Source organism: Paenibacillus sp. ACRSA, from assembly GCF_022346845.1.
Taxonomy (GTDB): domain Bacteria; phylum Bacillota; class Bacilli; order Paenibacillales; family Paenibacillaceae; genus Paenibacillus.
Map to the genome: position 1 here is coordinate 346029 of NZ_JAKRNP010000002.1, position 115343 is coordinate 461371.

General features: G+C 44.7%; 96 protein-coding genes and 2 pseudogenes (2 of these 98 cut by a window edge). 30 read left to right on the forward strand and 68 right to left on the reverse strand.

From position 1 onward, the window contains the following. Nucleotides 1-799 carry the 3' portion of a sensor histidine kinase gene (locus tag MH215_RS06385; protein ID WP_239289868.1) on the forward strand. It extends 350 nt beyond the left edge of the window, so only the last 799 of its 1149 coding nucleotides appear in the window; its start codon lies off the left edge, out of view; the stop codon is at nt 797-799. Next, nucleotides 796-1395: a response regulator transcription factor gene (locus MH215_RS06390; protein ID WP_239289207.1), complete on the forward strand. Its 600-nt coding sequence runs from the start codon at nt 796-798 to the stop codon at nt 1393-1395. Before MH215_RS06385 ends, MH215_RS06390 begins: the two co-directional genes overlap by 4 nt. A 148-nt stretch (nt 1396-1543) precedes the next feature. Here MH215_RS06390 and MH215_RS06395 read toward each other — a convergent pair whose 3' ends face one another. The 3 genes from MH215_RS06395 to MH215_RS06405 all read right to left on the reverse strand — a co-directional run bounded on the left by MH215_RS06395 (nt 1544) and on the right by MH215_RS06405 (nt 4159). Further along, nucleotides 1544-2470 (reverse strand): hypothetical protein, encoded by a 927-nt coding sequence (locus tag MH215_RS06395; protein WP_239289208.1) that lies wholly within the window; start codon nt 2468-2470, stop codon nt 1544-1546. Between the two features lie 55 nt (nt 2471-2525). Next, the gene (locus MH215_RS06400; protein ID WP_056692341.1) at nt 2526-3263 is read right to left on the reverse strand and encodes a polysaccharide deacetylase family protein; all 738 of its coding nucleotides are present in this window, start codon (nt 3261-3263) and stop codon (nt 2526-2528) included. A 392-nt stretch (nt 3264-3655) separates the two neighbouring features. Then, a complete protein-coding gene (locus MH215_RS06405; protein WP_056692344.1) occupies nt 3656-4159 on the reverse strand; it encodes a ferritin in 504 nt (167 codons plus the stop codon). 171 nt (nt 4160-4330) lie between these two features. Here MH215_RS06405 and MH215_RS06410 point away from each other — a divergent pair, with 171 nt between their 5' ends. Then, complete coding sequence (locus tag MH215_RS06410; protein ID WP_239289209.1) at nt 4331-5590, forward strand: amino acid permease; 1260 nt, start codon at nt 4331-4333, stop codon at nt 5588-5590. Nucleotides 5591-5651: 61 nt separating this feature from the next. On the opposite strand, the gene MH215_RS06415 is transcribed toward MH215_RS06410, so the two are convergent. The 4 genes from MH215_RS06415 to MH215_RS06430 all read right to left on the reverse strand — a co-directional run bounded on the left by MH215_RS06415 (nt 5652) and on the right by MH215_RS06430 (nt 14741). Next, on the reverse strand, nt 5652-5771 hold the full coding sequence (locus MH215_RS06415) for a hypothetical protein (RefSeq protein ID WP_056692350.1): 120 nt from the start codon (nt 5769-5771) through the stop codon (nt 5652-5654). A gap of 95 nt (nt 5772-5866) precedes the next feature. Continuing rightward, nucleotides 5867-6127: a YolD-like family protein gene (locus MH215_RS06420; RefSeq protein ID WP_239289211.1), complete on the reverse strand. Its 261-nt coding sequence runs from the start codon at nt 6125-6127 to the stop codon at nt 5867-5869. A gap of 197 nt (nt 6128-6324) precedes the next feature. Further along, nucleotides 6325-8019: a COG1361 family protein gene (locus tag MH215_RS06425; RefSeq protein ID WP_239289212.1), complete on the reverse strand. Its 1695-nt coding sequence runs from the start codon at nt 8017-8019 to the stop codon at nt 6325-6327. Further along, a complete protein-coding gene (locus MH215_RS06430; protein ID WP_239289213.1) occupies nt 8016-14741 on the reverse strand; it encodes a DUF7507 domain-containing protein in 6726 nt (2241 codons plus the stop codon). The genes MH215_RS06425 and MH215_RS06430 overlap by 4 nt, the downstream gene beginning before the upstream one ends. 225 nt (nt 14742-14966) lie before the next feature. Between MH215_RS06430 and MH215_RS06435 the strand changes: the two genes are divergently transcribed. After that, on the forward strand, nt 14967-16091 hold the full coding sequence (locus MH215_RS06435; RefSeq protein ID WP_239289214.1) for a GGDEF domain-containing protein: 1125 nt from the start codon (nt 14967-14969) through the stop codon (nt 16089-16091). Nucleotides 16092-16231: 140 nt separating this feature from the next. Here the strand turns inward: MH215_RS06435 and MH215_RS06440 are convergent, their stop codons facing one another. Then, nucleotides 16232-16753, reverse strand: coding sequence for a hypothetical protein (locus MH215_RS06440; protein ID WP_239289215.1), 522 nt, complete (start codon nt 16751-16753; stop codon nt 16232-16234). A 66-nt stretch (nt 16754-16819) separates the two neighbouring features. Beyond that, a complete protein-coding gene (locus MH215_RS06445; RefSeq protein WP_239289216.1) occupies nt 16820-18463 on the reverse strand; it encodes a sensor domain-containing diguanylate cyclase in 1644 nt (547 codons plus the stop codon). A gap of 297 nt (nt 18464-18760) precedes the next feature. On the opposite strand from MH215_RS06445, the gene MH215_RS06450 reads away from it, so the two are divergent. Genes MH215_RS06450 through mnhG form a run of 6 tightly spaced genes read left to right on the forward strand, consistent with a single transcriptional unit; the run spans nt 18761 to nt 24669 of the window. Continuing rightward, nucleotides 18761-21715, forward strand: a complete 2955-nt coding sequence (locus MH215_RS06450; protein WP_239289869.1) for a Na+/H+ antiporter subunit A — start codon at nt 18761-18763, stop codon at nt 21713-21715. Between the two features lies 1 nt (nt 21716). Beyond that, entirely contained in the window at nt 21717-22055 is a 339-nt protein-coding gene (locus MH215_RS06455) for a Na(+)/H(+) antiporter subunit C (RefSeq protein WP_056692365.1), read from the forward strand. Beyond that, the gene (locus MH215_RS06460) at nt 22048-23526 is read left to right on the forward strand and encodes a Na+/H+ antiporter subunit D (protein WP_239289217.1); all 1479 of its coding nucleotides are present in this window, start codon (nt 22048-22050) and stop codon (nt 23524-23526) included. The genes MH215_RS06455 and MH215_RS06460 overlap by 8 nt, the downstream gene beginning before the upstream one ends. Nucleotides 23527-23532: 6 nt before the next feature. Beyond that, on the forward strand, nt 23533-24009 hold the full coding sequence (locus tag MH215_RS06465; RefSeq protein ID WP_239289218.1) for a Na+/H+ antiporter subunit E: 477 nt from the start codon (nt 23533-23535) through the stop codon (nt 24007-24009). Continuing rightward, nucleotides 24009-24293 carry a Na(+)/H(+) antiporter subunit F1 gene (locus tag MH215_RS06470; RefSeq protein WP_056692373.1) on the forward strand — a complete coding sequence of 95 codons (285 nt, stop codon included), beginning with the start codon at nt 24009-24011 and terminating at the stop codon, nt 24291-24293. The genes MH215_RS06465 and MH215_RS06470 overlap by 1 nt, the downstream gene beginning before the upstream one ends. Then, on the forward strand, nt 24277-24669 hold the full coding sequence (mnhG, locus tag MH215_RS06475) for a monovalent cation/H(+) antiporter subunit G (RefSeq protein ID WP_239289219.1): 393 nt from the start codon (nt 24277-24279) through the stop codon (nt 24667-24669). The genes MH215_RS06470 and mnhG overlap by 17 nt, the downstream gene beginning before the upstream one ends. Before the next feature lie 87 nt (nt 24670-24756). Here mnhG and MH215_RS06480 read toward each other — a convergent pair whose 3' ends face one another. From MH215_RS06480 to MH215_RS06500, 5 genes are all read right to left on the reverse strand, one after another. After that, nucleotides 24757-25932 carry a rhamnogalacturonan acetylesterase gene (locus tag MH215_RS06480; protein WP_239289220.1) on the reverse strand — a complete coding sequence of 392 codons (1176 nt, stop codon included), beginning with the start codon at nt 25930-25932 and terminating at the stop codon, nt 24757-24759. Nucleotides 25933-26000: 68 nt separating this feature from the next. After that, on the reverse strand, nt 26001-27026 hold the full coding sequence (locus tag MH215_RS06485) for an alpha/beta hydrolase family protein (RefSeq protein ID WP_239289222.1): 1026 nt from the start codon (nt 27024-27026) through the stop codon (nt 26001-26003). Between the two features lie 109 nt (nt 27027-27135). Further along, entirely contained in the window at nt 27136-29301 is a 2166-nt protein-coding gene (locus MH215_RS06490) for an MMPL family transporter (RefSeq protein WP_239289223.1), read from the reverse strand. A 210-nt stretch (nt 29302-29511) separates the two neighbouring features. Beyond that, nucleotides 29512-30132, reverse strand: a complete 621-nt coding sequence (locus MH215_RS06495; RefSeq protein ID WP_239289224.1) for a flavin reductase family protein — start codon at nt 30130-30132, stop codon at nt 29512-29514. A gap of 164 nt (nt 30133-30296) precedes the next feature. Then, complete coding sequence (locus tag MH215_RS06500; protein ID WP_239289225.1) at nt 30297-31292, reverse strand: ABC transporter substrate-binding protein; 996 nt, start codon at nt 31290-31292, stop codon at nt 30297-30299. 397 nt (nt 31293-31689) lie between these two features. On the opposite strand from MH215_RS06500, the gene MH215_RS06505 reads away from it, so the two are divergent. Further along, complete coding sequence (locus MH215_RS06505) at nt 31690-32292, forward strand: hypothetical protein (protein ID WP_239289226.1); 603 nt, start codon at nt 31690-31692, stop codon at nt 32290-32292. A gap of 122 nt (nt 32293-32414) precedes the next feature. Here MH215_RS06505 and MH215_RS06510 read toward each other — a convergent pair whose 3' ends face one another. Both MH215_RS06510 and MH215_RS06515 read right to left on the reverse strand, forming a co-directional pair. Then, complete coding sequence (locus tag MH215_RS06510; RefSeq protein ID WP_239289227.1) at nt 32415-33647, reverse strand: multidrug effflux MFS transporter; 1233 nt, start codon at nt 33645-33647, stop codon at nt 32415-32417. A 4-nt stretch (nt 33648-33651) separates the two neighbouring features. Then, nucleotides 33652-34398, reverse strand: a complete 747-nt coding sequence (locus tag MH215_RS06515) for a GTP pyrophosphokinase (protein WP_145048657.1) — start codon at nt 34396-34398, stop codon at nt 33652-33654. A 307-nt stretch (nt 34399-34705) separates the two neighbouring features. On the opposite strand from MH215_RS06515, the gene MH215_RS06520 reads away from it, so the two are divergent. Together MH215_RS06520 and MH215_RS06525 are read left to right on the forward strand one after the other, a co-directional pair. Next, nucleotides 34706-35518 (forward strand): alpha/beta hydrolase family protein, encoded by an 813-nt coding sequence (locus MH215_RS06520; RefSeq protein WP_239289228.1) that lies wholly within the window; start codon nt 34706-34708, stop codon nt 35516-35518. A gap of 84 nt (nt 35519-35602) precedes the next feature. Continuing rightward, nucleotides 35603-36325 (forward strand): YoaK family protein, encoded by a 723-nt coding sequence (locus tag MH215_RS06525; RefSeq protein ID WP_239289229.1) that lies wholly within the window; start codon nt 35603-35605, stop codon nt 36323-36325. Nucleotides 36326-36342: 17 nt separating this feature from the next. Here the strand turns inward: MH215_RS06525 and MH215_RS06530 are convergent, their stop codons facing one another. Beyond that, the gene (locus MH215_RS06530; protein WP_239289231.1) at nt 36343-37236 is read right to left on the reverse strand and encodes a LysR family transcriptional regulator; all 894 of its coding nucleotides are present in this window, start codon (nt 37234-37236) and stop codon (nt 36343-36345) included. 129 nt (nt 37237-37365) lie between these two features. Here MH215_RS06530 and MH215_RS06535 point away from each other — a divergent pair, with 129 nt between their 5' ends. The 3 genes from MH215_RS06535 (at nt 37366) to MH215_RS06545 (ending at nt 40761) form a co-directional block, all read left to right on the forward strand. Beyond that, the gene (locus MH215_RS06535) at nt 37366-38055 is read left to right on the forward strand and encodes an O-methyltransferase (protein WP_239289232.1); all 690 of its coding nucleotides are present in this window, start codon (nt 37366-37368) and stop codon (nt 38053-38055) included. A gap of 91 nt (nt 38056-38146) precedes the next feature. Then, nucleotides 38147-39463, forward strand: coding sequence for an MFS transporter (locus MH215_RS06540; RefSeq protein WP_239289233.1), 1317 nt, complete (start codon nt 38147-38149; stop codon nt 39461-39463). A 176-nt stretch (nt 39464-39639) separates the two neighbouring features. Beyond that, the gene (locus MH215_RS06545; protein WP_239289234.1) at nt 39640-40761 is read left to right on the forward strand and encodes an AbrB family transcriptional regulator; all 1122 of its coding nucleotides are present in this window, start codon (nt 39640-39642) and stop codon (nt 40759-40761) included. Nucleotides 40762-40906: 145 nt separating this feature from the next. Here MH215_RS06545 and MH215_RS06550 read toward each other — a convergent pair whose 3' ends face one another. The 14 genes from MH215_RS06550 to MH215_RS06615 form a co-directional block, all read right to left on the reverse strand. Next, nucleotides 40907-41173: a YkgJ family cysteine cluster protein gene (locus tag MH215_RS06550; protein WP_239289235.1), complete on the reverse strand. Its 267-nt coding sequence runs from the start codon at nt 41171-41173 to the stop codon at nt 40907-40909. Nucleotides 41174-41199: 26 nt separating this feature from the next. Beyond that, nucleotides 41200-42054, reverse strand: a complete 855-nt coding sequence (locus tag MH215_RS06555; RefSeq protein ID WP_239289236.1) for a chemotaxis protein — start codon at nt 42052-42054, stop codon at nt 41200-41202. Between the two features lie 270 nt (nt 42055-42324). Further along, entirely contained in the window at nt 42325-44346 is a 2022-nt protein-coding gene (treP, locus tag MH215_RS06560) for a PTS system trehalose-specific EIIBC component (RefSeq protein ID WP_239289237.1), read from the reverse strand. Nucleotides 44347-44430: 84 nt separating this feature from the next. Beyond that, the gene (treC, locus tag MH215_RS06565; protein WP_239289238.1) at nt 44431-46152 is read right to left on the reverse strand and encodes an alpha,alpha-phosphotrehalase; all 1722 of its coding nucleotides are present in this window, start codon (nt 46150-46152) and stop codon (nt 44431-44433) included. A 461-nt stretch (nt 46153-46613) separates the two neighbouring features. Further along, complete coding sequence (locus tag MH215_RS06570) at nt 46614-47306, reverse strand: metal-dependent hydrolase (protein ID WP_239289240.1); 693 nt, start codon at nt 47304-47306, stop codon at nt 46614-46616. A 127-nt stretch (nt 47307-47433) separates the two neighbouring features. After that, nucleotides 47434-49122: a glycoside hydrolase family 13 protein gene (locus tag MH215_RS06575; RefSeq protein ID WP_239289242.1), complete on the reverse strand. Its 1689-nt coding sequence runs from the start codon at nt 49120-49122 to the stop codon at nt 47434-47436. A gap of 199 nt (nt 49123-49321) precedes the next feature. Next, entirely contained in the window at nt 49322-49783 is a 462-nt protein-coding gene (locus MH215_RS06580; RefSeq protein ID WP_239289244.1) for a VanZ family protein, read from the reverse strand. A 44-nt stretch (nt 49784-49827) separates the two neighbouring features. Then, nucleotides 49828-50694 carry an AraC family transcriptional regulator gene (locus tag MH215_RS06585; protein ID WP_239289246.1) on the reverse strand — a complete coding sequence of 289 codons (867 nt, stop codon included), beginning with the start codon at nt 50692-50694 and terminating at the stop codon, nt 49828-49830. Nucleotides 50695-50875: 181 nt separating this feature from the next. Then, on the reverse strand, nt 50876-53308 hold the full coding sequence (locus MH215_RS06590; RefSeq protein ID WP_239289248.1) for a glycogen/starch/alpha-glucan phosphorylase: 2433 nt from the start codon (nt 53306-53308) through the stop codon (nt 50876-50878). A 310-nt stretch (nt 53309-53618) separates the two neighbouring features. After that, nucleotides 53619-54722, reverse strand: coding sequence for a glucose-1-phosphate adenylyltransferase subunit GlgD (gene glgD / locus MH215_RS06595; RefSeq protein ID WP_239289250.1), 1104 nt, complete (start codon nt 54720-54722; stop codon nt 53619-53621). A 26-nt stretch (nt 54723-54748) separates the two neighbouring features. Next, on the reverse strand, nt 54749-55918 hold the full coding sequence (locus MH215_RS06600; protein WP_056701092.1) for a glucose-1-phosphate adenylyltransferase: 1170 nt from the start codon (nt 55916-55918) through the stop codon (nt 54749-54751). A gap of 553 nt (nt 55919-56471) precedes the next feature. Further along, nucleotides 56472-57623 (reverse strand): iron-containing alcohol dehydrogenase, encoded by a 1152-nt coding sequence (locus MH215_RS06605; protein WP_239289252.1) that lies wholly within the window; start codon nt 57621-57623, stop codon nt 56472-56474. Nucleotides 57624-57828: 205 nt separating this feature from the next. Beyond that, nucleotides 57829-58683: a GNAT family N-acetyltransferase gene (locus MH215_RS06610; RefSeq protein WP_239289254.1), complete on the reverse strand. Its 855-nt coding sequence runs from the start codon at nt 58681-58683 to the stop codon at nt 57829-57831. Nucleotides 58684-58833: 150 nt separating this feature from the next. Next, on the reverse strand, nt 58834-60528 hold the full coding sequence (locus tag MH215_RS06615; protein ID WP_239289256.1) for a M3 family oligoendopeptidase: 1695 nt from the start codon (nt 60526-60528) through the stop codon (nt 58834-58836). Between the two features lie 712 nt (nt 60529-61240). Here MH215_RS06615 and MH215_RS06620 point away from each other — a divergent pair. After that, entirely contained in the window at nt 61241-61975 is a 735-nt protein-coding gene (locus MH215_RS06620) for a hypothetical protein (protein WP_239289258.1), read from the forward strand. A 138-nt stretch (nt 61976-62113) separates the two neighbouring features. Next, complete coding sequence (locus tag MH215_RS06625) at nt 62114-62326, forward strand: cation:proton antiporter regulatory subunit (protein ID WP_056701081.1); 213 nt, start codon at nt 62114-62116, stop codon at nt 62324-62326. A 101-nt stretch (nt 62327-62427) separates the two neighbouring features. Here the strand turns inward: MH215_RS06625 and MH215_RS06630 are convergent, their stop codons facing one another. Continuing rightward, a complete protein-coding gene (locus MH215_RS06630; RefSeq protein WP_239289260.1) occupies nt 62428-65199 on the reverse strand; it encodes a PAS domain-containing hybrid sensor histidine kinase/response regulator in 2772 nt (923 codons plus the stop codon). A gap of 272 nt (nt 65200-65471) precedes the next feature. Between MH215_RS06630 and MH215_RS06635 the strand changes: the two genes are divergently transcribed. Further along, entirely contained in the window at nt 65472-66296 is an 825-nt protein-coding gene (locus MH215_RS06635; protein ID WP_239289262.1) for a protein-glutamine gamma-glutamyltransferase, read from the forward strand. 16 nt (nt 66297-66312) lie between these two features. Here MH215_RS06635 and infC read toward each other — a convergent pair whose 3' ends face one another. The 10 genes from infC to MH215_RS06690 all read right to left on the reverse strand — a co-directional run bounded on the left by infC (nt 66313) and on the right by MH215_RS06690 (nt 77885). After that, a complete protein-coding gene (gene infC, locus MH215_RS06640) occupies nt 66313-66804 on the reverse strand; it encodes a translation initiation factor IF-3 (RefSeq protein WP_239289264.1) in 492 nt (163 codons plus the stop codon). Between the two features lie 286 nt (nt 66805-67090). Next, nucleotides 67091-68023 carry a manganese-dependent inorganic pyrophosphatase gene (locus tag MH215_RS06645; RefSeq protein WP_145048366.1) on the reverse strand — a complete coding sequence of 311 codons (933 nt, stop codon included), beginning with the start codon at nt 68021-68023 and terminating at the stop codon, nt 67091-67093. Nucleotides 68024-68193: 170 nt separating this feature from the next. Next, nucleotides 68194-68517 (reverse strand): (2Fe-2S) ferredoxin domain-containing protein, encoded by a 324-nt coding sequence (locus tag MH215_RS06650; protein WP_239289266.1) that lies wholly within the window; start codon nt 68515-68517, stop codon nt 68194-68196. A gap of 99 nt (nt 68518-68616) precedes the next feature. After that, the gene (locus MH215_RS06655; protein ID WP_343224552.1) at nt 68617-69384 is read right to left on the reverse strand and encodes a metallophosphoesterase family protein; all 768 of its coding nucleotides are present in this window, start codon (nt 69382-69384) and stop codon (nt 68617-68619) included. A 149-nt stretch (nt 69385-69533) separates the two neighbouring features. Then, nucleotides 69534-70541, reverse strand: a complete 1008-nt coding sequence (locus tag MH215_RS06660; RefSeq protein WP_239289269.1) for an LLM class flavin-dependent oxidoreductase — start codon at nt 70539-70541, stop codon at nt 69534-69536. A 209-nt stretch (nt 70542-70750) separates the two neighbouring features. Next, a complete protein-coding gene (locus MH215_RS06665) occupies nt 70751-72688 on the reverse strand; it encodes an LTA synthase family protein (RefSeq protein WP_239289270.1) in 1938 nt (645 codons plus the stop codon). 170 nt (nt 72689-72858) lie between these two features. Next, nucleotides 72859-73953 carry an HAD-IIIA family hydrolase gene (locus tag MH215_RS29025; RefSeq protein WP_275446016.1) on the reverse strand — a complete coding sequence of 365 codons (1095 nt, stop codon included), beginning with the start codon at nt 73951-73953 and terminating at the stop codon, nt 72859-72861. Nucleotides 73954-74086: 133 nt separating this feature from the next. Next, complete coding sequence (locus MH215_RS06680) at nt 74087-75775, reverse strand: putative PEP-binding protein (RefSeq protein WP_239289271.1); 1689 nt, start codon at nt 75773-75775, stop codon at nt 74087-74089. Between the two features lie 249 nt (nt 75776-76024). Continuing rightward, the gene (locus MH215_RS06685; RefSeq protein WP_239289272.1) at nt 76025-76948 is read right to left on the reverse strand and encodes a bifunctional helix-turn-helix transcriptional regulator/GNAT family N-acetyltransferase; all 924 of its coding nucleotides are present in this window, start codon (nt 76946-76948) and stop codon (nt 76025-76027) included. 196 nt (nt 76949-77144) lie between these two features. After that, nucleotides 77145-77885 carry a class I SAM-dependent methyltransferase gene (locus MH215_RS06690; RefSeq protein WP_239289273.1) on the reverse strand — a complete coding sequence of 247 codons (741 nt, stop codon included), beginning with the start codon at nt 77883-77885 and terminating at the stop codon, nt 77145-77147. A 114-nt stretch (nt 77886-77999) separates the two neighbouring features. Here MH215_RS06690 and MH215_RS06695 point away from each other — a divergent pair, with 114 nt between their 5' ends. From MH215_RS06695 to MH215_RS06715, 5 genes and pseudogenes are all read left to right on the forward strand, one after another. Continuing rightward, nucleotides 78000-79202 carry an MFS transporter gene (locus MH215_RS06695; protein WP_239289274.1) on the forward strand — a complete coding sequence of 401 codons (1203 nt, stop codon included), beginning with the start codon at nt 78000-78002 and terminating at the stop codon, nt 79200-79202. Continuing rightward, nucleotides 79195-79830 (forward strand): TetR/AcrR family transcriptional regulator, encoded by a 636-nt coding sequence (locus tag MH215_RS06700; protein ID WP_239289275.1) that lies wholly within the window; start codon nt 79195-79197, stop codon nt 79828-79830. Before MH215_RS06695 ends, MH215_RS06700 begins: the two co-directional genes overlap by 8 nt. Before the next feature lie 318 nt (nt 79831-80148). Beyond that, entirely contained in the window at nt 80149-80376 is a 228-nt protein-coding gene (locus MH215_RS06705) for a hypothetical protein (RefSeq protein ID WP_239289276.1), read from the forward strand. Nucleotides 80377-80508: 132 nt separating this feature from the next. Continuing rightward, nucleotides 80509-80628 (forward strand): annotated as a pseudogene (locus tag MH215_RS06710) (phospholipid methyltransferase); the annotation flags it as partial. Between the two features lie 38 nt (nt 80629-80666). Beyond that, a pseudogene (locus MH215_RS06715) lies at nt 80667-80756 on the forward strand (DNA-binding response regulator); the annotation flags it as partial. A 53-nt stretch (nt 80757-80809) separates the two neighbouring features. Here the strand turns inward: MH215_RS06715 and MH215_RS06720 are convergent. From MH215_RS06720 to MH215_RS06745, 6 genes are all read right to left on the reverse strand, one after another. Then, on the reverse strand, nt 80810-81730 hold the full coding sequence (locus MH215_RS06720) for a type II CAAX endopeptidase family protein (RefSeq protein WP_239289873.1): 921 nt from the start codon (nt 81728-81730) through the stop codon (nt 80810-80812). Between the two features lie 16 nt (nt 81731-81746). Then, the gene (locus MH215_RS06725; protein WP_239289278.1) at nt 81747-82415 is read right to left on the reverse strand and encodes a 3'-5' exonuclease; all 669 of its coding nucleotides are present in this window, start codon (nt 82413-82415) and stop codon (nt 81747-81749) included. Between the two features lie 26 nt (nt 82416-82441). Continuing rightward, nucleotides 82442-83023 (reverse strand): histidine phosphatase family protein, encoded by a 582-nt coding sequence (locus tag MH215_RS06730; protein ID WP_239289280.1) that lies wholly within the window; start codon nt 83021-83023, stop codon nt 82442-82444. A gap of 7 nt (nt 83024-83030) precedes the next feature. Then, complete coding sequence (locus MH215_RS06735) at nt 83031-85250, reverse strand: class I SAM-dependent methyltransferase (protein ID WP_239289282.1); 2220 nt, start codon at nt 85248-85250, stop codon at nt 83031-83033. 33 nt (nt 85251-85283) lie between these two features. Beyond that, nucleotides 85284-86096, reverse strand: a complete 813-nt coding sequence (locus MH215_RS06740) for a phosphotransferase family protein (protein ID WP_239289284.1) — start codon at nt 86094-86096, stop codon at nt 85284-85286. A gap of 100 nt (nt 86097-86196) precedes the next feature. Continuing rightward, a complete protein-coding gene (locus MH215_RS06745) occupies nt 86197-86643 on the reverse strand; it encodes a RidA family protein (protein ID WP_239289286.1) in 447 nt (148 codons plus the stop codon). Nucleotides 86644-86934: 291 nt separating this feature from the next. Here MH215_RS06745 and MH215_RS06750 point away from each other — a divergent pair, with 291 nt between their 5' ends. Beyond that, nucleotides 86935-87879: a glycoside hydrolase family protein gene (locus MH215_RS06750; RefSeq protein WP_239289288.1), complete on the forward strand. Its 945-nt coding sequence runs from the start codon at nt 86935-86937 to the stop codon at nt 87877-87879. A 142-nt stretch (nt 87880-88021) separates the two neighbouring features. Continuing rightward, on the forward strand, nt 88022-88474 hold the full coding sequence (locus tag MH215_RS06755; RefSeq protein ID WP_239289290.1) for a hypothetical protein: 453 nt from the start codon (nt 88022-88024) through the stop codon (nt 88472-88474). 52 nt (nt 88475-88526) lie between these two features. On the opposite strand, the gene MH215_RS06760 is transcribed toward MH215_RS06755, so the two are convergent. Beyond that, nucleotides 88527-88871, reverse strand: coding sequence for a hypothetical protein (locus MH215_RS06760; protein ID WP_239289292.1), 345 nt, complete (start codon nt 88869-88871; stop codon nt 88527-88529). 121 nt (nt 88872-88992) lie between these two features. Between MH215_RS06760 and MH215_RS06765 the strand changes: the two genes are divergently transcribed. Then, a complete protein-coding gene (locus MH215_RS06765) occupies nt 88993-89391 on the forward strand; it encodes a hypothetical protein (protein ID WP_056701040.1) in 399 nt (132 codons plus the stop codon). 218 nt (nt 89392-89609) lie between these two features. Here MH215_RS06765 and MH215_RS06770 read toward each other — a convergent pair whose 3' ends face one another. From MH215_RS06770 to MH215_RS06825, 12 genes are all read right to left on the reverse strand, one after another. Then, nucleotides 89610-92786: a bifunctional cytochrome P450/NADPH--P450 reductase gene (locus tag MH215_RS06770; RefSeq protein ID WP_239289293.1), complete on the reverse strand. Its 3177-nt coding sequence runs from the start codon at nt 92784-92786 to the stop codon at nt 89610-89612. Between the two features lie 403 nt (nt 92787-93189). Beyond that, a complete protein-coding gene (locus MH215_RS06775) occupies nt 93190-93915 on the reverse strand; it encodes a LutC/YkgG family protein (RefSeq protein ID WP_239289294.1) in 726 nt (241 codons plus the stop codon). Continuing rightward, nucleotides 93908-95422, reverse strand: a complete 1515-nt coding sequence (locus MH215_RS06780; protein WP_239289295.1) for a LutB/LldF family L-lactate oxidation iron-sulfur protein — start codon at nt 95420-95422, stop codon at nt 93908-93910. Before MH215_RS06780 ends, MH215_RS06775 begins: the two co-directional genes overlap by 8 nt. Next, nucleotides 95419-96147: a (Fe-S)-binding protein gene (locus MH215_RS06785; protein ID WP_239289296.1), complete on the reverse strand. Its 729-nt coding sequence runs from the start codon at nt 96145-96147 to the stop codon at nt 95419-95421. Before MH215_RS06785 ends, MH215_RS06780 begins: the two co-directional genes overlap by 4 nt. A gap of 18 nt (nt 96148-96165) precedes the next feature. Further along, a complete protein-coding gene (locus tag MH215_RS06790; RefSeq protein ID WP_239289297.1) occupies nt 96166-96927 on the reverse strand; it encodes a DeoR/GlpR family DNA-binding transcription regulator in 762 nt (253 codons plus the stop codon). Nucleotide 96928: 1 nt separating this feature from the next. Further along, complete coding sequence (locus MH215_RS06795) at nt 96929-98422, reverse strand: rhamnulokinase (protein WP_239289298.1); 1494 nt, start codon at nt 98420-98422, stop codon at nt 96929-96931. A 251-nt stretch (nt 98423-98673) separates the two neighbouring features. Next, on the reverse strand, nt 98674-99168 hold the full coding sequence (locus MH215_RS06800; RefSeq protein WP_239289299.1) for a DUF2500 domain-containing protein: 495 nt from the start codon (nt 99166-99168) through the stop codon (nt 98674-98676). Nucleotides 99169-99295: 127 nt separating this feature from the next. After that, nucleotides 99296-101098, reverse strand: coding sequence for an oligoendopeptidase F (pepF, locus tag MH215_RS06805; RefSeq protein ID WP_239289300.1), 1803 nt, complete (start codon nt 101096-101098; stop codon nt 99296-99298). A 506-nt stretch (nt 101099-101604) separates the two neighbouring features. Then, nucleotides 101605-101961, reverse strand: coding sequence for a winged helix-turn-helix transcriptional regulator (locus MH215_RS06810; protein ID WP_056701025.1), 357 nt, complete (start codon nt 101959-101961; stop codon nt 101605-101607). Nucleotides 101962-102248: 287 nt separating this feature from the next. After that, nucleotides 102249-102812 (reverse strand): 6-phospho-3-hexuloisomerase, encoded by a 564-nt coding sequence (gene hxlB / locus MH215_RS06815; protein WP_239289302.1) that lies wholly within the window; start codon nt 102810-102812, stop codon nt 102249-102251. 4 nt (nt 102813-102816) lie between these two features. Next, a complete protein-coding gene (gene hxlA, locus MH215_RS06820) occupies nt 102817-103449 on the reverse strand; it encodes a 3-hexulose-6-phosphate synthase (protein ID WP_239289303.1) in 633 nt (210 codons plus the stop codon). A 393-nt stretch (nt 103450-103842) separates the two neighbouring features. Then, nucleotides 103843-104925, reverse strand: coding sequence for a lactonase family protein (locus MH215_RS06825; protein WP_239289304.1), 1083 nt, complete (start codon nt 104923-104925; stop codon nt 103843-103845). 214 nt (nt 104926-105139) lie between these two features. Between MH215_RS06825 and MH215_RS06830 the strand changes: the two genes are divergently transcribed. After that, nucleotides 105140-106069, forward strand: coding sequence for an AEC family transporter (locus MH215_RS06830; RefSeq protein WP_239289875.1), 930 nt, complete (start codon nt 105140-105142; stop codon nt 106067-106069). Here MH215_RS06830 and MH215_RS06835 read toward each other — a convergent pair. From MH215_RS06835 to MH215_RS06855, 5 genes are all read right to left on the reverse strand, one after another. Next, nucleotides 106047-106634: a DUF2062 domain-containing protein gene (locus MH215_RS06835; RefSeq protein ID WP_239289305.1), complete on the reverse strand. Its 588-nt coding sequence runs from the start codon at nt 106632-106634 to the stop codon at nt 106047-106049. The two genes, MH215_RS06830 and MH215_RS06835, sit on opposite strands and share 23 nt — an antisense overlap. 59 nt (nt 106635-106693) lie before the next feature. Then, nucleotides 106694-107152, reverse strand: a complete 459-nt coding sequence (locus MH215_RS06840) for an OsmC family protein (RefSeq protein ID WP_239289306.1) — start codon at nt 107150-107152, stop codon at nt 106694-106696. Between the two features lie 43 nt (nt 107153-107195). Beyond that, a complete protein-coding gene (locus MH215_RS06845; RefSeq protein WP_239289307.1) occupies nt 107196-107963 on the reverse strand; it encodes a DeoR/GlpR family DNA-binding transcription regulator in 768 nt (255 codons plus the stop codon). Between the two features lie 186 nt (nt 107964-108149). After that, nucleotides 108150-109280 (reverse strand): NADH-dependent flavin oxidoreductase, encoded by a 1131-nt coding sequence (locus tag MH215_RS06850; RefSeq protein WP_239289308.1) that lies wholly within the window; start codon nt 109278-109280, stop codon nt 108150-108152. 389 nt (nt 109281-109669) lie between these two features. Continuing rightward, nucleotides 109670-110347 (reverse strand): SOS response-associated peptidase, encoded by a 678-nt coding sequence (locus tag MH215_RS06855; protein ID WP_145048304.1) that lies wholly within the window; start codon nt 110345-110347, stop codon nt 109670-109672. 360 nt (nt 110348-110707) lie between these two features. Here MH215_RS06855 and MH215_RS06860 point away from each other — a divergent pair, with 360 nt between their 5' ends. Next, nucleotides 110708-111211, forward strand: coding sequence for a zinc metalloprotease (locus MH215_RS06860; RefSeq protein WP_239289309.1), 504 nt, complete (start codon nt 110708-110710; stop codon nt 111209-111211). 55 nt (nt 111212-111266) lie between these two features. Continuing rightward, nucleotides 111267-111941 (forward strand): hypothetical protein, encoded by a 675-nt coding sequence (locus tag MH215_RS06865; RefSeq protein WP_239289311.1) that lies wholly within the window; start codon nt 111267-111269, stop codon nt 111939-111941. A gap of 173 nt (nt 111942-112114) precedes the next feature. Here MH215_RS06865 and MH215_RS06870 read toward each other — a convergent pair whose 3' ends face one another. Together MH215_RS06870 and MH215_RS06875 are read right to left on the reverse strand one after the other, a co-directional pair. Beyond that, nucleotides 112115-114022, reverse strand: a complete 1908-nt coding sequence (locus tag MH215_RS06870; protein WP_239289313.1) for an AraC family transcriptional regulator — start codon at nt 114020-114022, stop codon at nt 112115-112117. A 243-nt stretch (nt 114023-114265) separates the two neighbouring features. Then, on the reverse strand, nt 114266-115343 hold the end of the coding sequence (locus tag MH215_RS06875) for a beta-mannosidase (protein WP_239289877.1). The gene runs 1469 nt beyond the window's last position; the window shows 1078 of its 2547 coding nt (coding positions 1470-2547); the start codon falls outside the window, past its right edge; it ends in the stop codon at nt 114266-114268.

A 115343-nucleotide genomic window follows, 5' to 3' on the forward strand; every position in this document is an offset into this window, starting at 1 on the left:
GACGATTAATTATGGCTTTATCAATCAAAGCTCATTACTGCTTAGTCAATTTCCGTTTGTCTTCATCTGTCTCATGGCCTCCATCCTACTTCCGGTAAGTACGTATAACAAAAATAAACGTGAACAATTGGAAGGCCAATTGGAAAATGCCAATAAACGTTTGGATGATCTAGTCAAAATGGAAGAACGACAACGGATCGCACGTGATCTACATGATACCCTTGGACAAAAGCTCTCCTTAATCGGCCTCAAAACCGATTTGGCGAAACGTCTGCTTCGTATGAATCCAGATCAAGCTGAAATTGAATTGAATGATCTGAGGCAGACGGCAAGCACAGCCCTCAAGGAAGTGCGTGAGATGGTTACAACGATGCGCGGCACTCAGTTAGTTGACGAATTATTCCGAGCCGAACAAATTCTCAAGGCGGCCTCCATTGAATTTGTATTGGAAGGCAATCCTAAATTGCAGGATACCTCTCAGCTTAATGAAAATGTGCTGGGTATGTGTCTGAAGGAAGCTGTTACGAATGTGGTTAAGCATAGTCAGGCAACGGAATGCACCATCCGTCTTCAAGAGACCCCTTCAGCCAACATTCTGACAGTTCAAGATAACGGCGTAGGTATAGAACGAACACGTAAACAGGATCGGCGCGGTACTGGTATATTAGGCATGAAAGAACGTTTGGAATTCGTCAATGGCTGTCTGGATGTTCAATCTGGAGAGGACATGGAAGGAACGCGCATTGCCATCCAAGTACCGAAACTGGTTCGCAAACCGATAAAGGAGGAAGAACAATGATCCGAATCGTAATCGCCGAAGATCAGCGTATGATGTTAGGCGCCTTATCTTCCCTGCTCAATCTGGAGGAGGATATGGAGGTTGTCGGACAAGCGGGCAATGGTCAAGAAGCCCTTGGCCTTGTTCAAGAGTTGAAACCGGATATCTGTCTGATGGATATCGAAATGCCTGTCAAAAGCGGTCTGGAGGCCGCTGAAGAAATGAGAGGTCTGAACTGCAAAGTTATTATTCTGACTACGTTTGCGCGAACCGGTTATTTTGAACGTGCTTTGAAAGGCGGCGTCCGTGGTTATCTACTGAAAGATAGTCCAATTGAGGAGCTGGCTGAAGCGATCCGCCAAGTGATGAACGGACGACGTATCTTTGCACCGGATTTGGTCGACGAGGCATATGTGGAAGAGAATCCTCTCACAGAACGTGAGCACGCTGTACTTGGTCTTATGGCAGATGGGAAGAATACCAAGGAAATTGCAGGTCATTTATTTATAACAACAGGAACGGTACGCAACTATATTTCCATTATTCTCAACAAACTGAATGCAAGCAACCGCATTGAAGCCATCACTCGGTCCAAGGAAAAGGGCTGGTTCAAATGAAAGAACCGCTTCAACCCATTAAGAACAAAATAAAAGCTTGGTCAGGAAATGGGGTCAGTCCCATGATTCCTGCCAAGCTTTTTAATTTGTTCTTTTTGCATCCGATTAATTAAATCAATGCCTTTTTAGGATACCAGAGCAGCAGACCTTATTTCACAGATGCCACAATACCTAGCGCTTCATTGGGTACCAATGAAGTCTTCAATTGGTGAATCTGCTGACCATTCTGCCATGAAATAACAACATTCACCGATTTACCGCCACTCGGATAATTCACGCTAACGAATCCCTTATCTTTCGGTGCTGGTAAGGTATGTGACTCCAGATATTCCACCATCTTCTTCGCAATGCCAGGATTGTTCATATTATCTTCTGATACAGAACGGATCTGTAGTGTCCATCTACCTTCCATCCACGTCAGGTACTGGCTGCCAGCTGCACCTTCGACCATGCCCTTAATGCCGTGACCAAGATCAACTGTCATCTCCTGTGGAATGTTGTTCAGATCTGTTTCAGGAAAGATTCCTGTGGAATCTGGATCCTTGTAGGTCTTGACTTCATAGGATGCCAGCGGTGTTAGACCGCCACTGGAGGAAAGCGATGAATCATTAACGGGTAGAGCTTTATCCGTAGCATAAAAGTTAACTTGAAAATCAGTAGTCGTATTCGTCTCAACATATGCTCCTAAGTGTTTTCCTTTTTCTAAGTTGAATGCCGTTGGCACGACTACATTTTTCATTTTCGCTTGAGAACGTACTTCCTTCACTACATCACTAATATTGGCTTCATGCTGTGTAGTCCCTGAATTTTCAGTCTTCGTTCCTGATGTTCCTGCATCAGAAGTCGTAGTGGCATGTCCATTAGACGTGTCTGTGTTACTCGTTGCTCCCCCTGCATTTCCTTGACTAACGGCGGAGTCCGTACTGTTGTTTCCTGAGCCGACTTGCTCCCCAGTCGTTGCCGAAGGTGTCTGCTCTGCTGCTGATGTATTAGTGTCTTGACCTCCACATCCGGCAAGCGTAAGGAGAACTGCGGTCGTAACAGGAATAATGACCCAGCGTTTTTGTTTTCTCATGTTGTGTTCCTCCTTGATCCGTTCTTGAATGTCATTACTTCATCGTTAGTATGTCTTATCGTTTGTCGTTCCAGAAGTTCACCGGCTGCACACTCTTGTTCAACACTTCGAATTGGTATCCCTCGGATTTGAGGGTTTGCAACACTTTCGGTAACACCTTCAAAGTTGCCTCCTGGTCGTGCATCAGCACAATTGGAGTTGTTCCACTCTTTTGCACCGTATGAATCTGCTTCATTACACTGTTGTATACTCTCTGATGGTCTTTCTTGTATTTCCAATCCTCAGAGTCTACATTCCAATCCCACATATGAAATCCACCCTGTGCAAGCATTACGTTCCGATATGGAGCTTTCATATATGGCTTACTGCCATATGGTGTGCGAACCAAGCTTGTTTTGACACCAGCCACCTTATTCAAACTGACGTTGGCTTGTTGCATTTCTTTGAGAGCAGTATAAGGAGTTTTGTAAAATTTACCCGGAACATGCGTTACGCCATGAAGACCTAAGCCATGCCCGTCAGCAACGATACGCTTCGTCGCTTTTGGATAGGTTTCCATGTGAGGGCCGAGCATGAAGAACGTTGCTTTTGCATGATATTGATCGAGAATATCTAAGAGCTGACCCGTATGTGCTGTTGGTCCATCGTCGAACGTCAGATATATGATTTTGCTTTTAGCCTTAGCTCCGTTATCTTTCGAAGAAGCTTTGGCAGAAACCGACTGTGGTAGAAGTAATGGAATAATAAGTAGAATAGCAAGTGCGGTGATCCATGATCTGCGGATATGTAACATAAATTAAAGTCTCCCTTGTGTCTTGTATTTCCCCGGGTGTCGAAATTTCTCTCACTGCATCCCTTGGCGATTAACACCAATTCTATCAAGAAAGATGCCTATCAATCTCGCTTTAAATGCTACGTTCGAGTTACACTTTTGTCAGATTAACCGAAAAAATAAAACGAAAATGATAGATTTGAGTTCGATAATGCCCTGCAGGATAAATAAATAATTACATAATATTCTATTAACCTAATTTGACCCATTTGATAGACTCAGTAAAATTAAATCAGTATACAACGCAAAGAAGCCTGCATAGCGCAGGCCTCTTGTATGTAAATCTATGTTCGCTCAAGCTCAGACGGATTCATATCATTCTCACATCAGTTGAGCCGAATGTATCGAACCATTCACTCTGCTGGAGCTGTAAATGAACGTTTAGCAAATTCAGCATCTAGCATATAGAATGCATTGCTGTCTTTCTCGATGCGACGAAGCTTTTGAATGATATTGTCAAACAACGCCTCTTCTTCCACCTGCTCATCAATGAACCATTTCAGGAAATACATTGTTGCGTGTTCACGCTCGTTCAATGCAATGTCCGCCAAATTGTAGAACTTTTTCGTATTTTGTTGTTCATGTGCATAACCATGTTCGAACACATCCAACATGGAAGAATACTCATTCTTCGGTTCAGGCAATGCCGCAAGTGTTGCACGTTGTCCACGGTCATTCAAGAATTTGTAGATTTTCATACCATGAAAACGTTCCTCTTCTGCTTGTACAATGAAGAAGTTAGCAAAACCGTCAAGACTTTTGCTGGAACAGTATGCAGCCATCGCAAGATATACATGAGCTGAATAAAACTCAAAATTCATCTGTTCATTCAGCGCTTCTGTCAGTTCTTTACTCATCGTGAATACACCTCTTACTTTCTCTCGGGATGTTCCTATCTTACCATATTGTGCATAGGACTAACATTGTTTTTCTACAAAATTCGTCAATGACTAGACGCTGGTTTCTCCTATATAATGTCATAGTTACATGTTCACTATTCCCACCTAGAAAGCAGGTACATCTCTCTTATGCAATCATCAACCGAACTCAAAAAAACCATAGGTATGCCGCAAGCAGTTGCACTGTATGTTAGTGCCGTTCTCGGCTCGGGTGTCTTAATTGTCCCTGGCCTTGCTGCTGAACTAGCTGGACCGGCTTCGCTATTAGCCTGGGGAGGGATGGTTCTGCTTATCCTTCCACTCGCTTTGTCCATGGGTCTTCTCTCCGCTCGTTATCCGAATGCAGGTGGTGTGTCGCATTTCGTTACCCTTGCTTTTGGCTCACGGGCAGGAACCATTATCGGCTGGTTTTTCCTCATGTCCGTGCCCATCGGTGCTCCGGTAGCTTCACTAACCGGTGCAGGCTATATGACGGCTGCTCTTGGACTGGGTGAAGGTGCTCGTATCGCCATTGCAGCCATGATGTTAACGGTAGGGCTCCTCATTAATATCGTCGGTATGCAGCTCGCGGGCAAAGTTCAAATCGGCGTTGTCATCGCAATTGTTGCTGTACTGATCATGACCTTTATTCTCGCTGTGCCTCACTTGGATTCCAATCATTTTAAACCCTTTGTGCCCCATGGGTGGATAAGTGTAGGACAAGCAGGAGCCATACTATTCTGGTGCTTCATCGGCTGGGAGGCTGTATCTCATCTCTCTGAGGAGTTTACCGATCCCCGAAAGGCCGCGATCAAAGGTGTGACCATAGCCGCCATTGTTGTCGGCATACTCTATTTCCTAACGGCTCTTGCCACAGTAGGTACTCAGAGTTATCTGCATGGGGGAGCAGACGTTTCTCTTGTGTGGATTATTAGTCAAGCGCTTGGCTCTTGGGGGAGCTTAATCGCAGGTTTAACGGGAGTATTTATCTGCACAGCTACGGTCATCGCTTATACCGGTGCTGCTTCCCGCGTGGCATTTGCACTAGCGAGACAAGGCGCTGCACCGCAATGGTTAACTCGTCTCTCCGGTCGTTTCCATACGCCAATTGCAGCACTCGGTTTTCTGGCCATCTGTTTTATCCTCGTTCTTGGCATTTATGGGTCGGGACTGGTTTCCTTAACCACACTGATCCAGCTTCCGAACGCAACCTTTATCCTAACCTATCTAGGAGGTTGCGCAGCAGGGATTCGATTACTTAGAGGCAATCGTACTGGAGTCGTCATAAGTTGGGTCTCTTTTATCGCTACAGCGATCATTTTTCCTTTTGCAGGCTGGGCGGTATTATATCCGGTAGTTATCATCATTCTTTATGGGCTACTCAGTCGTAATCGAAAGGCAATCCAATGAATCCAGTGTATACAAAAAAGCTCTGCCTCGGCGGCAGAGCTTACTTCATTCCATTATGCAATTATACCAAGAACGCTTTGGAGATGATAACCAACAGGATGAACAGAACCAAAATGGCACCTACAGAAGTGAAACCTCCGTATCCGTAGCCTCTAGTGTCTCCACCTAATACTTCGCTCATTGACCGTACCTCCTCTGCAACAGGTATGGGTTATCTTATGCAGGATGGAGGGTTTTGACAAGGCGAATATCCCTAATTTTAAATGTTGGGCTATTTTACATAAACCTGGGTGAATCTACACGCATAATATCCAAGAAAGGAACCTTAGCCATAAACTCCTCATCGGTATGCTCTACATGCACCAGCCTTGTACGTGAATCAAGCTTGACAATAACGCCTCGAACCTGCTCTTCCTTCCCCCATACCGTCAACAATACCTCTGAACGCTCATGGTAGGCTTCGACCAGTTGATTGCCCAGCTCCTCAAGTTCAAACTCATCCCGCGTGGGTCTCTTTGGAACCTTTGCTTTTGCCAAAATACGACCTCCTCTACAACTAATCCGATATCCCGATCCGCAGGGTAATTACTGCAGGCATATTCAATTAGTATACCATTCATTTACGCTCGTGTAATGTTTTGGCGAAGATTCGAAGGTCACAAATGTTGAACAAGTTCTGGAAGCAAACAACTTACTTAAGATAACTCAACTATGGTTTGAAAACCCCGTTGGTGCTATTCGTCTGTTTCTTCCACTAAAATCGTATACTCATTGGAAAAAGACTGCCCTATTCTGCGCTGTCCTCTCCATTCATAAGAATAATTCGCTGTTAGCGAACCTTGCTGCTTCGTTATATCTCCATCAGAGATGATTTGAACAACATACGAGAGCTCTTTCTCCTTGCCCGGCTCCAAATCTCCTAAATGTAGATTTCGTGGTGTAGAATATTCGGGTATATTGAACTGTAGCTCTCCCTGGGCGCGCCCAACCCACCTAGCTCCCGGCGGCAATATATCCGTTAACTGTACGCGCGCAGGCCAACTGCCAATATTGGTAATTCGAACATGGAAGACGACCTCCCCACCTGCTTCAACAAGTGTCGGAGACACCTCCACATAGACTGTAATTACCGGAACCTTTAATTGAATGGTTGCATCATTCGACATCACTGTCCGCTGCACATTTCGCGAATCAGGCAATCGAAACGTATAGAGCAGACGAGCCTGATTAACAATTTCAAACTGCTGAGGGTTCACTTGATCTATTCCCATAAGTTGTGCCTCGAACTGAATATGCATGGTAGAGCGCGCAGTAAGCGTTCCTAGATTGAATCCTTGAGTCGGATTGGCACCGGGTCGTTTGACTCCGTTCCAACCAAGACTGCCTTCAACAAATCTCACTCCCTTGGGAAGTACATCCAGCATCGTTGCATCTACTGCGTAACGGCTCTCGTTTGCAACCGTAATGTCATAACACACGGTCTCCTCCACCGTCGCGAGCTCTGGAGTCACCGTTTTGCTGATGGAAATTCGAGGCTGAATGACCTCAAGTGTAACTGCATTGGAGGAGACTGTCTCTCGTTGACCCGCTGATAGGTAACTTAAATTCGCCTGACTTGTAATCCCTTCTGTGTCCAGTACAGCTATCACTTGGGCGCGATATTGAATCTGTATCGAACGTTCTGGTAACACATCCCCAATCAAGATTCCCGAATCTGGTGTCATCTGAGGAACGAACATGTCATTCACAACAACACTTCCAGGAATAAATTGAATACCTGAAGGTAGTACCACCGTCACTTGAGCATCTGTCGCGGTTACGAATCCAGGATTACGTACAATGATGTTATACGTTACGATGTCGCCTGGAAAAGTCTGAACACGGTCTGCTTGCAAAGCAATCTCAAGACGCGGGGAGACGAGACTGACCTCCACCGTATTCGACCTCTCTTCCCCCCTGTACGCTCTCCCCTCCGATGTTACAAACTCATAACGAACAAGTGCCTGGTTCAATAACTTCAAACTTTCGGGTAAACGAATAATCATCACTTGAAAATGGAACCGCAGCCTCGCTCCAGGTGCTATCTCGCTCGGTGGCAAGCCTTGTTCTGGCGATGAACCAGGCAAAGGAATTCCATCACGAAGCACGCTGTTAGGCAATAAAGCAGTCTCAGCCGATAGCTGATCTGTGACATATACGGTAGCCGTGCGATTGCCAGAGTTGACGATTTCAATTAGATAGATCAAGGACTGACCCAATGTGGCTACCGTGGAACTGCATTGCTTATGAACTTCCAGTCTTGGCCCTACCCACGGTGTAACGACCGTATTCGAATAAGCGACCTGCTCCTGTTCTACTGTACCGGAATTGAATCGAACCAATGATTGATTCTGCAGCCAATGCGACCACGAATCGGAAGTCGAACTCATATCACCACAACCTCAACCCTAAATGTAATCGTGACTGAAGCGCCTGCGGCAATAGATCCCAGCGTAATACCGTTATTCGGATTGGCAGTTGGACGCGCTGCTCCATCCACGGTTACGCTACCTGGTACAAAAACACTGCCTGTTGGCACGGGATCGACCATAACAACATTATTGACGGTTTCAATACCACTGTTGGTTACAACAATTGTATACGTGATGACATCCCCCACTACTGCATCTATAGCACTTGTACTCTTGACAACGACTACATTCGGCGCAGACACAGGGATGACAAGAACATTGGAAACCACGCTTCCTGACAATTGGCGACCATCTGGCGGGCTGAACGTAAAGTCAGCGACAGCTTGGTTAACAAGTTGCTGATTCTGTGGTAATGAATCCACCGTTACGCCAAGGGTAACCGTTACATTTACAGAGGCACCTGGAGACAACGTACCAACGACAATACCTGTATCCGGATTAGCCCCAGGTTGTGGCACACCGTCAATCAGAACACTATTTGGGAGCAGCACGGTTCCATCCGGAATCGAATCGGTCAATGTTAATTCAACTGGAAGATTTCCTGTATTCGTTAGAGAGAAAGAATAAATAATGGTGTCACCAATTGTGGCATTTGAAGTACTGGCTGTTTTGGTTACAGCAATAATCGGCTGATAGATCGGCGTTAAGACCGTATTGGAATATGATGCACCAGAGAATACCCCCGATGTGAAACTTACATAGGACTGGCTGCTCACTTGAGGCGGTGAAGGTAACGTATTAACTCTTACGGCATAAGACACCGCTGCAGAAGCCCCTGGTGCAAGCGTACCTATAGCTATGCCTAACGCAGGGTTTGCCGATGCTCTAACAACACCGTCCACTAATACACTGCCTGTAACAAAGGTTACCGCTGGACTAATAGGGTCTGTTAATAACACATTGTTGACTGGGTCTATTCCGTTGTTCGTAATGACCATCTCATAAACAATGGTATCCCCCACTACAGCGTCCGTCGCAGGCGTTGTTTTGACAACCGTAACATCAGGAGCCGATACCTGAATCGCAAGTGAATTAGAAGTCAAACTTCCTCCAAGCGTTCTACCATCAGGTAATGTATAAGTGAACGTTGCCGATGCCTGGTTAACAATCGACTGACTGAGTGGCAAGGTTACAATGACTACCGAAAACATCACCATCGTTGTCGTAGACACGACACCTAAAGGAATACCTGATGCAGGATCTGCCCCAGGTGCGCTTGCTCCATTTATGATAACACTATTAGGAACTAGTTCAGTCCCTGCAGGAATCGTATCGGTAAGCGTCACTGTTGCTCCATAGTTTCCAGCATTGGAGATTGCGATGCTGTACACGACCGTATCCCCAACGGTAGCAAGAGCCTGATCTCCTGTTTTGACCGCAGTCAAAATTGGCTGATATACCGGTGTCGTTACCGTATTTGAGAAAGTTGTTGCAGAAAAAGCTCCCGAAGTGAAGCTGACCGTGGATTGATTGTTGAGTACCGCGCTCGCTGGAAGAGCCGTTACTCTTATGCTAAATACAACAGTTACCGTTGCGCCTGGTGCAATAGAACCTAGTGTAAGTCCAGTTGATGGATTAGCCCCGGGACGCAAAACTCCATCTACATAAACACTATCTGCCACCAGTACTGTACTGGCTGGGATCGCATCCGTAAATATGACATTGCTCACACTGGCAATTCCGTTATTTCTTACAGCGATGCTATAGGTCACAACATCTCCAACGGAGACTGCCGTAGACGTTGTTGATTTAGCAACAGCGATATCTGGAGCAGACACAGGAATTGTGACGACATTGGATTGGATAGAACCTGTAATATTTCTTCCATCTGGAAGTGTAAAGGCTAGCGCTACAGTGGCCTGATTAACCAATTGCTGCGGCGTTGGCAAACTATCAACGACAACCGAGTACGTAATCGTCGTCGTTGCTCCAGCAGCCACATTTCCTGCTGGAATACCTGTTATAGGACTCGCTGCAGGTAGTGGTTGACCATTCACAATGACGCTGTTCGGAACAAAAATCGTACCCGCCGGCACTGCGGCAGACAAGTTAATCTGAGCACCATAATTTCCTTGATTGTTTACTGTTACTGTGTAACTAACCGTGTCTCCTACCGTTGCATTCTGTGTGCTTGCGGTTAAGACAGCAGATAGTATAGGTTGGAAAACAGGAGTTATTACCGTATTGGAGAAGGTCGTTCCTGAGAATGCACCTGAGGTAAAAGTAACTGTGGAACGATTGCTTAACTGTCCTCCTGGTGGAATCTCATTGACTCTTACATTGAAAGTTACGGTAGCATTTGCTCCTGGTGCCAGTGTGCCAAGTGCTACTCCTCCTGCCGGATTAGCTGTAGGTTGGACAACACCATTGACCGTAACACTTCCTGCAACAAAGGAAGACCCGGCAGGGATCGGATCAGAAAATTGAATATTGCTTACTGGCGCAATACCACTATTCGTGATAAGAACAGAATACGTGACCGTATCATTAACTGCTGCTGCGGTAGATGCTGTACTTTTCACCACAGCCACATTTGGAGCAGATACTGGGAATGTAAGTGTGTTAGACGTGGCCGATCCCGTTAATGTCCTTCCATCCGGTGGAGTGAATGTAAATGATGCAGTGGCAAAATTGCTTAGCTGTTGAGGTGTTGGCAATGAAGATAGAATCACAGCAAACGTTACAGTAGCTGTTACTCCCGCAGCTACATTCCCTACCGGGATTCCCGTTACAGGTGAAGTTCCGGGTTGAGGTACTCCAGCGACAACGACACTGTTGGGAACAAAGGTCGTCGCCGCAGGAATCACATCTGTTAAAATGACGATGGCTTCCAGATTTCCTGTGTTACTTACAGTCACGGTGTAGACGATTGTATCCCCTACGGTTGCATTGACTGTGTTGGCCGTTTTCACAAGCGAGATCTGCGGTTGTATCACCGGGGTCACTGTTGTGTTGGAGGATGATGATCCCGAGAATGTACCTGATGTAAAGCTAACCGTAGACTGATTGCTAATCTGCGAAGGAACCGGCATAGTAATCCTCACCTCAAATGTTACGGTAGCTTCCGCTCCTGGAGCCAGAGTACCGATTGGAATACCGGCTGACGGATTGGAGAGCGGGAATGAAACCCCGTTCACAATGACGCTTCCGGGTACTAACGGGGTATTCGCTGGAAGTGGGTTGTTAAATACAACATTGTTGACCGCAACCGTTCCATTATTCCGAATGACTGACGTATAAATAACGGTATCGCCAGACACGGCATAATCTAGATTATCGCTGTTTACAACCGTTACATTGGGAAGGGATACTGGAACAGTAACGGTGTTGGAGGAAGAAGTACCTGTAATGCTCCGTCCACTTGGAAGAGTAAAGTTGTATACCGCTCCAGATTGATTCGTTAATTGCCTTGAACTTGGCAGACTGGTTACAGTCGCTACAAAGGTCACCGTAACGCTGGCACCAGCCGGGATCTGGCCTACATTAATTCCAGTATTCGGACTTACGCCAGGGGTTGGAGTACCGTTAATGATGACACTATTCGTGTTAAACACTGCACCGGCTGGTACAGGGTCGTTTATCGTCACTACCGCAGCGATATTTCCCCTGTTACTCACTTGAATTGTATAATTAAACGAATCTCCAACCGTCAGATTTGTTGTGCTTGCAGATTTCACCAATTGTATGATCGGTTGAAATACTGGCGTCGTAACAACAACAGAAGAGGATACACCGTTAAAACTTCCTGATGTGAATGCAGCACCGGCTCTATTATTTACAGACCCTGACGTCGGAACCGCCGTCACTCTTGCCTGATACGTGATGGTTGCACTGTTGTTGCTACTACTGGAGCTACCTAATGTCCCTATCGCAATTCCGGCGATTGGGCTTGCTGATCTCGCGGCAACGCCATTAATCGTTACACTGCCTGATACAAATTCCAAACCTGTAGATGGGGCATCTGAGACAATGACATTTTGTACAGCAGCGATGCCTGCGTTCGTCACAACCACTGTATAGGTCAGAATCTCCCCTACTGTAACATCAGGCGCATTAACGGTTTTGGTAAGGGTTACATTAGGAGCAGAAGCCGTGATCTGCACCTGATTAGACACTACGCTTCCGGATAGATTCCGACCGCTTGGCAGTTGATACGTATAACTTGCCGTTCCCTGATTTACCAATGTAGGTGGTGAAGGTAACGTAGTTAGTGTTGTTTGAAAAACAACCGTCGAGGTTCCTCCCGGTGCAAGAGTTCCCAATGAAATTCCTGTTACTGGACTCGTTCCTGGTCGAGCAGTGCCATTTACGGTTACAGATCCAGCAATAAAGGTAAGACCTGCCGGAATCGTATCTGTTATATTCACTTGAGCACTTAGATTCCCTGTATTTCTAACAACCAACGTATATCCAATCTGATCACCCAACGTTGCATTTGTTACGCTAGCCGACTTATTGATTGAAATTACAGGTTGAAATACAGGTGTACTAATTGAATTGGAGTTCGAAATCCCCGAGAACGCACCGGAGCTATACGATACTACTGCCTGATTACCTAGTGAGCCCGACGCTGGTAAGGACTGTACATTAACCTGAAATGTAACTGTTGCCGAAGTGCTTGCTGCTAGTGTGCCAAGCGTTATCCCACTGACTGGATTTGCAGAAGGTACGCTCGTTCCTCTAACAACTACACTGCCAGGTACAAATGCTGTGCCAGCGGGAAGAATGTCTGTAAGCACGACATTGTTAATGGCCTGAATGCCACCATTCGTTGTAACGACCGAATACGTAAAAGTTTCGCCAACAGCAACATCTGCAATCGTTGCTGATTTGACCACAAATACATTCGGCAGCGTGACAGGAATAGATAAAATGTTAGATGCCACTGTACCGTTGATCGTTCGACCATCAGGTGAGTTGAACGAGTAGACTGCCGTAGCTTGATCCACCAGTGTCGGGGGCGAAGGCAGAGTCGTTACAAGAACCTGAAAGGTTACCGTCGTTACACTCCCTGCTGCAAGACTTCCAAGATTCACACCTGTCGCCGGGTTGGCTCCTGCCACGACATTGCCATTCACACGGAAACTTCCTGCAACATATGAGCTGCCAGTTGGAATGTTATCCGTAAGTGTTACGTTTGCTGCGACATTCCCTCCATTGTTAACTTGCAACGTATATGTCACGGTATCGCCGACCGTTGCGTTCGTTGTGCTCGCAGATTTCACAATAGACAGGTTGGGAGAATATACAGGTAGTGTAGAGGTATTGGATGGAATTACACCGGTAATAACCGAACCACCTGCCACGCTCTGAAAAGTAAATGCCGCACTAGCAGAATTGACAAGTTGCAAAATATTAGCATCGGGCCCGATTAATGCGCGATAAGTGACGACGATACTACTAGACAGGTTTAATGAGCCCAGAGGTATACCGGTTGTCACATCCAGCGTTGGCCGAGCTACACCGGCTACAGTGACACTGCCTGGGATGAAAGTGAGACCCGCTGGCAATGTATCCGACAACACCACACTAGCGGCACTAGCTGTACCTCCGTTACTAATCGTTACTGTGTACAGGATGCTGTCCCCTGCAACAGCTCCAGTGGCGACGGAAGCCTTAGCAACTGAAATTCGGGGTGCATTGATATCAACCTGTATGGCATTGGCATTAACAATGTAGGCATCTCCCGAAGTGGTGAGCGTCAGTACTGCTGAGGACTGGTTATTAATCAGCCTAGCCGAGACGTCTACATTCGTAATATCCCAGCCTTGACGTCCACCAACGATGTTAGAACCTGGAGCTCCATTCACCTGGTTACGTGTACCAAACGTACCTGTAGTGTTCAGCGCTCCGGTATCCCCGTTAATTTGAGACGCAAAAAAATTCGCTGCCAGATTGTTCGGACCAGATAAAGCGACCGAAGTCGCTGATGTCGGGCCAAAGAGCGCCTGGTCTCCGGTTCGGTTGGCATCTCCCTCCTGTGCACTGAATAAAGCCCTGCCCCCAAGCGTACCGGATAGTGGCGTAGCAAACCCAGTCAATGTGGTGACTACTGGCGGGGAAGTGGATTGGACAAGCACACCACCAGCACGTAGTGACATATTTCGGAATGGAAGATTTCCGTTTTGGTAAATAACCCCCAATGTCCAGCCTGCATGATTCGCTGTCGCATCATTGGTAATGACAATCGTGCCTACGACTCCCCCGGTGATGTATGTACCCGCCCCGCCGTTTGAAATCAGTGTTGTTACATTAGCAGAACGGACATACCCCGCAGCACCGTTCCCTAGATCAAATTGATTGTACGTGACTGGATCTGGCGTAACACTAAACGTCCCCGCCGGGGTCGTAAAACTGACGGGATTGTTGATTGCCGCACTAAGGTTGACAGAGCCGTTAATATAACTTCCACCCCAGATTAATTCTGCGTACAAAACTGTACTGCCGGCAGGAAGACTCAGAACGGCTGCGGCACTGTTGCTCTGATATGCACTTGTAGTTCCGAGTGGATATGTTCCAAATCGCACATCCGCATTCGTTGTACTAAAGGCTCCTATGCTATCCTGTGTTCCCGGTACCCCTGCCGTATCCGAACGACTTAGACCAAGGGTATTGCCTGTAAAAGTAATTGCTCCTGTAGCGTTAACGGTTGAGCGAACGACAAGAGGAATGGAGTTCACCTCCCCCTTCATCCAGAATCATGTTCCTTGATATGGAGCCTTATAAAAGTCTATGACGCACCCTCTTGAAATTTGTTTATTCTATGGTGAAAATTTCTTTCTTTTGGTGTATACTTGTACGCTTTATTTCAAATTTAATGATTGCCTTTTGTCCAATGTGATTTATAATCATCATATACGAGAGAAGAAGTTTCGTATCATTATGATGCAGTCAGCGGTGATATATTGAAAATTCCCTTTACACAGAGTAGTCATATCCCTACAGATTATGAGTTCAAACATTCTAAATGGATGAAGAAAATATTACGAGCCTACTGGCTTGTTATCAGCCTCCATGCACTCGTTCAGATTGCTTGCTACGTATTTCTCGTTTATGATCGCACTCCAGCCGATTTTATAGTGAATGTAGTCATTTGGCCTTCGGCGGCGGGAAGTGCAGGTATTCTCTTCGCTAGTTGGATAGATCGACGGTTTAGCTCCTATTCCTCGTATGCCATGTCGGCAGCCAGCACCATCATTGCTTGGACGATTATACACGTCAATTATGACATTCGGATTATTATGGCCGCATGCTTGTTGCCTATATTTTCCTCCGTGTTGTTCTTCAACAAAAAGGGAGTATGGGTCTCTTTTGTCATGCAAATGATTGGGTATTTTCTATTACTCGGAGCCCCTAGCTATCGTCATTTTTTAAGTTCATTTGATATCGTTTCCATACCTGTGTTTCTCATTACTGGCACCTATGTTGCTCAAGTCATTGTTACCAGTAGTATTGAGGTTCTGGATGATCTCAAAGACAGCATGTTAGCTAAACAAGACCTAATCGTTAGAAATGCCATTATGACCAAACAATCCAAAACGGATGGATTAACCAATCTGTATAATCAAAGTTCATTCAAGGATTACTATGATAAAGCTTATGAATACGCCAATAATGGGATGAGCCTTCACCTCGCATTGATTGATATTGACGATTTCAAAGCGATTAATGATACCTATGGACACCGCGCGGGCGATGTTATATTAGAGAAAGTCTCCTTGATTATTCAAGAAAATATAACTTCAAGTGATATTGCTGCTCGATATGGTGGAGAAGAATTTGCCATATTAATGTTTGAACAATCTTTTGAGCAAGCTTATGCAATGGTGGAACAGATTCGGCAAAAAATTGCCAATATGGGACATCTCGAACTAGATGGTGCATTCGTTACCGTTAGTGTTGGTCTCAAGAGCTATAGCCCCCACCTTTCGAAGGACAAGTTGTTCGAAGAAGTGGATGCGTGCTTATATGCGGCCAAGCGGACAGGTAAAAACAAAACCGTTACCTCCCTTGATCTGCCTAATGTATAATCGTCATCCCCCGTGTACCACGTGTAAAGGGATGATCAACATGATCAAATCAAAAAAGTTGTGCTGTTAACCGTAAAATGGTTGAACAACACAACTTTTTGGGTATCTATTCGGTTCTATCAATTCGGAAGTCCGGGGGACTATTCCGCCCAATCCCAGCGATTCTTGTTTTGCTCCAATCTGGGATGCAGCTCAGTAGCTGGGCCATCTATAACGATTCGTACTTCTTTGATCCATTCCTTGAAGGAGTCAAAGGAAGCAAATAGATTCGCCATATCAGCCGTTAGATATAAGAAATGAGGCGCTGGATACTCTGCTTTGATATGTCGTAAGGCTGTATCCATCGGTGTATACTTCTTGCGCTTGCCCTCCAGCCCTTCCACACGTATACGGGCATCTGCATGTTCCCGTTTCCAATCATGGAGGCGATCCTCACGTTTGAAGTAAGGCTGTATACCCCCTGATCTCATTCGTTTGAATGTACTCTCGTGAAGGGGATATAACACCAATTGTGCAAACGCACGACTGTTCGTTAGATTTAATGCATTCTCCATTTGTTCGTCTGTGATCTGCTCGAATGTATCATAGAAAATGAGCGTACCCTTCCGGCTCGCCACCGGGGGTTCATAGCCGTATGGCACGTTAGTATGTGAATTGGCCATTTTCACCCCTCCTTCCTTAATCAATTGCTTCACAGAAGCAAGTATCTATGTGCTTATTATTATGGACTACCCATCCCTTTTCAAATCCGAATAAAATGTCATCCGATTTTTGCCCGCACGTTTGGACTCATATAACGCCTCATCAGCCATGCGAATAATTTCGCTAGGATTGCCACTGTTGGTTGGATACTCCGCACCACCTATACTACACCCAATCTGAATACGTTCATATTCAATCACAAAAGGTTTATTCAGGCTTTGGATAATCTCCTCGGCATACAATTTTGCTTCCTCTCGTGGATTACTTCCCACCGAACGAAGCACAATCAGAAACTCATCGCCGCCCAACCTGACGGTTATGCCTTTATCCTGACTTAATGCATTGAGACGTTGAGCTACTTTTTGCAATAAGACATCTCCGGTTTGATGCCCGAGGGAATCATTCACACGTTTGAATCCGTCCAGATCAAGATAGAGGAAGGTGAGTGTATGATCCACGCTTTCCGTCTCCAGCGACTCTTCCAGATAAAATTCAAGTGCCGTTCTGTTCGGCAATCCAGTTAATTGATCATAGTGCGCTAAGTTCTGCATCACCACAAGCTCAGAGTCTTTATTTTTAAGTGAAACGACCATTTCCCTAAGAGAACGTGATAGCTCCTCAATTTCACTAAATCCTTTATTCTCTGGAATCTGTACTTGCTCTCCTGCTCGAAGCTCATTAGCAACTTGAGTAAGTCGCATCAATGGAGCAGCAATTTTCCGGGAGATCCACCATCCGATCAGGACAAAGAGTACAGTCACCGCAAGCCCAGACCAAATGTTGAACCATAGCATATCCGAAACAGAAGCGAAGGCGGTCGATTGAACCTGACGAATCACTACCGTCCATCCGAGTCCAGGGTAATCCAGATGCCCTTGGCTGAATGCAATTCCGGTCACATATTCCTTGCCATCCGGCCATTTCTCTGTAGTCCAACTGCTCTTGTGTAACTGCGCTTGTTCAATTCCCGGAAGAGTTAACGGTTTGCCCATCCAATCTTTCGGACCTAAGAGCACCGTGTTTTCTTTCTTACTCACTATAAAAAATTCAATATCCTTCTCCTCATGAAATAACGGAGCAAGAATAGATTCTTCAACTTCTTTCGCCCATGCCCAGCTTAAATGTGCAGCGAGAACACCACGCGTCTTGCCATCACTATCCTTTACCGGAAAGCTGATATCGACAAATTGTAGTGGTTCACCTGTAGGGTTAGGCAATAACTTGGCAAGTAGCACCGCATTATGTACATCTCCAATAAATTTACCCTTAATGCCTTCCTGATACACAGGTCGTTCGGATAAATCTTCCCCTAACAGAATACCATCCGTTGCAGCAAGCACTTTTCCTTCAGGATTCATGTATCCTACCCAGGAGTAAGAGGGAAAGCTATCCTGAAGCTGATCCAATAACATCTGAATTTCAGCCGGTTCGAATCGATTCTCCAGCGCAGCCATTCGACCTAACAGATCCAGTTCACCTGAACGTGACCACATAAAACGATCTAATTTGTCAGATGCTTGTGAAGCAGTACCCATTAACGAGTGTCCAATCTCCGTCTCCACGGCAAGAAACGATTTTTGACTGAAAATATAACCGATGGTTAACGATACTAGCAGAGATAACGTAGCAAAAATTGCAGTGAGTACGGTTCTAAGTTTGAATGACATCATTGCCTCCAATAACGCGGTGAAACCATCTTGCTTTTATAACATAATCATGTTGCAAAAGACACACGGCATGTCACCTATTTGTTTTCATATTTATCGGAATCGGTGTGCTTTTTTATTATACATTCCCATACAATATGTTGCGTAAATTCACACGAGTTTCTTCCATTCAAAGAATAGTCACGATTCTGTATATACATACTTGGGTTATGTATTTAGAGAGCAAGCATGTAATACAATGTTCATTCAACATGTTTGTCACACACAGAAAAACTTCAACTAGAATTTGGGGGTGTAATGTTGAGCCTGCTTCATGTTGCTGTTATTTTGCCTTTTGTTGTAGGTATGTTGCTGTCCATGCTACATCGCTTTTTCCGAAAAGTACATATGGGATGGGCAGTTCTACTCGTTCCAGTTTCATTATTTGTTTATTTTGTAAGTCTTATCTCTAACGTGTCTGAACGTAACACCGTGTCTGGATTAATTCCATGGATCCCATCACTTGATATCGGTTTTAATTTTTATCTGGATGGTCTGAGTCTTCTGCTGACACTTCTAATCACTGGAATCGGCATACTCGTTGTACTCTACTCGATTTATTATATGGATCAGAAAGAAGCCTTGAATCGTTTCTACCTGTATCTATTAATGTTCATGGGTGCCATGCTCGGCGTAGTTCTATCAGACAATATGATTGTGCTGTATGGTTTCTGGGAATTGACCAGTATTACGTCGTTCCTGCTGATTGCCTTTCATTACAAACGTAAAGCATCTACTTCGGGTGCGCAAAAATCATTTTTAATTACTGTATTTGGCGGTTTTGCGATGCTTGCCGGATTCATGCTGATGTATCTGATGACAGGTACGTTCAGCATTCGTGCCACCATTGCAGATTGGGGACAGATTCAGGAGAACGCATTATTTTTGCCTGCATTAGTCCTCATCCTGATTGGTGCGTTTACCAAATCGGCGCAGTTCCCATTTCACATCTGGCTACCGGATGCGATGGAAGCCCCTACACCCGTCAGTGCCTATCTACACTCCGCGACGATGGTTAAAGCCGGTATCTATGTTGTTGCTCGGTTTACGCCTATTTTTGGTGGGCAAGGACTCTGGTTTTGGCTTGTTACAGGGGTGGGTATCCTAACCCTCTGTTATGGCTCCTTTTTGGCTGTAAAGAAAAACGATCTAAAAGCAATCTTGGCTTATTCTACGATTTCTCAGCTTGGATTAATTATGTCCCTCTTTGGTGTTGGGTCAGCCGCTCTGTACTTTGGATACGGTGACTCCTCCGCGATGTATACGGTGGCAACAACCGCGGCCTTGCTGCATTTGTTTAATCACGCCACGTTCAAAGCAGCTCTCTTTATGGTCGTTGGTATTGTCGATCATGAAACCGGCACACGTGACATTCGCAAGCTCGGTGGTCTCGCTTCATTTATGCCAATCACATTCACGGTTGCCCTTATAGGGTCACTTGCGATGGCTGGTATCCCACCATTCAACGGCTTCTTGAGCAAGGAATTGTTCTTCCAAGCCATGGTTGAAATCACACATCTACGGATTTTCGGACTTGGCTCTTGGAGCATCCTATTACCTGTGCTTGCCTGGCTGGCGAGTGTGTTCACGTTAATCTATGCCTTGATTATTGCTTTCAAAACATTCCTAGGAAGCACCCGCAGTGAACTACCTGCCGAGAAGATGCATGAAGCTCCAATCGGCATGCTCATTCCACCTGTTACGCTTGGCATTTTGGTCATTGTATTCGGTCTCTTCCCGAATCTGGTCGCGATGACACTGATTGAACCTGCAATGGCTGCAGTGTTGCCTCAACTGCTGAGTGGTAACGAACGATTCGATGTACATTTCTCCCTCTGGCATGGTCTCACACCAGAACTCATCATGACCGTTGGTGTAGTTGCACTGGGTGTTACATTATATAAACTTTTGCCTAAATGGAGAAATCTGTATGAGCATTATCCACAAGGTTTAACCATTAACAATATGTATCATGTCGTGCTTGATAACTTGCAGCATTATGCTCGCAAATGGACGGAAGCGTATATGAATGGCTCTGTGCGCAATTACCTGGTTTATATCTTTTCGTTCACAGTTGCACTTCTTGTGTATGCATTCTTCCGTTCAGGTGAAAATATAACCTGGAATTTCCAGGGTAACGCGCCCTTCTCGTTCTATGAGGCCGTGTTACTGATTACGCTTATTGCGGCTGCTGTATCCATTCCTTTTGCCAAGAATAGGCTATCTGCAGTTATCATGACTGGAGCCGTCGGATACCTCGTAACCTTGCTCTTTGTTCTGTTCCGAGCACCGGATCTCGCATTGACACAAATGATCGTAGAGACCGTTTCTGTTGCCCTGTTCCTACTCTGCTTCTATCATTTGCCTGAGCTTCAGCGAGGTAAGTCGAGTCGTCGATACCTCACTGTAAATGGCATTGTGGCGATATCTGTAGGAATTGTCATGACGTTTGTTGCACTAGCAGCGAGTGGAACAGCCTCATTGGAGAGCATTTCGACCTTCTTCCTGCAAGAAGCTTATAACTCGGCTGGTGGTAAAAATGTCGTTAATGTATTGCTTGTAGATTTCCGTGGTTACGATACGTTACTTGAAATTATGGTGCTTGGTGTGGCTTCATTATCCATCTACTCCATGATTAATCTGAATCTAGAAGCAAAAGATCTGGGCGCACGATTGAAATTCCGTAAGAAAGAAACTACAGATGAAAATGACGTTGAGCTTGACGATAAAGACGATAACACGAAGAAATATGGGAATCGGGAAGGAACTACATCTTCCTGGGATACGGTTCCTTTGCAAAGTAATGACGTATTGCTGCAAACCACGACCAAGGTTGTCGTATTTATTATTTTGACCTTCGCCTTGCACTTGTTCTTCGCAGGGCATCACAACCCAGGCGGCGGATTTATCGGCGGTCTCGTTACGGCTGCTGCACTGGTACTTATTGCCCTTGCGTTCAGTACAGATACGATACGCAAAGCGTTACCTATTGATTTTCGTATGTTAACATCGATTGGTCTGGCAATTGCCTTATTAACGGGGGCAGGTTCATTTTTGTTCGGTGCTCCGTTCCTCAGCCAAACCTTCGGTTATTTTGAACTTCCTTTACTCGGAGAGACTGAACTTGCCACGGCAATGCTGTTCGATATAGGCGTGTATCTAGCCGTCCTTGGCGTCACCATGACCATTATTCTACAGATCGGGGAGGATCGCTGATATGGAAATATTGATGTGTGTGGCCGTTGGCATTTTGTTTGCGGTCGCCGTCTTCTTAATCTTATCGCGGAGCCTGCTCCGAATTGTACTCGGCATGTCTATTCTCACGCATGGCGTGCATCTGTTGTTAATAACGATGTCTCGCCTCAAGACCGGAGCTCCACCTCTACTTGGGGAGCAAGCGGAAAGTTATGTAGACCCGCTGCCCCAGGCGCTTATTTTGACATCAATCGTTATTAATTTTGGTCTAACTGCCTTTTTCTTTGTTCTATCCTACCGTTCATATCTGAAACTGAAAACCGACGATATGGAAGAAGTAAGGGGGCGGCCATATGAATAATCTTGTTGTTCTACCGATTCTGCTACCCTTAATTACAGGCGTTATCGCTATCCTTTTTTTCCGGAAGGTTAGCATTCAGCGGTTCGTCAGTGTTGTTGGACTTTTGCTCACCGCCGCAGCTTCAACGGTGCTAATTGTTCAAGTTGCCCAATCAGGCATCCAAACGTTGAATATGGGAGGCTGGACACCCCCTTATGGTATAGTGCTTGTTGCCGATATGGTATCAGCACTGCTCGTTGTCGCTGCATCCATTATAGCGCTGGCCTGTCTTCTCTACGCTTTTCGCAGTGTCAACAAAGAACGAGAGGAACATCACTTCTATCCGTTCTTTCACTTTCTGATTGCTGGGGTAAACGGATCGTTCCTTACGGGGGATATCTTCAACCTATTTGTAAGCTTTGAATTGATGCTGATCTCTTCCTATGCCCTAATCGTGCTTGGAGGAACGGAACGACAATTACAGGAAACGATCAAATATGTCCTGATTAACATCGTTTCTTCTGCGCTCTTTGTTGCTTCGATCGGCTTCTTATATTCCATCACTGGCACATTAAACATGGCTGATTTGTCGGTTCGAATTGCGGAGGTCGGTCAGAGTGGTGTCGTAACCCTTATTGCTGTGTTGTTCTTGATTGTATTTAGTATTAAGGCTGGATTGTTCCTGTTCTTCTGGCTATCCGGTTCCTATGCAGCTCCACCAGCCGTAGTTACGGCACTGTTCGCTGGATTGTTAACCAAGGTGGGACTGTATGCGATTGTGCGTACGTTCACGCTCATCTTCTATCATGATCCGGATTTCTTCCACGCCTTAATTGGTTGGATGGCCGGAGCTACCATGATCCTGGGGGTTATTGGGGCAATTTCCTATCGTGACGTGAACAAAATTTTGATCTATAACGTCATCGCAGGTGTCGGTTTTGTTGCTTTCGGCATGGCATCGGCCAGTCGTACCGCACTTGAAGGTCTGCTCTTCTACATGTTGCATGATATGCTGATCAAAACACTGCTCTTCCTATTAGGCGGTGCATTGATTGCAGTCGCAGGCACATCTAAACTCGACAATATGGGCGGGCTCATTAAACGCTATCCCATGCTCGGCTGGATGTTCTTCATCAGCGCACTTGCATTGGCGGGTATACCGCCATTCAGTGGATTCCCAGGTAAACTGTTGCTGTTCGAGGGCGGCTTGCAGACAGGCTTGTACGGACTGACCGGAATTGCGGTACTCTCCAGCTTGTTAATGCTCTACTCTGTTCTACGTATCTTCATCCAAGCGTTCTGGGGTGAGCCACCTGCGGGCGTTGTCCGTCGACCTTATCCGGTGAATGGTTTGCTGATTCCAGCGGGTATCCTGTTTATTTTTATCATCGTGATGGGTGTGGGGGCTGAAGGCATGTTCCAATTAACCTCGCGCGCAGGCGACATTCTACTGCATCCGAATCTGTATATAGATGCCGTATTGAAGGAGTAGATGCGTATGGCCTTTCAGATAATACTCAATCTTATTATCGCTTTTGTATGGATGTTTCTGAACAATGCCTGGAACGGTGTTGGTTTTATTACTGGTTATTTACTCGGTTTATTGCTCATTGGAGGCATGCGGCGTTTCTTCCCGCAACGGTTGTATATTGTACGCGTCTGGGCGATCATTAAGTTGCTTATACTGCTGTTTAAGGAACTGGTGCGAGCCAGTATTGAGGTCATCCGTCAGATCATTAAACCTAAGCTTGATATTCGACCAGGTATTTTCACCTATCGAACAGAATTATCTTCAGATTGGGAAGTTACCCTGCTCTGTCTGCTTATCTCTCTAACACCAGGTTCCTTGCCACTCGAAATCTCAGGGAATCAACGGAAGCTGTTTATCCATGCACTGGATATTAAGGATGAGCAAAAGTTGAGAGATGATATCAAAAACACGTTCGAAAAAGCAATAATGGAGGTGACACGTTAATGTTGTCCTCACTACTGTTTATTTCATTGCTAATTTTATCTCTGGCTATTCTCGGCTGTCTGTATCGTGTCCTTCGAGGACCCTCAATGGCTGACCGAATTACAGCTCTAGATACGATAGGCATTAATGTCATCGCCATTGTAGCTGTATTATCCATGATGCTTAAGACACAAGCCTATTTGGATATTATTTTATTGATTGGTATTCTTGCATTTCTAAGTACAGTAGCCTTTGCACGTTATATCGAACGGGGGGCGGTGTTCAAAAATGATGGAGATCGTTAATGCAGCCGCTGAAACTGCCATTGGTCTACTCGTTCTGCTGGGAGCTTTACTGAGTGCATTTAGTGCATTTGGTCTCATTCGGTTACCTGATGTCTATTTACGAGCACATGCCGCGACCAAAAGTATGACTCTTGGAGTCCTGTGTGTGTTAAGCGGAGCCTTTTTATTCTTCTGGATCTTCGATAACTACATCAGTGCACGCGTATTATTAGGTATCTTGTTTGTATTTATCACTGCTCCTGTCGCAGGGCATCTGAACGGACGTGCCGCCTACCGTACGGATGTACCTCTATGGGAACAGAGCATTCAAGATGAACTTGAGCCCTTACTGAAAGGTAAGAAGGTTAATCACGAAGAGAAGGATATGATGGAGTAACCTCAAAGTACGCAAAAAAGACCTGCGATGATGCAGGTCTTTTTTCAGTTGTAGGATGATCATGTCAGAGGTTCTATTGCTCTAATTCTAGAAGCCATTCAATCCTTGTCTTTTCAGATCATTGACTAGAATGCGTGCTAGCTCTGATGCTCCTTGGCGATTGGGATGCAGGCTATCTCCAGTCATATAAAGCGCGAGCGTTGCTTGAGGACCAATGGAGGTGAAGTAGGCTGAACTTAGTTTGTTAAGTTCTACGAGTGTTACGTTCTCTTCTTGAGCCAGTGCTCGTGTAGCTTGGTTATACCACCGATTCTCAGCACTGTGCACGTTAGCTGAATTAAAGTCTGTGGCTCTTCCCTGCGGAGTAGATAAAATAACCGTAGCTCCCTTGTTCTTGGCTTGCACCACCATGTCTCGCATGATCTCTTTGAATTGCGCTTCCGTGGTATTGTTCTTCGCATTCGTATCATTGATCCCGAGTTGTAGGATGAAGTAATCCCCTGGTTTGATGTATTTCAGAATCGCTTCCATCTGTCCATCGTCACGAAATCCTCGTGCGATTTGCCCTCCAGAAGCCATGTTACGCACCTGGAACGTATTATTATTGACGTAGGAAGGCAATAACTGCCCCCATCCACCCTGGACGCTACTGCTCAAGGGATAATAGTTAGCTACCGTTGAATCGCCACCAATATAAATGGTACGTTTCGTTACCACCTGATCTGAGATTTTCCGTATTTCAAGTGCACTCAGCGTAAATGCAGTGCCTTCCTTGCCTTCCGTTACAAGCAAATTAAGCTGACCGTCTGTCACTGGTATTTGGAACCGGTCAGTGGCTCCATTACCTGTCATATTGATGATCTGATAGACACCTTCCGCAGCGACACTTGCTCGTGCTGTATTGCCTAGTGTTACCTTCACCTCATAGAGACCATTGCTCAGATCCACATTAAATGTATTAGTGCTCTTCGTGCCGTATGTGAGAAATTGTACTGCATCTTTTGCAACGCCTGTACCTGAAGCTGACACGTTACGCATCTGTGACGGGGTATTGAAGCCATATCCTCTTGTTGACGTATACGCATCCGAGGCAGATACACCCGTGTAACCGCTCTCAACAGAGCCAGCACCAAAGTCAAATTTGTATTCATTACCCGCCGCATGCGCAACTGTTCTCTCGCTTGATCCGAACCCACTCGCTAACACCCCAGCAAACAAAGTAACACTCAACAGAACTCTTACCGTTCTTGACCATCTGTTCATTGAATATCTCCTCCCAGGTATATTCGTTTTCATCTTCATCACAAGCTAACACACTCTTTGAAGAGTTCTTACAAAAATCTCTCTAGCCAGTCATAGGCTACGGCACCACTTATCTCATGTCCACCTGCAAAAAAATCTGCATCCAGCAGCTCAACTGCTCCTTGTTGATCGTAAATCTCGGTTAATCGAGCATAAGCTTCCCTCGCTGAGGATAATGGAAATACCCGATCATCACTGCCTGCTTCAATAAATAAGGGCCTAGGTACAATCAAACCGATGATATCTGGTAATTCTGACTCTAACAAAATTCCTGGGATGTAATTATCCAAACAATGATTGCGATCTAATATGCTGCCCTGAAACGTACTAGCATACCCACTCACAACCGCGGCACGGCATCTTTCATCCAGTGCAGCTGTAAATGCCGTCACAAGCCCTCCACCCGAAATACCCATCATTCCGATCCTCTCTGAATCAACGTCAGCTCTCTCGGATAAATAATCGAACACACGCATCATCTCATAGACCCGATGTCCAGCCAGCGTCTCTCCAACCATCAACAGATGAGCAGCAATCTTCGTACAGGAGCTTACGCCAGGTGCTGCGTCACGATCTTCTTCTAGTCTACGGTCGCCAAAACCGAGCAATTCTGGAACGGCCACGATATACCCTCGTTTCACAAGAGACACTGCAAAATCCTTGTGTAATCCCGGATCACCTGCGCGCGGAGCACCGTCCGGCTCCATTCCAGTCACTTCTCGGCTGCCGTACCCATGACCGTGGCAAGCAATGACTGCAGGTCGAATACTGTTTTCAGAGGAAGCATCACTTTCGGTCGGAAATAACATGTATATAGGCATACGTAGCCCCTCATACGTTGTGATCTCAACTCGCTCACGAATGTATCCGTCGCATACGGTATGCTCCAGTCGTACAGGGTTTAATGTAGATGCGATATCTGGAAACCCACCCAGTCTTTCTTTTATCCGTAATCGTAGCTGACTACTCCACTGCTCTAGCGAATCACCTGGCTGATATGTTGAACGTCCCTGCTGGCTTGTTCGCTCTTTCAAATAGGATTCAATCGTAGACATTCTGAATACTCCCTCCCACACTCAGCTAATCATTCTTGCCTACATTATAAATCACAATAGTAGCTTGGGAGTTGAACATTATTGTTCCTTTATCGCCAATTCATGCTATTTATAACTTATTCGTTTGACCAGGAAGCCACCAATTCCATCTCCCCATCAGTTTCATTAATGCAGGAACAAGCAATAGACGAATAATCGTTACATCAATTAGAACTGCAGCCGTGATCCCGATTCCAAGTTGCTTCACTCCTGCTACATCGCCAAAAGCAAACGGAATAGTCACCGCAAGCAAAATAGCTGCTGCTGACGTAATCAGTCGCCCCGTTGAGGAAAGTCCTTCCTGCACAGCCAAGTCGCTGTCTCCTGTTCGTCGATAGGCTTCCTGAATACGTGTCAGCATAAATACACCATAATCCATGGATATACCAAATACTAAGCCAGCAATAAAAACAGGGATCATGATGGCAACGGGCGAAGGCTCCATGCCCCAGTGTCCTTGGTTAAATATCATGACCAGAATACCGAAGGAAGCTACCAGGCTAAGTATATTCATTACAATCGCTTTGATAGGAATAATTAATGATCGGAAAGCAACAAGCATAACTAAATAGTTCGATACCACTACAAAAACAATCACCTTGGGCAGCTTATCCATAAGCTCTTTCATAATTTCGTACTGGTCAATTGCTTCTCCACCATAATGGATTGGCACACCCTGCTTCACACTAGATACAGCATCATGTCGATACATCCGTTCAATCCAGGTCGAAATCTGATCTGAACCGGGTTCTCCCTTTACAGTTACCTTCATTCGAATCGCATGATCCGACACATAGCTCAGCTCCGCCAAGGTTGAAACTGAATTCACCATACCAGGGTTGATCTGCTTCCACGGTGAATCAATATCAACAACATCCGGATCTTGTCGTAGCTCCTGAAGTTTATACAAGGCAGTATTCCAGTGGGTTTTACTTAATAACTGATCTGTACCACCAATGACAATATCTACTGAAGAGACCTCTCGCTGCCCAAATACACTCTGCACCTTCTCACTCGCTTGCCGCGACTCCGTATGAATGGGTAGGGATGTTGCATCTGGAACTGCAATGTCTAGTTTAGATACGGGTAAAACACACAGCAACAAGGCCGCTGTTCCAAGGATAACCATCCGAATGGGTCGCTTCATGACGATCCCTGACCATCGACGCCACATGCTACTCCCTTGATTCGAGAGATGAGATGACGAGATGTTGATATGTTTAAAAATATGATTAGCATATAACGAGAGAATCGCAGGTAGTAGCGTTATATTAAGAAGTACAGCGACGATTAAGACGGTTATCGCTCCTAATGAAACACTCATGAACATAGGTAATTGAATCCAGAGTAGACCAAGCAAGCCGAGAAATACACAAGCAGCAGAAAATAACACAGCTCTTCCCGCCGTTTGCATGGTTCGTTGGAGGACTTCAGCATATACTGTGGAATTCACATCTCGAGCCTTGCTTAACTCTTCTCTATATCTACTTAGGATAATGAGAGCAAAATCAATGCTTAGCGCCATCCCCACCATTGGAATGACGTTGATAATGAAGTTAGACAATTCCACCTGATGACCCATAAGAGCCGTTGCTCCCATGGCGATTACTACGCTGGAAATCCCCATCATGACTGCGATCAGAGCAACATTCCATCCCCTGAAGGCAAACCACAGAATCATTAGGGCTAGTGGCACACCAACCACTTCAGCGTGCTCCAGGTCACGAAAGCTCAAACGGTTCACGTCCTGCTGTACGACCGGCTTGCCGGTCAATTGCACAGTCCCCAGGTTATCTTCGGTTAACGCAACGCGCAATTGTTGAACTACATCACTCTTCTCATGAGTTGGAGTATTCAGATCCAGCAACGCGTAAGCTATATCTTCACGTAGCATGAGTGCTCCGCGTGGTTCAAGCGGAGAGATGATCGAATGGACGCCCGGAACTTGCCGTGCTTTTTCTAAATGAACCTGAATCCATGCTCGGAACTCAGCTCGTTGTGTTTCCTCTTTCTTCTCAAATACAACCACGACCGGATCAACGGGGATATTGAATTGCTCCTGCAACATAAGCTCAACCTGATGGGCATCCCCATGCATCAGCTTCAATCCATGATCTTCAACAACACTAGGTAATCTCATTGCCCAAGTGACAGACATCCCAATAATAATAAGCCAGCACCATATAATGAACCGGGGATAACGGCTCACAAGCATAGTTAGGCTGCGATACCCCATACCCATGCTCCTCTAATATCAGATTGGAAACCCTTTTTTGACAAAGGTCGGTTCTGCAAGTTCGAATTACATATGACAGAATATAGTACAAGTCTATTCGGATCGAAATCTCTTTATGTTTGGCAAACAACGAAAAACGGACAACCATGTACATTTGCACATGATGCCCGCCTAATTGGTATATATATCACTTAACCTGCATTTCCCATACTACAGAGGTCGAATTACGGTAAAGCGTTCCCCAAGCTTGGCATAGTCATTGCCTGCCAGTCGACTGACCGGTTTCAGTTGATCCATCAAGAGGTACTTTGTGGTTGGATCATACACGTTTTCACTGAAATGATATTGCACAATCCGTACTAATATGAGATCACTGACAGGTTCACCCTCATCGTTAGAAATGGGAATATGCTGATACAATGTACATTCCATTCGAATAAGCGCCTCTTGTATACCTGGTACAGCGACCACAGTACTTGGCACAGTTGTAAGGTTTGTGCGGTCAAGTTCACTTTCATGTGGCTCCAGCATTGCTGCCGTTTCATTCATGTCGCTTACAATCGCCTCATCACAGATATGTATAACCAGTTCTTTACCAGACAAAATATTGCGAGCAGTATCTTTCATCTCACCAGCCTTGCGTCCAATTGAAATCGACAACAACGGGGGATCTGAACTGACTACATTGAAAAAACTAAACGGCGCAGCATTCACAATCCCCTCTTCCTGCGATAACGTCGTAACAAATGCGATTGGCCGTGGCACAACAGAGCCACTCATGAATTTATAATTATCTTTAGCCGTTAATTGCTGTGGATCAAATGTATACATGCTGTCATCGCCTCTCCTCTATATCTATCGAATAGTTAAAACAACTTCATATATTCTGCTCCGTTATTATATAACGCTCGGTATAAGAATAACAAAAACTCTTTGGCATCTTCGTACCAAAGAGTCTGTTTAGGCTAGCAACCTAGCTGTAGCATGCCTTATTTTTATTTAACGATGCTATTTTGAATGTCTTCCATAATTTGCGTGTTAGCCTGAACTCCGCTGTACAACCAGCTACTTTCCCGAGTGAATTCGAACAGGTTACCGTTCTTCACTGCAGGTATGTTCTGCCATACCGGATCTTTCAAGGCCTCTGCTCCTGTACCCACATCACTGTTGACAAAGAACAGATAATCAACATCCATAGTCGCAAGCTTCTCCAAGGAAATAGCTGACCAGTTGCCTGTTGCTGTAGCTGATATTTCCTTTACAACCTCAGGCTTAGCTAGTCCAAGCTCATTGTACATGACTTCACCACTGGATACGTTATCGCTCACCATAAAGAATTTCCCGTTGACTAACCAAATAGCCGCAGCTGATTTGGTTCCACCTGTAACGGTGTTTATTTTCTCCTTAACCTCTTTTACCTTGAGATCGTAATTGTCCAGCACTTGTTGTGCCTCGTCACTCTTATTCAGAATTTCGCCGATTTTTAGTAACGTCTTGCGCCAGTCTTTATAAACTTCTTCACCCAGCACAAAGGTCGGCGCAATTTTGTTATATTGCTCATACTTCTCACCTTCAACCATGTCCTCAGTGCCAATGATGATCAGATCGGGACTGAAGCTGACTACAGCTTCAAAGGGAAGATCAGATGCAATAGGTGGAATCCCCTCTAAGTCCTTTTGCAAATATTGTTGAACCCCTTTAGTTACAGACCATTGAGCTACTGGCTTAACACCAAGCGTAACTAAATGATCCTCTAGATAAGAAGCGATAATACGCTCCGGATTAGCAGGAATTTGGACTTCGTGGCCCATCGCGTCTGTCATGGTACGTTCTGTCGGTGCTTCTGTCTGCGTCTCAGACTCAGCTGCTGTATTCTCTCCTGTCGCTGATGGCTGTTGGTCTGTAGACTTTGCTCCGCAAGCTGCCAACCAGATGGACATGATCATCACCGTAATCAGAAGTATGATCATTTTTTTGTTCTTGTTAAACACGAAATTAGCCCCTTTCAATATGTACCTCTCTAACCAACCCAATATACCGGACACATCCGATCTTTCCTAAACATCAGCATATATTATACATGCGTATACTGTTATGCGATCCATCGACAATGATAATCGTTATCAACATAGAAGTCAACATGATTAAAGTCATTGGCAACATTTTGAATCATAAGATTAATCCATTTCATAACTCACTAAAAGGGAATAGATGTAACGAGATATAGACAAATTGAATCGTTTTGATCTATATCTCGTTTGGATTGAAGCAGCTAAAGGTATGATGAAATGGATTCAGATAATGTTAAATTTCGCATCCTTCATCACCTATAGGCAGATGCCTTCATATGCTGATTTCAGACTAAGCAGACAGGAAGGATGTTCGATCATGAGTTACCCATATAATACGTATTCCGCCTATGAGGAAAATCGCTCATTTCAATTTCCACCCATTTTCCCGGGAGGCACGCCAGGTGGAATTCCAGGCCAACCGATCCCTGGAATTCCCGGCGCTACCGGGGGCTTACCTCCTTTTTTCCCAGGCGGGGGCACAGGTGGTCAGCCACCATACTTTCCAGGAGGGGTTCCTGGTACAGCGCCAGGCGTTCCTGCCCAACTTGCACAAGGCAATCTGCCCACTTTACTGAGCGCGTATCCTCGGCCAGTGGGTCAGCCTCCAGCAGAGATGGTTTTCTTATACAATTTAATTAAAAGCAGCCCCGGTCTACTTCCACTATTTATTCAGCAGCAACCACAGAGCCTGACACAAGCTGTGCAATTTGCGCAATCAGGCGTATCGGCGCCTCGGAACAACGAAGAGCGCGTGCTGAACCGGTTCTGTTACAACCGTTGGTCTCTCGTGTTCACTTACAATGATGTCTATCTGATGTGGCCTGCCATTAACCTGTTCGGATTCGTGGTTGGTTACTTCTATCCATTCCAGACTCCAGGTATTTTGTTGAATACACAAATTTTGTTCTCCCTCTGTTAGGACGTTTCTCAAACTCTCTGAACATTTGCTTCCTACGGCGTTATAAGATACGCCCTAAAAAAAAACAAACGCCCCACGTGGAGAGATGGATCTCTCCACGTGGGGCGTTGCCACTTCGTGTATTAGTGTGCCACTTGCCGTTCACTTGTTTTTCTAACCATCATGAGATAGATAAGTACTGCGCCGAGATCAGCACAGAGAATAACAATCCCCATAGGTACAGCCGTTCCCTCACCACCTAGTCCAACAAGTGGAGCCACAATTCCTCCAAACATAAAGGTCATTACACCAATCAGTGCGGATGCACTTCCCGCAGACTTGGATTGATTAGCCATCGCCAATGCAAATGAAGCGGTATTCACTAGACCTACACTAGAGACCACTAGGAATAATGGAATGAGTATTGAGATCAGGTTGCCTCCGGCTAAGATCGCAATGAATAGAGAAGTTCCTCCCAATGCCGCAACAATTAGACCAGCGATCAGCAAACGAGATTCGGAAACCTTTCCAGCAAGCCTTCCTGCGATCTGACTGGCTAATATAATTCCCAAGCCATTAATCGCGAAGCAGAGACTAAACATCTGTGGTGAAATGCCATATATTTTCTGCAACACAAATGGTGAACCTGATATGTACGCAAACATACCTGCACCTACAAATCCCTGAGTCAGAGCATAACCCATAAATAAACGATTACTCGCAATTTGGCGGAACGTGACCAGTGTCTGTTTCAATCCACCACTGGATCTTCGATCTGCTGGCAAGGTTTCTCCTAAGCCAAAAATGACAGCTAATAATGTCAATACGCCGATAAGACTTAATAAAATAAATACGCCTCGCCATGACGTGTATTCAAGTAAGAGACCACCTATAATTGGCGCAGCAATTGGCGCTACCCCGTTAATTAACATTAGCAGTGAGAAAAATCGTGTTAATTCTGGACCGTCATAAACATCTCGAACGACTGCACGAGAAATCACGATGCCTGCTGCTCCTGCAACCCCCTGAATGAAGCGTAATACAACAAAAGAACCCATAGTTGGGCTAACCAAACAAAGAATAGAGGCTATGGTGTAGAGTAACAATCCAGCAATCAACGGAGTCCGACGTCCTCGAACGTCACTCAATGGTCCAGCAAGCAGTTGTCCTAAAGCAAGTCCAACCATACAAGCGGTTAGACTGAGCTGTGCATAAGACGTTGAAGATTCGAAATCCGCTGCTAGCGTAGGCAGTGCGGGCAGATACATATCCAGGGACAACGGCCCGAAGGCCGACAATGTCCCGAGAATTAGCGCCATACGTATGCGCGAGGTTGAATGGGTGGTTAATGAAGCCGATGTCGATTTTATACGCATGATCTTACTGCTCTCCGTTTCCTAGTAACTTGAGCAGATTGGAAGGTAACGTGAATTGCTGATTATTGATAATGATACGGCGTAGCTCTTCTTCAGTCCGATCATTTTCAGCATCCTTGATCTCCTGGATCTCTCGGTGCAATCGCTCCATTTGTTGATCAAGCGCATTCGCAGAATCCGCAGCACTTTTCAGCTCTCTTGTCAGATGTTCGGGAACATCCTTGTTGTATTTGTAGAAGATCTTATGCTCTAGGCTCGCCCAGAAATCCATCGCAATCGTGCGGATCTGTATTTCCACGCAAGCTCGCTCTTCCCCATTGGACATGTATACAGGCACATCGACCAACAAGTGCAGGCTCTGGTATCCGTTAGGCTTCGGATTTTGAATGTAATCCTTCACTTCTAGAACACGTAGATCGCTTTGATTACAGAGCATATCCTTAATACGATAAATATCAGAAATAAACGAGCAGGTGATCCGTACACCAGCAATATCCTTAATGTTTTTCTTAATACTTTCGAAGGTTAATTCATGATTTTTGCGGAACATCTTATTCATAATACTTTCAGGTGACTTCAACCTTGATTTTGTATGTTCAATAGGGCTGTAATCATGCAGGGACTGGAATTCTTCCTTAAGCACTTCAATCTTCGTTTCCATCTGATCAAGTGCAAATTTATAGATCATCATAAACCGCGTAATCTCATATTTAAATTTCTTGAATTGATCAATTGGGTGTGGTGCGTTCATCATTATGTTCTTCCTTTCTCCGTGGACACTAGAGTAAATTTATGAAATGTGAAGATAACATGGGTTCATCCTCATGCCTTTGTTCTCATTATAAATCATCTGGAGCCAATAAACGAATTTCTACACGATGACGGTCTAACGAAGATGGTGAATGAGATCTATATTTTGACATATGCTAAACCTACTCCACCACTCAACAAAGGGACACTCCTGAAGAAAGGAAGCGATTCTGATTCTCTATCACGTTACTTATTCTTCTGATTCTTATCGTGTAAAAGCATATCTCGGTCTTCCCGATGGCTGCTCGTTGTCTTCCTTCTCTGTCCCAACAGAGGTTAATAACTTACCACCCTCGCCAACCTTATCGCCCACGCTCCATCCTGTGAAATTGACTGCACTGGCTAGTCGTTATTCCAGAGCCCATTCGAATCAGATACACATCGATCAGAACACATTATGGCCAGTACTGATTTACTGCCGAGGTGGACTCGGTAATTATGGTGGGGTTAATACGTCTTGGATTGAACATTTTGTTAACTACGGGTATATCGTGTTCGCCCCTGCATATCGCGGTAATGAAGGTGGTGAAGGGCGTGATGAGTATGGCGGCAGTGATCTGCAAGATGTTGTATCCGCTTATCAATTGGTGCATGGACTGCCTTTTGCCGACCCGTCACGGATCTCTGTCATGGGTTTCTCGAGAGGCGCGATCAATGCTGTACACGCAGCAGCGACTTACAATACAAAACCTCATGGTGTTCACAAGCTCGTGTTATGGAGCGGTGTCGCCGATGTGGCTCAAACCTATCTGGAACGTACAGATCTGAGAAGAACACTTAAACGGGTTCTCGGCAATTCTCCGCATCGCGCTCCTGAAGCGTACACTGCCCGTTCACCGCTCTTCAAAGTTCCAGAGCTTCGCTGTCCCGTCCTAATCATGCATGGAACTGCGGATACTCAGGTGAAGTACAGTCATGGTACACAGATGTATAACGAATTAAAACGCAGCGGTGCGGATGTTACATTTCACGCCTACGGGGGAGAAAATCATCATTTCCAAGGCACAATTCAGCAGACCGCGATCAGCCATATGTTTAAATGGCTTGGGACACGATCGTGATCCAAGCCGTAACTGCGGTATTCATTAGGGCAAATGTTACTGTATACTAGAGGGGTACCTTTTTCGTGAAAGGATGAAAGTCACATGCATCATCAGATAACCCTCCAAAAGTACGCATTGCTCATTCTATGCATGGCTGCCGGTATGGTCGACTTGATCGGATATTTAGCCTTAGGTCATGTACTAACCGCAAATATGACGGGCAACATCGTTCTGCTGGGTATTGCTATTGCTCGCGCTCAGGAGTTTGTTGTACTCCGTTCGTTAATCGCACTTATTGGATTCATAATCGGAAATGCAATAGCAGCTCGCATGATTGGATGGGGACGGAGCGAAAGTGGCTGGACGAAGCGAATTACAACTGTATTTGTAGTTGAGAGCAGCTTACTGCTCTTTTTTGCTGTCGCCATGATCAGTCCCTATGCAGAACAACTATCTTATCTATTGATTCTCGTCTTAGCAGCAGCCATGGGAATACAAACTACAGCAGCTCGCCGGATCGGCATTGCTGGCATATCTACAACCGTTCTAACGAATAATCTGGCCGCCGTTGTGGAAGATACCGTAAGCATTATGTACAGGATGAGACACACCTCTGCCAAATCCCTATTTAAATCATTATCCGGTGATGTATACCTCCGTGCTGGTGCGGTTCTCATTTATTTGGTCGGCATCGTGGCTGCAGCACTTCTGTTCCAACATTGGCCTCTTGTCTCTGTCTGGATTCCTGTTCTGCTCGTTGGAGGCATCACCTTGTATGCTCGGACTCAATTCAGCGATGTACGGGATACAGCAAGTGGTAGTTAAGAAGCCAGTCAGTTATATTACATGTTCGAAGCTTCCTGCTTCATTAGATCAACCAATTTTCGAGCAGCGGGTGTCAATACTTCCCCTGCTCGTGTACATACCGCGAGTATATTCTTCAATTGCATATGCTGGACGAATACGCGTGCCAGTCTGCCTTCACGAACATCCTCTTTCACAACCAGTGAAGAGATAAAATTAGCTCCATATCCTGCTTTTACTGCACTGATTGTCTCATTGAGCCCATTGAATTGAAGAGCGATCCGAGGTGCTGGCAAATTATTGGTTGTACAGAGTGATACGAGTCGATCTCTGGTTACACTTCCCTCTTCACGCATGATGAATGGCTCTGCCATCATGTCTTTCAATTCTACTTCCCGTCCCGCATATCGATGCTCTGGATGAACGACAAACCACATCTCATCCTCAAACAGCTCGTCCCAGTGAACCCCGTCATGTGTGATCCCACTTCCACCATATACAGCAATTTCTGCTTCATATCGAAGCAATTGATCGAATGCCATCCGTGTATTCGTCGTATTCACAACGACCTCAACCTCTTCATGCATCTGCTTGAATCGAGCAACCCATGCTGGAAGCAGAAAATTAGCCGGGAGATATGTTGCTGTAATCCGGACCATCCCTTTCTTGCCTGCCCGAAAATCCTCCACAAAATGCTCTACTTCTTGTTCCAGCATAAATAACCGTTCTGCATAACTGATAAGCTGTGTACCCACATCAGTAAGAACAAGTCTTCTGCCCTCCGAGACAAATAGCTGAATGTTCAGCTCTCGTTCAAACTTTTTCACTTGGGATGAAACGGCCGGCTGACTAATGTTGAGTTCTTCAGCAGCTCGTGTTACCCCACCATATCGTACAATAGCATGAAACAACCTTAGTCCATGTAGATTCATGTGATCTCCTTTCAAAAATATAACTATAATGTATGATTAAATATAATATATATATTTTATTTATAATCTTGCAAGTCGTATAGTGGAATTAAGAAATCTCAAACCCTTATCCGGAAAGGAACATGCTTAATGAAAAATGTGAATTCTTCATCCTTACTACACACATGGACTCAAGTAGATCAATATCTGAATGAACGATTGATTCCCGCCGATCCACTGCTCGAGCAAGCCTTAAACCGCAATGCCACTGCTGGATTGCCTGCCCATGATGTCACACCAAATCAAGGTAAATTTCTTCAACTTCTGCTTCAGATTCATGGAGCAACACGAGTCCTCGAAATTGGAACACTGGGCGGTTACAGTACGATCTGGATGGCTCGTGCGTTGCCTGATCAAGGTAGAATCGTAACTCTTGAAGCCGATCCACATCATGCAGAAATTGCTCGTCATAATCTTAGCTATGCAGGGCTTATGGATAAAGTCGACCTACGTGTTGGGGCAGCCCTGACGACTCTCCCGGACATACAAGAAGAATACCGTGAACCCTTTGATTTCATCTTCATAGATGCTGACAAACCAAGCAATCCCGATTATCTCCGATGGGCTCTACGCTTAGCACGTCCTGGAAGTCTTATCGTTGGCGACAATATTGTACGAGATGGTGAAGTGGCCAATGCAAACAGCACAGATGAGAGAGTTAAAGGTGTACGCACCTTCCTAGATATGGTTGCAAACCATCCTAAACTTGAAGCAACTGCGCTACAAACGGTAGGCAGCAAAGGGTATGATGGATTCATGCTTGCACGCGTTTTACCATAAACCAAAAAAATAAACAGTGGTCAATTGTTCCGAAATTTCCCCATTCCTGTTAAACTGGTAACACTGCACAGCATCGACTGGGGGAAACCACTTGAGAGTTCTAAGACAGATTGTTTCGGAAATTCGGGGCTGGTCCCGCAATATCCAACTTTTTTTTCTAGCTAGTATTCTATATCAGATCGGTAATGGCATGTTCTCTGTCCTGTATAATTTGTACATTCAAGGTCTTGGCTACAACGACACAATGAATGGTCAGATTGTCAGTATTCAATCACTAGCAACCGCGATTATGTTCGTGCCTATAGGACTCGGCGGTGATCGTTTCAGTCGAAAACGGTTGCTCATCGTCGGAGCATTGTTCAGCGGAATGTTCCTCATAGGACGCTCGTTCGACTATTCCGCCAGTGGGTTAATCTGGTTTGCCGTGTTCTCTGGACTTTTTGCTGGGGTATTCCAAGTTCTCGCGATCCCTTTCCTGGCTGAAAACGTAAAGAAAAGTCAGCGCTTGAAAATGTTCAGTTACTATTCTTCTCTTGTTCTTGCATCTCAGGTGCTAGGAAGTCTGGGAGGCGGCGTATTTGCTGATCTGCTTCATTCAGCAGGATTCGCGGTGGTCACAGGTTTACAAACGGTTTTAATTATTGGAGGCGTGGCTACGTTAGCCGCATTTATTCCTTTATTATTTATCAACGATAATTCAACTACAACCCAAGCAACTCACCCAATGCCTACAACCATTCAATCGAAGGAAAGCGTTGATGGAGTTATCTCTGAATCCACTGGAGTAGTCCGTGAGTCTGATGTTCAGCTCAAAAAGAAGGATTCCCGACTGATCGGTCAGTTTGTTATCACTCAATTATTGATTGGACTCGGTTCTGGTCTTGTTGTACCTTATTTGAATCTATACTTCACGAATCGTTTTTCTGTTTCTCTCAGCGGGATGAGTCTACTCATCTCCTTAGGTCAGATCATGACCATTGTCTCCATGCTTATTGGGCCTACGCTTGCAGCAAAGGTAGGGAGCGTTCGAGCCGTCGTCATTTTCCAGATCATGTCCTTGCCTTTCCTATTGCTTACGGGATTCACGAATCTGCTCGTGATCGCCTCCATCAGCTTCCTGTTTAGGCAAGCACTAATGAATGCGGCTAATCCGATTCACTCAGCCATTCTGGTTGATAAAATCTCTGATAAGCGACGTGGAATTGCGAATTCATTAATGCAGACGGCCTTCATGATCGGCTGGGCTACGATGGGTCCTGTACAATCTTATCTGGTTACTACCTATGGAACGTACTGGGGTTATGCGATCACGTTCAGTATTACAGGCAGCCTGTATGTTATTTCGTCACTGATGTACTATGTGATGTTTAGGGAAGCCAAACCTGCTGCACAGGTGACAACTCATTGATATGCGAGTAAGGTAGAATGAGATTAGTTGAAGGGTCGAAGATTCCTTGAAGTAAAATAAGCGCCTATTCATCAGGAGTGATCTTACATGAATCAAATTTGCAACTTAAACCTATATACCGATTCACGTATAGGGCTCGTGCCAACTAATATGAGGAAATGGAACGGATGGGATTGATGCGTAAGCACAGTCCCTCCGTTGTTTTTCGTTTTTTGCTCAGTTTAAGCGTCTCCGTACTGGGAGGTATCGCATTCACTGCGATCCACACACCAATCCCTTGGCTACTAGGGCCGATGGTGTTTATGCTTCTTGGTGCACAGGTGTTTAAGCTCCCGTTAATGTGGCCTTCAAGCGTACGCGATTACGGAATTCTGATTGTTGGTTATTCGATCGGCCTAACCCTTACAGAGGATGCATTACTAGGAATTATGCACCAGCTTCCCATGATGCTGCTCATGACCTTACTACTCATTGGATTCTGTACATTAACGGCCTATCTCGCTTCGAAGCTTACGCCATTTGACTTTCCGTCTTTACTTGTTGGGAGTATCCCGGGCGGATTATCCCAGATGGTTTCCTTAGCTGAGGAGATGAAATCCATTAATCTAACCCTGGTTACCTTTTTGCAGGTGACTCGGTTAATTATGATCGTGTTCTGTGTTCCATTCTTGCTGTTTAGTCCATGGGTCGGTGGAGCTAGTGTTGTAGAAACAGACCTTGTGCTGGGGACAAGTGCCTTATGGACAGCGTTATTCCCAGAAATATGGATCTATGCCCCACTATGCGTCATTGGAGCTTGGATCGCACGTAAGCTGCGTTTTCCCACTGCCTTTATGCTTGGGCCGATGATTGTCATGTGTGTGATTCAATTAACCACTTCGATGCATACACCTGCACTGCCCTCTTCTGTACTCAATCTATCGCAGTTGATGATTGGCAGTCATGTGGGTTTGATGCTTCGACCAGAGCAGCTACAGCGCAAGACGCAAACTGTCACTCTTGCTTTACTTAGTAGTGTACTGCTCATTGCTGGCTCTCTGGGGCTAGGTTATATCCTCATGCATGTGTACTCCCTATCAGCCGCTACTTCTCTACTTAGTATGGCCCCAGGAGGCATGGATCAGATGAGTATTATGGCTCATGAGGTACACGCCAATCTATCGGTCGTCTCAGGATATCAGCTGTTCCGAATTTTATTTATTTTCTTCATCGTCTCTTCTGTTCTGAAGATCGTTCTCACTCGATTACTGAGACAGAAAGAAGGTAATTCAGAATCATGTTCACGAGCACCTAATTAAAGAAAACAATTCTTCTCACATCAAAGAGTACCCCGGGATCTATCCAGAGGTACTCTTCGTGATTCAAGCTTTTCTTATAAGCCAATAATATCGGGATCTGTTATGAGTCATTCAGCTACGAGCTATTGACTATAATGTGTATCCCTTAGTTATGAGCATTCGGATTCGTTTCCTGTTCTAACCAGCTAAGGATGCGAAAAGCTTCTTGATCTGTACTACCGCACATATCGAATGAAGCCTGTAATCCACTACACACATCAGGACGGTCTGGATGTCCAAAAATACGACAACGATTATCTTCCGTAAGTTGTACACAGCGTACCCCTGCCGGCTTGCCACTCTTCATTCCAGGAATCGGTGAAGATATCGAAATGGCGATACAACACGCGGCACAACCTGTTCTGCATTCCAAAATAATGTCTCCTTCATTACGATGTCTTATGGTAACTCACGATTCACCCAGGTCCACATTCGAGCCAATCCCTGGGCTATTCTATGATTCATGGTTCTATTGTGAAAATAACCACCATGGCTGAGCGGATTCCAGCTCTGTACCCAGTTACCTGAGTTAATCTCGATATCTTCCTTCACGGCTACTTCATAGGCCGGATCAATCGGACGTAAGGGGTAACCAAGTATATCATCCTTATCATAAAAGTTAACCCATTCCCCTTCTAACCCAGGAAAAAACTGATGAGCTAGTTTCGCTGGAACCTGAATAGGCTGACTAAAATCATGATAACGTAAACTCCACAGCGGCAGTGTCGTTCCGAACGAATAAAAGCTAGTTAAGGTATCTCCCCGCTCCAATGCTGATGTTACATCTATTATACAAGGTGTTCGACTGGAGGGATATTGAAGATCATAGAAGAAATTACTCGCAATGACCGCACCCAAACTATGAGCCAGCACGCAAAGAGGTGTCTCTGGACCGTTACGGTAAGAGAGTCTGTGCATCGCTTCGCTTAGTGTACGGTGTACAGCATCATAATGGTGTCCTTGCTGTTCCACAGGCTGATAAGCTACAGCATCAGCAAGATAATGGATGACGAATCGGCGCAGTACCTGATAATTCAATTGAGGCGAAACGACAAGCTGCTGGAACAGTTCTTCTTCCCTCTCTTCAAATACATCAGCCCAAAATACAGGCTCAATATCGAGATACTGCTTGGCTGCTCCCGGCATAACCATGACCTGATCGAATTCATGCTGCAATCGTAAAATAAGCTGATCCGCATAGTCTTCTTTTTGCCTACCAAGCCCATGAATGATCATGACCGCAATACGTGCCATGGTTCCCCTCCTCATCCTTGACCAGATACCTTTTCTTCATTTCCTCAAGCTATTCTATAAATTGAAGGTATGCGGGGATTCACATCTTATTCAATTCTCTCATATTAACTGAACTAAGACGAGTATAAAGGATAATTGAAACATCCGTATAACAAAATGTAAAATAAAGAGAAAATTGTATTAAACTACATTGTTTATTCTCTATGAGATAAATCCAATTAAAAAAGGAAGCTCAATAAATTGAGCTTCCCTTCTAATCATATCATCAAGTTATCCCTTCAGATATACCTTCAACACGCCGTTACGAATGGATGTAACGTCACCTGTTGTAACTTCAACTCGGTCTACCACATCCTGACCGTCAGGAACGATAATCGGCGTAATGAGTGGATGACCTGCTGCTTCAATCGTCTGACGATCGAATTCAAGCAAGGTTTGCCCTGCTCGTACATGTTCCCCAGCTTCTACATGCATATTGAAACCTTCACCTTTCAGTGACACGGTATTGATACCGACATGAATAAGGATCTGAACACCGCTCGCATGCTCCAAAATGACAGCATGTTTGCTCTTAATGACATGAGCGACCTGTGCATCAAACGGAGCAACGACCTTGTTGCCAGAAGGTTCAATGGCAATCCCTTCTCCCATTTGTTTCTCTGCAAAGGCAGGATCCGGAACCTGCTCCAACGATACAGCTTTACCCGTTAACGGAGCCATCACTTCAAGAATATTAATTGAGGCTTGCGCATCGGAAGTCACCGCAGATGCATCGCTAGAAGCTGTATTTTGACTTGCCGTAGTGCGGGTATCCTTGGAAGCAGAAGTTGACGTGGATGCATGATCCGATGTCGCAGAACCATTGTCCGCCTCACGATCATGCTTTCTCATTTTGGCTCTTCCGAAAATAACGGTTAACAGGAACGGTACAATCAGTACAATAGCCATACCGATGAAGAAGACGCCCCATTTGTTCGGGAAAATGGATAAGAATCCAGGTACGCCCCCTACCCCAATTGAGGTAGCTTGAACATTATTCATCGTAAGTAACACACCGCCAATAGCCGAACCGATCATACCGAAGATAAACGGATAACGATAACGAATATTAACACCAAAGATTGCCGGCTCCGTTACCCCCAAGAAGGCGGATACCGAGGATGTTGCCGCGAGACCGCGCATCTTCTGTTCACGCAGTACAAGCATCATCGCAAGCGCCGCGGAACCTTGTGCGATGTTGGATAGCGCCAGCATCGGCCACAGGAATGTACCGCCCTGGCTACCAATTAATTGTACGTCTACTGCAAGGAAGGTATGGTGCATTCCCGTAATAACCAGCAATGCATATAGTCCACCATAGATTAATCCACCCAGTGCTGCATATGAATCATAGATATAGATCAGACCCGATGTAATGGCATTTGCAATTGCAAATGTAACTGGTCCAATGATTGTAAATGCCAAAAATCCAGTAATCAGTAATGTTACAGGTGCCACTACAAGTAATTTAACGGAATCATGCACTCTTTTGTTAAGGAAGATTTCCATCTTGGCAAGCAGATAAGCTGATACTAGTACCGGCAGAACCTGCCCTTGGTAACCGATCTTCTCAATATGCCAACCAAACAAATTCCACGTAGGTACGGTACCATCATTCACCGCATCAGCATAGCCATAGGCACTCAGCAGATCAGGGTGTACAAGGATTAGCCCAAGCACAATCCCGAGCAGCGGACTGCCGCCGAATCGTTTAACAGCTGCCCAACCAATCAGTGCAGGCAGGAATGTGAAGGCCGTGCTGGCAATCGTGTTAATAATAGAAGCTAGATCCTTCCATGCCGGATACACATCCACTAACGATTCTTTATCGAAGAATATCCCCGGCCCTGTCAGGATATTGTTGATCCCGAGCAATAGACCTGCTGTAATGATCGCTGGCAGAATCGGAATGAAAATATCCGAAAGGGTTTTGATGGCGCGTTGAATCGGATTTTGTTTCTTCCCTGCCACCGCCTTCACATCATCCTTGGAAGAACGGTCACCACCTGTAATCTGAATCATTTCATCATATACTTTATCCACTAGACCTGGCCCGATGACGACCTGGAACTGACCCTGGGATGAGAATTGACCTTTAACCAAATCATTCTGGTCCAAAGCTGCCGCATCAACTTTGCCCTCATCAACCAAGGCAAACCGGAGACGTGTAACACAGTGTGTTGCAGCTTCAATATTCTCTTTGCCGCCAACTGCGCGTACAATCTCCTCTACCTGTTTTCTATCTATTGCCATAATGTCACTTCCCGCTTCGTTAATGTGTATATGTGCATGTTCCAAAAGCCTGGTTGTGTATAAAGACTTTTGGAACAATTGCTACTAATTCTTTTGTGGAACTAGCCACATATAAGATGAATAAGGGCTTAATGATAATTCCTGCGCCAAATCAGGCGTATTTTCTGTATTACCGATCAGCAATTCATGTGTCTTGTCGGTAATGTGTTCCTTCCAGATTGCATCAGGGAATGTAAAGTTCGTACTACGCTGACTGAAGTTAGACACCACAATCAACGTATCACTTCCATTCGTGCGCGCATAAGCGAACACTTCTGGATGGGCATCATCAAGACGTTCATACAATCCGTTGATCAATACAGGTACTTGCTTACGCAGAGCAATCAGTTTGCGATAGTGATAGTAGATTGAATCCGGATTAGCCAGTTGCTCAGCCACATGAATGGAAAGATATCGCTCATCGACCTTGATCCATGGTGTGCCAGTTGTAAATCCTGCGTTCTCACTAGCATCCCATTGCATTGGCGTTCTTGAGTTATCCCGCGAGCGCTGCTTAACGATCTCAAAGGCTTCCTCAGCGGACTTACCCCCTTCCTCTTGCAGCAAACGGTACATGTTGGTTGATTCAATATCACGGAACTCACTAACATCGTTCCATACAGGGTTTGGCATTCCAATTTCTTCCCCTTGATAAACATAGGGCGTGCCCTGCATACCATGGATTGTCGTTGCCAGCATTTTGGCACTTTCGGCACGATAATCACCATCATCCGCGAAACGGGACAATGCCCGAGGCTGATCATGGTTATTGAGGAATAAAGCGTTCCAGCCACCACCTGCTTGCATGCCAGTCTGCCAATCACTGAACAATTGCTTCATTGCCTCGAAATCATACGGCATCAGTTCCCATTTCTGACCATTCGGATAGTCCACTTTCAAATGGTGAAAATTGAAGGTCATTGAGAATTCCCGCGAGTTCGGGTTGGAATATTGAATGCAGTGCTCTAACGTTGTGGAAGACATCTCTCCCACCGTGACCATATTGTAGGGACCGAATACCTCTTCATACATCTCGGTGATGTATTCGTGTACACGTGGTCCATCGGTGTAAAACTTACGACCATCTCCCGGAGGTACACTGCCGTCATCGTTTGGAAAACGCTGATCCTTGGAGATCAGGTTAATGACATCCATCCGGAAGCCGTCTACTCCTTTATCCGCCCAGAATTTAATCATATCGCGCACAGCTTTACGTACTTGCTCATTCTCCCAATTCAGATCAGCCTGTGTTTTGTCGAACAAGGTTAGGAAGTATTGACCTGTATGCTCATCGTATTGCCATGCCGGCCCACCAAATTTAGACTGCCAATTGTTAGGCAGACCGCCATCTGGAGCTGGATCTTTCCAAATATAATAATCCCGGTACGGATTATCCTTGGAAGACCTCGATTGCTGGAACCATTCATGATCCGTGGACGAGTGGTTCACCACGATATCAATCATTAATTTCATATCTCGCGCTTTGAGCCCCTTCAACAGTTCGTCGAAGTCCTCCATTGTGCCATAGTCAGGGTTAATCTTGTAATAATCAGCCACATCATAACCATTGTCATGTTGAGGAGAAACATAGACTGGCTGTAGCCATACGATATCAATACCCAAATGCTGCAAATAGTCTAGTTTTTCCGTCAGGCCTCGAATATCCCCTGTGCCTGTTCCCGTCGTATCGTTGAAGCTCTTGGGATATACCTGATACACCGTGGACGTTTTCCACCACGATGAGGAAGTTGTGTCGGTTGAACTCATGTTAACGCCTCCAAAATTTTAATACGTATTGATCTAACTCATCAGTTAACTTCATGTCTATATTACATAAGTAAACATGTATATACAAGTTGAAACTGTATTTTTCTTATAAGTTCGTATTAACGACTTCGATTTGCTAACGTGAGCGAACTCAGTTGAAGCTTGGTGAACAACCGCTATACATACCCTTTCTACACATTCCCCATAAATGGTTGCTATGTAACATTTATTTTGAAACTAACGTTCGGAAACGCCTTGATATCGGTGATTTGTATCCAAAATGAATAACTCACCTCGTCTCAACTTAAAGATATGCATATAGTTCGATATCATGAACTTACACCCTAAACTTGTACTTTAAATCTCAAAACAAAAAAGAAGGTGAGCAACACGTCATCTAACTTAACGTATTACTCACCTTCTTCATTGCTCGATCCAGAGTAGGCGATTGAAAACAACCTCTATAAATTAAAGGAGTCCCCTGGTGCCATCACGCGACCTTCCAATCCTGCGGAAGCTAGCTGCTGTACGAACTTTTCAGCATCCTGACGAATCACTGGGAATGTATCATAATGTACAGGGATGGTCAGTTTGGCATTAAACCACTCTGCGGCTTGAAGTGCATCTTCAGGCCCCATGGTGAAGTGTCCACCAATCGGCAGGAAGGCAACATCTATCTTATGACGATCTCCAATCATTTTCATATCACCGAATAAGCTTGTATCACCCGCATGCAATATCGTTTTACCACCAATGTTAATGATGTATCCTGCAGGCAATCCTGCGTACATAATGCGTTGTTCCTCTTCCAGCACAATTCCTGATGTATGGAAGGCCTGGATCATTTTCGCCTGTGCAAAATCAAGATCCACAGTTCCGCCCATGTTCATACCCAGCGTATCAAGCCCTTTCCATGACATGTATGTAGCCAACTCCACAATAGCAACCACTTTGGCATTATTCGCCTTAGCAATCGGTTCAGCGTCCAAAATATGATCCATATGTGCATGAGTCAACAGCACGGCGTCTGCCTTAATGTTTTCGGGTTTAGTAACAGCCAGCTCATTGCCACGTAGAAAAGGATCAATGATCAGCGATTTTTCTTCTGTGCCCAGTTGAACACTAGAATGTCCATGATAAGTAATCTGCAGCATCTCGGCAGCCTCCTGACAAGTTAATATACAACAGTAATGTAGTTTAGTTTACTTCACATCCATGATTTCACAACTTACGTTTATAAGTATAGTCCATAGCCAGCATACAAATCAAAATTAGAACAATTTAGAGCATTCGATAAACTCTCGCCTCATAAGGCTGCAATAGAATGGTGCCTTCATCTGTCGAGTAACGTTTGTTCACATTACAGATCATGAGTTTGGCTTGTTCTGCTGCCCATCCCTCGGGCCAATGCATTTCAGGTTCATTTGAACTAAAGTTGAGGATCACTAGCACTTTCTCATCATCTAGTGTCCGTGTATATGCGTATATATCAGGGTCATCGGCAAGAAGTAATTCATACGCCCCATAGATCAGCACCTTGTTTTTTTTGCGCAGTGAAATCAACTTTCGATAGTAATGTAAAATGGACTGTGGATCACTTTCAGCAGCAGCGACATTGATCTCTGCAAAGTTATCATTCACCTGAATCCAAGGTTCACCCTTCGTGAATCCAGCATGCTCACTGTCATCCCATTGCATGGGAGTTCGTGCATTGTCCCGACTCTTCAGCCAGATAGCCTCCATGACATCCTGTTTCGATCTCCCCTGACCGATATGATGTCTGTAATAATTCATCGTTTCAATATCTCGATATTGTTCGATGTCCGGAAAAGCAATATTGGTCATGCCGATCTCTTCGCCTTGATAAATATATGGTGTACCTTCAAGAGTCATCATCCAGGTCGCCAGCATCTGGGCTGAGCGCACTCTATATTTGCCATCATCACCAAAACGGGATACCGGCCGAGGCTGATCATGGTTTCCCATATAGTTCGCATTCCACCCGCGTCCATGCAGGACGGTCTGCCATTGACTCATGATTTCTTTCAGCTCAGGTAACTTCCACTCTCGGTAGTTCCACTTCCCGATCCCTGAGGATTGGGCATCTACAAACATGTGCTCGAATTGAAACACCATATTAAGCTCATTACGATCTGTTCCCACATAAGCAAGAGCTTGCTCAGGGCCGAGACCCGATGTTTCGCCTACTGTCATCGGTCCATAGGGTTTCAGAATCATATCGTTCAGCTTATTTAAAATGGAATGAACCTGTTGCAGGTTCGAGAATAGCTGATATGCAGGCACAACAGGTAGATTATCGGGATTATGCGCACTGGGCAGACCCTCTGCCTTCGCAATATGAGCAACTGCATCGAAACGGAAGCCATCGACCCCTTTTTCGAGCCACCAATGAACCATTTCATACATCTCTTCCGCCATCTGTGGATTATCCCAGTTGAGATCAGGCTGATGTTCAGAATACAAATGTAGATAATACTCATTCGTCTCCGGATCAAGCTTCCACACTGAACCCCCAAAATAAGACTCCCAGTTGTTCGGAAGTTGACCATGTTTACCCGATCGCCAGATATAATAGTCTCGTTTCGGATTGTCTTTCATTGAACGTGATTCTGCAAACCACGGATGTTCATCCGAAGTATGATTCAGCACTAGATCCATCATGATTTTAAGACCACGCTTATGTGCCTCTTCCAGCAATCGATCAAAGTCTTCCATCGTGCCATATTTACGCATAATCGCGTAATAATCGCTAATGTCATAGCCATTATCATGACCAGGTGATTCATAGATCGGACAGATCCAAATTACATCGATTCCAATATCCGTAAGATAATCGAGCTTATCATAGATTCCTCGCAGATCTCCATGACCGTCTCCGTCCGAGTCCATGAAGCTGATCGGATAGATCTGATACACTACACTCTCTTTCCACCAAACGATGTCAGCCACCTCATTTCTCTTATATTTTATTTATGAAGGTCGTTCAATATCCCGTTAATATGTTTTATCCGAAATGCCCTCTTGATAAACACCCGCTACTCAATTACACGCAAAAAGGATCGGTTCAAGTGACAACCTCACGGTAGGTACACTAAATCCCGATCCTGCTATTCAACCTGTGATTTACTTAAACTCTGAACTATGAGGACTATATGGATTGACCAAGTCCCCCAACATGCATCAAAAATCGCAAACCTCCATATCCGATCCATGCCCCTAATGTATTCAGTATAATGTCATCGACATCAAACGTCCCAACCCGGGTTACTAGCTGCATTAGTTCTACCGCAAACAAAATTAGGATAACGGTTACTGTAAGCTTAAGGAAGGATCGACATTTGCGAAATAACACGGGAATGCACACGCCTAAGGGAATAAATAATACAATATTGCCAAATAGATTTTTTACCCAAGCTTCTGTCGTGTACTTTTCTCTCTCCAAGAAAAGAGGTCTGATCGTTTCAAAAGGAATCCAGTTATATTGATAGGTTAAGCCTACCGTTCTGCCTTTGAAAAATAATAAATTGCCCATAAACAGCACATAGATCACGGAAATCACTGCCACAATGATCCTACACTGTCTGGAGTTGATCCATGAATCTCCACTCATATCCCTGAAGTCCTCCGGCCTTTATTACCGCGGAGCGGTTCTGTTTATTTTAGCGGAATATAGATCTTCATGTCCAACTGCTCAGGGGTAGACTTCCATACATCGGTCACCTCAAAGTCTGCTCCTTCCCCTCGCTCGTAGTTGGATTGGGGTAACCAGCTACCATAGATCATCTTGCGGATATCCTGACCCGAACCATCAACCCTGAACTCCGCATACACGCCGCCGGGAATTTCAAACTCCATATATCCTGGCTTCAACAATGGTGTTACACTAGCGCTCTCCTCACCTATGATAAAAGAAAATTGACCATCTTCCTGAAAGTGGCAGGCAATGCCATACGCTAGATCCTGACGTGAACGGTCTGGAATGTCCATGAATTTCTGCTCTGTTCCAAACTGATGATAAAAGCCCGGAATTTCTCCATAATGCTGGTTGTCATTCAAATTCGTCTTGTACTCATACCCGATAATGCGAATTGGTTCAAGCGTTACGATGCGTGGTGTGTTCATATAAAATCCCCCTCCAAGCTGATTACGATAATCGTTGAAATCAATCATCTGCTGGAGCTTTAAGGAATAGGAATTATCCTCTAACTTGCGAAATTTGGCAGGTGTCACACCCCAGTACGTTGCAAATGCCCGTGTAAATGCTTCCTGTGATTGATACCCCCAGTTCAAGGCGATGTCGAGTATACCTTCGCTCGTATTCCTTACATGTTGAGCCGCCTCACTGAACCTACGTCTGCGTACATACTCCAACACGGTGTACCCTGTTATAGCCTGAAATAAACGCTGGAAATGAAACGCAGAGAAGCCAGCGCATGCAGCCGTCTGCTTCACATTAAATTCATCTTGTAGATGTTCCTCTAGGTATGTAATCGCAAGTTGGATACGTGTGTAATGATCCATGTTGCATCCTTTCCTTTCTACGCTATGCTGCAGATATGAAATGAACGATTTCTCCATCATTATGACTGAGCTGCCACGTTTTTTTTGATTTGCTGTGCGGACATTTCGTTCAATACAGTTTGAAAAGCATCTATACATAGACAAAATCCCCTCGATTGACCGAGGGGATTTCTCTACATCATTACCCTTTCCAATATCCAGATACCGGTTCAATGCCCCAGATATCTGTCGCATACTCGCTAATGGTACGATCACTTGAGAATATGCCTGATTGTGCTGTATTCAGCACAGCCCTACGAGTCCAATCCGGTATATCCCGGTAAGCCACATCGATAGCAGCATGTGCATCAGCATACGCGGCAAAGTCACGCAGTACAAAATATTCATCACCATGGGCAACTAATGAATCGTAGATATCCCAGAATTCCCCTTCTCGATGGCAGAATGCTCCCGGATGGATGAGTTGCTCTACTACTTCACGGATTCGGTTATCCTGACTGACCAGCTCACCAGGTCGATAGGAACCGGAATGAACATAGTTTAACACCTCATCGGCGCGTAGTCCGAAGATAAACATATTATCCTCTCCAACCTGCTCTGCCATCTCGACATTAGCTCCGTCCATCGTTCCGATGGTCAAGGCTCCGTTCATCATGAATTTCATGTTGCCCGTGCCCGAAGCTTCCTTACCCGCCGTCGAAATCTGTTCACTGACATCCGCAGCTGGAATAATTTTCTCTGCCAGTGAAACGGAGTAGTTCTCAAGGAAAAATACTTTCAAACGATCATTAACTGCCTTATCCTGATTGATCGTGCTTGCTACATTATTAATGAGCTTAATGATTTTTTTGGCAAAATAATAACTTGGCGCAGCCTTGGCACCAAAGATGAATGTCCGCGGTACGATGTCGAACGTGGGATCATTCTTGAGTTTATTGTATAAATGCATGACATGCAGAATGTTCAGCAATTGCCGCTTATACCCGTGCAATCGTTTCACCTGCACATCAAAAATAGAGTCTGGATTCACTGCTGTTCCCGTATGATCCAAAATATAAGACGCAAGCCGTTCCTTATTGTTTCGTTTAATGGCACGGAATTGCTCTTGGAAGGATGCATCTTGCGAAACTGTTGTCAGTTCATTTAACTTACCAGGTTCGGTTATCCAAGCATTCCCGATCGTCTCTGTAATGAGATGAGATAGTTTAGGATTGGCATGCATTAACCAGCGACGATGGGTTATTCCATTGGTTTTGTTATTGAAACGCTCTGGATAGAGTGCATAGAACGGAGCCATCTCACGATCTTTAAGAATTTCGGTATGCAGCGCCGCTACACCATTTACGCTGTGGCTGCCCACGATAGCGAGATGTGCCATTCTAACCTGATCATGCGCAATAACGGCCAGATGTGTTATACGTTCCTGATCTCCGGGATATCGATCCAGAAGCATGCTGCAGAAGCGCTTGTTAATCTCTTCAATAATCATGTAGATCCGTGGCAACAGCTTGCTAATCATGGATACAGGCCATTTTTCAAGCGCCTCACTGAGTGTAGTATGGTTCGTGTAGGAGACCGTGCGGGTCGTGATGTCCCACGCTTCATCCCATCCATACCCTTGATCGTCCATTAAGATACGCATTAGCTCAGGAATGACGAGTGTTGGATGTGTATCGTTGATATGGAATGCAACCTTATCCGGCAACCGGTCATAAGACAGACCCAGCTTATTAAATGTCCGCAAGGCACTCTGTACCCCAGACGAACACATGAAATACTGTTGCTTCAAACGCAGCAGCTTACCTTCATACTGAGAATCGTCAGGATACAGGAACTCCGAGATGGATTCAACCGAACGACTGTAATCGAGATATCCGTAATAGTTGGAAGGCGTATCCAGCGAACTTTCGCGCTTCGGTTCGGCACTCCAGAGTCGCAACGTATTCACGTGAGGGTGCCCATAACCGATGATCGGCACATCGTAGGGAACCGCTACAACGGATTCAGCATCCTTCGTTACGAACTGATAACGTCCATTCTCTTCCTGCGTTTCTACGCGACCCCAGAACTTTACTTCGACTTTCTTGTCTGGACGGCGGACTTCCCACTCATTGCCCTTCTCCAGCCAATTGTCTGGCAGCTCAACCTGGTTACCGTTAATGATTTTTTGTTCAAACAGACCATATTTATAACGAATACCACAACCATGACCTGCATAACCGAGGGAAGCTAATGAATCCAGAAAACAGGCTGCGAGCCGTCCTAATCCACCGTTACCGAGTCCAGCATCCGCTTCCTGTTCCTCCACTTCCTCTAATGAGAAACCTAGATCAGCCAGGCTGTCACGAACGAGTTCCAATTCATTAACATTGAGTAAGTTATTACCGAGCAGACGTCCAATCAGGAATTCGAGCGAGAAGTAATAGACCTGTTTATCCTGCCGCTGCTTAAATCCTTGATTCGAGGTCGCCCAATCTTGCCCCGCGTATTCGCGAATCATACTTCCAAGTACGTGATAGACATCTTCCTGCGTTGCTTCTTCAAGCGGTTTGCCCAATTTGCTGACCAGATTCCGTTGAAATATGCTCTTGAACGTTTCTTTGTTGTCAAACAAAAGTAGGTTCCTCCCGGGGAAATCCTGTAGAGTGTTAACGCTCATGTACTGCATATTTTGGTTCGAGCATGTTGGCGTTACGGTGACGAATCATTCTTTCGATCGCTGTTACCCCTGTATTTCCTTATTCAATTTTTTAGTTGTAAAAATTCAGGGATAAAGGCGAACGCTACACTTCTTCAGAATTGATTTCGTCCCCTTCACTTACTGTTGAGCTCTTCTGCAAAATATCTTTTATCCATGAACCTAAATCCATCCTACAGGATTTTTATTTTATATATTTATAGATGATATCGGTTATGCGATCCGATTAGATAATAGTGCTTTTTGCCAAAATATACGGGTTTGATGGGTCACCAATCAACGTCTGCCCACCCGTTAGCTTCACATCTTTATCGAGGATAACATTCTCCAGTACAGCTCCCTCACCAATGTAACACTTCTGCATAATAATGGAACCTTTAATTTTGGCACCTTTGGCTACATGCACTCCACGAAACAGAATACTATCCTCGACTTCCCCACCAACAATGCACCCGTTCGCGAGTAAGGAATGTTTCACATCGGCTGTATCGAGATATTTAGCGGGTGCCTCATATTTAATCTTCGTTTGAACAGGCTCTTCTTGGAACAGTTGATCATACAGCCCTTTGTTCAACAGTTCCAGACTATTCCGATAATAACTTTCGATTGAATTGATTACGGCATGATATCCGTCGTACGCATAAGCAGCAATCTTCAAACCATCTGGATTTTTCTGGATCACATCACGAAAAAAATGACTCTCGCCGTGATCGATGCAGCGCTGTACTTGGCGCAAGAACAGTTGTTTTTCCATGATAAAAATTTCTGTATATATATTCGGGTGATCGGCACTTTGGTGAATGTCTACCACATTACCGTACCCGTCATGTTCAACTTTGACACAAGCATTATGCTCAGGCAACAATTGATCTACTTTTTTGCAGACCAGCGTAACGTCCGCCCCTGTGCTTTTATGATACCTGTAGACATCCTGTAGATCCGCCTTGGTTACATGACGGCTACCGGCATGAACAACATATTCTCCCGACCCCCGGTGAAAGAAATCTAGGTTATTATGAAAATGCTGTAAATCGCCCTGTGAGGTATCCGTTGGATCATTCCAATCCGGTGGCAAAATAAACATACCTCCATGTTTACGATCCAGATCCCATGGCTTCCCATCACCTAGATGATCTAAGAGTGAACGATATTTACGCCTTACAAATACACCAATGCTTTCAATGCCTGCATTCATCATGTTAGACAACACAAAATCAATTAGACGGTAACGTCCGGCATAGGGCACCGCAGCTCCGCAGCGAAAGTACGTCAATTCCTTCAATTCTTCAAGCTCATGGTCAAGGTTAATAACTCCGATCAATGGTTTCATCGCATGCACCGTCCTTTACCCTCAGATTAGGCTTTGCTTGTCATTCCCTCGCGGAGCTGACGCTCCAATTCTTCTTGATCGATGAGTACAATATCACTTTCGTCTCCCGGTAAAGGGGCAATGTGTGCACCGTCAGGAATGACGAGTCCTTCCGATATAATAGCGCGATGAATGCGCACATTGTGCCCAATCTTCACTTTTGGCATCACAACAGAGTCAATGACTTCACTGTTCTGACCAACCTCCACGCCATAAAATAACACCGAATGGTTCACCTCACCGTGGACAACCGTGCCTTCACTAATAATGCAATTTCGCACCTTTGCGGTTGGAGAAATATACTGTGCAGGCTGATTCGGATTGCGCGTATAGATACGCCAGTCTGGATCATTCAGATTAAAAGGTGCCTCGTCGTCCAGCAGATCCATATTGGATTCCCACAGACTACGAATCGTACCAACGTCTTTCCAATAGCCTTCAAATGGATACGCATAAAGTGATTTTTCATGTTCAAGCAATAAGGGGATGATGTCTTTGCCAAAATCATAAGAGGTGGATGCCTGTTGTTCGTCCTGGATCAGGAAACGTTTCAATACATCCCACTTGAAGAGATAGATACCCATAGATGCGAGCGTACTCTTAGGCTGAGAAGGTTTTTCTTCGAATTCATAGATACGGTAGTCATCATGAGTGTTCAGTATTCCGAACCGACTTGCCTCTTCCAGGGATACATCAATGACTGAAATCGTGCAATCCGCGTCCTTTTCCTTATGATACTGAAGCATTTTCTCATAATTCATTTTATAAATATGATCCCCTGATAGAACGAGTACATGCTCAGGGTCAAATTGTTCGATAAAGTTGAGATTCCGATAGATGGCGTCTGCTGTTCCACGATACCAGTTGCTTCCATCTTCACGTTCATGTGGGGGCAGTACATATACACCACCATTTTTGCGATCCAAATCCCAATCGCTGCCGATTCCAATGTAGGAATGCAACACAAGAGGTTCGTATTGGGTTAATACACCAACGGTGTCAATGCCAGAGTTAGAGCAATTACTTAGAGGAAAATCAATGATTCGATACGTACCACCGAAATAGACGGCGGGTTTAGCCAGTGATTTGGTAAGTCCCTTCAACCGTTTGCCTTGGCCTCCGGCTAACAGCATTGCTACAACTTCTTTTTTCGCCATCATTACAGCCTCCTCCACTTGCTTTCATTCTCTCTTTCATTCAGTCTCCCAAGTTCTTATTCTGTGGATGAGTGGACACTGTTGTCATGATCAGGAGCATGCTGTATAAACCTTGTTCATGTACATTACATATACAAAAGTGGTGAAAACTCACATTGTAAATAAGCTGGCATCACTGCCATGTCAGAAATGAAATTAAAATGAAAAATAAAAAGTGAAGAGTCATTCAACTAGTTAAACTGAGGTGTATTTTGCAGGGTGGCAATCGATATTGTTGCGTAGAAAATGAGTTTCTTGCCTAAGTAAACATTAAACACAAACAAGAAACACGAAACTTACTGAGTCATTGATCCTAAAAGTCCATCTACTTCTCTCGTGCATTCACTCCCTCCAACCCACTTTGATGTTACTTAGGAATTGTATTCGCTAAGAAGGAATCAAACTCCTTTTGTTTTTGTAAGGAAATATAATATGGAAAATAAAGTAATTTAATTACAGGATTAAACGACAAATAAGCCGAGAACTTGTATTCCCGGCTTGTGTGCACGATTCATTATATAATTTTACGGAACAGCTCCATCACTTCATCTTTGGAAGGCTGATAGGGGTTCCCAGGTGCACAGGCGTCCTTCATCGCATTGTCAGCGAGTAGTTCGATATCCAAGTCGTTAACGCCTAGTTCGGACAGCTTCTCCGGAATACCGACCTCTTTGGATAGCTGGCGAATTGCTTCAATGACATATTCAGAGCACTGCTCATCACTTTTCCCTTGCACATTCATGCCAATCGCTTTGGCGATATGACGGAATTTGCCTGGTACATGCTTTGCATTCATCTCTTCCACATAGGGGAGTAACATCGCGTTACATACACCGTGCGGAAGATCATATACACCACCTAGTTGATGCGCCATCGCATGAACATATCCTAAGCCAGCATTGTTAAAGGCTATTCCGCCTAGAAAACACGCATATGTCATATGTTCTCTTGCTTCTAGATCACTGCCATCTCTTACAGCTCTCGGCAGATATTCGAAGATCAATTCAACAGCCGCCGCTGCTGTCGCACTTGTAACCGTGAACCCACCTGGTGTGACCATCGCTTCCACGGCATGGGTTAATGCATCCATCCCTGTTGCCGCAGTTAGGCTAGAAGGTTTACTTAACATCAATTCCGGATCATTTACCGAGAGGGAAACGAGACTGTTTTTGTCCACCATCACCATTTTCACTTTACGTTCCTCATCTGTAATCACGTAGTTAATTGTCACCTCACTTGACGTACCAGCCGTTGTATTAAACGCAACGAGGGGTACTGACTTATGTTGCGATTGATGAAGTCCTTCATAATCACGGATATGACCACCATTTGTAGCTACAATGCCAATAGCCTTCGCAGCATCCTGTGGTGAACCACCGCCGATTGAAATAATCGCATCACACCCATGTTCTTGATACACCTGAAGCCCATCATGTACGTTCTGACATGTCGGATTAGGCTGAACATCATCATATACGATATAGTCTAGCCCAGATTTTCTTAATATAGACAGCACCTGTTCCGCAACGCCTGAAGCAATTAACGGCCGGTCGCTGACGACCAGTGCTTTGCGAATCCCCATGTCTCGAATCATTGTGCTTGCTTCTTGGATACAGCCTCTCCCCATCAAGTTCACGGGCGGAACATAATATGCATGTGTTGCCATTTGAACCAGCCTCCTGTTACCCTGATTTGTAACTGACTTCATTGTAACTGAATCCGTTTTCAGATATAGTGAAATTAATCACAATAGAGCTAACAAATGTTACATTTAAGGATGATCTACAATAAAATGATAGAAAGAGCTAACCACAAAGGGTTAACTCTTTCTTAATTATCGTTTACTCATTACTCCATATCTAATGATCCGTTCAGGTACTTAACAGCTCTTGAATGGGTGCGTAATACACACGGTATGCCTTCCCCTTCTCAAAGCCCAGCTTTTGAGCGATAGCCATTGAATCTTTACGAAAATCTTCGGTTGTCCAATGAGGTACATAACCCCGTTCAAGACATAACCGTATATAAGAAGTCGCCATAGCTGTAGCCAAACCTTGACCTCGATGCACTGCGTTGTACGTATGAATGCCAATCTCATGATGCTCATCACTCACAAATACAGACAAACAGGTACCTACGACTTGACCATCCAGGATGACACAGGTTCCTAGCCCATATCGGATAAAGTCTTCAACCCTATACCAGAATTTCAAAATCTCTTCTTGGATTACACCGCTCGTGTCCTCTTCCAGCAATGTAGCATCAATTACGCTAACCTGATATTGGGGAGGTAAATCCAAACAAGCGTGTTGCTGCAACCAATGATTAAATTTTATCTGATTAAAAGTGAATGGAATTCGATAACCTTCGCCTAATTTGCCTGCAAAGGTCACCTGTAAAATAGAATCCCAACTGCCTCCATGAGTCGGAAGCAATTCAAGATTCAACATCTCTTCACCAACCCTCAGGGCTTCGGGCAGAAGCTCCTCTCTTAACAGCTGTTTCACCTGTGTATGAAATAATGAATCGTCTGGATCACCAATCCAATAAAACATCTCATGTCTCGCCCAGATAAACACGCCTCCCAGGATATCTGGGTGATCGACATATACTCGTCCGGCTTGAAGTCCAGCAAGCACTCCACCCATGACGACATGCCCCTGTCGATCACCTACAAGATCCTGTACACGTTTCAGTAAAGTTGAATCATGAACTAAGTACAGCATGATATAATCCTCGCATTCTGTCTAAGAGTATTCGTAAGCTACAGACATCCAAATCTGTCCTACTAGCTCTACGCTCAGAATGCCATACAGATTAAGTGCGGATTATTCTTCGTACCATTTCACCTCATTTAAGCTTCTCTTCGAATTCTCTTAGAGTGCTTTGTCGTCTACGCCATCCAGCCAAGCTTCAATATCTCCAATTACAGAAGAGACACAGCCGTCTTCAAACGGAGAATTAAGTCCCGCAAGCTCGACCAATCCAGTAAAGGACAGGCTTCCTCCGGCTTTGCACAGCGTCAAATAATCTGCCCAAGCAGACTTCATATCCTGATTGCTGCGTTTCCAGAACTGGAATGCGCAGATTTGAGCTAACGTATAGTCAATGTAATAGAACGGTGAGGAGAAAATATGACCCTGTTTATGCCAGAATCCGCCCTGTTCCAAATAAGCATTATCTTTGTAATTAATATGTGGCAAATACGTCTTCTCAATGTTGCGCCATGCTTGCTTGCGCTCCGTCGGAGTTGCATCAGGATTAGCATAGACAAAGTGTTGGAATTCATCTACCGCTACGCCATAAGGGATGAAGAGCAGTCCGGAAGAAAGGTGATCGAACTTGTATTTATCGGTATCTTCCTTGAAGAACAGCTCCATCCATGGCCAAGTGAAGAACTCCATGCTCATGGAATGAATCTCAGCGGATTCAAAGGTAGGCCAGTTGTATTCCGGCACTTCAAAGTGGCGGCTTTCATACACTTGGAACGCATGACCTGCTTCATGAGTCAAGACATCAATGTCACCCGATGTTCCGTTGAAGTTGGAGAAGATAAACGGTACTTTATAATCGTTCAAGTAGGTGCAATATCCCCCGCCCTGTTTGCCTTTTTTGCTCTCCAGATCCATTAGTTCGTTGTCCGTCATCATCTGGAAGAACACATCTGTTTCTGGTGAAAGTTCGGCATACATCCGTTTCCCGTTCTCTACAATCCAGTCTGGATCACCTTTTGGTGTTGGATTACCCGTTTTGAAACTAAAGCCTTGATCGTAAAAATAGAGTGTATCCACGTCAATCCGGCTGCGTTGACGTTCTCTCAGCTTGGTTGCAACAGGTACGATATAATCTCGGACTTGTGCGCGGAAATTCGCTACCATCTCTGCGTTATAATCCGTACGATTCATACGGTCATAACCAAGCTCCACATAGCTTGGATACCCTAGCTTTTTCGCAATCTGTGTACGCACTTTCACCAGTTCATCATAGATCCGGTCGAATTCTGCTTCATGCTCCGCCATAAAGGTATACCGCGCTTCTGAAGCACGTTCCCGCATCGAGCGATCCGTAGACAGCTCAAATGGATGCAGTTGAGGCAGTGTACGCTCTTCACCTTCAAACGGAATTTTGGCTGAAGCAATCAGCTGATTGTATTCCGTAGAAAGTTTGTTTTCCTTCTGAAGATCCTCAATGATCTCCGGGCTGAATGTTTTCAAAGCTTGCTCAGCGAGCTGAAACAGTTGGATTCCCCACTTTTGCTCTAGTTCCGCACGGAACTTGGAATTCACCAGCGCACGGTAAAAATCGGTAATATACTCTTGAACAACAGGCTGACTTTCATCCAGGAACTCATTCTCTGCCTTGTAAAACTCATCATTGGTATCAATGGAGTGACGGATATAGACCAGTTGTGCCTGAGTTTCGAAATCACTGCGCAGGGCATTGATCTTGTCCATGAAATCACTTTGTTCTTCCACTGAAGCCGCCGCTTCGAATCCCTTCAGCAGTTCACCGAAAGAGGTCTTGATGTGTTCCAGATCGGGACGTGTATACGTGTATTCACTAAACTTCATTTATGTACACCCTTTCCTATTTGGTAGATTCGGGAGATTCCCGTTTTAAACTAAACCTATTATACAAAAGAGCAGCCTAAAAATCCCAACTTTATGAAAAATATTTGTCCATTGGTCAAATTGAAAAACATGTAAGGTCATATATATTACATATTCATGTTAGGTCTACTTAGATACATACGCAAACGCAAATAAGCCCGCGCCGCATTATCGCGAAGCCAGCTTATAAGCTTGTCTTACTTACATATGCTATTCAATAATTCAGACTAATTTTTGTCTTTGTCCACAACCATATAAAACCAGCCCATTCCGACCATTCCCACGACCATAATTGCAACCAAAATAATAATGTAAGTCATGAATGTAACCCCCCTGCTCCGAATATTCTACACACTACTACCAGTTTACACGGTGAAACACCATTTGAATTGACCGAACATTGACAAAAATACGAAATCTTTAATTTTAATCAATGGATTTGTATACGGGATGATATGTTATTCATTATTCCACGTTCTAGGCATCTGCATCCACACCTCATCAAACGATGCTGAACCTTATGTACTGATTTAATGGCACCCCTTGCATGCAGATCAAATCATACCATATCACAAAATGCAATCCATGCCCAACGTTTCATCTGTTATACATCCGGTGTATACTATAACTCTATGAAATAGAAATATGATTTTACATTGAAAGGTTGAACTAGATGTCGATTCGTATGCCTTTACGTTACTTATTTAGCGCTATCTTACTAACATTGATGTTATCCGTGTTAACGGCTTGCGCAGACGGAGAAGCTCATGTAACCGTCAATCTAGATGGATCATCCGATCTAGATCTGAATCTCAGTGTAACCGATGCTGCGCTAGGCAAAATCGGACAGGATAATCTGATGGCACTGCTGGCCGATACGTTGAAGAAGAACAATTTCGAAGCAGAAGTTACCAAGCAAGGAGACACGCAGCAGCTTACTGCAACCACTCACTATGAGAGAAGCAACACAACCGACTTTGATATGTCAAGCTTACCTCAAGGCATTACGGTCGAGCAATCCAAAACACCAGGTTTGTTCTCGTCAACACTACACCTTACTGCAGAAGCGGATGTCATGGAATCCATGCCGGATGGTAACATCAAAGATCAGATTAACAAAGTACCGAGTTTTCTTAAAAACCTATTATTAAAGGATGTTAATTTCGACTTCAAGCTATCTCTCCCAATCAAAGCGAAGGATTCAAACGCAGATGTTGTGGACGATGGGGGTAAAACACTAACGTGGCACATTTCCCCACTCAATCGGAATACACTGGATTTGACTGTACAGATTCCGAACATTCGAAATATTATTATCGCAGCTGTTATTGGCCTCATGTTAATACTCGCATTGCTGATCTGGTTTTTCTTGCGTCGCAGACGTGTCAGACAGCGCCGAAATGGCTAAAATATATAACGTAAGGATAATTAATTGTCGGTAATTTGAATCATGACTTGCCAAACGTTGTTAGGGATAGTAGAATACATCCGTACTGTGCGAACGGTTAAACTTATTACGGAAAAGCTAAAGAGGTGACAGTATTACATGAATATCCGGGAATGTCCTTTACCTGGTATTGGAGTTAAGTACCAGTTTGATACAAAAAGCGGCAACCAACTGGTTATTATTGTGCACGAAGATGGACGCCGTGAATTGTTCTCGGTTGACCCAACTGACCAAGAGGAACTTACGCTAATTGCAGAATTGGAAGATGATGAGTGTGTAACCCTCTCTGGGTTAATCGGAGGATGGTCTTAAGTTTCAAGCCCTTCTCGGATGGATAGTTCTCCACTACAAAAACGAAATGCAACCTGCCTCTAAGCTTAGGGGCAGGTTGTTTCAATTCATGGGATATTCACTTAGGTTACTTCAAAATTTGATTTAACGTTTTTTTGATGAGCTCGGATAAAGGGAACCCATGTATTCATGACACGACGTATCTCCTGAGAACTGAACGGTTTGCTAATAAAATCCTGCATGCCACACTTCAAACATGCTTCACGATCTGTGGCACCCACAAATGCAGTGATCGCAGCAATGACCGGAATTTCCGGATGTGTTTGCCTAATCTTGCAGGTGGCTTCAATGCCATCCATGATCGGCATTTTGATATCCATAAAGATCAGATCATAATGCTCCCGTTCCAGCGCCTTCACAGCTTCTTCACCATTCTCTACAATGTCACATACACCGCCGTGCTTACGCAGCATTTCCTCCATGAGGTGACTGTTCAACTGTTGATCCTCTGCCACTAAGATTTTAATCCCCGCAGCTTGATGTGACTGATCGGTGAGTTCACTCACTTCATTGGATTCCTCTATAAGATCCCCAGATTCGTCATTCCAGCGCTCTAGCGACAACGTGAAGTAGAACTCTGCTCCCTCGCCAGCATCACTCTGTACGCCAATCGCACCACCCATTAGCTCCACCAGCTTCCTACTGATCGCGAGCCCTAGACCTGTGCCTCCGTACTTGCGATTAATGGAAGGATCCAACTGAGAGAACGATTGGAATAGTTGATGCTGCTTCTCAAGAGGTATACCGATTCCAGTATCTTTCACTGTAAATGCCAGTGTGAGCCGCTCCTCATTCTCGCATTCTGCTGGATGTACATTCATATGGATCTGGATATTGCCCTTATCCGTGAATTTGACCGCATTGCCAACGAGGTTAATAAGCACTTGGCGGATACGCGTTTCGTCCCCTCTCATACGCTCAGGAACCTGATCCGATATTTCACAGTATAATTCAATATTTTTCTCGGATGCTCGCAGCGCAAACAGCTCCATGACACCCGCAGTCATCTCTCTTAGATCAACCGCTTCACGTGCAAGATCCATTTTACCAGCTTCAATCTTGCTAAAATCCAGAATCTCATTAAGGATATGCAGTAATGATTCCCCGCTATCAATAATGATCTCGGCAAATCCATGTTGTTCTTCATCGAGTTCTGTTTCCTTTAATAAATGTGCCATTCCCATAATACCATTCAGAGGTGTGCGCAGCTCATGACTCATGATCGCAAGGAATTCAGACTTAGCTTTGTCTGCATGCTCAGCTACTTCCTTCGCCCGAATGATCTCATTCACACTTGTCATGTCACGAAAGACCAGTACGGCTCCCCGCGTTTTCCCCTGATCCATAATAGGCTTCAGTTGAAATTCTGCAAGGAAGCTGGAGCCATCTTGTCTCCAGAAAACAGACTCTGACCTTGGTAGGCTACGTCCTTCGCGAACAGCCTTCACAATGGGTGTTTCGTTTGTTGGATAAGGAATGCCTTCACTTTGCATTTGCAAAATAATCTCCTCAAATGGCATGCCATTTTTCGCACTCGGACAGAAGTCCATCATCTCTGTTGCAGCCGGATTGGCGAAGATGATATGTCCATCTCGATCCAGTCCAATAACCCCTTCGGACATTGCATTTAATATGAGGGCACGTTCATAACTTAAATTTTCAATTTCCTCAACATATCGTTTAGATTCTGTAATATCACTCGTAATTCCAAATACACCAACGACTTGTCCCTCAAGAATAATCGGAACATTAATTACATTCGTTTCAATACGCTGACCATCTTTATGAATTAATCCAATCTCGTAGCTCTGAGCTTTCCCCTTCACACTCTCTTCAAAATAGTAACGGGTCTTCTCCAGATCAACTGGATCAATGAGATGTTCAAACGAGCCACCTAACAGCTCCTCTTTGGTATGTCCAGTAAGCTGCTCTTGCCCGGAGTTTGCCTTAAGCAGTTTTCCATCTGGAGCAAGTGACGCTACCCCCAATGGATTGTAGTCGAATAGTGACTGATATTCCTGCTGACGAAGCTCCTCTTGCTTTCTAGCGGTCATATCTCTGGTTACAGCAATCATCTCCTGAAGATTGCCCTGCTCATCATACACGTACTGTGTTAACGTATCCACCCACACTGGCGATCCATCTTTATGCCGGAGACGATAACTGATTCGATCCGGAGCAAGGCCTTGAATCTGACCTGTAACATATGCCTTCACTAAAGGAATATCCTCTGGATATATGACAGATAAGCCGGAGTGACCTACTAATTCCTCCGGTTGATAACCAAGCATGATTTCGCAGGCAGGCGATATATATTTGAAAGTTCGCTCAACATCCGCATCATGGATAGCGATCATATCCAAGGATGATTCTGTGAGCATACGAGAGATTTGGCTGCTCTCCTCCAACTTTTGGCGTTGGATGATCAGACGCTCCTCCGCTTCCTTTTGCTTCGAAATATCGGCTGCTTGCACGAGTAAATATATAGGCTCATCCGTCATCTCATCTTTGACGATACATGCCCGGACACATGCCCATAGGAGCGTATTGTTCTTGCGTTTCAAGCGGAACTCAGTTTCGTACATCATGGTAACACCATTGGTCATATCGTAAAACTCAGACCGGAAGCTATCCATATCCAGATCAGCCTCATAGATCATATGTATGATTGACTTATCAATTAATTCATCTTCACGATACCCCAACATCTCACAAAAGGCGGGATTGAGCTGGAGCCAACGACCATTCACATGTGAAGCAACAGCAATGCCGATCGGCGCATGAGTATATAATTGTTCGAACAGCAAACGGTTCTGTGTAATTGGATTCGACACCGCTTATCCTCCTTTTCAGTTATCCAACCATTTCGTAATGAAAGCTTACTTCAATACATAACTTCTTCTATAGAGTAGTACCCCAAATCCTATCATTGATAACGATTTTTTTGTACGAAATTTTGGCAAGTATCGACATCTTTTATCTTGTAACCCCACCAAGCCAATAAACCACTGACTCGACCCTATAGGCTACACCATATTCTCAAACAAACCTAGGTGATTTCATCTAAATATGTTCTGTACATCCCAACGACATGGAGGTATCAATTATGATTATTGTTGCAAATCAACCTCTCCAATTAAGTCCCACAGACTGGACTCCCTTTGAATGGAACTGGCTTCAACAACTTCAAAATAGTTCGACAGTGTATACGTACCAATCCATGGAGCATCTTCGTTTTGAGTGGAAACTGCGTTCTTCTCTTGTCGAAGCGGCAGAGGGACTTAATGCGAGTGGTGTTAGCTTCGCCTCGTTCGAACAATCCAGATGTAATCCCGTTTACTGGAACCGGAATGCCCAAGGTGGTTTTGAGTTAAGACCCAACGTTACCCCCGCAGAGGGAATTCGTGATATTTGGAGAAACGGGTCCTTGTACGCCTTTGAATGCGCAACAGCAACTGTCATTGTATTATATGGTGGCGTGCTGGGTAGCATCCGAGAAGATGCTTTTAATTCGTTATTCCGTAACCTGCTTCTCTTCGACTGGCACTATGACAGCGACCTGCGCTTAACAGAGAAGAACGGTAGTGACAGTGCACTCCCTGGAGATGTACTCTATTTCAAAAATCCGGATGTATCTCCCGAAACCCCAGAGTGGCAAGGAGAGAATACGATTAAACTTCGTGAAGATTGGTATTACGGTCACGGAATCGGTATTGCTCGAGGCGAACAAATCATACGCACCTTGAATCAATTCCGCTTCCCAGGGAGCCGCACTTCCGCCTATCTGATGGATACTGTCATCTACCCTGATTTTTATTATCTGTCACGTTTTGCGAATAGCAATAATGCCAATCCAGCTTCTCCATCGACGCCTGTGTTACCTGGACAATTATATGTTCGTGTAGGTGGTAGTCGTTATTTGCGAACCTGATGCTTCACATGAAGAGTTACACCTTTGGATCCAACTGAACGACGACTTGTTTACCGCTCACTTGTACCCCCGTCGTTTTGGTGCCGAATTCAGCCAAAGCTTGGCATAGCTGCTCCGCCCATTCCTTGCCAGATGCGCCTTCTTTATTTCCGTGAACCTGAATGACCAGCTTCACGGAATCTCCTTTTTTCAGGATACGCTCTGCCTGTGCTTGCTTTGTATCCCGATCATGATCTTCCATTTGCAAAGTTAGACGGATCTCCTTCACCTTTCGTTTATTCGGTGATTTACCTGATTTCTTCTTCTCTTGCTGCGCCTCTGCTTTGGCTGTTCCAGCCCCAATCAGTTTGCACGGTGGTGGACTGGTCATGAGAGAGGTACAGACCAGATCTACTTTGTACTGCTTCGCCAAGGCAAGCGCCTCACGCGTAGACATGATTCCGAGATCCTCACCGTTTATCCCGGTTACATGAACTTCCGATGCTTTGATCTTTTCATTTTTAATCAAACGAACTGCCTCCTTTATCATAAAAGTTCGTGTTCAAAAAGTGCGGTTTTCAGTACCGAGAAGATGGGGTGAAGATAGAAATGAAGTAGCGGAGCGTAGTTAAAACTACGTGAGCAACGGACATTTCGGCTGAATCCCATATTCGACGCTGAGATGCCTCAGGGCATCCTTCGTAATCAAAAGCGGACTTTTTGAACAACCTCTAAAAGCCTGTTCTGACCTATGACAGATCAGAACAGGCTTGATTGATGTACGTGATACTCATGTGCCAAACATGAGACGGTTATTACAGACTGTTGAATGCTTCTGTCAGAACCGGAACAATCTGTGATTTACGAGATACTACGCCCTTCAGAAGAGCCTGGCTATCAGCCAACGATACATTGTACGCTTTTTCCACTGCATTCGTCGAAGCGCCGTATGCAAGAGCAACAGAATCGTTGTTGAGGATATCCGTTACAACAAATACGAAGAGGTCAAGACCTTTACTGGAGATGATTGCTTCAATTGCAGCTTGCAATTCAGCTTTTTTCACAAGTACATCGTTAACGTCAACAGCGTTGACTTGTGCAATTTCAACTTTTGCTTGACCCATTACGAATTCTTTGGCATCCAAAGAAATCAATTCAGCAATCGTTTTTTGACTCAGATCAGCACCTGCTTTGAGCATGTCCAATCCGTAGCTGTCTGCATCTACACCAGCAATAGCAGCCAGTTCACGTGCAGCCGCTACATCTTGCTCCGTGCAAGTTGGCGATTTGAACAACAAGGAGTCAGAGATAATAGCAGACAACATAAGTCCAGCAATTGGTGCGCTGATCTCTACGCCGTTCTCTTTGTACATTTTATTTAAAATCGTTGCAGTACAGCCCACAGGCTCTGCGCGGAAATACAGTGGCTGGCTTGTCTCAAAATTCGCAATACGGTGATGGTCAATAACTTCTACCACTGTTACTTCTTCGATATCACTAACACTTTGCTGACGCTCGTTGTGGTCAACCAGAATGACTTTGTTTACTTCATTTGCTGCCGTTTTGATCAAACGTGGTGCTTCCACTTTGAAATGATCCAGTGCAAACTGAGTTTCACCATTCACTTCTCCGAGACGAACCGCTTCAACCTCATGACCTAATTTTGCTTTGAGATCCGCATAAGCAATTGCTGAACAGATCGTATCCGTGTCAGGATTTTTGTGTCCGAAGATTAACGCTTTTTCCATATTGATAGCCCTCCGTCAATTCTGATTTAGAATAATCAATGTCGTTTATAATTCATACCCTTACTGATTATAGCGTTAAAAGGGCTTAATTCCAATCCCCTTACACCGTATTCATTGCAAATGATTCTCAAGACAATCATTCAAGTCCCAATGATATAGATCATTGGTCTCTATTTTGCAGTTATTGTCGCAACATTAGCGATGAGATGGCTCTCCAAACGCTCACCTTCACACAGAGCCTGAACAAGAGCTCTACCTGAATCCGGTGTCATTTTGCCATACCAATCCCCTTGTGGGTACACAATCGTCATACATGCATCATCGCAGCGTCCGTTGCAACGTGTCCGTGTCGTATGAATAAATTCACTCGCCCCAAGGTTCTTGATCTCATCTCGCACAGCCTGAGTAACTTCCTCCCCCTCGTTGCGCATACAGGTACCACCATTACAAAGTAAAATATGATGTTGCAATTGATCTAAATTATAAATAGCCAAAATGTATTTCATTCCCCTCAGCTTTGTTATCGTATGTATAATGATATGACATAAACTTATAAATTAGCATATGGAACCTAGATAAGCAATGCTCACACGTTAAAGATCCACGTCCTCTGCGTCCTCTGGGTTCTCCGCTTTTTTCACAAAGAACGTCTGTAGGCTGCCATCTTCCCTAATCATAAGCATATTCAATTGAGCACCATAAGCGCATCCACCGTCGATACCAATCTTATCTCCCGTTGAAGCGAACCAAATGCCCATCTCATCGTGCAGATATTTCACAGGTGTATGCCCAAAGACCACCGTTTCCTCAATTGCCGTAGGTCTGGAGTAGAAAGGTTCCCTAATCCACATAAAGTCACTCTCTGGCTGTTTGCGCCAATCCGGTACGTCAGGATTAATCCCTGCATGTACAAACACATAGCCCGGAATTTCATATACCAACGGAAGTTGATCCAGAAACTGAAGATGATGGCTATAGTGGTTGCGCACCCACACTTTGGCTTCATGATAGACATCCCAGTCCAATTCACTCTCGTCCCATGTTGTGACATGGTCTACATAACTAGCAAGTGTCTGTAACCCACCATTGCGAATCCAGTGGCTATCGTATTCCTTGATATCATTGGTCAACGCTTTGACCATCATCGCATCATGATTTCCCTTCAGCGCAATGATAGAATGACGTTCCTTAAGCTTCATGATCTGATCAACGACCTGTCTGCTCTGAGGCCCCCGATCTACATAGTCTCCAAGTAAAATTAATTCATCCTGAACCGAATCATAGCTCACATGGTGAAGTAGGGCATTGAATTCGTCGTAACAGCCATGAATATCACTTATAACACATCTACGAATGTGAATCCTTCCTCTCTTATAGAGGTTGTTACCAAAGCCCGATTGAGATTGTGATGAATATCTGACGCTATCTCCGTATCAGGAGATGGAATTCAGCAGAAATAACCGGACTTTGGAAACACATACTTATACTATAACATTCCCGACATAATCGCTTAATCCTTCTTTAAGCCGAAGGCTTCTGCAATCAAGCCGAATGAGCGAAGGCGTGCTTCAAATGAATGAATTGCTGAGGCGATGATCACTTCATCCGCTTCATGACGCTCAGCCATTGCTGTAATTTTCTCTTTCACCTGATCCGGTGTCCCTACGATGGAGAATGAACGACGCTGGCGAATCTGTTCCATTTCCATAGCGGTATAAGGATAATTATGAACCGTCTCTAAGGATGGGAATGAACTCTGTTCCAACCCACGGCCTAAGCGTAAGAAGAAAAGTTCATTGCTTCGAGCAAGCTCAGCCGCTTCCACTTCAGTCTCCGCACAGAACGCAGAGACAGCAATCATAGAATGAGGTCGATCATTAAGGATCGACGGTTTGAAATGTCGACGATAATGCTTCATGGCCTCTTCCCCGCCTGGTGTGCCAAAGAATTGAGCAAACGCATAAGCCGTTCCCTGCGCGGCTGCAATTCTTGCACCTTCGGAGCTAGAACCAAGCAGCCATACCTCTGGCACTGTCGGCACGGATGGAGCAGCTACTAGAGAGGCAAAGCGATGATCCTCTGACAATTGCTCATGAAAGTAACCCCCCAGATCTGCAATCTGTTGCGGGAAAAATTGCACGTTAGAGGATTTCCCCTCATTGAGAGCTCGACTTGCAATCGGCATCCCACCAGGTGCTCTACCAATCCCAAGATCAATACGACCAGGATGTAATGCCTCTAACAAACGGAAGTTCTCTGCAACCTTGTATGCACTATAATGTGGCAGCATTACACCACCTGATCCTACCCGAATATGTTCGGTATGAGCAGCGACATGCGCAATCATGACTTCAGGACTTGAAAAGGAAAGTGCACCGCCACCATGATGTTCTGACATCCAGAAACGCGAAAAACCAAGTTCATCAGCATGCTTCGCAAGCGTAACCGTCTCTTGAAGCGTATCCTGCACCGTACGTCCTTCGTTGATATGTCCATGTTCTAGCACACTTAATTTCATATCTATTCATTCCTCTCACTGTGTCTATATGGGTCTCTAATTAGATCTAAACCAAGTATCGCCAAATTAATTCTTATACCATTGTAACATTAATAATTACAGTTTCAAAATAAAACTCTTCCTTATCTGTTATCCGGATGAATAAAGTAACCAAAAACGCCACCCATATGAATACAGGTGACGTTTTGCATGATACTGAACACTACAAATTAGGGTGCCCGTTTAGGCAATAGCTTCACATACTCATCCGACAGCTTCATTAAGCTGAGCACATGCTCATAATCGGCACGATACGGTTCCAGATCAGTGACAGGTTCATACGTTGTAATCGAATATGCCTTCCCATCATCGAAACCCGCACCAGGAACAAACATGATCTCATTATTAACAAATGAGCCTGTCGGCAAATAATAGCGAATGCCAAATGCATTATGATCCATATTAAGCAGATCATGCCCAAAGGCCGTAAACTGCTCTTCTTGCAACGATACGCCCATCAAATTCAGTACCGTTGGCATGATGTCCAACTGACCTCCAGGCTGTTCAACCACTTGCCCTTTAGACTGCTGCGGTGTATGGATGATTAGTGGAATATTGAAACGACTCACATTCCCATCATATGGCACATTCAGATTGTCTTGAATCTGTTTCGTGATTTCATCATTTGCTGGCAGACCGAAGTGATCACCGTAAATGACTAACGTTGTGTTGTCCCACAGTCCACTTGCCTTTAATTCATTAATCAGTTGTCCAACCGCATAATCGGTATAATTGATAGCTTGCAAATAATCATGCAGCAATGTGTTCGTAATTGTCTCAGGAACAGTAATTCGTGCCCGATCAGCGGGGACTTTGAACGGTGAGTGGCTCGATGCTGTAATAAACTGTGCGTAGAACGGTTCGTTCGCAGCTTGATGTGCAGTCATTTTCTCCACACCGACACGATACAATTCTTCATCAGATGGACCAAAATCATTAAATCGATCATTCTTGAAACTTGGTTTGTCAAAATACCGATCGAATCCAATCGCAGGGTACATCTTGTTTCGGTTCCAGAACGTCACATCATTGCCATGAAACGTCTCTGACTGATATCCACGCTCGCGAAGCAGTTTCGGTAAGCTAGGTAAATCACGGTCACTATATCCGGCAGACATTGGAACTACGCCTGTAGGATAGATTGATGTGTTCGACATAAATTCAGCATCCGATGTATTACCTTGACCAATTTGTTGGAAGAAATGAGGGAAATAATAGCTTTCACTCGCTAATTCGTTCAACACTGGTGTTAACACCTGACCACCCAGTGAAGCGTGAATCGGAAAATTCTGAAAAGATTCTAGTTGTAACACAATCAGATTACTGCCTTTGGCTTCACCAAAATACTTCGCTTTAACTGGAGAGCCCTGACTTGTTTTATCTTGATATGGATATTGACTCACTAACTGATTGATCTTCGCAATGGTCTCATTAATGTTGCCATTAGCAATGGCTTCGTTTTCTTTGCTCGTCAGAATGGCTGAGGACACCTGGTAGTTAAGAAAACCAAGATTCTCTGCTCGAACCAGCTCATTATCAATCGTTTCACCTTTGACAATAAAGCTACCTGACAGAACGATGCTAAATGCAGCCGTAAGTGCGACTCCGACCTTACCCCAATATCTTCTACGGCTTTTTCCAAAGCTCAGTCCGCTGTTACTGTAACTTCCTTGACTACGGGAAGTACGTCTGGAGCGTAGGATAAACCAAAGTGGCAGTGCAAGCACGATATCCACAAAAAACATAAAATGCACAGGTCGAATGAGAGGTCCGATACTGCCTCGTACTTGAGCCACTTGACCTAATTCACTTAGTGCTGTGTACGTGGGAACTGAGCTAAAATGCACGTTATATAACGTTGCCGCAAACAGTACAAGAGAGAAAATCAAATTAAAGCCCCCGTACACCATACGTTTCCAGCGCTTAGGTACAATTAAATCAAGCACACAGACCACGGTTAGAGCACCAAGTGTATCTGTGAGAAAACCAATGCCAGAGAGGCCTTGGAAAAAGAAATACCGCAAAAGCGTGAGCTTCAGCAGCAAGAGGATAAATAACACGATAAATAATGTTCGTGATGATATCCGTTCGTATTTAGAATTATACATGGTCGTTTTCAACCCTTATCCGAAATTTTACGTTCTGTTTACAAAACGCATATTTCAGTATAACAGTTTTGCGTTATGTATTCCATGGAGGTTCGGGCGCAAAACTGCGGATAAGGTTGTCCCATGCCAAAGAATGCAAAACTACGACTCGAACGCGAGCAGTAGTTCCTCTATTTCGTTAGTTTAAGTTGGTCTTCATCCTGTTCATAGAGTTTGCTCATCATATATTCGTCCACATACGCACCATCAACTAGAAGAGATTTCGTTTTCTTTCCTTCCTGTACAAAACCCATCTTGTTATATAATCCGATCGCTGTGTTGTTATGACTCATGACCGTCAATTCCAATCGTGTTATATCTGCGCTTGATCTCCACGACTCCAATGCTGCCATAAGCCGCGTACCGATGCCTTGTCCAGCATAAGCTTTACGCACACCAATCACGATACTTGCTCTATGACGAATCCGTTCGGCGCTGCCTCCAATGACAGTAAGGTGACCAATGAAACGACCCTGATGTTCTGCAAGCCAGGTTGTACTATTAGATGATGCATTTAATTGGACTATGAACCGTGCCTGTGCTTGAATGGTTGATTTACGCTCGCCCGGATTATAGAGCATATATGTACTCTCACGATCCAAAGCCCGATGTAGTTCTAGCAGAGCTGCCGCATCTTCTGACGTAGCTTGACGGATAACTATATCTTGAATAGGTTGAACCCTTCTCTGCACAATCCAATTCACCGCATCGTTAAAATCAGTGGCTACATAGTCTGCTTCCATGGTGTCCCATCGAAACCGATCTTCTTCCAATGCACGCATACCTGCACCCGTCATAACGAGTGCGCATAAACACCCTGCAGCACGTGCCGCAACCATGTCTGACCAACGGTCGCCAATGACAATACACTGTTCGAGCTTCAGTTGATGATCTTCTGCTGCTTGGATCAACATATCAGGTCTCGGTTTGCGACATTTACACTGTTCATGAGCCGGATGAGGACACACATACGTATGCTCGATCCCGAAGTGCTTCATCTCTTGTTGAAAAGCTTCGACTGTGGAATGTCCTGATGTTATACCAGGCTGGTTCGTAAAGCCAAATAATTTGAATTCATGCTGTGATAGTGTGCTGATCGATTCTGCCACACCATCAAACAATTGCATCTCACCAGGATATTCAATCTTGTCTGAACCTCCAATTGTGCCATCACGGTCTATAAACACCGCTTGTGTTGGAACGTTTCGTATGTTCGGAGTGGTCATGTTACTGTCTCCCCTCTTATGTATAAATTACGAGTACAGCTTAATTCATTCTGCGATAAAAAAAGAGATATGCGAACAGACACATTATATCATGTAGTGTTACGCATACCCCTCAATCGTTCATATTTGATATTTACGCTGTCGTTGAAATGTCATGACTCTGTATGCTCTTGCCCTGCTTCTGTTCTCTAATCGCCGCTTGCGCAGCCGCCATTCGTGCAAACGGAACTTGCTCTGGGGAACAGCTCACATAATCTAATCCTATGCGATGGCAGTAAGCAATCGTAGCTGCATTCGCAGCTTGTTCTCCACAGACTCCTGACCTGAGATACGGTTTACGGGCTTTACCTTGTACAACGCTCATTTCCACAAGATTTTTATTTTCTTGAACATCCAACGCTCTGAATGAGAAAAAGTCAGCATGGCGAGCCATTTGAGTTGCGATTGTGCCCGCTCTAGAAATTTCTATAGTTGTACCTACTTTATATAGACAATGCCTTTTTTCCTCGCCCAAAATCTGGTCAGCTATATGATCCACCAGCTCCCTCAATCGCTGCAATTCGTTGGAATCGCTTACAGGTGGAATCAAAATTTCGGGTCGTACCCATAGTCCCTGACGAATAGCTTTTAAGGCTGCGCGAAAAATCGCTTCAATCTGCATATCAAGTATATCAGCTTCAACATTAAGCAATCGTTCATCCCATGCCGGGTCCAGCAGATTAATCGTTACCGGATAACCATCCATCACTTCGAAAAAATGCTCAAAGTCTGCTTGCAGCATCGGGAGCAAACGTTCTACCCCACGTCTACGTTCGTATTCGTTGTCAGCTGTGATCATCTTCTGGACAAAAGGTATTCGGGATGGTGATAACAGCATTGTCTCGATCTGACATTGCCCTATCCCTTCTGCTCCTAACGCTCGTGCGAGGACACCATCCCTTGGATGGTTTACATTGGCAAGCACCAATACAGACCTCACCTCATCAGCCCATTCAAGCAACTGTTGCACGGCCAATGATTGCTGTGACGGCTGCTCTATGAATTCGATTAATTCCGTCACTTGTGATGGCTCTATTCGCAATAAAGCTTCTTCTTTTGTAATCAAACCTTCACTCACCATATCGACAGCCGTCTTGCATGCTGCTTCTGAACTCATATGCTCTCCATATTCCTCGTTCATCATTACCTGGACTAGAACTGGACTACAGTGCAAATGGGAGAATGCTCCTAGTGCTTGGTAGAGTTGAGCCTTCACCTCTTGAGGAAATGGTGTCCTACCATGAATTTCAATTATTATTTTGTGTTCGGTGATGATGCGTTCTAATTCAAGTTCGTCCTGTATCTCAGGCTCACTTATGAACTCGCCAAATAATTCATATGGAATTCCATGTACCAAATAACCAAAGTCCTGCAATAAGCTTCGATAGCAATGAAGTGCATAACAGCGATCTTGCGTTTGGTCAGCGAGCCCTTCCACCGTCACATCGTTTAGTCCAACATAAAGGAAGGACTCCCGTTCATTCGTTGTGGAACGAACTTCATTCGGCATAACGGAAAGTAGAAGCGGTGTCTTGACATCACCGAAGAGCTTACCCGTGCGCTGTTCCAAATGGTGGATCGCACTTTCCACCTCCTGAGCTGCATCAGTTGAACAATGTCCAAGACGGGTACTGAACTCGCGACAGCATTCCGTTGTTACAGCGAACCCGGCTGGAACAGGCCAGCCAGCATGAAGTAACTCGGAAAGACCGGCTCCTTGACTGCCTATAAGTCCCTTCATCTCTGCCGTACCATCCTCCAACAGAACTACCCGTTTCGTCATTACAGCTCTCCCATCTGCCATGATATGGCTGTGCTTAAAGGCATTTGACCCTTGCGAATCGTCCTTCACTCTAAGATATGTCGCACTACTGCAATCAAGGACAGTTGGTTGAGTATTTTCTGTGTTTATGTACGTTTTCCCAGGAGATCCATGTATGGTCATAAATAGTTGCATACGGTAATTAAAAAGTAGCTGATTTTATGAAAGTCATGAAAATAAGAAAGCCGCTTATTCAGCGACTATTTTCCCTCAAAGCTTCAGTTCATAAGTTTGTTCGATGTGAAGAACTCCCCATGCTTCGTTCTCTTGTTCTTTCGTTTTAACAAAACCTTGCTTGCTATACATCGTTATAGCTGTTTTCTGATCCTCCGTTGTTTCCAAAAATACATTAGAGTATCCTTTCTCCTTGCAATAAGCAATGGCCTCATGAATGAGTTTCTTTCCAATACCCATCCCTCTGCAATCTGGATGCAGGATAAACCACCGAATCTGGGCTCTATTTCCTGGATGCCCAATAACCGCAATACTGCCAACAATTTCGTTGTCGGTTTCTGCCAACCAAAACCGATCCTTGTCCGGATTGTAAGTCTGGAGCACATCATAGAACGTCTTACAGACATACCCTTCAAATATATGATTATAGCCGCACTCCTTGGCGTATACCCAACCATGAAGATGAATCAATGCTCCGACGTCTCCTGGTCTTAATTCAGTCCGTACCTCTATTGTACGTTCTTCCGAATTACCAGATAACTTGTTCTGGATCGTGGTCATGCTTTTGGCTATACTTAACCGACTTTGTTCAGAAAATTCAATAATCATGTTGCTTATTTGTTCATCGGACAATTCGTTCAAGTGAGTCAACGTTTCTTCACCGAGGTCTGTCAAATACAGAAAGGACGCTCTTCCATCCTCCTTGGATTGCACACGGTGGGTTAATCCTAGTTTTTCAAACCGTTTTAACATTCGACTTAAATATCCCGGATCCAGTCCTAGCTGCTCAATGAGCATGCTGGCCTTGCATTCTTTAGACTGACCTATTTCATAAAGAACCCGAACCTCCGAGAGAGAAAACTCGCTATCAAGGAGATGCTTATCCAGTAAACCCAGCACCTTAGTATAGTATCGGTTAAATCGGCGAATGATTGGAATGATCGATGTTGGGGAATTCATGGTGTCCTCCTGCATAATGGAATGAATTTAGTTGACTTAGTCAATTATATTCATCATATCCATTTTATTTGACTAAGTCAAATAAACGAAAATATCATAAAAGTAAAAACCGACTAATTTCCTTATCAAAGGAATGTAAGTCGGTTCTGTTAACAGGATAATAGGACAGACCTCTCTAGAGGCCACTCCATCCGTACTAATTTTTGCGACAAACACTAATAATGGATGAATCCAGCGGGGTAAAAGGCGTTTTATCCCAGTCTGCATATTGATGTTCAATAGTAAAGTTTTGACTCACCAGCAGGTCATGAAGTGTAGCATTGTCTGTAAAGCGACAGGCGATTCGTGAAGTTGTTTGCCTAGAACCCCAATCTCGAATCGTGAACCAGTGCATGATCTGGTTGGCTGCATCATACGTTTGGGTTCCAGATACCTTGACTGTAACCCCATCGATATCGACGAATGTTCCCCAGCTCTCTTCCCCTTCATCACTTAGATCGCTGCCCTCAGGATTACGTGTTTCAAAAACAAACAGACCACCCGGCTCCAAAAGTTCGTGAACGGTATGTAGTAATGCCTTCTGATCCTCATCACTCAAAAAAGCCTGAAACGCGTTCCCTGTCAAATAGATCATTGCATAACGATGATCGGATTCGAAAGTGCGAGCGTCCGCCTCAATAAACTCCACCGGAAGAACTTCAGCCTTTACACGTGCATATGCCAGCATTGAGGCAGCTATATCTACACCAGTGATATCAATCCCTGCACGAGCCAGATGAATCGTTGTCATGCCCGTACCACAAGCGAGATCTAACACTTTCCCAGGATTAGATCTTGCCATCTCCAGATAAAAATCGTGTTTGTTCGTCTCACCGCCGAACTCAAGGTCATAATTCATTGGATCTCGGTACTCTTCAAGGTTGTTATGATTGATCAATAAGACTCATCCTTCCCCCAAAAAAAATGATTTACAAAATCAATTATACTGCATTATTATGGTTTACATATCGTAAAGGTTAACACTGTGTAAACAAAGGAGAAATATACGTTCATGGGTACATTGCCAAAATCTGTTCGTTTCCCGCTTTTGATTCTAATGTTAAATCTGTTTATCGCTTTATTAGGGCAGGGTATGCTTATCCCCATATTGCCAGAGTATTTGAAGTTATTTCATGCGGGAGGTACAGTCGCTGGATTTTTGGTAGCTGCCTTTGGGGCGGCTCAATTTTTATTTTCACCGCTTGGTGGACAATGGGCTGATCGCTTTGGTCGCAAAAAATTAATCATTGCCGGCATGTTTCTCTCCGTTGTTTCGGATATCATATTTGCCCTATCTACATCGTTGCCGCTTCTATACATCGCACGTTTTATCGGAGGTATCAGCTTAGGATTGATGGTTCCTGCCAATCTCGCATATGTCGCCGATATTACTACGCCAGAGACGCGTGCCAAAGGTATGGGCTATTTCGGTGCAGCCATGAATCTGGGTATGGTTCTCGGACCTGGTCTTGGCGGATTCATCGCTGAGATGGGCATTCGTATGCCTTATTTCTTCGCGGCTGGTCTTGGGCTTGTCGCAGGTATGCTTACTCTACTTCTACCAGAGACATTACCTCCGGAGAAAAGAACCCTTCCTCAGCCGAAGGAGAAAGGTAATCATCTGGGCAAGCATATCTGGAGCTCATTTCAAGTCCCTTATTTCAAATATTTGCTTCTGCTTCTCGTGATGACCTTTGGTCTGATGAGTTATGAGACCGTATTCTCTCTTTTTGCAGAGCAAAAATATGGCTTTGACGCTGCAACGATCTCCATTATTATTACCATGGGAGCCATCATCGGTATCGTCGTTCAGATCTGGCTGCTTGATTGGTCAGTGCGAAGAATCGGCGAAATTAAGCTTATTCGACTCTCTCTAATCATGGCGCCGATTGCACTACTACTTATGTTAATTAAGGTCAACTTAGTGTATCTCTTGTTCGCTTCTGCTTTATTTTTTGCTTTTAATGCATTTTTACGGCCGTCAGTCAGTACACTCATTTCCAAAAACGCCGGGGATCGACAAGGATACGCTTCGGGTTTAAATACGACGTATTCCAGTTTAGGTACTGTATTTGGGCCGCTTGTTGCAGGGCTGTTGTTTGACAAAAACTTGAACTTCCCGTATATTTTTGGTGCAATTATGCTTCTTGCTGCAATATCACTAACGCTCAATGCACGTCGGTCCAAGAAAGGATTACAAACTACTAGTGAATGAAAACTGGCATCAGCAGATTAGAAATAAACATCGTGATGATCTGATCGCAGCAGGCAAAGAGCTCTTTTTGAAGCACGGTCTGCTTCAGGTGAAGATCAAGGACGTTTGCTCCAAAGCAGAGCTAAGCCGAGTGACCTTCTATAAGCACTTTCAGTCGCTCGATGAGCTGCTTCTTACTATTCAAATGCAATTGGTTGTGAATTTAACGGATCATGTTAGTCTTTCGAGTAATAATGGGTTAAATGGTCGTGAACAGCTCAAATCCATGCTTCATGCCTGGATCAGCTTTGCACGGAACCATCCGGATCATATTCGGTTCATTCAACTGTTTGACATCAATTACGAGGTCTATGATTTCACTCCTGAACTAAGAGAAACGTATGATCAATTCAATCAGATTGGGAAAGAAAATCACTTCCTGTTAGATGTGCTGAATGCAGGAATTGCTGACGAAAGCATTAAGAACACCACTTCTCCACTCCAACTTGCCCAGTTTATATTTACCGTGATGATGGGTGCACTTCAGAAGATGGTCACACGGCGTTCAGATGATCTCTCTCCACCTAATGTACAGATGACAGAGCAGTTGGTAGACATGCTACTGCGTTATGCATGCAATGAGAACTAACTTGGCGGGCTTCTGGAATAGACACTTCTAAGCTTAAGCTCGTACAAAACTTATGATGGGTAACATATATGCTTTTACAGGGCTATCGGGATTTTCTCGGTAGCCCTGTTCGTTATGCTATCCAGTGATTCCTCATCCATTGATTATCATCACAACAACACTAAAAACGATTGCCAACATCTCGTTGACAATCGTTTTTTTTGCGCAGATTTACTTTTCATCTACGAAATCTTTAGTTTTTCTTCAGAATTATTCTTACGAATTCCTCAGTATTTTTCATTATCATGTCTATATTCACAAAAAAGCGGAGGTAAAACAATGGCCAGCAATGCAATCTTAGAGTTACTTCACCAGTATGGTTATCTGTTTTTTTATTTTGCCTTCTCGCTTGGTCCATTTGGCGTTCCAATTCCGAATGAAATTACGATCATCAGTGGAGCCTTATTAAGCCATTTAGGTGTAATCAATGCATTCATAACGTACTGCTGTATTTTGTCTGGATTGTTAACGGCCATCACGATTGCATACGTTGTAGGAAAACATTAGCTTCATATAAATAACATCTTGGAGGAACCAACATTGAAAACGAATGAATCTCTTCTTTTTCTGAAAAGCTTTTTTCGCAGTCCCAAAAATGTAGGCAGCATCATTCCCAGCTCTCGTTTCTTAGCGAGCAAAATGGTAAGTCAGGCACCTTGGCTTGAAGCCAAAGCTGTAGCCGAGCTTGGATCGGGTACTGGAGCAATTACACGCTACATTAATAATCAGGTTCAGCAATCAACTAAAGTATTATTATTCGAGATGGATGAGACGATGAGGCATCAACTGCAAAGTACATTTCCGCGAAGGAAGAGGATATTGATAAAATCACGGGAGTCACCACCGGAGCGGACGATTATATGATCAAACCGTTTAATCCATTAGAATGACTTGCCCGTGTCAAAACTCAACTACGGCGATCTGAACTAACGCTCCCTTATCAAGCAGATTTTCCTATCCAAAACTTGATAACAAACACAACTATAGACAGCAGGATCGGTATAATCCAAGCCAACGAACGGATTCCAGCAGAAGCACTAGTCCTCTTCGCTCTTAATCCCTTCTCAGGATGATCAAACCGAGCATACAACCATCTACAGATCATCAAAGTAATTAATGAGGCAAAACCCGTCAACAGCAGGATGGATAGGCTCGGTCCTTCAGGGGTAGAAATCCCTTCCAGCATATCTCCTCCCTGGATGTATGAGCTAATTACATACGTGGAGTTCGTGATCATATGAACAATAATGCCTGGGATGATGGAGCCTGAGCGAATGACAATGATAGCTGAAACGAGAGCCGATCCGAATAGTTCAATTAATCGATAGGGGTTGTCGTGGAACAATGCGAACAGAAAAGAACTGATGATTGCAGCAAACCAAAGACCCCGTGTGGCATACCCGCTCAGTAGAACTCCTCGAAACAGTAGCTCCTCACAGATCGGTGGAATAATTCCGATGCTCAACAGGAGAATACTTAAGGAAAACAGGGAGTCTGCAATCGGATAATACGATGTTGCATAAGAAACCCCTAACCATTGAGAGACAACCTCGGTAATCTGGTGGAAAAACAGCAAGATAATCTGACTTAGAGCAAATATCAACAAAGACAGGATGATATTCCGCAAAGAAACTTTATGTAGCCTAAATGCTGTGCGAAGAGATATTTTTCGGTATCGACACCAGATCACAGCGGGTATCACGTTGAGTACGATTTGACCAACTGCTACATATGCGAGAAATAACATTAGATTATCGTGATGTGGACTGCCTTTCGAACTAATCCACGCCGTGAACAAAATGCCCATGACATAGGACACAAAAAAGATCCATCCCACACTTCTCATCGTCAGTCGGTTCATCACTTCAGTTCGTCCCCTAGTTATCATTCAGATACATCTCTGGTATGACAAATCTTTTCATTGAGCGAGCAGGATCCGCTGTAAAATCGTTCAGACCAAGCACCCGGTATTCTTCTAAAATACGTTCGAATATAAGTGCGATAATGGTACAATCTGCGAGTGCATCATGTCTCTGAATGCCTTCCGTATCCAAGCTGTAGTATTGAATCAGAAAATCCGTGGAGATCACTTCCGTTATCTCAGGATGGATGTATGTAAACATGGCTTTGGTATCCAGTACATCATTGTTAAACATCGGCAGTCCATACAGCTCACAATGACGTCTTAAAATCGGCAAATCATATTCATATCCCGCTTGTGTCACAAGTACACGATCTCCGATGAAATCGGTAAAGGCATGAAAGGCTTCTATAAATGAGGGAGCCGTAATCATATCCTCATTGGTAATGCCCGTTAATTGCGCAACGGCTTGCGGTATCGGTTTTTTTGCTCGTGATAATGTCGAGAATGTCTCATGTAGTTGGTCACGATTATTGAATAACATCGCTCCAAATTGCGTCACACTTTCTCGATCTGGTAAGATCCCTGTGCCTTCGAGATCAAATATGCAATATGTTTGCCCCTGTAACGGTGAAACGTGTATATCTTCGATGGTGTATGTATGATTAAGAAATGTAGTTTTCATTACTATCTCCTCTCTACTTCTAAGTATTAGGGCTCCCATAACCGACTTACGTGCATGAGCTTATGATCTTCATTAAACTCCAGCTTATAAATATCTGGCATCGAGGTGCTTCCCCAGAAGCCATAATCATAGGATTCGTCATAATAATTGAAGATCAGGGTCATTACATCCCCATGTGTGCCGATCACAATCTTTTGCCCAGAATGCCGTTCCAAGATGTCTGATATAGCTTGAACTGCACGCTGCTGAGCTTGAATGCTGGATTCACCACCAGGAAAGGCGAATGAGCGATCTTCATACAGCTTACGCTTAGCTGATCGAAAGTTGGTATGCCGCACATTGGAACTAGATAGTGCACGCTCACGCAAATCTTCATTGGTTACGATCTCAGTTCCCATTTTGTCTGCCAGCCCTTGCACGGTATCCAGCGCACGCTTATACGGACTTGAATAAAACAGATTAATGTTCTTATGAAGAAGTAAGCATGAAACCATCTCGGCGTCATGCTTACCTTGTTCTGTCAATCCACGTTCACGCTCTAGCCCTTCCACATACTCGGATTCTGCGTGTCTTACAAAATACAACGTCGTCAAGACATCGTTGCTCATGCATGTGTCAATCCCTTCTCTTCTCGATCACGATTAGGCAGGTGCTATCTGGCAGTGAAGTCTCACGCCCTTGTTCATCCATGAATTCAATTCGTCCGCTAAGTGCTTCTGTGTATCCCTGTTGTAGGAAATGCTGCAATGTAATGATCTGCGCTTCATCGCCCAACGCCTCACGAATACATTGCTCATAGGCAGATGGTGTAAATACGCCAAATTGCTCCTGAATCTCGTGCACATAGGCTTCCTCACCCCAAGTGTATGTGTACAGAAACTCCATTGCATCATTGATCGGAAGCAGCACCTCATCCTCAGACAATGCTTCATACGTTATCTTCCGTCCTTGGAAGTCCTGCGTATATCGTTCCAACCAACGTATCCCGTCAGGCTCAAGAAACCGAATGCGACGCATCTGATCTACAGGTTCGGACATGACGCCGTCACGGATGAGGATGCGCCCACCAGGAGATAACACGTTAAACGAGCTTTGAAGAGCAGCAATCACCGTATCCTGATTGAATTTTCGACCATCCTGTTCAATATAGGAATACAATTCATGTAGAATCGATGAGAAAATTACAGTATCCACCGTTCCTGGCTGTACGTATTGATGCAACTGAAGTGCATCCCCTTTCATGACCTGCCAGCGATGACCTTCCAACTGCTTCTTACGCTCTAACGCTTCTATTACATTTGTTGAGATATCAATTCCGATCGGCTCCAGCTCAGGCTTCTCCTGTTCAATCAAGTCCAGTAATACCCCACCACCTGGGCCGATATCTAACACCCGTTTGCCTACCATATAATCGAGCAGAACTTTTTTGTAGTCACCCGAGCTATTCATATCTGCAAGATACGTCTCTTCATTATGAAATCGATCATAAGCATCACGCCGTAATCCAAACAGATCAAATAACAACAGCACAGCCTTGTCATACAAGGGTGATTTCTCTGCTTCAATACAGAAGGCAATTAACTTCTCGGCAGCCGGCGAAAATTCAAAATTTACAAATACGGTATCCGGTAATTCAGGGTTGTGCTCTACCCGATGAGTCAAATGAGGATATACGATCTCTTGATCTGATTCAATCTGCGCCCATGACCACTGATCCAGATACTTTTCAATCATTCTTTTCTTATACACATTCAGTTTCTTAACACCTTTGTAGTCGTAATACATGCTGTTCATCAAGGGTTCGAAGCTAATGTGTTGAACTAGCGAAACAGTACTTTCGTCGGTAGGCGTGGTAATATTGAGCGCTAGTGATTGGATCGGGACTCGATGTATGGTCAGCAGCAGAACCTTAATCATCTCCTGCAATGAAAAGTCCTGCAACGCGGACTCTACATACCACAAGGTTCGGTGTTCTAATGGCAATAGTGCCTGTTCTATATCCCACTCAGCTTGTATTGCTTGATAAGCGGAATATACATCCTCACCTCTGCGGATTGAAGCACTTCTCAAACGAGACAACCGTTCCTTCATTGCCCAATCCGGATGATCTGGCTCCGTCACGACCCAGCCTATAATTTCTTGTACTTCGCTACCCACCTGTTGCCACAATTCAGAATTAACGCCAGCAATAATGCATTCGTTCAATGTCATGAGAATGGTATGAAGCTCATTCTCTGATAGCCATCCTTTTGTAATAAACGTATGCAGCGGTGTGTTCTCAGCAAAAGGAATTTCCCCACGGATATACTGACCCACGAGTCCGTGGGTTGCAATTAGCGTTCGAATAATCTCATATCGTGTCGTGTGATGATTGGAGTTATGGGCAGCAGATTCAGTTGAAAGCTCATGCGGTAGATTGTTGTTATCACGAGCATGATTTATTCTTTCCTCACTGCTCACAAAGTGACCCTTGCTGTGGTACAGATCGTACAATTGTGCAGAACCGATGTTATGCACGAATAGATTGATACCCGCTCTCTGCCAAGCACGGCGTTGGTTCATCGATCCCGCTTTAGCAATTTCCGACCAAGCCAGCACTTCCTCCACAATTTCACGCACCCAAAACGACACTTCAAGTCGATCCAGCACCTGAAGCGTGCGTTCCACATAATCCAAAACGAGATTCGTTTCTTCAAGCTCCGCTATCGAATGAATACGTTCAAGATTAATGTTCACTTGCTCTGCTTCCACAAGCAGTTTCAGCCAGGGCTGCTGCTCTGCCTCTATGATGTGTTCTGATCTGAATAATTGAATGGCTTCTAAGGATTGCAGCATACAACTTTCACCTCGTTATGTAATGTCAATGAATCAGTCTAACAGAATCAGACGATCGTGTATAAAAGTAAGCACTCGCTCGGCCTCTCGTTCCGATAAGTGTTCATCCAGTCGAGCAGCTGCAACAGGTAAGACCCACGCGTCTATATCCTCCCAACGTAAGCCGGAGATTTGTAAATAATGTTGGATATACCGATCTACCAACGTATTGCGAGATGTTTCGAAACCTAACTTCATCGTAGGGTCGACATCTTCAGGCAATGAACCGCTCATTAATATTACCCAACTCCGAGCGACATCACCCGCTGGATCGCCCGACATGCCTGTCATCCAGTCAATCAGCCAAAGTTGATCTTTGGCTTCACTATACATGACATTATCATGGTGAAAGTCCCCATGACAAATCTGCTGGCGCTCAGGCAGGCTCGCTATATACATCATAATTCGTTCTTTATCTTGATCTGACAGGAGTGGAGCACGGTGAATTGAACCTATCAATATCTCTTTCTGTATTGGGAGCGTTCCCTCATGATCAGCTAGAGAATGTAGATCATAATGACAACGTGCCAAACGCGCTGACAGCTCCTCAATTAATTGAGCCTGCTGGATCATAAGCAACAACATTGTACTACCCTCAATCCGCTCGAATACGATACCGTTGCGTCCCTCACTTTCCACAAACGATTCAACTTGAGGTACATTTAATCCCTTTTCACGAACTAACTTGGTAATTCGAAACTCTCTTTGAACCGCATCCAATGGATAACCCATTTTGTACAGCTTCATAATTTGAGTAGGCGAATATTCATATACATCAGCGGTGTTACCTTGACCTAGTAGTCTCATGAGCGTCTCTCCCCAACTAACCGTGTTATGAACCGTTTACATTAAAATGTAAAGCTACAGGCTTCAGCTGCGAATAGGATTCGTTCGCTTTCGTTAACCTTTATTGCTCAACCTCAAAAATAGAATCAATAATTAACGGCAAGTTATCTCTGACAGACACGGCTCCAAATACAGAACGAGCATGAACCCCGCGTTCTTCAAATACATCCATCATGAGATCCGAAAAGCCATTCAGCACTTTGTGATGTTCCTGATAAGAAGCCGTCGCGTTAATAAAACCTTGCACTTTGATGACACGCTTGACGCGATCAAGTGAGCCGAGCACGTCCTGAACGACAGCCAAAACCTCAATGCCTGCATTTCGAGCAAAATTATATCCTTGCTCTGTTGAAAAAGCTTCGCCAAGCTTGCCACGTTCTTTTGTGTTTGGCCCTTTTCCGGATACATACATGATGCCATTCACAATGACTGCGTTTGCATACTTGGCTGCAGGTGCACTTGCTTGTGGCAATATAATACCTAATTCATTCAATCTCGTCTGAATCATTTTCATCTCTCCTATGACATTCTAATGATAGATAATCATCTACTCATTCCTAACTAAAATAAATATTAGCATATTTTTCCTTCCCATCGTACACGATGTTTTATTAAAAGAAAGTCAGAAGGACTACTACATAATATGTAATTTCATCACAACTTTAAATTAATACATATATTAATTCTTTATAATTGGAGTATCTATATTGTAATTCCATTCATTTTCTACTAGGATAGATTGAAGATATGGCTTAGTTGATTAAAATTATTCTGCTTTTATTCGATAGGAGGCGTAATAATGAGTGCACCTTTATTTCGAGATCCAATCTATGATGGAGCTGCCGACCCGGTTGTTGTATGGAATCATGTGGAACAAGCGTGGTGGATGATCTACACCAATCGCAGAGCTACGGCAGGAGGTCCCAAGTTCGCATGGGTTCACGGCACAGATCTAGGCGTAGCTTCTTCATTGGATGGAGGACAGTCCTGGACATATCGAGGTACTTTAACCGGGCTAGAGCACGAGTGGGGACATAATACGTTCTGGGCACCAGAGATTTTTTGGCATGATGGAATATATCATATGTATGTCAGCTACATCCAAGGCGTACCTCACGATTGGGCAGGTCATTCTCGTCACCTCTTGCATTACACAAGTCCGGATCTGTTGGCCTGGACATTCCATGGCACATTGAAGCTTAGCTCTGATCGTGTCATAGACGCTTGCATCTACCCACTTCCTGATGGACGCTTTCGCATGTGGTACAAAGACGAAGCCAACGGTGCTCATACCTATGCAGCTGACAGCTCTGATCTCTATCACTGGGATGTCATTGGCCCTGTAATAACAGGTTCAGCTCATGAAGGCCCTAATGTATTTCGATTCCGCGATTCGTATTGGATGATTGTGGACGAGTGGCGGGGACAAGCCGTTTATCGCTCGGATGATCTAGAGCAGTGGGAGTGGAACAATCGGATTCTGGATCAACCTGGAGTTCGAATGGATGATGGTGTAATCGGTCTGCATGCTGATGTGGTTGTTCAGGATAACGAAGCCTATATTTTCTATTTCACTCATCCTGACCGTGTTGAAGGTGTCGACCACGCTAGTGAGCCAGCTCGTCGTTCTTCCATTCAAGCTGCCAGGCTAGATCTCGTTGATGGCAAGCTCGTATGCCCAAGAGACGAGGAATTGAACATTCGTTTGCGGCCAGAAAATGAGTTGCGACACAGCTCCGTATAAGTAACAACAAAAGCCTAAACGAACCTGACTACAGGCACGTTTAGGCTCTTCCTCTTTTATCCATTATCTCAGATAAGCTTCTTATGTTATGATCAATAACTCTATCCATCTACGAGAATACATATATATAAGGGAATTAACGATGCATAAGATAAAGTCATCAAAATATATGATTGTGCTATTGTCGGCACTAAGCCTGATTATCCTGGCAAGCTACGTCTATGATTATCATGAGCTTCGAAACCATATCGAAGGATCTGCGAACCTTTCATATCATAACATCATCCTAACCATGACTGCTTATCATCAAGAGCTTGATCATTACATTCATAGTCATGACTCCACTAACGATACGAACCTCTACATTCTCGAAAATAATATCAAAAACATCTTCTCTACTTATGGTGTAACGATTAATCTAATTGACGGCATGGATAAAAAGCTGTACCTCGAGCAGCATTCCTTGTTCAAATTGTTTTTACAATTGCTACCACTGAATTATGCGGATTGTTCCTTACAGGAACTGAGGCATCTTAGTGGGCAAACAACAATCATTATTGGAGAGCTCCAGCGTCTGAAACAAGATACTCCATAATATATCATGCGGTGCAATCTAACTTTCCTCCATTGCAATCAGGGAAGCTAGCTTATGATTTACGTTCCCATGCCGGATGACGATAAAATTCGATGGTATCGATAAAGTTCACCGTATAATGCTCTTCAACCTCCGCGAGATTCAGCAATTTACGGTCGATCTCCTTCATGCCCATCACGACATCATGTCGAAGGAGATCCATTGCAATTTTGCCAACAAAACCACCATCAAGTTCCTTATACTTTGTACGAAATTCTTCATTGTAGATCAGTTCGGGTGTGAAGGATGCCTCTACAAAGGCATTCACAAGTGTAAGTACATTCTGTTCAATCTGCACAGCAATATAATAATTTCCACGGTCATCTCGAATGAGATCTTTGTACATTTCCACGATCATTTCAATCACTCCTTATGTCTGTTATCCAATTAGGTTGTTAATGAACATGGGCTAACCTATACTCACCCCTTGCCCCCATCCATTCATATATTAGGTATAAATGGAGAACGGAGGACTACTTATGAACAGGAAACCGCTTCATACGGGTAAAAGCCTTCAGCAACGATTGTCTGAACTTCAAGGAAAGCTCGCGGAGCTTAATGCTCCCCTGTCTGGTCTAGAGCCAGGTCGCATCTCGCGTGTATACACACGACATTTTATTAAAGTCAATCGGCAGTTGTTCATTCCACTTAGTCTTTATTCCATTCGTGTATTTGATATTCCTCCAACGTGTCGAGGTGTTCGTGTAGGAATTCGTACGGTCTTTCCGTCAGGAAATGAATTCAACAATATCCGACTGGTAGGTATAGGCCGAGATTACCTAGAACTACAGGGCAAAGGAAAATTCCCTTCCCGCATCCTGTTTCCCCTGAGCCAAGTGGAGTCCATTTATCGGTCAACAACACACAGAAAAAAATAAATACCACTGGCCGATTGTGAGATCAAAATATCAGAGCAGAGCTGAAGTATAACGTTGAAATTTGGTTCAACTCATGATGTATTGCTTGGTGTTCACAGGCCATAAAGAAAGCGGTGAGGAACAGAGCATTCTCTGACCCACCGCCTGTACATACATTATTACAACCTGCACGACTAAAATTCGAGCCTAATTAAAATGAGCGGTGTGGTTATGGATACTTAAATCCCTGTCCACACGTCCTTCGCGTAGCGCCCCTCTTGTTGTAAGCGATCGAGCCATGCATCAGCTTCTGCTGCTGTATGACCACCCACCTCAGCATATGCCTTCTTCAGCGTATCTTCCACATCCGGGGCCATTTTACTACCATCACCGCAAATGTACAAGTGTCCGCCTTGTTCCAACAGAGGAATTAACTGATGAGCGTCATCCCGCATTAAATGCTGTACGTAACACTTCTCTTGTCCATCGACGCGGGAAAAAGCTGTATGCAGCTGAACGAGTTGTTCCTGTTCCGCCTTTTCAAGTTCATTCTTGTACAAATAATCATGCGCTGGATTTCGACATCCAAAGTACAGATGACCCTCACCGACTTGTTGCCCTTGCTGCTTCATAACATGACGTGCTTGAAGGAAGCCGCGGAATGGCGCAACTCCTGTACCTGGCCCAACCATGATCACAGGAACCTCCGCACGCTCTGGCAATCTGAATCCTGACTCAGGTGTTCTAACGAACATCACAACCTCTTCACCTGGCTGGAGGTTTGCAAGATAGTTCGAAGCAATGCCTTTGTATTCTCCTTGTCCACTCCACGCTGGCGCACGTACCACACTAACCGTAATACTTGCTTGTTCAGGCTGAACACGTGGTGAACTAGATATGGAATAATATCTGGCTTTTAAGGACGGTAATAGTTCCAAGAATCGTTCAAACGGTAATTCACAGGCTTCATATTTTAACAAATAATCCAGCATCGAAATCCGTTTATTCCGTACTTCTGTCATGTATACGGACTCGTCCAATAGTGCCTCAAGCTCCTTCTTATGGGGAGGACACACCGTATATGCCGCTAACTCTCTTAATTGTGCTCGCGTTGCTGCTTCCTGAAGCTCAACACTGTGACTCAATAGATCATACAGGTTGACTGGCTGATGCAATGGCAGATGAGCTGCACTCCGACCTGATGCATCTAAAACGAGATGCTCTGTGCCTGTGAAGCCGTATCGCTGAAGTACAAGCTCTACGAGCTCTGGAGGATTCTGTGGCAGAATACCCAGATGATCACCTTCTTCATAAGTGACCCCTTCTGGTAGCTTAATTTCCAGATGGCGTGTACTCCGCTCGCTTCCAGCATCATGGAGCTCCCGATTCTCTAACACCTGAGCAACATGAGCATCATACGTTTCGGCAAGTGGCGTAACAGCGAGGCCGCTGACGAACTGCACGGATAACGAGCTACGTTCGCTATTTGAGCTTATGTTGAGCTTCAGACCCATCGTTCGAGCAAGATCAGGCCACAACTGTTCTGTCCAATCGCCTACCTGTTTCTCGAAGTCACCACTCGCATCACTTTCGCCAATTGGGGATACACGTTCTGCACCTTTCGAAGATAGCTGCTCATCGATTAAACGAGGGATCCGTTGATATGTGCTCGCCCAGTTATGGTCTCCACAACCAAGCACGGTGAACTTCACACCTTGGAATTCACCTGCATCAGCATGCTCAATCCAATCAATGAAAGCTTTAGCATTGCTTGGCGGCTGTCCGTTATAGGATGCACTAATGATGACAACGACGCCTTCCTTAGGCAACTTGCCTACTCGTTCATCTAGCGCAACAACCTCACTTCGGAAGCCCTGATATCTAGCATTATCTGCAATCTCGCGTGCAATGCCTTCAGCAGTACCCAGATTAGAGCCATACAGCACAAGCATAGGTGTGTGATGGGCATTAACAGCATCTGGCTCTTTTTTCTTCGCTTGAGTCGTCGTTTCCTCCATAACCACGCCTGGCACAGCCATCACGGGTTGTCCTCCGCGGGCACGAACACGAATCGTGAAGTTATCAGGCTTAAGTGTCAACGTCTCTTTTACTTTCAATTGATAGTCCGCATGATCGATCAGTTCAAAATGTTTCAAGACCATGCCCAGCACTAACGTAGCTTCTTGCAGCGCAAACTGCTGGCCAATACACGCACGTTGACCATTACCAAATGGTTTGTACGCATCGTGTGGTACCTTACTTGGATCTTCGAAACGTTCTGGTCGGAACTCCTCGACGTCTTCTCCCCACGCTTCCACATCCCGATGAAGCTTCGGAATTAGAACACTCACACTATCTCCTTTTTGTAGCGGATATTGCCCATCTAGAACGGTATCTTCCTTCGCATATAAGGAGAACGCTGGAGCCGTTGGCCACAGTCGCAGCGCTTCGTTCAACACCATACGTACATACTTCAGATTACGAACCTGATTGTACGTTGGAACTGGATCTTTCAATATTTGATCGGCTTCCGCTTGAGCCTTGGCCAGCTTATCCGGATTCTTCATCAGATAGTAAATTGCAAAGGATAACAATCCACTGGTTGTCTCATGACCAGCAATCAGGAACGTAATGATCTGGTACCGAATATTTTCGTCGTCCAGTGTCTCCCCAGTCTCAGGATCTTTGCCGCTGAGCATATGAGACAACAGATCGTCTGCCCCTTCTTGTGGCTGTTCTTTGCGCTCGGCAATGATATGATCCACCAGTGAGAACATGGAGCGAATATCCTGCTCGAACTGCTTTTTCTTCGTAATCATTAATTTGTCTTGCAGACGTAGACGCTGGAGTGAACTCATGGATTCATCTAGCGCACGTACCATACTTGTAATGAACGGATGAGGCTCTTCCCGGTAAAAGCTATTAAACCGATAATTGAAGCCGCACAATCCAATCGTGTCCAGTGTCAAGCGTGTCATATCATCAGGAACATTCACCGTCTCATCCGGATTCAGACGTGACCATTTTTGAACTAACTGCACCGCTAGATCAATCATTTTGTTGTGATACCCTTGCATTGCACGCTGGCTGAAGCTCGGAAGCAATACATTATGAGCCTTTTTCCAATTCGGCTCCTCCGTCCAGCTCGTGAATAAGCCATCTCCTGCAAAAGCACGCACCTTCGCCAGTGGTGCCCACACTCTTTTATCAAATTTGGATTCATCGGTTACCTCGGCTACGAGCTTATGGCCTGAAATATATAGCTCGCTTCGTCCGGGATAATCCATTCGGAAGATCGGGCCGTACTCCTCGGCTATTTTGACTAAAGATTGTACCGGCTCATCAAAATTTAACTGCGGCAGATTCCCTAGTGGGCCAAAGGTTTTGGGTTGTGGTACTGAAATTGATGACATCATGCTCACTCCTCTTTCCAAGTAATGAGTACTACAAGAAATAATGACTTGCTTAGACAAACCTAACTCACGATTCATACATTAGGTATAGCCGCATAACTTCATTCTCTGCAAATATTCACATTTAATCCAAATTACCGAAAAACAACAATTAGACTAACTGACCGAATCGGTATAACAGTCAATTTGGAGTAAAAAAAATGAGTCTCCACTCAGGGTATTTATGAAATGATTCGATAAATGCCCTTTCCTTCTCTCTTTTACCCTAACATTTCCAGCTCTAATCTTCAACAGTCTCAAAGTCATAGGACCATAGGACAACAAAAACTGCCCTTAGCAGACGATTAGCCGCTTCCAGACAGTTCTGAATAACATTATTAAGCTAGATATACTGTGATACAGATAGTTAGCCCATAATAAGTCCATAGACAATACCCGGTCCATGTACACCGATGGTCAGATCATTTTCAATATCCGACGAACGGCTCGGGCCTGAAATAAAATGAATACCCGCAGGAAGATTTTCTCGTCCAACGTCATCAAATCGATTCAGCGTTTCACCTAGTCTTGTATACAGGCGTTCGACCGGAATAATAATGATTAGAACCGTAGGAAGCAAACTAACCGATCTTCCTTTTTCAGGTGAAGACAGCACGGTAACAGATCCTGTATAAGCTGTCGCATAATCTGCCATAACTACGCCGATATCCGCTTCTGCAGCACGTGCTCGCCAGTTCTCATCTGGTTTCGTATTCCAGACAGATATTTGCACATCGGGGAGGGCTTGTTCGAGTCCCAAATCGGTCATCGCTTGCTCATTTTGTCTAATGAGATATTTGGCACCAAGCTCATTCGCTTTTGTTGTAATAAACTGCGAGGCTTCCTCTAAATTCTGAACGCGAGCGATATGCGCTCCCACACTCACAAAGTTTTCAGTAAACGCCTGAATACGCTTCTCCTCATCCCACTCCAGCTCATTCCAGAACGAAGGTGCACCACGGAACGGCTGCGTTGGAGCATATCTCTGTCTGGGTCTTCTTAATTTGGAAGCAATGTCATTCATGAAATGCTCCTGCTGCTCACGAGACTTCTTCTCTAATTGATCCAACCACTGCTGGTGTTCACTACTCATGCTTACCGCCTCCTTCCGTACGTTCACGCAGGATCTGCTCCATGCGATTCTGGACGGATGCATCCATCTTCTTCGGCTCCAGATTCATCTCTTGATCCAGCTTGTTCCATTGTTGCCGGAAGGAACGTTTCGCTAGACTCGGTGCAACCCGGTAACTATTCCATCCTTTTAGCGGGCCGATCTTAAGTGATATACCGTTGTTACGTACAACTGCTTTCTGACCTAACTGTCCGAGACGTAAGGCCGCGCTGAATCGTTTGGAATTGGATACAACCGCGGCGAATCCTTTCATGCCTGCACTTTCAAGCTTGTTGCCATGACCTTCTTCCACCTTGCGTCTACGTAAATACACGAGCATATCATGGAGCGGAATTTTGACTGGGCACGCCTCATAACATGCTCCGCACAAACTTGAAGCACTTGCAATATCATTCCATTCATCAATGTTGCCATTCAATGCAGGAGTCAGCACAGCACCGATTGGCCCACTATATGTTCCCCCATAGGCGTGACCGCCGATATGACGGTAGACCGGGCAAGCATTGAGACAAGCACCGCAGCGAATACAGTTCAGCAATTCCTGAAATTCTGGGTCACCGAGCTGGAGGGAGCGACCGTTGTCTACAATAATAATGTGCATTTCATCTGGGCCATCCCCATCTTCACTACGACGAGGACCGGTTATACCAGACATATACATCGTAAGCTTCTGACCTGTTGCCGAACGTGGCAATAGCGTAGCCATCACTTCCAGGTCTGTCCACGAAGGAATAATCCGTTCCATTCCCATCAGTGTTATTTGTGTTTTGGGTACCGTGGATACCATGCGAGCATTACCTTCATTTTCAAATAGCACCATAGACCCTGTCTCTGCGATGGCAAAATTACAGCCTGTCATGCCAATCTCAGCTTCAAGGAACTTCTCACGCAGCTTTTTGCGAACAAAGCCAGCAAGCACGGTCGTGTCCGGCTCTAGAATTTCGCCTGCTTCTTTGGACAAGAGATCAGCAATCTGGTATCGGTTCTTATGAATGGCGGGAATAACGATATGAGATGGGGCTTCACCGGCCAATTGGATGATGTACTCACCTAGATCCGTCTCAATCGCCTCGATTCCTGCCGATTCCAAGGCATGATTCAAATGAACTTCTTCAGAAACCATGGACTTAGACTTCACAACAGAAGCAGCATCGTTATGAGCCGCGATATCAAGGGCAATCGCAGCCGCCTGTGCGGAGGATTCTGCAAAATGAATATGAACTCCGTTTGCGCGTGCATTGTTTACGAATTCATTCAGATAATAATCCAAATAAGCGATCGTATGCAGCCGAATCTGACGTCCGCGCTCGCGCCATTCATCCCAGTTACCATGCTCCTCGGATGCCGACTTCTTCCCATTACGTAAACGTTCGGTCGTGAATTTAACGGCTTTACGTAAAAAATCATCGTTCAACGCTAGTTCAGCACGTTCCTTTACCGTAACATCCATTACACCTGGCTGGCTCATCCGGTCTGCACCCCCTCATACAGCAATTCGGCCAAGTGCATCACACGCACCGGTTCGTTGCGATATCGCAGATTGCCTGCGATATTCATTAGACACGCCATATCAAGTCCAACTAATACCTCAGCATCTGTTTCTTTGATATGATCCACTTTCTCTGTAACCATCGCTCCAGAGATATCAGACATTTTGATAGCAAACGTACCCCCGAACCCGCAGCAATCTTCACTGAACGGGAGCGGAACAAACTCCAATCCTTTTACCGCAGATAACAGAGCCATCGGTTCATCTTTTACTCCGAGCAGACGGCTACCGTGACAGGATGGATGATAGGTTACCTTATGTGGGAAATGTGCTCCGACATCGGTAATCCCTAACACTTGGACTAGGAATTGTGTGAATTCATACGCCTTCGCTTCCAATCTTTTGGCCTTCTCCAGCCATTCTGGTTCATCGGCAAATAGCTCAGGATAATGATGAATCATATACGTACATGAGCCTGAAGGACACACAACAAAATCACTGTCATCAAACGCTTCCAAAATCGTTCTGGCTGCGACCCGTGTCTCATCCCAATAGCCACTATTATAAGAAGGCTGACCACAACACGTTTGTACAGGTGGGAAATGCAATCGAACACCATGAGCGGCAAGTAATCTAACCATCGCTTCTCCAACACGAGGATAGATGGCATCACTTAGACAGGTAATAAACAAGGAGACTTTCATGATTACGCCCTCCATCTCTTAAACAATCGTTAATTCTATGTTATGTCCACTCAACCGATCTATAAGATCGTTGGCTAACGGCTGATCTGTAATGATCGCGTGAACAGTACCAAGCTCAGTTACACGAGCAAAAGCACGAACACCGAACTTGCTTGTGTCTGCAAGCAGAATAACTTGATCCGATATAGCAACCATCTTCTGCTTCAATCTAGCCTGAAGCTCATTGGACTCGCTAATACCTCCGCTCTCCAGATGAACGCCTTTGCAGGACAAGAACAATTTATCGACGTGGTACGTCTCCAAAGAGCGCTCCGCCAGTGGCCCTACAAAAGACAACGAACGTCCAGCCAACTGTCCTCCTGTGGAGATTACTTCGATTCGATCCTTACTACTCAGCTCTGTGGCTACTTGGATCGAGTTAGTTAACACCGTAAGCGGAATATCTGGCATATTGGCGGCCATGTAACCTGCCGTTGTACTGGCATCTAGCAGAATGCGATCACCGGGGCAAATCATGGATACCGCTGCCAAGGCAATCCGTTTCTTTTCTTCCGCATGCGTCGTTTCCCTCACCCGATATGGAATCTCTGGTTGATCCTCCTTGATGCTAACCGCCCCACCGTGAGAACGTTTCAACCGTCCGGCTTGTTCTAATCGATCCAGATCGCGACGAATGGTTTCTTCCGTCACACGGCAATGTTCACTCAGTTCGGATACACGCATACTGCCGGTTGCATTAACCAACTCTACAATCCGGTCATACCGCTCTGCTGCTAGCATGTTACACCTCGCTCTCAGATTGAGCCCGGAATGAATCTGTGATGCGTATGAATCTGCCGTACGCTTCTTCCCAAGTTATCCTGTCTTGAGGTTCATACGTTGTAATCGGGAATGAATCACGGATGGCTCTACGAGCTTCCCAAATATCTTTAAAGGCTCCACTTGCCATCCACTGCACCGCCATGTTTCCGATTGCACTCCCCTCTGCGGGGCCAGCCCATACCGGTTTGCCTATTGAATTCGCTGTCCACTGACATAACAGATGATTCTGAATACCGCCACCCACCATATGCAATCCATTAAAAGATTGTTTGGAGAGCTGTTCAGTCCACCCGAGCACTCTTCGATACTTCAGTGCAAGACTCTCCAAAATCGCACGAGCAATCGCGCCTTGATCTTGAGGTTGCGTCTGCCCCGTATCCCTGCAATATTTTTGTATGCGTGTGGTCATATCGCCAGCAGCAAGGAACAGGTCATCATCCGGGTCAAAAAGACTCGCAAATGGCGTCGAGCGTTCTGCTTTCGCTAACAATTCAGCATAACTAATCGCTTGTCCTTGACGCTCCCACTCACGCATGCACTCCTGTAATATCCAAAGTCCCATAATGTTCTTGAGTAAGCGGAACGTCCCTCCTGCCCCGCCTTCATTCGTGAAGTTCAACGCCAAGCTCTCTGCGCTGATGGCCGGTTGATCAATCTCAGTGCCCATTAATGACCACGTTCCACAACTAAGATAAGCAAATGAACGCTCCGTAGCAGGTACCGCTACAACGGCTGAACCTGTATCATGCTCTGCAACTGCAATCACCGGAATGGCGGTAATCCCAAGATCACCGCAGATGCTGTTTCGAACCTGACCTATATGCGTTCCCGGCATCACGACCTCACCGAATAACTTATCGGATATGCCAATATGCGCTAACAGCTCATGATCCCATTGAGCCTTTGTTGGGTTATATAGCTGAGTTGTCGTAGCATTCGTAAATTCATTCACAGCTTCCCCTGTCAAAAAGTAACGAAGCAGATCCGGTATCATCAGAAAGCGTTCTGCTTCATTAAGCAACGGCGATTGATGGCGACGAAGTGTAGCTAACTGATATATCGTATTAAAACTAAGAAATTGAATTCCCGAACGTTCGAATATTGCCTCCGGTGTTAACTCTTCACGCACCTGCTCCATCATGCCGTTAAACTGTGCATCACGGTAATGATACGGATTACCTAACAGTTCACCATGACTACCTAGCAACCCAAAATCCACAGCCCAAGAATCGATAGCCAAGCTCTCTGGCTGCTCTCCCGACTGCTTCACTAGATTCAATCCTGCCAATATCTCATGATGTAACCGCAGGATATCCCAATGCATTCGCTCTCCAACCTTCACCGGTTCATTCTGGAATCGATGGATTTCGAGCGTCTCAATGCCTCGATCATTCAGATGCCCAAGAAGCGCCCTGCCACTGCTTGCGCCAAGATCATACGCCAGTACACTCACGGCTATATACCCACCTTTCTATATCATTGTATAATGAGGAATTTCTTTATCTGGCGTTTCTCTGTCAATCGCTGACTTCATTTTTCTGTACTTTGGTATGCGTTTTGTTGTTTGTTTATTTTTGTTTTATACTGTTTAGCTTTATTTTACGAGTATATCATTGTTGTAAGCGTTTGAATACCCTGTGTTTCTTTCTTTTTGCTGAATACAAAAAGACTCCTTTCACCTTGAAGGAGCCACCATTCTCTTATTCACGTATAGAAACGTCCAGTACTGATCCCAGACTGCTGCTGTAGATCTCGTTCAAAATGCTTAAATCTAGTTCCCTGGTAAGTAAGCATTCCCTGATCTCTTTCGACCAAAGCTCCATAATCACTTCCTCCAACCATCAGTTCAATACGTTCCGCGTTATCCAGTTCAAAGGTCACGTAATAATAAGTTGAAGCTCTGCTATTTCCTCCGCCTCTTACCTGTGTCCGTTTCGCCACGATTGTGGAATGTAATGTGAGCAATGCAGCAGCATTGTTGGCTGACCAGGTGCGTAAGTTAGAAATAATCACATAAGCAATAATTCCCGCAATTCCCACAAACACCACACCAAACATTATTGGTATCCATGCGCTCAGCATCTCGAATGAGCCAAATCCTGAAAAGAAACCGCCTTGACTGCCCTCAAATCCTGGTACACCATTCATGTCGCCAAAGACACCGAACCCATCCATAGTTAATGTACCAGAGATGAACATTTACGTTGTAAACTCATTCATCATCGTTCCTTTCGCTAGAAATGAGATGCACCGCCTCCAATTTCAAGGAGACGGTGCATGTAATTAACCTACTTACCTTGTCCGTCCATATACTATATGACCCTAGTTAGGAATACAGACGTTCGAGTTCATCGACCAGACTGCCAACATAAGTTACAGCCGAGCGAATGGGTTCTGGCCCGGACATATCCACACCAGCAAGCTTCATTAATTCCTGCGGATCAAGGCTTCCACCCGACTTAAGTGCTTCGAGCCAGCGATCCACTGCAGGTTGTCCTTCTTCACGTATACGTACAGCGGCGGCAGTGGATGCAGTTAGGCCAGCCGCATAGGTGTATGGATATAATCCCATGTAATAATGAGGTTGTCTCATCCAGGTCAGCTTCGCACCTTCGTCAATGACCAGTTCCGGCCCCCAGAACTCGGAGAGAATATCACCTTTGAGCTGGCTCAGGGTTTGGGCCGTAATCGGTTGATCCTTAGTCGCTAGAGCATAGACTCGACGCTGTAATTCCCCTTCTAATAGATGGGTAACAAAGTTATGATAATACGTATTGAGAAGCTGCAAAATAACCCAGCGGCGCATTCGCGGATTGTCGGAACGTTGCAATAGATGGTCTGCGAGCAACATCTCATTCATTGTCGAAGGCGCTTCTATAAAATATAAAGAAGGTCTTGTGTTCGTCAGACGCTGGTAGCGCCCAGCAAGCATGAAATGTCCGGCATGTCCCACTTCATGAGCAAGTGTGAAGGCTCCGCGCATGTTATTCGCCCAAGAGATGAGAATATAAGAGTGTGCACCGTAGATCGAGGAACAGAACGCTCCCGTGGATTTACCTACGTTATCCGCATAGTCTACCCAGCGATCATTGAACGCCCGCTCTACAATCTCACCATACTCTGGTCCCAGAACAGCAAGTGCTTCTTGGATTAACTTACATGCTTCTTCATAGGTTATCGCTGGACTGAATTCTGGATCAAGAGGAGCCTTCAGATCACAGAACATTAACTTGTCCAAGCCGAGTTCTCTTTTCTTAAGCGCAGCAAGTCTTCGCATATGTGGAGCGAGTTCCGTCTGGATAATATCCAGCACATTGTTGTACATTTCTTTGGTCACTTGTTGTGAATTAAGGAGCATGTCCGTCACATCATCATAACCCCTTAACCGAGACATCACGACCTGTTTCTTCACTTCAGTAGCATAACCCTCAGCAAACGTATTTTTGTAATCGTTCAGCTTGGCACTGAATGCCTTATAGGCTGAGCGACGTAGCTTCGTATCCGAAGACATTTCATAATTATTCTCATAAAAAGACCAAGACAGCGGACGATCGTTGTCTTCCTCATCGAGCGCATCATCGAACTTCATATCCGCTAATTTACCTCGCAGATAGATCCGGTACGGTGAGTCCAATACCTCGCCAAGTGAAGCGAGTACCTTTTCGGTCTCAGGAGATAAGCGATGCTTTTTGTCTTTAATTAATCGATTCAGACTGCGAGCATACGGCTGTAGACCTGGAAGCTCCTGCGTATAACGTTCCACTGTACCTTCAGGAAGATCTGTAATCTCAGAATGAACAAAGGACAACGACGATGACAAATGAGAGAGGATGTCCCCTGCTTTCGCAGAATTCTCAATATTCTCAGGATTCGTACTATCCTCTGACTGCTTCAGTCGAGCATACGAAGCAGTCTTCACGATCCGTTCCTGAAGTGCTTCTAAGGCGTCGAGACAAGCCAATAACTGCTCTGCACCTTCACCTAAGCGACCTTTGAATGTTTCGACATGTGCAGCTCCTTCTGGGAGAGAATTAAGCTCTGCTTCCCATTCTGCATCGGTTGCAAATAAATCTTGCAAATTCCATGTTGTTTCCTCCATGACTTCAGCGCGTGTACGTATTTTTTCCATCGTTATTCGTTATCCTCCTTACATTTCCAATATCTCTCATCCTATCATATTGAGAACAACTATACCTGACATCTCCTAAATTGAGACTTTTGATTCAAATTTTGTTCAATATAAATTGAACAAAAGGATATTTACACTTACCACTCCGATGACAGAATAACCTTCCGATTGCTGTTATCCCCAGATTTTTTTTGATTCCCTTTTCCAAAGGGAAAATCCGGGGATAGTTTATGCTTTCGAAGTAGCTTTCTTGCAGAAAGCTTTCGGCTGAAAGCTCCGCTTCTCTATGTTATTTCTGTCCTCTCCGTTCTCGTGTAAATGTTTCGTTCAATTTATAAAAGCAACATCAATTCTCAGGCTATGTTCAGAACGTGAAAAAATCGCAGGGTTATGGACGTGCTCCATACAAACCCTGCGATTGAAGTAATTTCTATACTATTTTCAAACATATATATATATTCGACGTAAGTATTGAACGATCCAGAGGATATTGCTTACGGAGGCAATTATGCCTTCCAGATGACATTCTCACCATAGTTCTTACCCCAGTTATACATTGCATGTAGCACTGGCATCAGACTCTGTCCATGGTCTGTAAGAGTGTATTCTACACGTGGAGGTACCTCAGCGTACACTTTACGTTCAATTAATTGATCCTCTTCTAGTTCACGTAGTTGGTTGGTCAGCATTTTTTGCGTAATGTGAGGGATCAGTCGCTTCAATTCACTGAAACGTTTGGTACCTTCCAAACCTAAGTGCCACAAAATAATCAGTTTCCATTTGCCGCCAATCACAGCCAGCGTTAGTTCCTTCTCACAGTTAATCTCTTTCAGGTTAATCCGTTCCTTGACTTCGGATGCCATTCACCGAGCCCCCTATCTCCAAATCGTATATCGCGAACATAAACCTATCGCATGCACACTGCACACACGAGTATGCTCGTCGTTTCATACATCATATTAAGTACATACCTTTAATAAAGCTTGTTATTAATTCTACTACAGCAGGGACAAGATGCAAAGTCAGATGAAAAATCAGACTGCTGATTACCTCCAAGGAAAAAGACCGGAGCCTTTGCATTCAAAGGTTTCCGGTCTTCCATCGATCTATTTATTACTATTACAATTCATCGAACACGATGACAAATCTACTATTCTAGGTTAGCGTGCCGTCCAAACATGTCTGCTCCGGTCATACTCTTCATTTCCATCAACGTAAGAACCAGTGCATCCATGCCTAGTAACAATCCCTGTTCAAACAAGGAACCCATTGGCTGAATGGTGACATCTGCTCCAGCAGTGGCAGTATCCTCTTTGGCTGAAGCTGGAATGCGTACGACAGCATCCGCTATTTGCCCGATCGTAGACTCTGGTTTAATGGTAATCAGACCAACAGGTGCTCCAGCTTTATTCGCCTTTTGAGCCATTGCTGTGAGACTGCCTGTCTCCCCTGAGCCAGAGCATAGCAACAAAAAATCTTTTGGACTAATGCCTGGTGTAACAGTCTCACCTACAACATAGACCCTCAGACCCATCTGCATCAATCTCATGGCAAAAGCTTTACCCATTAGCCCAGATCTACCTGCACCTGCGACAAAGATCTGTTCCGCTTCCAGAATATGCTCAGCCATCGCCTGCATTTGCGCATCGTCGATCTGGCTTAACGTACGCTCCAGCTCCTTCAGGATATCTGCTGCGTATTGGTTTGTGCTCATCCGCTTACCCTTGGTGAACAAGACGTTGCATTTCAGCTGCAACTGCTGCTTTGTCATCCTGACCTGTAATTCCGCCACCAACGATTACGAGATCCGGTTGTGCTTTGATTACTTCTGGAAGTGTGTCGAGCTTGATTCCACCCGCTACAGCTGTTTTTGCATTTTTTACAGCACGTTTGATCGTTTGCAGATCTTCAAATGGGCTTTGTCCTGCTGCTTGTTGGTCATAACCTGTGTGTACACAGATGTAGTCAACGCCAAGAGCATCAATTTCACGTGCACGTTTTTCAAGGTCAGGTACGTTGATCATATCAACCAGAACTTGTTTGTTTTGTTTTTTAGCTTCTTCAACAGCACCTTTGATCGTCATGTCGTTGGTTGCACCAAGGACAGTTACCAGATCTGCACCTGCTTCAGCAGCTTTCATAATTTCGTAACCACCTGCGTCCATAATTTTCAGGTCAGCAAGAACTTGCAGATTAGGGAAAGCTTCTTTCATTGCTTTAACAGCGTGCAATCCTTCGTTAATTACGATTGGTGTACCAATCTCAACGATATCAATATATTGTTCAACTTCTTTAACAAGTGCGATACCATCAGGGATATTAACGAGATCCAATGCGAGTTGTAATTTCATAATTTATTTCTCCTTTGTTTTTCAAATATGAGTATGGCGTACTTCCTGTAAAGTGACTCTAAATGTTTAACTTGCACCATTCCATCTGCTTCGATGCATGCAAAGTTTGGTTGTTGCTACTCATTTATTGTAGACCCTGACTATCTATTCTGGAAGTACGCACTTTGAAGTGAGGTAGTTACTTGCACGATACTATTAATAAATTTACGTTGTTATGAGAACTTTAAATCAATTTTCTACTCCATCCATTGCGTCTAAAGCGAACAAAAAGAGACCACTCCTCTTTAGAAAAAGGAAGTGATCTCTTGAACATCCCTGTAATATGTTTAGGCAACGGATGAGATAAACCAATCACACCAATGCCTAGATCAGGACAATCAGCCTACATGTAACTTACAGATATACTGGCTTCACACATACCGGCTTGGATACACCTGTGCTGTGTCCTGTGTATTTCAAACGTCCGCTCTCTTGATCTACAGTGAACGTCACGATGTTGTTTGTGTCACGGTTAGCTGCAATCAGCAATTTACCGTTTGGAGTCAACGCGAAATGACGTGGGTGTTCACCCTCTGCCGATACGTGCTCCACCAGTTTCAGATGTCCAGCATCAGCATCCACAGCATACACAACGATGCTGTCATGACCACGGTTGGAACCATAGACGAAACGTCCATCGTTAGAAACCGTAATTTCAGCTGTTGTATTCTCCTTACCGTCATAACCATCTGGCAGTGTAGATACCGTAGATACTTCTGTCAACGTACCCGCAGCCGCATCATAACGGAAAGATGTAATCGAAGAATCCACCTCATTGATTACATAAGCGAATTGACCGTTTGGATGAAACGCCAAGTGACGTGGGCCTGCACCCGCGTGAGTTTTCGTTTCACTGTGCAGTACCAATTCATTCTTGTCTGCATCAATGGAATAGATTGCAATTTTATCTGCACCGAGATCTTGTACCATCATATATTTGCCATCAGGGCTGAAGAATGCAGAGTGTACATGTGGTTTGTCTTGACGTTCAGGATGTGCGCCTTGACCTTCATGTTTCTTCTCATCCAATAGCTCACCGATTTCGCCGTTATCCGTAACAGCTTGCAGACCAACCAATCCACCGTGGTAACTCGACAGAATCAAGTAACGTCCGGATGGGTCGCGCTGGATATGACAAGGAGGAGCGGAAATGGAGTTTTTGCGGTTCAGCAAGGACAACTTGCCTGTCGCAGGATCAACGCTCAGTGCTACCGCTTCAGACATTTTGTTTCCTTCAGCAGAAGTTGCTTCACCGATTGCATACAGCTTGTTGCCTTCTGTATCAACATTAACAAACGTTGGGTTCTTCACCCCGGAGATGCCGTCCAGCTTCGCCAGACTTCCTGTATCCTCATTCAATTCATATGCATAAATGCCCTCATTCTCAGCTTCGGCATAAGAGCCAGTCAGTACGATCAAGCGTTTTGATTCACTCATTATAGTTTCCTCCTCTATGTGTATGTAATCTTGTTGCACCTCTTCTATAATAAATCTGTCATATCAAAATAGCAATCCACCCTCTCTCCAAGCACTGGAGACAAGCCATACTACTAGTACGCGAATGCACCCCGATTATAGCCAATCCATTCATCCTAGGAAGCATTTCTGATATGATGAGAGAGGTTTGACATCTAGAAAGGACTGAACAATGTTGTTGCACTCATTTATGCTGACGCTCTATCACGTTTTTCTCCCGATCTCACTTCCTGTGATCGCAGGTCTTCTGCTCAAACGATTCAAGAATTGGGACACAAGGCCACTTTCAACCTTTTCCCTTTATATTTTGAGCCCAGCCCTTATCTTTGATACATTGCTTCACGCCGAGATTACATGGACAGACGTGACGAGCACGCTCTGGTTTTCGATTATTAATCTAGTCGCCCTCTGGCTTCTTGCCGAATTATTGAGCCGACTCTTTCAGTTAGGTGCAAGCGAAAAAGCGGGACTCACCCTCGTATCCACGTTTACAAACTGTGTGAATTACGGGCTCCCGCTTGTGCTATTAGCCTTTGGTCAGCTTGGACTAGACAAGGCTTCTGTTTATGTGATTGGACAGATGATAATTGTGAACACATTAGGTATCTTTTTTGCAGCACGATCTGAATTCACAGTCCGAAAGGCTATGTTGTCCGTCTTTCGTATGCCTTCAATCTATGCGGCAGCTATCGCCATTGTCCTTCGTGCAAACGAACTACGATTGCCCGAAGCATTAGATGGAGGTATCTCAATGATTGCAACAGGATACGCTCCGGTCGTACTTGCCATCCTTGGAGCACAAATGCTGCGTCCCCGCGGATCAACAGAGCCGTGGCTTCCGAACGTTCGCCGTGCCTTTTGGACAGGACTTATCGTACGTCTAGCTGCAGCTCCTATACTGTCCTACTTGATCCTTCGTGCGCTTCAAGTTGAGGGAACGTTGTTCAGCGTGCTATTGATCCTATCTTCCATGCCAACGGCAGTAAACGCAGTTATACTCGCTGAACAGTTCAATGCCTCGCCTCAGTTTGTATCCCGCTGCATTTTATGGACAACCGTCGCTTCCATGGGCATACTGCCTATTATGATTGTGATGGTTTCCTAATTAGCACAGCAGTCGATGGAGATGTCGCCGCTTGATGGCGTTTCTCCAATCGGCGTTCATACCGACGCTTTAGCGCCCTTACATAGAAGAATTTCACGACAAAATAAGAAATCAACCCCAGCGTTGCCCCAAAGATCGACATACCTGCCAAAATATCAAGTCCACCTAACAATAGCTCGCTCAGAGCTGACCAATTCCCACGGAACAATTCCATCCATGCACTTTCATGCACAATCCCATTTCCCATGCTATGTGCCGGCAAGATCCAAGAACCAATCTGCTTCGCAAGCGGCATTAGAATGATGGGTAAGAATGTAAGCTTGCCAACAACATTCCCTACAATTGCGGCTGGTAAAGACCCACCTGATAACCGAACAATCGGATAGAACACCAGATAAATTAGCGATGCAGTAGAAATAACGATCAGTTCCAATCCAAACCCTATGGCGAACCCCGTCGATACTTTGTGAGCACCACCTGGAGCACGTAACAATTTGAGAAAATTCAGCTTCATGGCACGTCCCAAACGTGCAAATCGGGTAGTCTTATTTTTCTGTATGCTCATACTGAACTTCCCTTCATCTTACCCAAAATGACAGCTAATGCCGTCTATACTACTGCTGGTCACACCGTACCTACACTTGCTTTAACAATTACGGGCTCCGTTTCAATGATTACATTTCCTGCTACAGCTCTTGATATCATACAAGATTCCTCTGCCTTGTGAGCCAGTCGCTCTGCCTTCACTTCATCAGACTCGGCGGCATCTGCTTGCAGAACAATTCTAGGTCGATGCACAATTCGCTCATACGTAAAAATGTTATTCGTGACATCCACCGTTGCCTCTGATTCCAGAGTCAATTCATGAGGTGTAATATCAGAACGCTCTAACATCGCTGCCAGCGTAATGACGTAACAAGTAGCGGCCGCTCCGAGCAACATTTCATCTGGGTTCGTGCCTGTTCCCGGGCCACCCATCTCCTGTGGAATGGAGATAACGGATTTCAATCCGCCAGCATCAATATGTCCCTCACTGTTGCGTCCACCATTCCATACAGCCTTTAAGTGAAAAGGATGCTTCATTACACATTCATTCCTTTCATACTACGATAGTTATTGTCAACGATTAGACTCGTATTAATTCAATCATTTGTTCTTCAAGCATACTAGCCTGCTCTTCATCCAGACCATGATCCGTGATTACTTTCGACACACTCTCCATCTGTGCGACCCGAGTAAACGCCTGTATATTGAACTTGCTCGAATCTGCCAGCAAAATGACCTCGTCCGCAATACTTATCATCTTTTGCTTCACCAGAGCCTGCAATTCATTCGATTCGCTAATTCCCTTGGTTAGATGCACGCCTTTACATGATAAAAACACCTTGTCCACATGATATGCGTCCAAAGAACGCTCAGCCAGCGGCCCTACAAAGGACAGGGACTTTGAGGCTAATTGACCTCCTGTCGCAATCACGCGAATCTGTTCCTTATTGCTAAGCTCTGCCGCCACTTTTATCGAATTCGTTAGAACTGTAAGTGGGATATTCGGTAAACCTGCCGCCATATACCAAGCTGTCGTACTCGCATCGAGGGCAATTCGATCGCCAGACTCGACCAGTTTGACTGCTTCATCTGCAATTCTACGCTTCTCCTCGGCATGGGTTACAGCCCGCTCCGGATATGGAATCTCCGGCTGTCCCTCATCTTTATATTTAATCGTGACCGCTCCACCATGTGACCGCCTGAGTCTACCTGCCTGCTCTAGCTTGTCCAGATCTCGCCGTATCGTCTCTTCGGTTACACCGCAGCGCTCACTTAGCTCTGTAACACGCATGCTCCCTTGTGCGTCCACCCATTCCACTATTTTCTCATACCGTTCCGCAACGAGCATATTCCTTCACTCCAAACCGCCTGATTATCCAAGACTTTTCTGTTCATCCATCATACCACAGTGCCCTTCGAAGGAGAATTTCGAAACCATGTCAAAAAAGAGGGAGCTCCTGCTCCCCCTTAATCTTCATGAGTCCTGCATTACTGGATCAGAATCAACTATGATCGATTCTAATGGAATCGGTCATTATTTGTCATCAGCCATTGGGAACCATCCCGGTGTATGGATAATAGCATTCCACAAGCCATCTGGGATGACTAGACGCTCCTGATCCGATTTGGTCAGAATGGTCTCAATATCTTCTTCACGGCCACTTTCAATCTTCTCTACCCAATCTGGCTCGATAATTAGCTCACGTCCAATGGCGAGCAAAGGTACACCACTCTCGAGCGCTTCAGCTGCTTGATCCGCTGTATGGATTGAACCTACACCGATGACTGGTAATTTACCGCCTACACGATCAAGGATAAACTCCATTCTAGAGCGTGTATCTGCTTCACCACGTCTTGGTTTAGACCAGAACTCGTTCAGGGATACATGCAAATAATCTAAGTTTTTCTCTTTCAATGCATCGATCAGTGCATACGTCTCTTCCATTGTCAGACCCGGTGTTTCCGGTTCTTCTGGTGAGAAACGATAACCAACGATGAATGGTAGTTTGGTATGTTTTGCCACAACTTCTTGAACCTCATCAACAACCGCAAGTGGGAACGTCAGACGTTTTTCAACACTACCGCCCCAGCGGTCTTCACGGCGATTCGAATGTGGCGAGAAGAATTGTTGAATCAGATATCCGTTCGCACCATGAATCTCAACACCGTCGAATCCAGCTTCAATCGCGCGGCGTGTAGCTTCACCAAAATCCTTAATAATTGACGTAATCTCTTCATCGGATAGTTCTCTTGGTAATGGAGAGCCTGGACGCTCACTGGCAACTGCACTTGGAGCTACCACTTGACCTGCCGGAACAGCTTGTTCAGGAGTCAATCGACCTGCGTGGAAGATTTGCAATACGGCTTTGGAGCCTTGTTGTTTAATTGTATCTGCTAGACTTTTCAGTCCAGGAATGAAGCTATCATCATAAGCTGCAAATTGTGCAGGGAAGCCGATACCGTTCGGTGTAACGTAGGTTACAGCTGTTACAGACATGCCTGCACCGCCGGTACGTCGTGCATAATATTCAAGCTCCGCATCGGATACGGTGCCATCAGCGTTAGAAGACATATGTGTCATTGGCGCAAGTACAATCCGGTTTTTGAGAGCAATGCCATTGGGTAGAGCGACTTGTTCAAACATTTTGTTGAATTTTGGATTCATTTTGGGTTTCCCTCCTGAATATAAATATCTCTTTTAATAGATATATGAATACGTGTTTCTTTTTACTGTAATTATTATAGTTACTATTCGATTGCATTTCAACTTTTCTTTTCTCAGCAGAACGAGCACCCTCTCCATTAAACGGAAATTCAGTCTCTCAAACCCGAAAAAAGGCGGGAAGCATAGGACGTGTCTCAAAACTCCTAAAGTGCATCTTTTACCACCTTTTTGCCCCCTGCTTCGGCATTTTCCCTTGATGCGCCCCGGCACGTCTTCGGAAAACTTCATTTGCTTGGAACAAAATTCGGCTAAATCTGCGTCCTTCGGAGTGATCAGGCACACCCTAGAAACTTTCCGCCTTTAATGGGCTCTATATTGGTTGAGTTGATTTAGTAGCTGCGCACATATGCTAGCTTCTGTTCTACCTCTTCTACGCATTCATAACAGTCATGTTCATCATTCGCAACCATTGGTGTCACTGGATACAGATGCATGTCTGAACTATTGTAAGATTTCAAGAGTGGTAGAAGCTGCGTTACACGAGTGTTCGCAGGATCTAGCCATGTATCAATCTCCGTTTCCGACAAGATCGCAGGCATCTTGCTGCCAAACTCCCGGGTAACCATGTTGGCTCCCGTCATTAGCATCGTGCAGGTACGAAGCGGTTGTTTTCGAGTGTCTTTCCAAATCTCATATAATCCGGCAATTCCGAACAATCCACGATCCGGCATAACTACACGAACAGCAAAGCTTTTTTTGCCTTCTTGACGCCAGTAAAAGAGACCGTTGCATGGAATAACGCACCGCTTCGTTTCCACCAGTTTGTAATATGAAGGATTATCATGCACAGTCATCAGGTTCGCATTCACCGCATCACGTCCCCAAAATGGAATGAACCCCCAACGAAACTCATCCAATACACGCTCCCCATCCTGATGAAGAATGATTGGCGTATGCTGGGTAGGACTGATATTATAACGATTTTTGTAATAATACATCACTCGCTGTATTTTGAAATGATCTCTAACCTCATCTAAATCTGCTGCCAACGAAAATCGGTTGCACATGCTCAAGGCACTTCCTTTCCCTCTCTAAGTTGTTTGTATTGTTTGTATTCGGAGGGAAATTATGCATGTATAACTGTACAAAATACTCGTCTTATTTTCATGCTTCTTCTTGAACTTCTAGCTTACATCAATTGTTAATAATCACAGATTCGGTGTCCCTCAACATATTTTTGAGCCTGTTATGATTCGACAGTAATCCAGATAATTAGACGAAATAAGCTTAATTTTAATGAAAAAAAGGTAGATTTATCCTTTAAAACAATGACTTCAGACTCATTTCAACAGCTCCATTCCCTGTTACTCTAACAGAGTAAAATAATACATTTATTGGATGTTTTAAGTATGAAAAGGAAAATTCTTATGAGCATCATGTTGTTCTCAGCCCTCGCGATGTTTGGCAGCACGATCTACGCCGCAACCTTTCTCAATTACGGTTATCCCAGCTCCACTATTCCTATTCGTCCTTATAATTACACCTCTACGTGGCAAGCCCCGATGGACGCTTCTATCACCAACTGGAACAACGCAGGTGCCAAAGTACAGTTCACCAAATCAAACAATTCCCCTAATACCATCACCGCTGGAAACTTCAATAACACTGCTTATGGTGTCAATTATGCTTCTGTATCAGGTAGTCAAGTCGTAAGCTTCCGCATTGAACTCAACGCTTCTACCATATCAGCAGACGCAACCAACTTATCTAACTTCATTCAGAGTGTGTTCGTGCACGAACTAGGCCACTCCGTTTGGCTTGGAGATAACCCCACTACGTCTAGCCCTTCCATCATGTCCTACACCCGTAATCGCAATTCTATGACCAAGCCGCAGACCTTTGATATCAACAATGTTAGATCCAGATACTAACGCCTCGTTCTAATACCTCTCCCTACTAAACCAATTCCAAGGAGGAACTATATCCATGAGAAAAATCCAAATATTAACCCTGTTTGCCTCTTCCATCTTCATTCTGTCCACACTAGGTTGCTCTTCTGTCACGACCCAAACGGCATCAACACCTCAGGCTCCGATCACTGTAATTGCTTCTGAAGACTTTCCCAACTATTCAAGTATCAACGACCTCTCTGATCGAGCGGATACCATCATTAAAGGTAATGTGATTCAAACTCGTGTAGAAGTATTGAATGATAGAGTACAAGCTCCCGAAGCTGATCAGGAGAATGCCCAGAAGGTTACGTTAGAGGCGGGGAATGAAGAGCTTGCTTTTGACAAAATCTACACCATTCATACGATTCAAGTTGCCGAATCCTACAAAGGTGCATTCGTAGCAGGGGATACGCTTGAAGTTAAACAACTGGGAGGACAACTAAATAACACTGAGATTATCAATGATGACCACGTCTCACTAATTCCTACGAAGGATTATGTGCTCTTCCTTGAAACCTATGAAGACACACCCGCCAGTCTCCTCAACTCCATCCAAAGTCTGTATGTGATCAAACCGGCTAGCAAATCCAGCCAGTCTACAGAGCAACAAACGACATCTCCAGTGATTGTCAGTGCCAATCCCGAAAATGACCTTACATTAAGTCTCGATCAATTGAACCAAATTCAAAGTGAAGAACAGAGCAAATAACTCCAGGCTTGCAAGCGCTAAGTCCTGCCCAATGTTCCTTTACGGCGGATACTTTCTCTCGCACACACTATAAGTCTTACATATTACAAAAATGTGCTGCACCGGAGAAAACGGAGCAGCACGTTTTTTTTACATGGAATACGTAATCTGAATAATTAATATTCATGTGATTATTATTGTGTATTGAGATCAATGATCCATTCAGCCAGATCTTGTGTCTGCTTCAGCAGAGCAATCGGATCACGGAACCAAGACTCTTCCTCAGTCCACAAATACACACGTCCATTCTGAACAGCAGGCAATGAGCCCCACACCGGATCTGCTTGAAGCTCCTCAAGCTGTGCTTTGCTAGTCAAAATGAGATAATCTCCTGCGTATTTAGAGAGCAATTCAATGGAGAATTCATGATATGCACCCTCCATTAACTCGGTAGGTACTACTGCAGGTGCTTGTAGGCCAAGCAACTCATAAATGTTACGTCCTCCACGTCCCGACTGATTACCAAATATAAAGACCTGCCGATCATATTCCTGCATGACCGAGAATGTTGTATCGGCTGGAACAACATCATTGACCTTTTGCTTAATTTGAGCAATCTCTTGATCAAAGTTAGCCAGCCATTCCTGGGCTTCTGCCTCTTTGCCAAGCACCTCGCCGAAATAATTCACCTCATCCTTAAGTGCTGGGAAGGTAATCGATGCAATCGAGACAGTTGGTGCAATCTGACTGTATTTTTCATAAGCTGCTTTGTCGGGATTCAATGTGATAATGAGATCTGGCTCCAGTTCCATTAATTGCTCAACGGAGTCTCCAATGACTTCAATGCCATCCAAATGGCTCTCTAGATACGGACTATTCATCAGAAATTGCCCTCCACCAACGGGCTTCACACCAAGAGCAAGTACTGTTCCCAAATAATCTATGGCGGCAACTCGCTGCGGATCTGCAGGAATTTCTACATCCCCAAATGCTATTTTCACGGTTTTCATCTCTACAACAGCAGGCTGTTCGACATCTTCAGCCGCTGCATCAGACAATACGGCGCTCTGCGTGGCTGTGCCACAAGCACTCAATGTGAAGATCAGCACAAGTGACATCAGTGCTGCTTTAAGATTGTTAAACATTTCCGCTTCCTCATCTCCATTAAATTGATAATGATTATCATCATCAACTAAAGGATAACGTCCTAGCTGCCCGCTTACAATGGACTTATTTGCTGCGTTTTTTGTGTTTTTCGAAACCCAATTTGATTGTTTATGATGCTCAATACGAAACTTACCCGGTGTTGTTCCCATTTCCTTCTTGAAAGCTCTGTTGAAGTAAAAGGGATCTGGGTAGCCAACATAGGCAGCAATCTCATTTAAAGTCGCTTCTGTTGAAATAAGTAAGTTCTGCGCTTCGTTCATTCTCATCTGAATGATGTATTCCGTCGGTGTAACCCCTGTCTGTTCTTTGAACTTACGAGATAGATACTGCGGGCTATAATTCAATGACTCTGCCAACGTATCCAGCGAGAGCTGTTCCCGAAAATGCCTCAAGATATAACGCAAAACCTGTTCAGTCAGTGAAGGAAGCTGTTCGTTGCCTTGTCTCTCTGCCTTCTGCCGGGACACAAGTTGGACCAATTGAAAAAAGTACCCTTTGATTTGCAGTTTGCCCAGGTGATCCTGTTCATTCCAGCAGCGATGAATATGTTGAGAGAGCTCCCGTAGCTCCAGTGGATGTTCCGGTTCCTCTGCCCAGTTCTGCTCAAAAGGATTACTGTTAAGCAGCATTATATGGTACTCTCGCAGCACATTAGATGGTAACGTTGCTTTGTAAAAAATGAAATAAACTTCAATGGGCTCTGTAGCCTCAATCGTCAAGTATCGGCCTTTGCCTCCATGTAATAGTAAAAATCGGCTCGAAGACCACACCTCATGGTTCAACCACAGTTGTCCCCGCCCGCTTATAAATATAAATGTACTTGTAGGTAGTACATATCGTCGCATCTGCTCGTTCTTCTGGATAATCGTGAAACGTACATCCAGAACACGTACCTGAACTTGATCCCATAATTGAATATGATCATGCACACTCATGTTGTTTTCCTTTCCCCTAACTTTCTATAGATCACTCTAACCTAGCTACATCACATGCAAATGATAATAATTATCAATGATAACGAATTTGCACCACAAATTGAAGCACAAGTTGAACATTCGTTACTCCTTTGAGGAAGAAGTAAATCTGATATAAGTAAAAAAGACCGTTGCTCCCCCCCGCAAAGGGAGAGTCAACAGCCTTGTAATCATCAGTTCACTTCTTAATTCAGAACCTGTGAATTATAACGTAATAAAGTCAGCCATCGAACGAACCTGAATGGTACCCGCAGACGATACTGCACTTGAATCTTGTAGTCCGGCTCTTGATGTAAACTTCACCTTAACAGGGATACCTGGAATGAGATCGAAGAAATTATCCGAGAAAACGCCTTCTGCTTCTGACGAGATCCATACTTGTTTAGCAAGAACATCACTTTCAAGTACGAGATACACTGTATCGTTCTCCTTAACTTCTTTTACCTGAATCTGAGCCGGCTTCAAGCCGATATCCTTCGAAGGAGCAAAATAGTGCTCTTGCACAATATCCGCCTGTCCTTCTTGCTTCAGATCAAGTCGTAGTAACGTTGTCGCTGGACTAAGCTCTTGTAACCATTCTGCCTGATTGAGGGATAGCACTTGTTGGCCGGAATTCGGCGCAAGCGTTACCTCATGCTCTTCTTCACGATGCACAGTTCCATCAAATCCGATGAGCCGTAGTTGCAATGTTCCTTCCACAGCCTTTAATTGATCAGAGATTAGGTAGATATCCGTTGTATCTTCCTTGGTACCATCTACTGAAATCAGTACATCACTGAAGCTGCGTTTAGCGTAGTACTGCAATGCTTTCCAACGACCGAGATAGTCCATACCTGCCCATGAAGCTACAGGCCAACAATCATTCATTTGCCAGTAGAGCGTGCCCATACAGTACGGTTTGCGGCGACGATGCGCTTCAATAGCTGTCTTCATCGCTTCTGCTTGAAGAACTTGACTCATGTACAGGAAGGAAGGGAAATCCTTCGGTTCGTGCATGTACATATCCATGTATTGTTTGATCAGACGATTGCCTGCTCCGTTCTTCTGGTGAGCCAGCATCACTTCGGATTCAAGAGCCAGATCCTGTTCCTCGGCATAAGTACGCACTGATTTATATTCAGGGAAGGATTGGAATCCATATTCACTCATGAAGCGGCCAACGTGAACGTTATAGTTCTCAAATGGTTCAACACTATGCCATACGCCCCAGTAATGGATGTCTCCTTCGGATGTAGAAGGATGAGCATGTTGTTTCTCGTCATCTGTCAGAGATACTAACGGT

Bases quoted from the DNA above. Each gene is read 5' to 3' on its own strand.
- MH215_RS06800 (WP_239289299.1), bottom strand. From the start codon at position 99,168: ATGTTCATCTCTGGTACATTAACTATGGATGGGTTCGGTGTCTTTGGC.
- MH215_RS06580 (WP_239289244.1), bottom strand. From the start codon at position 49,783: ATGAGTGGAGATTCATGGATCAACTCCAGACAGTGTAGGATCATTGTG.
- MH215_RS06775 (WP_239289294.1), bottom strand. From the start codon at position 93,915: ATGAGTAGTGAACACCAGCAGTGGTTGGATCAATTAGAGAAGAAGTCT.
- MH215_RS06720 (WP_239289873.1), bottom strand. From the start codon at position 81,730: ATGAACCGACTGACGATGAGAAGTGTGGGATGGATCTTTTTTGTGTCC.
- MH215_RS06440 (WP_239289215.1), bottom strand. From the start codon at position 16,753: ATGGCCAATTCACATACTAACGTGCCATACGGCTATGAACCCCCGGTG.
- MH215_RS06495 (WP_239289224.1), bottom strand. From the start codon at position 30,132: ATGTATACATTTGATCCACAGCAATTAACGGCTAAAGATAATTATAAA.
- MH215_RS06605 (WP_239289252.1), bottom strand. From the start codon at position 57,623: ATGGCAACACATGCATATTATGTTCCGCCCGTGAACTTGATGGGGAGA.
- MH215_RS06770 (WP_239289293.1), bottom strand. From the start codon at position 92,786: ATGATGTCATCAATTTCAGTACCACAACCCAAAACCTTTGGCCCACTA.
- MH215_RS06755 (WP_239289290.1), top strand. From the start codon at position 88,022: ATGCATAAGATAAAGTCATCAAAATATATGATTGTGCTATTGTCGGCA.
- MH215_RS06845 (WP_239289307.1), bottom strand. From the start codon at position 107,963: ATGCTCGTTGCGGAACGGTATGAGAAAATAGTGGAATGGGTGGACGCA.
- MH215_RS06730 (WP_239289280.1), bottom strand. From the start codon at position 83,023: ATGAGCAACGATGTCTTGACGACGTTGTATTTTGTAAGACACGCAGAA.
- treC (WP_239289238.1), bottom strand. From the start codon at position 46,152: ATGAGTTCAACCGACACAACTTCCTCATCGTGGTGGAAAACGTCCACG.
- MH215_RS06665 (WP_239289270.1), bottom strand. From the start codon at position 72,688: ATGTATAATTCTAAATACGAACGGATATCATCACGAACATTATTTATC.
- MH215_RS06545 (WP_239289234.1), top strand. From the start codon at position 39,640: ATGCGTAAGCACAGTCCCTCCGTTGTTTTTCGTTTTTTGCTCAGTTTA.
- MH215_RS06835 (WP_239289305.1), bottom strand. From the start codon at position 106,634: ATGAGCATACAGAAAAATAAGACTACCCGATTTGCACGTTTGGGACGT.
- MH215_RS06465 (WP_239289218.1), top strand. From the start codon at position 23,533: ATGGCCTTTCAGATAATACTCAATCTTATTATCGCTTTTGTATGGATG.
- MH215_RS06870 (WP_239289313.1), bottom strand. From the start codon at position 114,022: ATGAGTGTGCATGATCATATTCAATTATGGGATCAAGTTCAGGTACGT.
- MH215_RS29025 (WP_275446016.1), bottom strand. From the start codon at position 73,953: ATGACCACTCCGAACATACGAAACGTTCCAACACAAGCGGTGTTTATA.
- hxlB (WP_239289302.1), bottom strand. From the start codon at position 102,812: ATGAGCACAAACCAATACGCAGCAGATATCCTGAAGGAGCTGGAGCGT.
- MH215_RS06625 (WP_056701081.1), top strand. From the start codon at position 62,114: ATGAATATCCGGGAATGTCCTTTACCTGGTATTGGAGTTAAGTACCAG.
- mnhG (WP_239289219.1), top strand. From the start codon at position 24,277: ATGATGGAGATCGTTAATGCAGCCGCTGAAACTGCCATTGGTCTACTC.
- MH215_RS06780 (WP_239289295.1), bottom strand. From the start codon at position 95,422: ATGAGCCAGCCAGGTGTAATGGATGTTACGGTAAAGGAACGTGCTGAA.
- MH215_RS06725 (WP_239289278.1), bottom strand. From the start codon at position 82,415: ATGAAAACTACATTTCTTAATCATACATACACCATCGAAGATATACAC.
- MH215_RS06555 (WP_239289236.1), bottom strand. From the start codon at position 42,054: ATGGCACGTATTGCGGTCATGATCATTCATGGGCTTGGTAGGCAAAAA.
- MH215_RS06535 (WP_239289232.1), top strand. From the start codon at position 37,366: ATGAAAAATGTGAATTCTTCATCCTTACTACACACATGGACTCAAGTA.
- MH215_RS06425 (WP_239289212.1), bottom strand. From the start codon at position 8,019: ATGAGTTCGACTTCCGATTCGTGGTCGCATTGGCTGCAGAATCAATCA.
- MH215_RS06460 (WP_239289217.1), top strand. From the start codon at position 22,048: ATGAATAATCTTGTTGTTCTACCGATTCTGCTACCCTTAATTACAGGC.
- MH215_RS06455 (WP_056692365.1), top strand. From the start codon at position 21,717: ATGGAAATATTGATGTGTGTGGCCGTTGGCATTTTGTTTGCGGTCGCC.
- MH215_RS06615 (WP_239289256.1), bottom strand. From the start codon at position 60,528: ATGAAGTTTAGTGAATACACGTATACACGTCCCGATCTGGAACACATC.
- MH215_RS06660 (WP_239289269.1), bottom strand. From the start codon at position 70,541: ATGAAATTAAGTGTGCTAGAACATGGACATATCAACGAAGGACGTACG.
- MH215_RS06530 (WP_239289231.1), bottom strand. From the start codon at position 37,236: ATGAATCTACATGGACTAAGGTTGTTTCATGCTATTGTACGATATGGT.
- MH215_RS06810 (WP_056701025.1), bottom strand. From the start codon at position 101,961: ATGGCATCCGAAGTCAAGGAACGGATTAACCTGAAAGAGATTAACTGT.
- MH215_RS06790 (WP_239289297.1), bottom strand. From the start codon at position 96,927: ATGCTAGCAGCAGAGCGGTATGACCGGATTGTAGAGTTGGTTAATGCA.
- MH215_RS06405 (WP_056692344.1), bottom strand. From the start codon at position 4,159: ATGAGTAAAGAACTGACAGAAGCGCTGAATGAACAGATGAATTTTGAG.
- MH215_RS06415 (WP_056692350.1), bottom strand. From the start codon at position 5,771: ATGAGCGAAGTATTAGGTGGAGACACTAGAGGCTACGGATACGGAGGT.
- MH215_RS06400 (WP_056692341.1), bottom strand. From the start codon at position 3,263: ATGTTACATATCCGCAGATCATGGATCACCGCACTTGCTATTCTACTT.
- MH215_RS06740 (WP_239289284.1), bottom strand. From the start codon at position 86,096: ATGAGACTACTAGGTCAAGGTAACACCGCTGATGTATATGAATATTCG.
- MH215_RS06620 (WP_239289258.1), top strand. From the start codon at position 61,241: ATGTCGATTCGTATGCCTTTACGTTACTTATTTAGCGCTATCTTACTA.
- MH215_RS06525 (WP_239289229.1), top strand. From the start codon at position 35,603: ATGCATCATCAGATAACCCTCCAAAAGTACGCATTGCTCATTCTATGC.
- treP (WP_239289237.1), bottom strand. From the start codon at position 44,346: ATGGCAATAGATAGAAAACAGGTAGAGGAGATTGTACGCGCAGTTGGC.
- MH215_RS06860 (WP_239289309.1), top strand. From the start codon at position 110,708: ATGAGCATCATGTTGTTCTCAGCCCTCGCGATGTTTGGCAGCACGATC.
- MH215_RS06390 (WP_239289207.1), top strand. From the start codon at position 796: ATGATCCGAATCGTAATCGCCGAAGATCAGCGTATGATGTTAGGCGCC.
- MH215_RS06750 (WP_239289288.1), top strand. From the start codon at position 86,935: ATGAGTGCACCTTTATTTCGAGATCCAATCTATGATGGAGCTGCCGAC.
- MH215_RS06825 (WP_239289304.1), bottom strand. From the start codon at position 104,925: ATGAGTGAATCAAAACGCTTGATCGTACTGACTGGCTCTTATGCCGAA.
- MH215_RS06840 (WP_239289306.1), bottom strand. From the start codon at position 107,152: ATGAAGCATCCTTTTCACTTAAAGGCTGTATGGAATGGTGGACGCAAC.
- MH215_RS06395 (WP_239289208.1), bottom strand. From the start codon at position 2,470: ATGAGAAAACAAAAACGCTGGGTCATTATTCCTGTTACGACCGCAGTT.
- MH215_RS06445 (WP_239289216.1), bottom strand. From the start codon at position 18,463: ATGATGTCATTCAAACTTAGAACCGTACTCACTGCAATTTTTGCTACG.
- MH215_RS06490 (WP_239289223.1), bottom strand. From the start codon at position 29,301: ATGGGGTATCGCAGCCTAACTATGCTTGTGAGCCGTTATCCCCGGTTC.
- MH215_RS06745 (WP_239289286.1), bottom strand. From the start codon at position 86,643: ATGATTCAGACGAGATTGAATGAATTAGGTATTATATTGCCACAAGCA.
- MH215_RS06480 (WP_239289220.1), bottom strand. From the start codon at position 25,932: ATGAACAGATGGTCAAGAACGGTAAGAGTTCTGTTGAGTGTTACTTTG.
- MH215_RS06515 (WP_145048657.1), bottom strand. From the start codon at position 34,398: ATGAACGCACCACACCCAATTGATCAATTCAAGAAATTTAAATATGAG.
- MH215_RS06570 (WP_239289240.1), bottom strand. From the start codon at position 47,306: ATGCTGCAGATTACTTATCATGGACATTCTAGTGTTCAACTGGGCACA.
- MH215_RS06585 (WP_239289246.1), bottom strand. From the start codon at position 50,694: ATGGATCATTACACACGTATCCAACTTGCGATTACATACCTAGAGGAA.
- MH215_RS06855 (WP_145048304.1), bottom strand. From the start codon at position 110,347: ATGTGCAACCGATTTTCGTTGGCAGCAGATTTAGATGAGGTTAGAGAT.
- MH215_RS06600 (WP_056701092.1), bottom strand. From the start codon at position 55,918: ATGGCGAAAAAAGAAGTTGTAGCAATGCTGTTAGCCGGAGGCCAAGGC.
- MH215_RS06485 (WP_239289222.1), bottom strand. From the start codon at position 27,026: ATGTCTACGATTGAATCCTATTTGAAAGAGCGAACAAGCCAGCAGGGA.
- MH215_RS06610 (WP_239289254.1), bottom strand. From the start codon at position 58,683: ATGCTGTACTTAGTTCATGATTCAACTTTACTGAAACGTGTACAGGAT.
- MH215_RS06765 (WP_056701040.1), top strand. From the start codon at position 88,993: ATGAACAGGAAACCGCTTCATACGGGTAAAAGCCTTCAGCAACGATTG.
- MH215_RS06695 (WP_239289274.1), top strand. From the start codon at position 78,000: ATGGGTACATTGCCAAAATCTGTTCGTTTCCCGCTTTTGATTCTAATG.
- MH215_RS06645 (WP_145048366.1), bottom strand. From the start codon at position 68,023: ATGGAAAAAGCGTTAATCTTCGGACACAAAAATCCTGACACGGATACG.
- MH215_RS06705 (WP_239289276.1), top strand. From the start codon at position 80,149: ATGGCCAGCAATGCAATCTTAGAGTTACTTCACCAGTATGGTTATCTG.
- hxlA (WP_239289303.1), bottom strand. From the start codon at position 103,449: ATGAAATTACAACTCGCATTGGATCTCGTTAATATCCCTGATGGTATC.
- MH215_RS06850 (WP_239289308.1), bottom strand. From the start codon at position 109,280: ATGAATCCAAAATTCAACAAAATGTTTGAACAAGTCGCTCTACCCAAT.
- MH215_RS06505 (WP_239289226.1), top strand. From the start codon at position 31,690: ATGAGTTACCCATATAATACGTATTCCGCCTATGAGGAAAATCGCTCA.
- MH215_RS06680 (WP_239289271.1), bottom strand. From the start codon at position 75,775: ATGACGAAACGGGTAGTTCTGTTGGAGGATGGTACGGCAGAGATGAAG.
- pepF (WP_239289300.1), bottom strand. From the start codon at position 101,098: ATGGAAAAAATACGTACACGCGCTGAAGTCATGGAGGAAACAACATGG.
- MH215_RS06470 (WP_056692373.1), top strand. From the start codon at position 24,009: ATGTTGTCCTCACTACTGTTTATTTCATTGCTAATTTTATCTCTGGCT.
- MH215_RS06760 (WP_239289292.1), bottom strand. From the start codon at position 88,871: ATGATCGTGGAAATGTACAAAGATCTCATTCGAGATGACCGTGGAAAT.
- MH215_RS06735 (WP_239289282.1), bottom strand. From the start codon at position 85,250: ATGCTGCAATCCTTAGAAGCCATTCAATTATTCAGATCAGAACACATC.
- MH215_RS06685 (WP_239289272.1), bottom strand. From the start codon at position 76,948: ATGAATTCCCCAACATCGATCATTCCAATCATTCGCCGATTTAACCGA.
- glgD (WP_239289250.1), bottom strand. From the start codon at position 54,722: ATGAAACCATTGATCGGAGTTATTAACCTTGACCATGAGCTTGAAGAA.
- MH215_RS06865 (WP_239289311.1), top strand. From the start codon at position 111,267: ATGAGAAAAATCCAAATATTAACCCTGTTTGCCTCTTCCATCTTCATT.
- MH215_RS06635 (WP_239289262.1), top strand. From the start codon at position 65,472: ATGATTATTGTTGCAAATCAACCTCTCCAATTAAGTCCCACAGACTGG.
- MH215_RS06785 (WP_239289296.1), bottom strand. From the start codon at position 96,147: ATGAAAGTCTCCTTGTTTATTACCTGTCTAAGTGATGCCATCTATCCT.
- MH215_RS06410 (WP_239289209.1), top strand. From the start codon at position 4,331: ATGCAATCATCAACCGAACTCAAAAAAACCATAGGTATGCCGCAAGCA.
- MH215_RS06510 (WP_239289227.1), bottom strand. From the start codon at position 33,647: ATGCGTATAAAATCGACATCGGCTTCATTAACCACCCATTCAACCTCG.